We start from the raw sequence: 115,343 nt of genomic DNA on the forward strand, positions 1-115,343 counted from the left end.
GCCAGCACTGCCCATGTTCGCCCTGGCACTGGCGCCGGCGCTGAGCACGCACCGCCCGGCCCGATGGTTCCCACCTATACTGACGGGCTCGCATGTGCTGATTGCGGCGGCGCTGGTCACCCTGGGCGTATTGGCCTGGAACGACCATCCAAAGCTGGTCGAAAAGGTCAGCGACTACAGCCGTGATCCCGCCCGGTTACACGAGGCCGGCAGCCTAGTGCTCACTATGGGCCTGGTGTGGCTGGCTAGTCTGATCGGCTTCTGGCGTTCCCGCCCCCTGGGGCGCCTATTCCTGGCCATGATGGTGAGCTGGCTGCTGCTGTCTACCTGGGGCTATCGAATTCTGGAACCCCTGCGCACGCCCCGGAATATTCTGGCGGCCGCCGAACAGCAACTGCCCCCTGGCGCCCAGCTCGGCATGATCAACTTTAGCGAACAATTTATCCTGTTTTCCAAGCTGGATTTCGTTCACTTCAGCTACTTCTCTGGATTAGAGGAAGAAGAGCGCAACGCTTGGTATTGGATGGAAGGCGGCGATAGACGCTACGTCCTGGCAGAAGAAGGGCTGAGCCTCACCTGTTTCACCTACGACGGTGCTCGGGACCTGGGCGTCGCCCACCGTGAGCGCTGGCGGTTACTGGGCCCGGATCAAAGGCGTCCAAACTGTGCCCCACCGGCAAAGGTGCGTCAGTTCACCACCCAAACGCCTGGCTCATGGCTGGAATGAAAAGGTCCACCGAGCCTGAAACCGCATCCGCCTATATTAGCCGAAGAAAAGACTAGCTCTCGACCGTGTAAGAAAGGATTCGCGACAGGTGACTGTAGGGCAGCCCAGTCTCCTTATGCCATTCGTTAAACGCCTCCTGAGCCTGGGTCAGTGCCTTTTTGCTGCCGGGCGTGGCGTCCAGCAGCTCTTCCCGTCGCAGGCCGGCAAGTACATCCCGGGACAGAATAAAGCCGTCCCAACCGACGTTGCGCAGAAAGTACTGAGCGGTCGCGCCTCCCAGCCGGGCACCATTGCGCTTGAGCCACAGCAGCAAGCCGACTTGATCCTCTGATGGCCATTGGCTAAGAAAGGCACCAAAGCTGCCGTGCTCCCGGGCAGCATCGACGATCATGCGGGCATTGTCCGGAACGGTGCGGATTTTCTGCATGTTGCGAACGATTCGCTCATCCTGGGCCAGGTCCTCCAGCACCTCTGGCGGCACCTGTTGCCAGTAGATCGGTACAAATCCGTCGAAGGCTGCCTCAAAATCGGGCCATTTCCGGTTGATCACCCGCCAGACAAAACCGGCTTTGAAGATGCATCGGGTTATCTCCGACAGGTACCGGTCGTCGCCCAGCGCCTCCAATTGCCCTGGCTCAGCCAGGGGCGGCAGGAGGGCCTGCAACGCTTTTTCACCGCCCTTACGGTCCGCGGCCTGCTGATAAATTCTGGCAAAGCTCATTGCGTGCCTCCAAATACGATCTTGAAAGGTCCGGCTAATTACCTGGCCGGTACAAACACGGGCGCGCCGTCAGCCTCTACCGTCACCAGTTTCTGACCGTACAGCTGTTCCAGGGCCGCTGGAACCAGCATGCTCTGCGACGGCCCCCAGCAGGCCTCGCCGCCGGGGTATAGCAGCAACAGATGATCACACCAGCGTGCGGCCAGATTGAGGTCGTGCAGGCACATGAATATGGTGTGGCCGGCAGCAGCCTGCCCGGTCAGCAGGCCCATGGTCGCAACCTGGTGGTGCAGGTCCAGATGGTTGGTGGGTTCGTCCAGCAGCCAGAGTCCGGGTGCCTGGGTCATCAGGGTAGCAATGGCGACGCGCTGGCGCTCACCACCGGACAGTGTGTGTACCAGCCGATCCCGGAGATGGATCACGTCGAGGGCTTCGAGCGCCTGCTCGGCCAAGTCCACATCAGCTTGGGTTTCCATCTGCCAGGGCATCATCCAGGGGTGGCGGCCAATCAGGGCCGTTTCCAGGACCGTGGCCGGGAAACCATCCTGACGATCCTGAAACACCAGGCCAAGATGCCGCGCCAGCTGCTTGCGTTTCATCCTGGTCACTGGCTGTTCATCCAGCAATACCTGGCCGTCCCTGGGTTGGCGCAGGCCGGCCAGCGTGTGCAGCAAGGTTGTCTTGCCAACACCGTTAGGCCCAAGCACACCCCATACCTGCCCCGGCTCCACACTCAGGTTCAGCGGCTGACCCGATGGGCGGTCGGGAATGTCGATGATCAGTTCGCTGGTGGTCAGGTCTGTCATGGGTCATCGGCTCCGATACAACAGGTACAGGAACGTGGGCACCCCCACCAGCGCCGTGATCACACCCACCGGCAATTGTTCCGGCGCAATCACCACCCGGGCCAGGGCATCGGCGAGCACCAGCAGGCCACCACCGGCCAGCGCGCAGGCCGGCAGGATCAACCGTTGATCGTTGCCCAGCACCAACCTGAGCATGTGCGGCACCACCAGGCCAACAAAGCCAACGCTTCCGGCCATGGTTACGGCTGTCGCCGTGAGAATGCTCGCCAGTAGATAGATCAACCACTCCAAAGGCCGCACCGACACGCCCAGGGCGGCAGCCTGCATTGGTCCCCGAGCCAGCACGTTCAGCGAACGCCCCAGAGGAAACACCAGCAGGCAGACCAACACCAGAATGATCAACGCCGGCGCAGGAGTACCAGCGTGAGACAAATCACCCATCAGCCAATACAGCATGCCCGGCAACCGGCTCGCCGGTGTCATCGCAAGAATCAGGGTAATCAGGGCGCCCCAGCCGGAGGCCACTACAACCCCGGTGAGCAAGAGTCTGGAGGGCGTCCAGCTGCCCGTGCCGTGAGCTAATCCAAACACCAGCAGGGTGGCCAGCATGGCACCGGCGAATGCCGAGCCGGAAACTACAATTCCGGCGACACCCGCCAGCATGGCCAGCAAGGCACCGACCGCGGCACCGCCGGACAGCCCGAGCACGTAGGGATCTGCCAGGGGATTGCGCAACAACACCTGCATCAGGGCGCCGGCCACGGCGAGCAAGCCGCCGGTCGCAAATGCACTGAGGGTGCGCGGCAAACGCAAGTCCAGGATCAGGGTCTGTTGCAGTTCGGTGCCGCCGCCGGTCAGCACCGCCAGAGTCTGGCCCAGCTCCATGGCACTGGAGCCGATACTCACGGAGATCACCATCGCCACAACACTAATCAGGGCGAGCACGATCAGCGGGCGCAGAGTGCTAGAGAGTGGCACGGGCGCGCTCCAGGGTTTGGCACAGGTGTCGAGTGCCATCCAGCATGCGAAAAGTTGGCCGCGCCAGCAGTGACGGCGGCTCAACAAACAAATTCTCGCTCTTCACCGCCGCCAACTCCGGAAACTGCTGCCAGCGAGCCAGCCCCGACAGATCACTGCTGTCCTGGCCCGAAGTCACAATGGCGTCTGGGTTGGCCATCACTACGGCCTCGGCACTGACTCTGGGTACCAGTCGGGGCAAATCGGCAAACACATTCACACCGCCACACAGGGTTATGGCTTTGCTGATCAGCTCTTCGTGGTTCACCGTCATGAGCGGCTGATCCCAGACCTGGAAGAACACCCGGATTGGACGGGCATCGGCATACTCCGCCTGAAGTTCCGACAGCCCTTTGCGAAAATTGGCCGCACGCTGCCGGCCCAACTCCAGTTGCCCGGTGAGCTGGGCCAGCTGCTCAACCGCCTGTGCGATGTCTTCAAAACGACGGGGAGCCAGCCAGAATACGTTGATGCCGATGGCGCTCAGTTTCTCCAGCTGGGCCCTGGAATTCCCATCGATCCAGGCCACCACCAGATCCGGCTGCAACGCGACGATCGCTTCCAGATCCAGCCGATTGCTGTCGCCAACTTGAGGCAGGGTAGCTGCCTCGGGCGGGTAGTCGCTCCAGGCACTGACCGCCACCACCCGGTCACCAGCGCCGGCACTGAACAACAATTCGGTGGCGCCGGGAGACAACGACACCACCCGTTCAGCCGGACTGGCCAGGCACAGCTGACGATCCTGCGCGTCGTCAACGCAGGCCTCAGGCTGAGACCAGACCCGGCCCGCCAGCAGCATCAGCGTCATAAGCAAGGCGGCCGCCAGCATCGCTCTGGTGCCACGACCCAACGCTATCTGCCGATATTCCGGAGTCTCCATGCTGGCTCCCGCCGCGCTGTTAAATCCTGTTATTGAACGAAATCATACCGTACCGACAGGAACACGGTACGGCCAGCGCTGATGAAGTCGGTGTTATCGAAACGCTTGGCCGTGCTGTATTCCCGGTCCAAAACGTTATCCACTGTTAGTGAGGCCAACCAACCCGGTGCCATTTCCCTGGACGCCCGCAGATCCCAGACGCCAAAACCGGCGATGCGTTCGCGCCCGATGCCGAACAGATCCTCATAGCGCTCGCTCTCGGCGCGCACGGTGGTACCCAGCACCCAACGACCCAACTCCTTGTCCAGATCCACCCGCACGGTGTTTTCCGCCCGGCGGATCAGCTGCTGGTCATCCTCGGCATTCTCATAGTCGCCAACCGTGGCCGCCGCCTTCAGCGTCCAGCCTTGTGCCTGCCAGCCACCACTGAGTTCGACACCCCGAAGACGGGCCTCTGGCACGCTGCCGGCGGCATCCTGTGACGGCAGGGACAAATCCTCTACATCAGTATGGAATACGGCCATATCCCAGAACCAGCGCACGTAACGGCCTTCAATACCGACTTCGTAGCTCTTGGCTTTCTCCGGTTCAAGGTCCGGATTGCCAAATCCTGGGAAATAAAGATCATTAAAGGAGGGCGCCTTGAACGATGTACCAACGCTGGCCCGTACCCGGTGGTTGCGATCAAGCTCATAACCGAGGCCGGCACCCCAGGTGGTTTCCTTGCCATACGCTTCGTTGTCGTCGTTGCGCAGGCTAAAGTGGGCATCCAACGGTCCAAAGTTCAGCAAGGCCTGGCCGAATACTGCCGTGTTGGAGCGACTGGATTCGTCGTAGTTGGTGGTGCTGTCGACCCGATCCACCAGATGCTCAGCGCCGAGCACAAGCTCATGAGTGCCAACGGTAAACCAATTTTCCAGGCGGGAACTGCGGGTCTGGGTGTTGAACTCACCCGGAAAGCTGCTGAAGTCCTCGAGCTCGTCGCGGGCATCGGAGAACTGGACCACGGAGCGCCAGGTGCTGGTAATGGGTACTTCCAGGTTCACGCCCGCGGTCTGGAACAGGTAGTCCTCTTCACCCCCGTCGTATTCGGTGGTACCCCGGGCACCGAGGAAGGTAAAGCCGGCCCGCACACCGTTGCTGAACTCGTGGCTGGCACTGGCCACGCCGGAGGTGTTGTCGTAACCCTTGTCATCGCCGCCTTCGATCACCGGAGCGCCGTCAGTGCGGAAATAATTGGTGGCCACATTAATGCGGGAGCCGCCTTCCACCGATGAGAAGCCAGCACCGTACTGTTGGCTGTCGAGATTACCAGCGCCGGCATTCAGCCAGCCCCGAGTGCCATCCTGGGTTGGCGTGGTAAAAGCCTGCACGACACCACCGACGGCGTCGGCACCGTAAAGGCTGCTGCGGCTGCCACGGACAATTTCCACCCGATTAATCAGTTGCGGGGGCAGATACTGCCAGGCCGGGCCACCCACTGTGGCCGAGCGGATTCGAATGCCATCAACCAGCAAGATTGAGGCGTCCGAAGCGTTACCGCGCAGGAATACGCTGGTCTGTTTGCCGTAAGAGCCATTACCCGTCACTGACACACCGGGCTGGGAGGCAATCACCTCGCGAAATTCCTTTGGCTGCTGACGCCGAATTTCTTCGTTTTCGATCACGGTAACCGACGACAGGCTCTCACCCACCGTTTTCGGGCCAAGCGTGGCCGTGACCACAATGGGATCCATCAGGTCCGGGTCTTTATTGGTCTCAGCTGCAACAGCGAAAGGCAGGGTAATAAGAGAAAGACCTGCGATCTTGGCAGGAAAAGGACAACTAGCCATGTGTACTTGCTCCGTATTCCGCGCGCACCCGCACGGGAATTATCGTTATTGCTGCGGAACAGGTAGACAGGGGCAGGCGGTGGTCTGGCAAGGAGGCTCGAAACCGGGAAGTCGCCCACCCACAGTCGCCCACCGCAACTTCGGGTGTTTTTGCGGGCCGGTCTCCGGGCTTGCAGGCGGACCCCATGAAGGGTTCCCGGGCAATCACCTTCCCATGCCGAAGCACAGTGGCGCGTCAGATTGCCGTTATCCTGCTTACCGTTGCGGGGGCAGCATCGGACTGGCCGGCTAAAAGCCGGATACACCGATTTCCCGTTTCACCCGTCGCGCTATGCGACGGACACCTGCAAAAAGTGGCGCAAGGCTAGCAACAGAGCGTTAAAGGGTCAACGAAATACCGCTAACACCGATGCCGATCGGGCCAAAAACAAGCTCCCGCCCAGACTGCTTTTGCGCTGCCATATCGCTGGCTACGCCCACGGTGCCTATCCTGCGCCACAAAACCTGTAAATCATCAACTTCTAATTGGCCCAAGGTGATCTAAATCACACTTTGTTCTTCATGCTAAAAACAGTGTCGATTTTTTGCACAGCCCTGCTCAGTCGATGCACCTGTTGAGCGCCAAAACAAGAACGAGCCGACGTGATGTCTGCGTCCGAGAACATTTCGAGAGTGCCCGATGAAACACAGTAACCGAGTCCTGATGCCAAAATCTGTAACCACCCTACTGATTGCGGCCAGCCTCCTTGTCCTCCCTGCCTGCAAGGGCGGGGGAAATGACGAAACCGCCAGCCAAACTCAGTCGAGCAGCCCGGCCGACCCGGCACCGGCCAACAAACCGGATACCCCTGGCGACGTCGACAGATTCAGTTTCGCCAATGGGTGCTACGCATTCGAAGCCTCCGGGCACTTTGTGACCGCCGAGCCGCAAAGCGACGCTTACCGCCTCACCAAAGACGCCAGCCAAGCGACGCCGTTTTTCCTGCGTCCGACCGCGCTGGGGTCCTATCTGCTGTTATCCGGCTTCCAGCGCAACGCCGGCGAAACCGGCGATTTCGACCTTCTCGGCATCAGCGATCCTGCCGGAGAATTTCTGGACACCGGCGGCTCTTTCGTCGGCGAACTCAGCTACCTGGTTGCGGGCCTGGGCGACACCACCAATCTGGTGCTGGACCCGATTGCACCGCTGGGAGGGCTCCTAAGGGAGCTGGGCGAAAACCTGGAGGAGGCCGGCTACCGAACCGGCGACATCACGGTGGCGCCAGCACTTGCCATGATCCATGCCCCCAGCGACCTCGCGGTGTGGCGACTGAACCCTTCCGGGGACGACCGCTTTTCCCTGGCCTCAGAGGTGACCGGATTATTGCTCGGAGTTGACGACGGCAACCTGACACTGACCTCGCCTTCCCTGGCCGGCCCCAGCAATGAATTCCGTCTGATTCCAGCCCAGGGCTGCGATAGCTACCCGGAAGCCGAACTCAACGCCGAGCTGCTGAGCGATGCCGGCCCTGCCACCTACCTGAAGGAGGTAAAGCGATTCCGAAAAGTGCCAGGCATTGACCACGACGACGTGTTCGGCTTCGTCGACACGCACTCACACATCTCAGCCTATGAATTCATCGGCGGCAGGGTCAACTACGGTGCGCCGTTCCATCGGTTCGGGGTCACCCATGCCCTGGAGGACTGCGAGGCGGTACACGGTCCCTGGGGTGCAACCGGTTTCGTTGAGCTGGCCACCTCTGGCATCGGCCTCCATGACACCCAGGGCTGGCCGAGCTTCAATGACTGGCCCCGTCACAACTCACTGCAACACCATCAAAGTTATTACCGTTGGCTGGAGCGGGCACACCTGTCCGGTATGAAGATTCTGGTGAACCACCTGGTTCACAACGAAGTGCTCTGCCGGATCAATCCCCAGAAGAAGAACGACTGTGATCCGATGGAGGCCATCCTGCTGCAGATCCAGCGCATGTACGAAATGCAGGATTACATCGACGCCCAGCACGGAGGCCCGGGACTCGGCTGGTTCCGCATAGTCACCAGCGCCAGTCAGGCCCGGGAGGCCATTGCAGACGGGCATTTGGCAGTGGTGCTGGGTATTGAAATGTCCAAGATATTCCGCTGCGGCGAGTTCCTTGGTGTCGCTGAATGCACGCGTGAAGATATTGTTGAGCGCCTCGATCAGCTCTATCGGTTGGGGGTTCGCAACATTTTCCCGGTGCACAAGTTCGACAATGCGTTCGGTGGCCACCTGCCAGATCTTTCCAGCGGTGTCGGTATCGGAGCCATTCTCTATGGCGGCAACCTACTTGAGACCGGCCACCCCATCGAGTTCGAATCCTGCCCGGAGGAAGTGGAATACACCGGTAATGAACCGGACCAGAACCCATCGCTTCAGCCTTTCGGCCTGATCGACCAACTGCTGTTCCAGATTGACTACGTGGGCGACCGTTTCCCCGAGACTCCGGAGGAGATGGCGGCTCTGGATCCACGGCGCGGAACCGACCAGCACTGCAACCAGCGGGGTCTGAGTGATCTTGGCGACTTCCTGATTCAGGAACTGATCAAACGCAAGATGATGATCGAGACCGATCACATCAGCCGAAAGGCCGCCGCCCGCATCCTGGCCCTGACCAAACCCCTGAACTACCCGGTCATAAACAGCCACGGCGGCTGGGGTGGCACCGAGGCCTTGCGTGACCGCATCGCCGCCCAGGGCGGCATCAGCGCGTCCTTTGGCAGCACTCGGGGAAACTGGGTCGACAAGCTGACCCGGGATGGTAACCGACCCCGGCCTGCCGAATTCAAGGTCGGGCCCTTTGGCGGCGCCGGCTTTGCCTCTGACGTCAATGGCATTGCCCAGCTTGCCTCCAACTCAGGCAGTCCATCCGACGACACGTCGCTCTACCCATTCACCTCGGTTGACGGTCGCGTGCGATTCCACAAACAACGCACCGGTGACCGAGAGTTTGGCCTGTACGACGGCCGGGGCGTGGCCCACTACGGCCTCTATCCCGACCAGATTGAGGACATGATCCGCCACAGCGATCGTTCGCCGGCGCAGATCGACGACGCCGTTAACCAGCTGTTCACGTCTGCAGAAGCCTACCTGCGGATGTGGGAGCGCATTGAGAACGCGCCTCAGTGAATCAATTAACCGGAGACTGACTAATGACAACAAGAAACCTTTTTCGGCGCCAGGGGTCCCAAGCACCTGCTTTGCTGACCACAGTGGCCGCCAGCTTGCTGCTGGCTGGTTGCTTCGGGGGTGGCGATTCGTCGTCCTCACGACCCACAACGCCGAATACTCCCTTCAGTGAGGGCCGGACATTTTTTGTCGAGGCGGGTCCGGATGCCACCCGCCAGATGGTCGGCGCCATGATTCAGCTTCGCCCCGGCGACACCCTTGAATTCGACTGCGGATTTATCGAGCTCGAACACGGCCTGCTGATCCAGGCCACCGAAGACGTGATCGTTAAAGGCTGCGGCAGGGACGAAACTGTGCTGTCGTTCCGCGAAAGCGATAACGTCACCGGCCTTGAAGCGCTGAACGTTCGCGGTATCACTGTGCGTGATCTGACCATCGCCGACTCCCCCGGCGATGCATTCAAGCTCAAAGGGGTTAAATGGGGCACCTTGCTCAATGTGCGGGCCTATTGGTCAGGCGGTGGTGAGCCGGTCAGCGCCAGTAACTACACCGAGCGGCTTCAGGTCGCCTGCACCCAGCCGCCCATGAACCCGGGCGACCCAACCCCGGATTACGTGCCCAGTTCCGCCAGTGGTCGTTACGGCATCTATCCCGTGGAATCGGAAAACATCCTGGTCGACAACGCCGAGTCGGTGGGCGCCTCGGACGCCGGCATCTATGTCGGCCAGACCAACACCGCGATCATCCGCAACAGCCGCGCGGTCTACAACGTCATGGGCTTTGAAATCGAGAACGTGCAGGGTGGCGAGTACGACAATAACCTGGCGGAATGCAACACCGGCGGTTTCCTGATCTACGACCTGGAGAACATCACCCAGTACGGCGATACTTCGGTGATGCTCAACAACATTGCCCGCAACAACAACACCTACAACTTCGCCCACAGTGGCTTGGTATCCGCAGTACCACGGGGCACCGGCTTCCTGACCCTCGGTTATGACAACATCGAGATCGTCAATAACACCTTCGAGGACCACAGCACCGCTGCCATCATCTACGCCAGCTACGAGCTGATCGACGGCAAAGGCAAGACGACCGATAAAAAGCTCGATCCCTACACGGAAGGCCTGCATATTCATGGCAACGTCATGCGCAATTCCGGCTACGATCTGCCGCCGCCAAATTATGAGAGGGTATTGCTGGAGGGCCAGGTTGAAAGCGTGCTGCCGACCCTGATCGGGCTCAAAAACATCACCAACCCGGGTAAGGGCGCTCACATCGTCTGGGACGGCCTGCTGGACGAGCTGGATGCCGACTGCCCCTACCCAGTGGATGCCAATGGCCAACCGGTGCCCCAGGACAGCAGCGGCAAACCCGTCCACACCAATGAGCACCCGAACCCGGCCTGTCATTACAACGCCTACAAGTTTGATAGCCAGGCCAATCGGAAACAGCCGCAATGGGGCTCCTGCTTCCACCACAACGACTTTGAGGGAGAAGGCCAGACCTATCTGAACTTCCACGGCACCCAGGGCCTTGAACTGGCTTTGGCTGCGGCCGAACAAGACACCAGCATCCTCAGCCTCGAAGGCCTGCAATCGGTGCTCGCCGGCGTCGACGGTGCCATTGGCGACACCGATCCGTCGGTACACGATTGTCAGGCCCGCTTTGGCAAGCTGCTGCCACCGCTGCCACGAGTGACTATCCCACCCTTCGAGCGCAGCGGAGCTGTGGACCCAGCGCCAAGCGAGGCGAAAATTGACCGACTGTGCAACAAACCTGTTCGCTCCGGCCAGGTGAACTGGGACGCAATGGCCGTCAACTGCCCAAGGCTGGACCAGTACAATCTGTTCGCCGATCCCCAGGATCCACGCAGCAACCCGAATGACAACGGGCTGCCCTATGTCCTCAACAGCAAACTGTTCTCCGACTACGCCACCAAGTACCGGGTCGCCTTCATGCCACCCGGCACACGGGCGGTGTACCGGGACGGCCAGGAAGGCAACAACCTGAACGGCACCATTCACTTCCCGAATGGCACGGTACTGGCCAAGACCTTTGCCTTCACCGATGAAAGCGAGGGCACAGAGGAGCTGGTCGAGACCCGGTTGTTAATCAAGCGTACCAGCTCGACAGGCGGCGCGTTCTGGGACGGACTGACCTACATCTGGGAAACCGACAGCAATGGCCAGGCCGTCACACGACTGGCTCCCGAGGGCGGCATCCGGGCTGTCAGCTGGCATTATCAGGACGATGTCAGTGGCGAGCTGCTGACCGGCTCAACCGACGCCTACGCAATCCCCAATGCCAACCAGTGCATCACCTGCCACAGCAACGACGACCAGGAGTCCGGATCGGCGCCGATCGGCCCCAAGCCTCGTAACATGAACCGTGCCTATGTCCCCGAGTCTTCATTCATGGGCACCCGTGGTCAGGGCGGATTCCCCCAGGTCAACCAGCTCCAATACTGGGTCGAGCAGGGCGTGCTGACTAACGTTCCTGACCTGCAGTTGAATGGCCAGGGTGTCGCGACCAACATCGAACGGCTGCCGCATTGGAACAAGCCTGGTGACAGCGGAGCAACAGCAGGTTCCGACGAAGATGTCGAGGCTCGCCTGCGAGCTTACCTCGAGGTGAATTGCCAACACTGCCACAACGATCGCGGCGCAGCCTCCAACACCGGCTATTACCTGGATCATTTCCGCGAGGTTGATGCCGGTTACGGGATCTGCAAGAAACCAACTGCCACGGGCGGCGGCTCCTGTGGTCGTCAGCACATCGTCGTGCCGGGCGACGCCGGTAGCTCAATCGTCGAATGCAGATTGGCCAGCGACAACGACCCGCAACGACGCATGCCGCCTATTGCCCGCAGCGTTGCTCATGAGGAGGGCGTAGAGCTTCTCCGCCAATGGATCAACAACGTCGTCGACAGCGACTACAGCAACGGCGATGCCTGCAGCAACGGCAGCATCTTCCAATCCTTGCCGAACTGACCGTCTAATCCCTCCGGAGGCCGCGTCCGCGGCCTCCGTCTTTTTGCTCCCGCCTGTGCCCCTGCTATATTGAGGCCTGCATCTTTCTATCGGCGATTTAACCAGGGATTACTTGCATGCAGGCAGAGCTCATCGACATCCGAAACCATATGGCCAATTATCCGCCGTTTGATGAGATGCCCGAGGAACTGCTCGACCGGGTGGTCGGCACCATCGAGGTAGAGTATTTTCGCGCCGGCACCAGGATCCTGGAATTTGGCAAGGCCAACCACTGGTTGTACTACATCCGCAGCGGTGCGGTGGAAATCTACCGGCGCTCCGGTGAGCTGTACAACCGCATCGGCGAGGGTGAGATGTTCGGCCAATTCGGCCTTTTGATGCATCAGAAGGTGCGTTTCCCCGCCAAGGCCCTGGAAGACACCCTGATCTACCGATTTCCTGAGGAAATCTTCCGACTTCTGTTCGAAAACGACGACAACTTCGCCGATTTTGTCGAAGTTGAGGACAACTCCCGGCTTCGATCGGCGCTTTCTCGCCGAGAGAAGTCGAATGAACTGATGACGTCCCGTGTCACTCGTCTGATTACCCGGGAGCCAGTCTCGGCACCTTGCACGGTGCGCCTGCAGGAAGCGGCCCGGATCATGACCGACCAGGGCGTCTCGGCGTTGCTGCTTATGGAGGAGAACAAAGGGCATAACGATCTGAAAGGTATCATCACCGACCGGGATCTGCGCACCCGGGCACTGTCCGAAGCCCTGCCCTCAGAAACTCCCATCAGCGACATCATGTCCGAAGATCTGATTACCATCCGCGACAACGCGTTTATCTTCGAAGCTATGCTGACCATGCTGCACAACAACGTGCACCACCTGCCGGTGATGGACAAACACGAGGTTCGCGGCGTGATTGCGCTGTCAGACATCGTCAAGTACGAGAGCCAGAGCAGTCTCTACCTGGTCAGCAACATCTACCACCAGCAGGATGTTCGGGGCCTGCAGAAAATCAGCCGGGACGTGCGCGACAGCTTTGTCCGAATGGTGAACGAGGACGCCAACTCCCACATGATCGGCAGCGCCATGGCCGGCATAGGGCGCAGCTTTACCCAACGGCTACTGGAGCTGGGCGAGGAGAAACTGGGGCCACCTCCGGTTCCCTACTGCTTCATGGCACTGGGTTCCATGGCCCGGGACGAACAGCTGGTGGTCACTGACCAGGATAACGCGATGATCCTGGACGACAGCTTCAACCCCAAGGAGCACGATGAGTACTTCCTGGCGCTGGCAAAATTCGTCAGCGACGGTCTGGCCGAATGCGGCTACACATACTGCACCGGCGACATCATGGCCACCAACCAGAAATGGCGCCAGCCCTTGAATGTCTGGAAGGGCTACTTCACCGACTGGATTGAGAACCCCAAGGCCGAGGCGCTGCTGAACAGCAACATCTTCTTCGACCTGGACGGGATCTACGGTAAAACCGATTTCGCCGAAGACCTGAAGACCCTGGTGGCGGAAAAAGCCAGCAACAGTCAGCGTTTCCTCACCATGATGGCCCGCAATAGCCTGAACCGGACGCCGCCGATCGGCTTCTTCCGCAGCTTTGTGCTGGAAGAGGACGGCCAGCAGCGCAAGAGTTTTAACCTGAAACGCCGGGGCACCGCGCCGCTGTCTGATCTTATCCGGGTGCACGCCCTGGCCTGTGGCTCCCGTGCCCAGAACTCGTTCGAACGCCTGAGAGCCATCGGCAACACCAAGCTGCTGCTTGATGATGATCTGGGTAACCTGCGGGATGCTCTGGAGTTCATTGCCATTGTCCGGATCCGACACCAGGCCATAGCCATTGAGGAGGGCCGGGATCCCGACAATAACGTGCGTCCGGAAGATCTGTCGCCGTTTGAGCGCAGCCATCTGAAAGACGCCTTCCAGGTCGTCAGCAATGCCCAGAAATTCCTGCGCTTCCGCTACAACGCCGGGGTGGGACGCAATGTCCAGTAAAGCAGCCGTGGTCTCCACCCAAACCCCCGACTGGTCCGAGCGTTTTGGTGCTCTGGCCGGGGAAGCCCTGCACCCGCTGCTTAAGGAGTATTACGAGGCCGGCTGCATTGCCCCGGATACGCCCATCAGCGACGTTCCGATGGTGGCTATGGATTTCGAGACCACCGGCCTGAACCCGGACCAGCACTCCATCGTCAGTGTCGGGCTGGTGCCCTTTACCCTGAAGGGGATCCAGCTCGGGGCCGGCCGGCACTGGGTGGTTCGGCCGCGCCTGCCGCTCCATCAGACATCCATCGAAATCCACGGCATCACCCATGCCGACATCGCCAAGGCACCGGATCTGGAAGACATCCTGGACCCGATGTTTGAAATGCTCCGGGGCCGGATTCCGGTGGTGCACTATCGCAGTATTGAGCGGGGATTCCTGGACGTTGCCCTGAGATGGCGGCTTGGAGAAGGTATTGAGTTTCCGGTGCTGGATACCATGGCCATTGAGGCGCACCTGCACCCAAACCGGCGCCCGACCCGGTGGCAACAATTCCGGGGCCAAAAACCGGTGTCGATCAGGCTGGCCGACAGCCGCACTCGCTACGGCCTGCCCCATTACGCCGCCCACAATGCCCTGATCGACGCTATCGCGACGGCCGAGCTGTTGCAGGCGCAGATCTATCATCACTTCGGACCAGAGGCCCCGGTCCAGGACCTCTGGTTATAACGGTGGGAATGGGTTGCGACTGTTAGTTGTAGAGCATTAGCTGCGCTGACCACCGGTGACGTCATCGATGTACTCGGCGTAGCCCCGCGCTTCCATTTCTTCCAGCGGAATGAATTCCATCGCTGCAGAGTTCATGCAGTAGCGCAGACCGGTCGGCGCCGGACCATCGTTGAATACGTGGCCCAGGTGCGAATCGGCGTGGCGGCTGCGAATCTCGATCCGGGTCATGAAGAACGAATTATCTTCACGCTCCACCACAACACCAGGCTCGATGGGCTTGGTAAAACTCGGCCAGCCAGTACCGGACTTGTACTTGTCCCGGGATGAAAACAGTGGTTCACCCGACACCACGTCCACGTACAGACCGGGTTCCTTGTTGTCCCAGTAACGGTTGTTGAACGCAGGTTCGGTGCCGTCTTCCTGAGTGATCTCGAATTCCATGTCGCTCAGCCGCTGCTTCAATACCTCGCGGTCCGGTTTCACGAAGCTCTGGGCATCGAAGCCTGCGCCCGCCGCGGAGTTGGAAGTCTTGGTCATTGCGCCAGGCTGGTACTGGGAGAAATCCAGCTCGTAGTCTTCACCATAGACCTTCTCGATGAACTGATAGCGGCCGGAATTGAACGTATAGAAGTTGTACCGCACAGGGTTCTTCTTGTAGTAATCCTGGTGGTACTTCTCCGCCGTGTAGAACTGGGTAAACGGCACAATCTCAATCACCACTGGCTTGTCGTAGACCTCAGAGGCCTGCAACTCAGCCTTGGCCGCTTCTGCCAGCCGCTTCTGTTCGGCGTCGTGATAGAAGATGGCGGGACGATACTGCTGGCCCCGATCGACAAACTGGCCATTGGCGTCGGTCGGGTCCATCATCCGCCACAGCCCCGCCAGCAGGCCTTCGTAGGTAATCTGATCCGGGTCGTAGTAGACCTGCACGGCTTCGGTATGACCGGTCTGTCCGGATGCTACCTGCTTGTAACTGGGGTTGGACTCTTCACCACCGGCGTACCCGGAGACCGCCTCAACCACGCCAGGAATTTTCTCGTAACCGGATTCCACGCACCAGAAACAACCGCCCGCAAAGGTGGCAACCGCCAGCTCCGGGTTATTGGGCGCGAACTCGGTGTCTTTTTCGGCACGCGTCTCGGCACTGGCATGGGTCAACGCAAGCGTACCTGCAGCGCCCAATAACAGCGCGGTGGCCATGCCCATCAATTTGCCTTTCATACTTTATCTCCTGTGACTGGTTTGCTGACCCCAGCCTAACGTGGTGCCTTCACAAAACCTTCTGGTGTTTCTTACGAATCTATAACGAGACAGGTTTATTTTTCAGGCAGCCAGATCTGGAACTCGGCACCGACAAACGCGCCGTTTTGCACCGATAGCTCGCCTTTTTGCAGTTGCGCCATGCGCTGGGCAATGGCCAGACCCAAGCCGGCATGGCCAGTGCGGGCAGCATTGGCGGCCTGGTAGAAGGGTTCGAACAATTGGGCCAGGTCATCTTCGTTGATGCCCGGGCCGGCGTCCGCCACGGTGACACGAGCGCCGCCATCTGCAGCCTGCACCGCCAGGGTCACCTGACTTTCGGCGGGGGAATGGCTGACGGCATTACTGATCAGGTTATCGAGAATTCGCTCGGTCATGGCAATGTCCGCCCGCACCATTACCGGATCGGCGGCTGCAATGGTCAGGGCCACACCGGCCCGCTCGGCTTCGGGCTGATGTTTCTGCACCACATCGTGCACCAGCTCGGCAACCAGAAATGGCTCCGGCATCGGCTGTTTTTCCCGGGCCTCCAGCGCCGCCAGCTCAAACAGCTCATCCACCAGCCGGCCCAGGCGATGAGTCTCCGCCAGCGCGACCTTCAGAAAGCGTCCGCGCTCGGTCGGACTAAGATCGTCCTGCTTCATCTGCAGGGCTTCGAGATAGCCCTGAATAGAGGCCAGGGGGGTGCGCAGATCGTGTGACACCTGCGCCACCAGTTGCCGGCGCTGATGGTCCTTGTCTTTGAGCAGGTCGAGCTGGCTGGCAATGCGCTGGGCCATCTGTTCAAACTGCACCGCCAAATAATCAATGTCATCGCCCTGCTGCGGCAAGCGCTCAGCCTTGGGACCAGCTTCGCCGTCACCCGCCTCAAAGCGCTCCACCCTCTCGGTCAACCGGGACAAGCGCCGGGTCAACAGGCGGAAAAACACCAGGCCTGCCAGCAGGCCCACAAACAGGCTCACCGCCAGCGCACCCGCGCCCATTTGCAGCAGCCGTTCGCTGTGTACCATGCTCTCGGCGGCGTCGTACTCCTCACCGCGCAGCACCACATATAGGTAACCGGTCGGGTTGGCGTTCGTGGGCACCGGTGTGACCGAAAACACCTTGCGCCGATCATGGCTACGCGGATCGTCGCCCGGCAGAGGGTAAGCGCCTGGATCCTCGAGCAGGGTCTGGATCGGGGCCAGGGAAACCCGGTTGCGTTTTATTTTATCGGGATCTGCCGAATAGGACAGGATGCGGCCCTGCCGGTCCAGAAGGTAGATCTCGATGCTCGGATTGATGGTCATGTACAACCCGAACAGCTCCTTGAGCGCGGTCCGGTTGAGCTCGCCGCCGGTGACCAGGTTGCGGTCGGCAACCAGATTGCTGGCCAGATCGCGGTTGAGCTCTTGATAGACGGCACCGGTGTATTCCCGGACAGAGTACAGGCTGAGCATGGTAAACAGGCCGCCAACGATCACCAGCAGCAGGAACAGGCCCAGGGCCAGCCGGGCATAGAGAGTGCGAAATAACGATGGCGCCATGGGTCAGTCCATAAACCGGTAACCGACACCCCAAACCGTCTGCACGTAGCGGGGCGCGGCCGGGTCGGTTTCGATTTTGTTGCGGAGCCGGTTGATGTGGGTATTAACGGTGTGTTCGTAGCCTTCGTGGTTATAACCCCAGACCGCATCAAGCAGCTGGGCCCGGCTGAACACCCGGCCACGATGACAGGCAAAGTGCCAGAGCAGATCGAACTCCCGGGCAGTCAGATCCACTTCCCGGTCGTCCACAAAGACCCGGCGCCGAACCGGATCCACCCGCAGGCCGTCGACTGCCACCTGCTCGGCCTCTGGCGACGGTTCCGGCTTGGCCGACAGGGCATCAATCCGACGAAACAGGGCTTTGATCCGCGCCGCCAGTTCGGCCACGCTGAAAGGTTTGGTCAGGTAGTCATCGGCGCCCATTTCCAACCCGAGCACCCGGTCCAGTTCACTGCTCTTGGCGGTCAGCATCAGCACCGGCACATAGCCCGGACTGGAGCGAATACCTCGGCAGACCCCAAGCCCGTCCAGTCCCGGCAGCATCAGATCCAGGATCACCAGATCAATCCCGCCCTGATTAAAACGTTCGAGGCCATCATCACCGCGATCGACAAGAATGGCGTTCATACCCAGGTCGGTGACCTGCATACGCACCAGCTCGCCGATTCCCGGGTTGTCCTCAATAATTAATACGGTTCGTGTCATGGGATCCGGACCTTGCTAACGAAAACCGGACGGCGAATGTCAGCAGTGCCCGGCGTTGACGTCAGTGTAGCTCGGAAAGTTCACAAAACCTTCACGCCCGCGCGGGAGCGAACGGGCGTGATTGGGCCTTTGAGGGGGCCGGATCAGTTCCGGGGTCAGGCCAGGAAGCCGGTCAGACGCTTGCGAACAATTTCCTCGGCGTCGGCCATGATCCGGCTGATCAGCTCGTCACAGCTGGGAATGTCGTGAATCAGGCCGGCCACCATACCGCAGCTCCAGGCTGCCTCGTCCATCTTACCTTCCTGCAGCACCAGCCGGCCTTTTACACCGGTAACCAGATGGCGGATGTCGTCGATGGTTTCGGCCTCGCCCTTTTCCTTTTCGATCCGGATAATTTCCTCGACCGCGGCATTCTTCATGACCCGCTCGGTGTTGCGCAGGTTGCGCATGATCAGCTTGGTCTGAAGTTCATCGGCTTCGACGATGGCTTGTTTGACGTTGTCGTGAATCGGGGCATCCTTGGTCGCCAGAAAGCGCGTGCCCATGTTCATACCCTCTGCGCCCAAGGCCATGGCCGCAACCAGGCTGCGGCCATCGGCCATGCCACCGGACGCCACAAACGGAATGGTCAGTTCCTCGGCAGCCCGGGGCAGCAAGATGAAATTGGGAATGTCGTCCTCGCCCGGGTGGCCGCCACACTCGAAGCCATCAACACTGACGGCATCACAACCGATACGCTCAGCCTTGAGGGCATGGCGTACCGAGGTGCACTTGTGGATAACCTTGATGCCTGCCGCTTTGAGCTGGAGCATGTACTGTTCCGGGCTGCGGCCGGCGGTTTCCACCGCCTTGACGCCACCGGCGATGATGGCGTCAATATACTCTGGATACGGCGGTGTATTGAACGACGGCAGGAACGTCAGGTTGACGCCAAAGGGCTGGTCGGTCATTTCGTGGCAGCGGGCGATTTCCCGGGCCAGATCCTCAGGCGTCGGTTGGGTCAGGCCAGTGATGATTCCCAGACCGCCGGCATTGGAGACGGCCGAGGCCAGCTCGGCATAGCCCACGTGATGCATACCGCCCTGGATAATCGGGTAGCGCATGCCGAACATTTCAGTGATTCTGGTCTTCATAGCGGCTTTCCTTTTTTGTGTTTAGAATGGCTGCAAATCACCACATGAGGTTTCAGTGACCGAGCAAACACCAACCCGAGCAACACCGGCGGACGCTCTGAAGCGGGCCCGACGCATGTGGCTCAAGGGCGAACGCATCCACCTTGCTGCCCTGTCGGACGAGCTCGGCATTGGCCGGGCCACCCTGTTTCGCTGGGTGGGCAACAAGGACCTGCTAATCGGTGACGTCCTCTGGTCGCTGTACGATCCGCTGCGCCAGGAGGCGCTCAGAGCCACCCCCGGCACCGGGATCGACTATGTGGTGGGTGTCTATCGGCACATCAATTCCACCGTGCTGCACTTCGGGCCCCTGCGGCAGTTCATCCACCAGGATCCGGAGTACGCGCTGAAAATTCTTACCTCGTCCCAGTCCACTCTGCGCAGCCGCACCGTTGAGGCCAACACCCGGCTGCTGAAAGATCAGGTCGCTCGGGGCCAGATCACGCCGCCAATGAACATCGAAAGCCTGTCTTACTTCATGGTCCGGCTGGCCGAATCCTGCCTGTACAGCGACATCCTGGGTGGTCGTGAGCCACGGGATGAGGAGCTGGAGGATGCGTGTACCGCTGTTCGCATACTGCTGGGTGGCAAGGCCTGAGTTAGGAGTCTGGCCCCCGAGGCGCGGTATCTTTTCTTCTGGGAAAAATAACTCGCTGCGCTCAGACATCTTTTTCCCGGCAGAAAAGGCACCCCACCCCGGGTGCCGAGCCGGCTTCTGGCGTTACAACTGAAGCGAGCGCACTTCCAGGAATTCTTCCAGGCCCCATTTGCCGAATTCGCGGCCGATGCCGGAATGGCCGAAGCCGCCAAACGGCGCCTGGGGATTGAAAGCGCCACCGTTGACGAACACCTGCCCGGTGCGCAGCTTGCTCGCAACACGCTTGGCGTTGTCCTGGTCAGCCGACCAGACGGCACCAGAGAGACCGTAGGCGGTGCCGTTGGCAATGGAAATGGCCTCGGCTTCGTCGGTGTAGGGGATAATGCTCAGCACTGGTCCGAAGATTTCTTCCTGGGCCAGCCGGCTGTCGGGTTTTACGTTGCCGAATACCGTGGCCTGCACGAAGTAGCCCTGATCACAGCCTTGCGGTGCGTCCGGGCCACCAGCCACCAGGGTGGCGCCTTCTTCGATACCCAGCTTGATGAAATCCATCACCTTGTCGCGCTGTTGCGCGGAGGCCAGCGGCCCCAGGCGGGTGGTTTCTTCCAGCGGGTTACCCGGGGTCATTTTGGCCACTGCGGCGGCCGCCAGCTCACAGGCCTCATCGTGCCGATCCGCTGGCACCAGCAGGCGGGTTAACGCGGTGCAGGTTTGCCCGGAGTTGAGCAGGCAGTTGTTAACCGTGCCCTTAACGGCGGCCGCCAGATCGGCGTCTGGCAGCACCACCGAGGCGGACTTGCCGCCCATTTCCAGGGCAAAGCGTTTGAAATCTTCCGCAGCGGCGTGGGCAATCAAACTACCGGTGCGAGTGGAGCCGGTGAACGACACCATGCGCACGTCCGGATGATTGATCAGGGTATCCCCTACCGTTTCACCCAAACCACAGACCAGGTTGAAGACCCCTTTGGGCAGATCGGTGCCGTCGAGGATCTCCGCGAGGATGTAAGCACTCTGGGGAGCGATCTCGGAGGGTTTCAGCACCACCGTGCAACCGGCAGCAATAGCCGGCACGATTTTCAGGATGACCTGGTGCAGAGGGTAATTCCACGGCGTGATACAGCCCACCACGCCCACCGGTGCATACTGCACTTCCGAATTCTTCACCTGCTCGGTAAAGGCAAAGTCCGGCAGCAGTTTCAGGTAGCTCTTGGTGATGGTGGCGGGCAGCCCGGCCTGTATGCCGGTGGCCAGTTTGATGGGCATGCCCACTTCCCGACAGATGGTTTCAGCGATCTCGTCACTGCGGGCGGTCAGGCCCTCGTGCAGTTGTTCCAGCACTTTCAGACGCTGTTCCAGCGTGCTCTCTGACCAGGTGTCGAAGGCGTCATGGGCGGCGGCAATGGCCTGTTCCATAACCGCACGGTTGGACGACGGCACCTTGGCAATCACCTCACCGGTGGCGGCTTCGTGGACATCCAGGGTGTCACCGCGCCAATCAACCCACTGTCCGTTGATGTAGTTCCTGCTCAGATCGTTCATGCCTTTGCTCCTGACTTACCCACCATAATGAGATTGCGCTTACACCACTTCGAACAGCCCGGCTGCGCCCTGGCCACCGCCAACGCACATGGTAACGACCACGTACTTGGCACCGCGGCGCTTGCCTTCGATCAGGGCGTGTCCGGTCAACCGGGAGCCGGTCACCCCATAGGGATGCCCCACCGCAATGGAGCCGCCGTTCACGTTGAGCTTCTCCATGGGAATACCAAGGCGATCCCGGCAATACACCACCTGGGACGCAAACGCCTCGTTCAGTTCCCACAGATCGATGTCGTCCATGGTCAGACCATTACGCGCCAACAGGCGCGGAATCGCAAACACCGGTCCGATACCCATTTCATCAGGCTCGCAGCCGGCCACGGCAAAGCCGCGGAAGATGCCCATGGGCTCAATGTTGTTCTTCTCGGCATAGGTGCTGTTCATCACCGTACATACGGACGCACCGTCAGACAGCTGGCTGGCGTTGCCGGCGGTGACAAACTGACCCTCGCCCCGAACCGGGTCCAGGCCCTGCAGGCCTTCAAGGGTAGTATTCGGGCGGTTGCACTCGTCCCGGTTCAGGGTGACGTCGCGCTCACTGATCTCACCGGTCTCCTTGTTCTTGACCAGCATGGTGGCGTCGAACGGCACGATCTCATCATCAAACCGGCCCGCTTCCTGGGCCGCAGCGGTGCGCTGCTGGGAGATCAGAGCGTATTCGTCCTGGGACGCGCGGCTGACCTGGTAACGCTGAGCCACGATATCCGCCGTTTCAATCATCGCCATGTACAACTCAGGCTTGTGCTTCATCAGCCATTCATTGCGGGCATGAAAGCTATTGAGCTTGTCGTTCTGTACCAGGGAGATGGATTCCACACCACCGGCGACCATGGCCGGCACCTTTTCCGACACCACGCGCTGGGCAGCGATGGCGATCGACTGGAGCCCGGAGCTGCAGAAGCGGTTGATCGACAGGCCTGCCGTGGTTGCCGGCAATCCGGCCCGGAGGGCCGCCAGGCGAGCGACATTCTTACCCTGGGCGCCTTCGTGGAAGGTGGCGCCGAGGATGACGTCCTCGACCACACCCGGGTCGATTCCGGCACGCGCGACCGCGTGCTCAATCACATGGCCGGCCAGGTCGACACTGTGGGTGTTGTTCAGGGCGCCCCGGTAGGACTTGCCCAGGCCGGTGCGCGCGGTGGAAACAATAACTGCATCAGACATGTCAGATAGCCTCAGTTCGTTCAGAGATCAGCGAAGGATTTACCTTCGGCCACCAGACGCTTGAGCAGAGCCGAGGGCTTCCACTGATCACCGCCGATGTCATCGTGGTACTTTTCCACCGCGTTCAGGATGGTATCCAGGCCCAGCTGGTCGGCCCAGAACATGGGGCCGCCCCGGTAGGCCGGGAAGCCGTAACCGAAGATCCACACCACATCGATGTCCAGAGCCCGGTCGGCGACGCCCTCTTCCAGAATCTTGGCGCCTTCGTTGATCATCACAAACATGCAACGCTCAAGGATTTCCTGATCGGTGATGTCCCGTGGAGTGATGCCCTGTTCCTTGCGGAAGTCGGCGATGATGGCGTCGACAGCCGGATCGGGAATCGGCTTGCGGCTGCCTTCCTCGTAGCGGTAAACGCCGGCCATGGTCTTCTGGCCGAGGCGGTCCTGTTCGGCAAGTTTGTCCATCCAGCTCAGGGGTACGTCCTCACCGGAGTTGCGGCGTTCCTGGCGGATGCGATAACCCACGTCGATGCCAGCCAGATCCGACATGGCGAACTGGCCCATCGGGTAGCCCAGGTCGGTCAGCACCTTGTCCACCTGCTGCGGTGTTGCACCCTCGTTAACCAAAGCCATGGCTTCGGCACCGCGCTTGTGCAGCATGCGGTTGCCAACGAAGCCGTAGCAGTTGCCCACCAGCACACCCACTTTTTTGATTTTCTTGGCCACCGCCATCACCGTGGCTTTGACCTCATCCGAGGTCTTGCTGCCACGCACGTTCTCCAGCAGCTTCATCACGTTGGCCGGGCTGAAGAAGTGCATACCGACGACATCTTCCGGGCGCTTGGTGGCCGAGGCGATCTCATCGATATCCAGGGTGGAGGTGTTGGATGCCAGGATAGCGCCAGGCTTACACACGGCGTCCAGCTGGGCGAAGATTTCCTTCTTGATGGCCATGTTCTCGAACACCGCCTCGATCACCAGATCGACGTCCTTGAAGGCGTCGTAGCTGAGGCTGCCGGTGATCAGGGCCATGCGCTCCTCCACCTGTTCGGTGGTGATACGGCCTTTCTTCGCGGAGTTTTCGTAGTTCTTGCGGATGATCGCGAAGCCCTTATCCAGGGCCTCCTGTTTCACTTCCACGATGGTGACGGGAATGCCAACATTGGCGAAGTTCATGGCAATGCCACCGCCCATGGTACCGGCACCGATGATGCCGACACTGTTAACGTCGCGCACCGGGGTGTCTTTGGCCAGTCCCTTCACCTTGGATACTTCACGCTCGGCAAAGAACGCGTGGATCAGTCCGCCGCGCTGGGGCGAATCCATGCACTGGACGAACAGTTCACGCTCGCGCTTCATGCCTTCATCAAACGGCAGGGTGACCGCGGCTTCCACCGCATCCACGCACTTGAACGGCGAGAACAGGCCACGGGCCTTTTTCTCCAACTGGGCGCGGAACTCATCAAATACGTCACTGCCCTGATCGGCGGCGATCTTGTCGGTCAGATCACGAACCCGGCGCACCGGCTTGCCTTCATCGGCAATGCTGTTGGCAAAGGCCAGGCCGGCTGCCCTGATGTCGTCACCCTCATCGACGGCATCAACAATACCCAGTTTCAGGGCCTCGCTGGCACCGACAAACTCGCCAGTGGTGATCATTTCCAGGGCCTTGCGGGCGCCGGTCAGGCGCGGCAGGCGCTGGGTGCCACCGGCGCCGGGCAGCAGGCCCAGCTTCACTTCCGGCAGGCCAACTTTGGCACTACTCAGGGCAATTCGGTAATGACAACCCAGGGCCGTTTCCAGACCACCACCAAGGGCGGTGCCATGAATCGCGGCAACCACAGGCTTGTCACTGTTTTCGAAAACATTCATGACGTCAGGCAGCGATGGCTCCTGAATTGGCTTGCCAAACTCGCGAATATCCGCGCCGGCAATAAAGGTACGACCTTCACACACCAGCAACAGCACCTTGGCCTCGGAATCCTTCAGCCCTTGCTCCAGCGCGGCCAACAGGCCGGAACGAACCGCATGGCCCAGGGCATTCACCGGTGGGTAGTCCACAGTAATGACGCCAACGGTGCCTTCACGGTTATAAGTTACGACCTCAGACATAATCTCTCCTCGCCTAATATGGAATATAGTTTTAACAAGCGAAACTTGAGTACGATTTAATAGTAGATCTTGCGGGGTTTCAACCATCAATTAAAGAACAGGCACAAAAAAACCGCAGAGTTTCCTCTGCGGTTTTGTGCGTTAGCCCTCTGAGCCGGGGCGTTTACACGCCCAGAGATTCGATATCGCCGGCCAGCATGGCCAACTGGTGGGCGATGGACCCACGCAGCTTCTCACCGGACACCAGGTACGATGGCGCGGCACAGGTCAGCGCCATAATGGTGCCGTCCTGCAGGTGAATGGGCACGCCGGCCGAGTTGATGTTGCGATCCCACTCGCCCAGGGAGAGGCAGAAGCCGTGCTTCTCGTAATCTTCCCGGGCGCGCTCGAGCCCTTCTTTCTTTTCAAGCCAGCCTTCAGCTCCGTACTTCGCTTCCATGGCATCGTCGATAACATGACGTGCCTTATCGGTGATGGCGCAGTAGTATGCGCGGCCAGCGGAGGTGGTGGCCATCGGCAGCTTCAGGCCAATGTCCATGCGCAACAGGGAGGCCTCCGGCGGCAGGCGGTTCTCCACATAGATCATGTGCAGGCGATCACGGCAGGTCAGGCCTATGGACATGTTGGTCTGACGGGCAAACTCATCCATGTACGGCTTGGCAAGCTGGCGCACCTTCAGGTTTGACACATAAGCGTAACCCAAGGCCAGGACACCGGAGCTGAGCTGGTACTTCTCCAACTGCACGTTGTAGCTCAGGTATCCCAACTTGGTGAGGGTGTAGGTCATGCGCGAAACGGTAGGCTTGGGCAGACCGGTGATCCGGGCGATATCCTGGTTACCCAGGATGACCGAGCCCTGGCTGAAGGCGCGCAGAACGTCCAGGCCCCGGGACAGCGCCTCCACGAACTTGCGGTCTTTTTCCGGCTTTACCGGCTCGCCGTCACCGGAGGCAACCATCAGTTCCGGTGAGGTGGATTCTGCTTTCGACATAAAGGGGCGCCCTCCGACAGCGTCGCCTGAATCTGGTATCCGGGATATAAGTCCCATGAATAGAAATGATGCAGCATTTTAATCGTTGGTAAAATCAAGTACCACAGAACTCGTCAAAAAACGTTCAAAATTCGTGCCGGTTTTGAAACACTACTCCCTTATGTCTCAAGCAAACGGGCCATTTTGGTAATCATCACCCGTAATCCAGGGTACTTTTCGAGATATCATTCTGCCAAGCAGAACAGCATAACGAGATCATTTCGCTTTTTCGAACACGGAGGCTTCATGAAAGTGCTATTCGTCGCCGGGAACTCCAAACCCGAACGCTGGACCCAACCCATTCAGGCACTTCTGCCGGAAGCCGAGGTAGTGACCTGGCAACCCGATGGCGAGCCGGTTAACGCAGACTATGCCATTGTCTGGCGGCCGCCGGCGGAACTGTTCGCCCGGGAGCGCCACCTCAAAGCCATCTTTAATCTCGGAGCCGGCGTTGATGGCCTGATGTCACTGCCGGAGCTGCCCGCGGACCTGACCGTGGTTCGCCTTGAGGATGCCGGCATGTCGGTGCAGATGGCCGAGCACGTGCTACACCAGCTGCTGGAAATCAGCCGCGACATGCCGGTGTATCGGGCCCAGCAGAGTCAGCACCAGTGGCAACTACACCGGCCGATCAAACGCAGCCAATGGCCTGTTGGCGTCATGGGCATGGGCCAGATTGGCAGCCGCGTTGCCAACACCCTGGCCAGCCTGGATTACCCGGTGAATGGCTGGGCGCGCAGCGAGCACTCGTTGGCGGGCGTAACCACCTTTGCCGGCCCCGACGGTCTGGCGCCCTTTCTGCAGGCATCCCGCGTACTGGTCAACACCCTGCCGCTCACGGACGCTACCCGGGATCTGATCAATTACGATGTACTTAGCCAGCTCCAGCCCGACTCGGTCGTTATCAACGTTGGCCGGGGCGAGCACCTGGTTGAACACGACCTGCTCAAAGCCCTGGATGAAGGGCGGGTAGCCCGGGCCTCGCTGGACGTGTTCCGGCAGGAGCCTCTGCCCGCCGAACATCCCTTCTGGGAGCACCCGAACATCATCGTAACCCCCCACATGTCGGCGCGTTCACTGCGGGAATCCACGCTGGAACAGATCACCGCCAAAATCCGTGCGCACGCCCAGGGCCTGGTCATCACTGGCGTGGTCGACCGGTCACGGGGCTATTAGGGCCAGAAACATCAGCAAAAGCGGTACGGCCATGACCACGAACAGGCCATTCCAACGGAACGCCACTTTCCAGCGGGACACCTGACCGAATCGGGACAGCAGCATTACCGCGGGCCCGAAGGGTGACAACATCATGGCCAGTGAGAAGCCGATCACCAGGGCGACTGATACCGGCACCGGGTTCATGCCTTCAGCCACCAGCTGCGGCAGCAATCCGGCGAGAATACTGAGCACCGTGATTGGAATGATGCCAATCGCCGACAGCATCGGCAGCATCAGCAACCCGGCTGCGGCGAGCAGGAAGACGCCACCGTCTGAACTCGCCAGCCCGCTGAGGGAATCGCTTGGAATCACGCTGGAGAGTGCCACGCCCAGGATGGCAGAGGCCGCGAAGATGGCCATTTCATTGCTCATGGACACAATCTGACCGGCACTCTCCCGGACAATCGCCACCGGCGCACGCTCTTTCCAGAGCATGTACAACAGCGTAATCGCAGGCACCGCCAGCATCGCTGCCGCCGACACCTTCAATCCGGTCAGCACCACCAGCACCGCCATGGTGGTGAACACCACCAGCATCAGTGCCAGCAAACCCAAAGTGCCTGCAGGCCAACGCTCCAGGGCTACCCGCTCGGCACTGACCTGGCGAAACCGGCGCTGCTCCAGCAGCCAGCCCAGCAGGATCAGCCCCACGGCAACCAGAGCACCAAACGGCAGCAACGTTGACCAGTTCAACGCCGGCAACTCGCGGGTCAGGATGGCAACGGCGACACTGGTCGGCGCCACCAAAGGCACCAGGGCAAAGCCCCGCAGCACACTGATCAGCACACTGCGCAGCCAGCGCAGCCGCGATTGGCCGGTAATACCCCGCTCCCGCAGGGTGTCGGACAAGGTGCCGCAGAGCAGATTCATCATGCCGAAATTCAGCACCGAGGCGACACCACAACTGACCACCGCGTATTTCGGGTACAGCCAGAGTGGGCGCCCGCCGAGCAACACATCGTGGATTTGCCGCAGCACCTCAAAACGCCGGACCAGGCACTGCATCAAGCCCAGGCTTCCCAGAAATGCGGCATAAAAGCCGGCATCGGCGGATGCCTTCAGCAGTTGTGGCACCCCAAGCTGGCCGCGATAGGTCAGCCAGGCCGTAACCGACAGCGCCACCAAAAGAAGGCCCCGGGAATAGCCCTGCAGTCGCCGACCGGCAAACAGGAAGCCAACCAGAAACAGTCCTCCGGCCAGCGCGCTGAGCGGTTTGCTGGCCACGCACATGGCCAACAACTGCAACGCCACGGCACTGGTCAGTAACCAGTGCTCAATACCTTTTACACGGAATTCTGAGCTCGTCACACCGAACCCGGCGCCGGAAGCTTGTTGACTGCTTGCATTTTAAACACACCCGGATTAGTCTTTTCGCAACTCATTACAAAACTCTGTTTCGCTGAATGAAACTATACTAGCATAAATTACGCGGATTGCCCGACCACTATCTTAGTCAGGCTGGTCCGCCCACAATGACATACAGTCGCTTTAAATAGAGGAAGCCGCCATGAGCGCGTACATCTACGATGGCCTAAGAACCGCTTTCGGCCGTCACGCCGGTGCCCTGGCCAAAGTTCGCCCTGATGACCTTCTTGCCAGCGTGATCAAAGCCCTGGTGGAGCGCAACGCTTTCGCACTCGACGCCTATGAAGATGTGATTGCCGGCTGCACCAACCAGGCTGGAGAAGACGCCCGCAACCTGGCCCGTCACGCCGGCTTGCTGGCTGGCCTGCCGGTCGAGACCGGCGGCCTGACGGTGAACCGCTTGTGCGGCTCCGGCCTTGCCGCCATCATCGATTCTGCCCGCGCCATCCGCTGCGGCGAAGGCGACCTGTTTGTCGCCGGAGGCGCCGAGAGCATGAGCCGGGCGCCGTTTGTCATGGCCAAGAGCGAGTCGCCTTTCAGCCGCGACTTCCGGGCTTTTGACAGCACTATTGGTGCCCGTTTCCCGAACCCGCGCATCGAAGCCGACTTCGGCTCCGACAGCATGCCGGAAACTGCCGATAACATTGCCCGGGAACTGAATCTGGACCGGGAACTGGTGGACCAGTTCGCCGCCCAGAGCCAGGCCCGGTTTGAAGCTGCCCGCGCCGATGGCTTCTACGACAACGAAATCCTGCCCATTGAGGTGCCCCAGGGCCGCAAGAAACCGGCGCTGACCGTCAGCACTGACGAGCATCCGCGGCCACAGTCCACGGCGGAAGCCCTGTCTGGCCTGCGTCCTCTGTTTGAGGGTGGCGTAGTAACCGCCGGCAATGCCTCGGGTATCAACGACGGCGCCGCGGCCCTGATCATCGGTTCTCTTGAGGCCGGCGAGCGTGCCGGCATCCAGCCCCGGGCCCGCATTGTGTCGTCGGCCATCGCCGGCGTCTCGCCCGAGGTCATGGGTTATGGCCCGGTACCCGCCAGTGAGAAAGCCCTGGCCCGTGCCGGTCTGACGCTCAAGGATATGGACGTTATCGAAATCAACGAGGCCTTTGCTGCACAAGTTCTTGGCTGCACCACCCGGCTGGGCATTGATCCAACCGATTCTCGACTGAATCCGAACGGCGGCGCCATTGCAGTGGGCCACCCACTGGGTGCGTCCGGCGCTCGTATCGCTCTCACCGCCACCCGTCAGCTTGAACGCAGCGGCGGGCGCTACGCGTTGATCAGCATGTGCATTGGCGTTGGCCAGGGCATTGCTGCTGTTATCGAACGCGTTAACCACTGAATTTTACTGAGGAGAAACACCATGGCTCTGGCTTCTGCACCTTGGGATGACCTGCTGCAATTCGACAAGCAACTGGATGAGACCGAACGCCAGGTTCGCGACAGCATCCGCAGCTTTTGTGACCAACGCCTGATGCCCGGCATTATCGAGGCTAACCGGCACGAAACCTTCGATCGCACCATCTTCAACCAGATGGGCGAGCTGGGCATGCTCGGCGCCACCTTGCCGGAAGAGTACGGCGGCCCGGGCCTGAACCACGTGTGCTATGGCCTGATTGCCCGTGAAGTCGAGCGGGTTGATTCTGCGTATCGCTCCGCTTTGAGCGTGCAGTCGTCGCTGGTGATGCACCCGATCTACACCTTCGGTCAGGAAGCCCTGAAAAAGCGCATCCTGCCCAAGCTGGCGTCCGGCGAGCGGGTTGGGTGCTTCGGCCTGACCGAGCCCAACCATGGCTCCGACCCCGCTGGCATGGAAACCCGTGCCAAGAAAGTTGATGGCGGCTACCTGGTGAGCGGTTCCAAAACCTGGATCACCAACTCTCCCATTGCTGACGTATTCGTGGTCTGGGCCAAGCTTGATGGCAAGGTAACCGGCTTTGTGATCGAGCGCGATGGCGCCAAGGGGCTGGAGACACCCAAGATTCCGGGTAAATTCTCCCTGCGAGCCTCAGAAACCGGCTCCATCTTTATGGACGAGGTGTTTGTTCCCGACGAGAACAAGCTGGATGTGGAAGGCCTGAAAGGTCCGTTCAGCTGCCTGAACAAAGCCCGTTTTGGCATCAGCTGGGGTTCTTTGGGTGCGGCTGAATTCTGCTGGCACGCGGCTCGCAGCTACACCCTGGAGCGCATCCAGTTCGGTAAGCCGCTGGCGGCCAACCAGCTGATTCAGAAAAAGCTGGTCGACATGCAGACGGAAATCACCCTGGGCCTGCAGGCTGCACTGCAGCTGGGCCGGATGATGGACGATGGCACCGCCACGCCCGACGCCATCTCACTGCTCAAGCGCAACAACTGTGGGAAGTCCCTGGACATTGCGCGGGTTGCCCGTGACATGCACGGCGGCAACGGCATTGCCGACGAATACCACGTCATTCGTCACGTGATGAACCTTGAGGCCGTCAATACCTACGAAGGCACTCACGACGTTCACGCCCTGATCCTGGGCCGTGGCCAGACCGGCATTCAGGCCTTCAGCTGAACCACGTTCGCATCGGGTGCAAGAGCCAGCAGGGCGTTACACAGCTCGCAGTCTGGCTCTTTGCACTCGGTGATTGAATGCTGCACAAACTGCCGGGCTCGCTCCGGCTTTTCCTTTCTTAATACCCCAGTACAAATCGTCACGTGACGGTAGAGCGCCTCAATCGCCTCCAGTCGTGACCGATAGGGACCAAGCTCCGGAATTTCCCGGGTCTTCACCAGCCACCCCCCTTCCCGAGGCAGCAGGCGTTTTTCGACTTCGAACAACGGTCGGTTATCCATGATTCCAATCATCGTTTAGTACCTCCGTTAACGGACAAACCCCGGGAGCGGAAACCGCTGCCGGGGTCAGTCACTATCAGTACGCCATTAACGCACGCCAGAGCGGCGCAGTGCCGCAGGGGTGTACTCCCGCGAGCTACGCTCAGTGCCGTATACGTAGGGTTTATCTTCCTCGTTGGTCAAGCCCATCAACAGGTAGCGACCGGACAGCAGGTCGTACAGGGATTCAAAGGCATAGGCCGGGATATTGACGTCGTACATCTGCATCGTGTGCGCCTCAGCTACGCGCCACAGGTTGCCACGGCCGTCGTAGTGGTCGATCAGCGAGATCTGCCAGGAGTCTTCGTCAATGTAGAAGTCGCGCTGCTCGTATACGTGACGCTCTTCTTCCTTCAAGGTCGCCTTGACGTGCCATACACGGTGCAGCTCGTAACGAGTCAGGCTCTGGTCAACGTGACCCGGCTTGACGATGTCGTCGTAGCTCAGCTCGCCACTGGCCGCACGGTAGGAGTTGTACGGGATGTAGATCTCTTTCTTACCGACCAGCTCCCAGTTGTACTTGTCCGGCGCACCGTTGTAGAGGTCGAGGTTATCAGCGGTACGCTGACCGTCAGCCGCAGTACCCGGGCCATCGTAGGCGACGTTCGGCGCACGGCGAACGCGACGCTGACCGGAGTTGTACAACCACGCCCGGCGCGGCTCTTTAACCTGGTTGATGGTCTCGTGTACCAGCAGAACGTTACCGGCCAGACGTGACGGCGCAGTGATCCCCTGCTTGAAGTAGAACATCACGTTCGGATCATCAGACGGATCGTAATCAGAGAGCGCGACCCGCTCAGTGAATGACTCGGTGAATTTCACCGCGCTGAAGTCACCGTTGGGCTGCGGAGTAACCTGGGCCACGTTACGGTCGATCGAACCACCACGGTAGCGAGTGAGATGGTTGAAAATGACTTCCAAACCGTTCTGGGGAATCGGGAATGGGGTCGCGGTCTGGTAATTCTTCATACCGTTACCGCTTTCCACCAACTCAACCTGAGTGGCATTTTCAATCGTCTGCTGCATGACCTTTTCAGGATAAGTCGCGGTACGACGAGTCTGATAGACCGGAATGAAGTAGTCATCGTAGGTCTTGATCATCGCGACCTGGCCCGGAGTCAGGTTCTCCGAGTACTCATTCACGTTGCTCTGATCAATGCGGAACAGCTCCTTGTCCTCAGGGAACGGATCTACATAGCGACCGTCGTCCGGGTTAAAGCCCGCAGGCGGCTGGGTCAAACCACCATCCCAGGCCGGAATTTCATCACCGTTACCGGCCTTGGTGGCGCCGATTTTTGTCAGCGTATCGCCAAGCTTGGCCGCTTCCTCGGCCGAGACCGCCGCGAGGGCGGATCCCGAGGTCAGCAGGGCGCTGGCCACAGCGCCGTACATTAGGGTTCTCATGGTGCTCATCGAGTTAACTCCTTTTACGAGTCGTTGGTTGCTTAGAATGAGTAAGAGACGGAGGCCGCGATGAAATCACGATCGTTGGTCTCGTTGTAATCGCCGCCAAAATAGTTGGTGTAACTGATGTTGGCTTTGTAAGCGTTCTGGTAAGTGGCCTCGAGCCCCAGACCAATCGACTTGTTGCCTTCCTTGAAGTTGCCGCCTGGATCCGGCGCGTAACCTTTCACGTCGTGGCTCCAGAACAGCCTTGGACGCATGTTGATACCGGCCACGGCATCCGGGTAATCCCAGACAAACAGGGTCCGGTAACCCCAGGAGAACGAGGTCGTGAAGCCGTCGCCGCCACAGTTGGTCGGATTGATATTCAGGCGGGTCGGATCGCCAGACGCGCGGGTCGGATCGTCCTGGTTACCGTTGTCAGGGCCACTGCTACAGAAATCGCCGGTGAAGTTCTCACCTTCCAGCGGTACCGGACCCACACCGTAGATACCAGAGCGGCCGTAGCGGGCCTCAGACTTATCCGCCAGGTCGTGTACATAGGTCGCACCGACTTCCGCCACGATGATGAAGCGGGCTGCACCCATGACACGGTCAATGAAGTGGATTGCGGTGGCCTGAGCCTGGGACACGCCGTAACGGTCGTAGCCATCAACCGCGGTACCTGCGTAGGTACCACCTTTATCGGCCCGGCGCTGTTCCAGCTTACTGATGATCTGGCCATCGGGACCGCGCTGCTGCAGGCCACCGTAGATCAGCTCAAAGGTGTTCCACTGGATCGGCATGTTCGGACGGTAGCTGTACTCCGCGCCGAGCGAAGTGCCGGTGGGCAGCGTGGTGTTGATGCTCACGCCGTAGAGGTCGATACCCTTGGGATACTCGATGAAGTAGCTCGGGAACCGGGATGCAGGCTTGCTCGGATCAAACTGCTGGGTTTCGTCCGCATCCGACGGGTTGTTCACCACACCACTGATGTACGGCAGGCGGCTGTGGTAACGGGTGTAGTACACACCGAACTCAGCGTTCAAATCCGTGGCAAAGTAGCGTGCCGCGACACCGAACTGGTCCTTATCGCCGGGCTCTTTATCGCCAATGCGGGGCGCGATAAAGCCTTCTTCGAAGGCCTGGGAATCCGGCACCTGACCGGCCAGCAGTACCGGGCCACAGCCGTCGGCCGCTACGTCGGCAGACGAGAAGAAGGTGCCGCAATCGTCGATGCGGAACGGCTCCCAATCGGTCTGAACAAAGGCTTCAACGGTAATTTCTTCAGTCACACCCGCTGAGGTGTAGAGCATCTCAACCGGCAGCAGTACGTCTTTCAGCTCGGCACCTGGGGCACGGAACGCCGGCACGTCGATCGGGCTGACAGCGTTGATACCACCCAGGATGAAGGTACTTTCACCCCAGTTGACCACCTGACGGCCGTAACGGATGGATACCGGGGTATCGCCGAAGTACCAGTCGGTGAACACGTAGGCATCCAGCAGATCAACGCCGGAAGCATTGTCTTTTGCCTCGGGGTTCAGCTCACGCTGCTGGCCCACCGGGTCCGTTGCACGCGGGTTATCCTTGAGCTCGAAGTCGTAGTAGTAGCTGGCACGGGCCAAGGCACCGACCCGGGTCAGGGTGTCGCTGTCTGGCGCGTAGTCCAGGAACAGCTCACTGCGACCCCGGGCGATCGTGGAGTAGGGCTCGTTCTTCTCAAAGTTCAGGTTACCGTCGTCGAAGTTGTTGGACGACGCACCTTCGTTGCTGAACGCGAATTCCGGGCCCAGGTTACCCTGGGTGATCAGGCTTTTGTCCTGATTTTCCAAACGGTAGGCGGTACCTACGGTCAGCGTGGTGCTGAAGGAGGCATCAATCTCGTAGATGCTGAAATCGAAGGCTGCTGCCGAGGCCGAAAGGCAGGCCAGTTTCACAGCCACTGCCAGGCGAATCGATTTGGGCAGCTTGGAGTTTTTTGTTGTCATTGCGCTTGCTCCGCAAGTTTTGGGCAAAGCCTCCCCCATATGGCGAGGCTAACGCCCTGATTTACTGGGTTTCGAATGGTTTCCGGGGTAAGGTGGCCCCATGGTACGGGCCACTCCCTGTAATTAGGCGCCGAAGATATCTCCGATGATGTCGCCGGCACCGCCACCGGTGTCACCATCGCCACCTGAATCGCCACCAGAGCCGCCATCGCTGCCGTCACCGGCATCGCTGTTGCCCTCGGCGGAGCAGTCGGTGCCAGAAGTGTCTGCGCCCTTGACCACACAGGGGTTGTCAACGGTCAGGTTGTCCTCGCCATCCTGGGTGAACAGTTCCAGCATCTGTGCAGTCATTTCGGAGAACACCGCACTTGAAGAGAAGGCGTCCGCGCCCTTCTGACCGGCGGAAATCGGATTCCCGTGGGAACCTTCGAGGTACCGAGTGATCAGCGGAAGGGTTGCACCGGCATCCGGCGTGGATTCAGCATTCATCGCAGCCGCCAACGGATCCGTGCCCGCCAGAGGCATATTCTCGCCCTCAATCACGAAACCGGTTTCCGGAATGGTGGTCGCCAGCGGCCCAAGCAGGTATTCAACCGCATCCGCCGCATTTGGAATCGTGTCATCGGTCGGACGGTCGGCGTCGTCTGGAACCCCGACAATCTCGGTCAGCAACACGCGCTCATCTTTATACAGCGGCGCAAAGGCGGTCGGATCGGCGGAATCCAGCAAGCCCTGGAACACGTTGAAGTAGATGTTCAACTCGGTCCGGCCCTGGGTCAGGATGCCGTCGGAGGCGTCATCCAGGCCAGGCAATACACGGGGCGCCACGGATTGGGAGTTCTCCACCAGGCGCGTGAAGCCACCGCCAGTATTGAAGAAATTGGACGCCGTGATCGGGTTCAGGTTGGCGTTGTCGGCAGCAGCAACGTTGGTCACGTAGGGCACGGCCGCGCCGCCCATGCCGCTCAGGGAGTGGGTTACAAAGTAGACTCGGTCGGTGTTGATCTGCAGACCGTTGGTGCAGGGACCACAGTCATTGATGGCATCCTCAATGGCTTGCAGCGACGCATTGACATTAAGCAGGTCCAGAGCGCCCTGGCGCATGTTGTCACGGGTATTGGCGTAGTTGGCAAAGTTCAGGAACAGGCTGCCAGACTCGGGAGCTTCAAGTTCTGCGGCCGCAACTGCATTCAGATCTGCGTCGGCAGCAAAGCCGAAGTGACGCTCTGTAGCCTCGGCTGAAGCTCCGTCCTGCGAGCTGATGGGCGTGAGCCCGACAATGCCGGTATCGAAAATGCCGTGCAGCGGTTGGTCAATACCAATGGTTACGAAGCAATCATCAGCCGCCTCAGCAATACAGGTAAGACCCGCGGCCGTGGCCAATGGCAGGATCGCAGAGCGGTCCGTGGTGGCCGCATGCTGATAGATAATGACCGGGAATCCGCCAGCCGGCGTTGCCTGGGTGTCCTCTGGCGCTGCAACCACGATCGGAACCGAAGTATCAGCGGTTTTGCCGGCGAACGGGAAACGGTAGGAAATACGATCAGACGGTGCCGCATCCAGGCTCTCCTCTCCGGAGAAATCAGCCGACTGCCAGCTAGACGTCTTCAGGACATCACCACTGCCTTCTTCCGGCAGGGCCTGATAATAGGGCAGCGTGATCTCGCCCTCATAAACGCGAATATCCAGGTCGACCGCGAGCCCTCCCAGACCAACACTCTGGCGCAGAGCCGGATTCACATCCCCGCCCTCTTTCTCACTGAAAATGGTCACCGAACGCGGCTTGGGGGAATCCAGCACAGCATCGGCCGCGGTGGCCATGGCCGTCGCGTCCGCTTCGACATCGATATTGGCGTCGGTGGCCATAGCGGTCGCAACCTGAATGGCGTGAGCCAGGCGACGGTCAGCGTCTTCATCCGCCACGACGTCGCTGTACTCCACGGCCGTACCACTGGTGTTGGCATCGGTGAGGATGGTGGCGAGCGCCTCGTCGTACAGACGGAACGAGGTATCGGTCAGCGTCGCGAAAATCGCAGAGTTCAGGTTCGCCTCGGCAGTGCTTGCGCCCTCAGCCAGGGGCTGATCGCTCAGGTTATAGAAGCCGTTAACCAGCTTCACCAGCTCTTCCTGACGCTGGGAAATCTGCAGGGAAGATCGGAAGAAGGTGACTGGGGCCGCGTTGGCCAACAGCACGTCTTCAACCGCCGTGGTGGTGATGGTGGTGGCGTAAGGCACGTCCGCGAAGGTGGCACCGAAGTCGGCGGACTCAGCGAATTCACGTTTGAAGTCGAAGTAGTCCGCCGCCAGCTTACGGGCCGGCAGCATGGCATCGCGGAACGGTGCGAATGCGCCATTCGACAAAATCCGGTCCGGATCAGCAACGGATTGGTAAGTGGGGGAGCCGACCAGCGGTTCTCCGTTGGCGTCCACAATGTCGTTGGTCACAGCCAGCACATACTGGGTCTTGGCGGCCAGCGGGGTCAGCGGCAGGACCCGGATCAGGTTGTTCTGGCCACCATCGATATCCAGCAACTCAACCCGGACCTTTTCAGTCAGCAGGTCGCTGAAGATGGCGTCGGCTTCAGCCGTGTTACCCGCTTCTTCAAGACGCAGGGCTTCCCGATAACGGGCAGCCGGGGTCAGGCCCGGTGCTTCGGCATTCAGCGCCTTGACGGCATCGCCACTGGCGTACTCGACGGGGATCAGGAACACATTCTGGTTCGGATTCGGCACCACTTTGCCATCAACCTCAACGAAGCCCTGAGCATCCAGCGTTTGCTGGCTGTCGAGACTGGCGCTGATTTTAATGTCGATCGGAGCAAGAACAGAGGCCCCATCCAGAAACCCGATACCCTGAGTCACCGGGTTGGCCGGGTCGGTTCCGTTCAGCATGGTGCCGTCGTTGACTTCACTCAGGCCAAACAGCGCATCGCTTGGAATGACAAATTCGGTTTTCAGCGGATCAAACAGTGGGTGAGTGCCTTTAACGGTAAGGCTGCCGTTGATTGTGTACTGGGGGTTGGCGTTCTTATTTGTTTGACCACCGCTGTCAAGACAGCCTGTCAAACCTAGCGTGGCTGCCGACACGGCAGTGAACAACACGTTGCGGATAAACATACTCAATCACCTTTTAGGGTTTTTTGTAGTTCAGCGGATCCTTCGCCTTTGGGATCCTTCCACGTAGGTCTAATTGCAATGGTTCCAACCTTAGTCGGATTTTTTACGGGAAATCTCGTATTTTTTTGTACTGAAGTGTGTCCGAACGGTTCTACCGAGGGTTTTTTTTTGCAGTTTCGGCATACCCCTGAAGTGCCCACACTGGTAAACTCGGCGCTACTAATAGCAACAACATCAGTTTTCTACAGCATGCTGCCCAAGCACGGGCATCATCAGGGGTACACGTTTGGCCTTGCTTCCTTTTCGCCAGTCCAAGTCAAAACGCTTCGAGCGCCTGGTCCACCCACACCTTCGAACCTTGCATACGTTTGCCTTTCGATTGACGGGCAACCAGCACGATGCAGAAGACCTCGTGCAGGATGTCGTGACCAAACTGTTCCCAAAAGTGGACGAGCTTGAGCAAGTGGAAGAGCTGCGACCCTGGCTGCACCGAGTGTTGTACCGCCACTTTGTGGATACCCTGCGCAAACGTCCGACTGGCCGTGAAACCAGCGCCAGCGCCCTGGATCGGCCAGACCAGCAGACCACGTTCCTCGAATCACTGCCCGGCAATGAATTGGACCCCATGAGCCACACTGATAACGATCGGCAGAGCACCCTGCTCCGTCGGATGATCAGTGAATTACAGCCCGACCAGCGAACCCTCTTGCTCATGCACGACTCCGAGGGATGGCGCCAGGAAGACATTGCCGAAGTTTTGGGCGTACCTCTGGGAACCATCAAATCCAGACTTCATCGAGTACGTGCTCAACTGCGCGAAAAATTGCAAAGGGAATTGGAACCTTTTGAGACACCGAGACGTGGATGTCAGTGAGGTGAATGCGATGAACTGCAGCGACTTTAAAGATAATGTTGATGCCCTGGCCGCTGGCGAGGTGTCTGAAACGACCGAACGCACCCTGCGCGACCACGCAGCATCGTGCAACGATTGCGCTATGGCCCTGGCCACCGCGCAGTACATTGCCGAACAGCTGGCTGGTGATCGTGCGCCCGAACCTGACAGCGACTTTGAATCGCGCATCCTGAACCAGGCGACCGGGCGAACCAGAAAATCCGGCCATGCCCCTGTCTGGGGCGGCGCGATTGCAGCGGCACTGGCGGTGGGCGTCTTTATTGGCAGCCAGTTTTCGGCGCCGCCAGCAGGTGTAGATACCGAGGTGGCCGACAGCGCGCTGCCCGCATCGAAAGAAATAGCCAGCCCGCAACAGCAGACGGTCCGTGTGGCTTTTACGTCTGCGCAAGCGGTTGAGAATGTAACGCTTACTCTTGAATTGCCGCCCAACATGGAGCTCACTCCGTTCCCTGGGCGCCATAAGGTGAGCTGGAAAGTGAACCTGAAACCCGGAGACAATCTGCTGGCACTGCCGGTGAACGTGCTCTTCCCGGGCGAAGGGACGCTCGTTGCCCACCTGGGCGATGGCGAAAAGAGAAAGACCTTTAAAACTGACATTGGCAAACCAATGGAGCCATCGTCATGACAGCATGGAAGATACAGACTTCACTGCTCACCAAAGCCCTCTTGATGGGACTGCTGTTGGCGCCGGGGTTGGCGGCGGCACAATCGGATCTCGACATCACCATGCGCATGGTTGCGGATGATGAAGAGCTTGATTCCTCGTTTGTGCAGGAAATGCAGATTCCGGATTCGGTCACCGAGCTGGAAAGTAATGAAGGCTTCGAGACCCTGGATGCAAGCGAGCTCTCAACGGAAGCCCAAGAGCTGTCCGAGAGCCTCTCGCTGCAAGCCCGAGAAACACGAGATGCTCTGGGCGTTGAGCTGCCGGGTGAATCTGAGCTTGAACAACCGGGCATTGAATTGCCGGGGGTAGACCTGCCTGGAGGCGACATGCCTGAGCCGGGTCTGCCTATTGGCGAACTGCCGGATACCGACCTGGATCTGCTGAAAGACGGCACCTCCACTATCGACGGCGTTACCGGCCAATAAAAAGAGCTTGCCCAATACCTCAGCAAGCTCCCCGGATGCGTAACGGAGCCGTTTACGTACTCTTCCCTATTGCTATGTGATTTATCCCTTAGTGTGCTAGGTTAAACCTTTCGTGCCAGAGACATGGGACGTTCGATGTGCTTAACCTTTTCCAGCTTCGAGGGAAATCCGCTTGTTGTCTCGACTTTCTTTGCTGCTGTTGATGCTGTGCCTACTCGCGCAAGGAACAGCCATTGCCGACACCGAAACCTCGACAGCCAAACAGCAGATGCGAGCGGGCATCACCGCCTTTCAGAACAACAATCTTGAGCAGGCCCGGAAGCTCCTGGAGGCCGCCGCAACCAAGCTTGATTCCCGAGCCCTGACCTACAACCTCGGTGTGCTCTATTACAAGCTGGGCGAGTATGACCTGGCGGAGAACAAGTTTCGCCAACTCCTGGACACCAAACAACGCGGACTCGCCTTCTATAACATGGGCTTGGTAGCGCTGGCCCAGGACAACCCTCGTAAAGCCCGTGCCGCCTTCCGCAATGCCGCCATTGAAGGCGCCGAAGACAAACTCGGCAAACTGGCACGCGCCCAACTTAAAGATCTGGGCGATATGCCACCTCCCCGCCAATGGCAGGGCCTGATTTCCCTTGCCGGTGGCTATGAAGAAAACATCGGACTTTTCCCGGACACCGCTCCAAGCAGTGTCGACGACAGCTTTCTGGAATCCGTCGGCGTGGTCTCCGGCTACCCGTTGCGCAAAGGCAACGATGCCATGAAGGCGCAGTTGCAGCTGTATGGTCGGCAGTACGCTGACGAACAGGATTTCAACACCCACCTTGTTCGTCTCGACACGGCCTGGGAACGGTCATCTGCGCCTTATCGATTCAGCCTTGGCATTGGCGGCGACCAGCTCTGGCGGGGCGGCAGCACCCAGGAACAACGGGCCCGACTGTCCGGCCAAGTTGTCACCAGTGCCTGCCAGCTTAGGTCCGAAGCCGCTCGCTGCACGATTTCATTGGATGCCGAACAGGTTTATGCGGACACCCGACTCGACGCCTACGACGGCCAGCACTACCGACTGGACCTGCGCTATAAAGCCAAACAGGATGCCTGGCGCGGCGATGTCCGCTATCGGTTGGATTACGACGATCGGGAAAACTTCGACACCGGCACCGAGTTTTACAGCGTCTCGCCAATGGGTCAGACCCTGAAACTGGGTATTGGCTACGCCTTCACGCCAGCCTTCGAGCTGGGCATGTCGGCAGGTTATCGCCTCAATTATTACCGAAGCGCTCACCGGCTGCAGACGGCCGAGGGCTTGCAGGTGATTAACCGCAAGGATCACCGCTATACGGTGGGCATTGATGGCGAATACCGGGTGAACCGAACGCTTTCCCTGTTGCTGGATGTTCAGCAGGTGGAGAACGACAGCAACATTGCCCGCTACGATTACGATCGGCACACCGCCAGCGTGGGCGTTGCCGTTCGCCTCTAACACCAGCAGCCATCCGAACTGACCTCCAGGTCCTGCCAGGGTCTGGAAACTCCCCGGCGGTCGAACAACCGCCCCTCCCCTGCACAAAGATGATCACTGCGCACCCCAACTACCCATCAACCAACGCTACATATCATTTTTACAACCCAGTTCCGCTTGTCGGTACATACTTCCGTATAAACATTTAATCACTAGTAAATTCGCTGTTAATCCTTCCTTATAGATATCCCTTAAAGCCATTTTTATCGGTTTTAAAGGATTATGTTTCATTGACGTTGACAGGAGCGCCATCCGTGAACGATCATTGGGTAATTCTGCTATGCGGTATATATTTTCGCTGTGACGCCAAACGAGGTTGCCCATGAACATGAACTACACAGCCGAGGAGCTCGCCTTCCGCGATGAAGTACGCGCGTTCCTGGATGACAAGCTGCCGGCGGACATTGCCGCCAAAGTCAAAGCCTTCCGTCCCCTGACCAAGGACGACCATCAGCGCTGGCAAAAGATTCTCAGTGCCCAGGGCTGGTATGCCACCCACTGGCCGGAAGAGTACGGCGGTGTGTCCTGGTCACCGGTGCAGAAACACATCTGGGATGAAGAGTCTTCCCGCTACGGGGTGCCCCGCTCGGTGCCGTTCGGCGTCAACATGGTCGCCCCGGTAATCATCAAGTTCGGCAACGAAGAGCAGAAGCAGACCTACCTGCCGCGCATCCTCAGTGGCGAAGACTGGTGGTGCCAGGGCTACTCCGAACCCGGTGCCGGCTCCGACCTGGCGTCCTTGAAAACCCGCGCGGTGCGCGACGGTGATCACTACATCGTGAACGGTCAGAAGACCTGGACCACGCTGGGCCAGCACGCCAACATGATCTTCTGCCTGGTGCGCACCAACACCGAAGTGAAAGCCCAGGAAGGCATTTCGTTCCTGCTGATCGATATGAACACCCCGGGCATTACCGTACGCCCGATCATCACCCTGGATGGTGAACACGAGGTCAACGAGGTCTTCTTTGAAGACGTCAAAGTACCTGTGGAAAACCTGGTGGGTGAGGAAGACAAAGGTTGGACCTACGCAAAATTCCTGCTGACCTACGAGCGCACTGGCCTCGCCGGGATTGGTCTGTCCAAGGCGGCTCTGGCACACCTCAAGCAGCTGGCTTCACGCCGCCTCAAGAACGGCCGGCCACTGATCGAGGACACAACCTTCAGCCAGCGCATCGCCAAGGTGGAGATTGATCTGACCGCTGCCGGTATCAGCAACCTGCGCATCATCGCCTCGGTTGAAGGCGGCGGTGTACCGGGTGCGGAAAGCTCCATGCTGAAAGTAAAGGGCACCGAAATCCGTCAGTCGATCAACGATCTGGCGCGCCGGGCCATTGGCCCCTACGCCCTGCCGTTTGTAGAGGAAGAGCTGGCCGACGGTTTCGAAGGCGAGTATCTCTCGGACGAGCATGCAGCGCCCTTATCAGCCCACTACTTTAATAACCGCAAGCTCTCGATTTTTGGCGGATCCAACGAGATCCAGAAAAACATCGTGTCAAAAATGATTCTTGGGCTTTAAGGAGGCGACCATGGATTTCCGACTGAATGAAGAGCAGCAGATGCTGCAGGACACCGTGGCCCGCCTGGTTCGCGGTGAGTACAGCTTTGAAAAGCGCCTGGAATTCAGCGAAACCGAAGCCGGCTTCAGCGAGGCATTCTGGGGCCAGCTCAGTGAGCTGGGCTTGACCGCCGTGCCCTTTTCCGAGGAACTCGGCGGTTTTGGCGGCGGTGGCGTTGAAGTCCAGTCCGTTATGACGGAACTGGGCCGCGGCCTGTGCCTCGAACCCTATCTGCAATCGGTCATTCTCGGCGGTGGCCTGATCGCCCAGGCGGGCAACGACAGTCAGCAAGAGCAATGGTTGGGCGGGATTGCCAGCGGCGAGCTGAAAGCGGCCGCGGCCCTGCAGGAACCCCAGAGCTTCTACGACCTGAACGATGTCGCCACCCGCGCTGAAAAGTCCGGTGACGGTTACATCCTGAATGGTCGAAAAGCCGTGGTCATCGCCGGCCACTGCGCCGACCTGATCCTGGTTTCCGCCCGCACCTCTGCCCCCACTTCTGGCGACACCCGTGATGCCGACGGCATCAGCCTGTTTGCCCTGAGCCCGGACACCGCCGGTGTTGAGCGTCGCACCTACCCGACCATTGACGGCTCCAAAGGCTGCGACATCACCCTGAACAATGTTCAGGTGGGCGCAGACGCCCTGCTTGGCGAAGAAGGCAAAGCAGCCGATGTCATCGAATACCAGAGTGGCCGTGCCATTGCGGCCCTGTGTGCCGAGGCCGTGGGCGCAATGGAAGTCGCCAACGAGCTGACCCTGGACTACCTTAAACAGCGCAAGCAGTTTGGCGTACCCATCGGTAAGTTCCAGGTGCTGCAGCATCGCATGGTCGACATGATGTCCGAGCTGGAACAGGCTCGCTCCATGGCAATCCTGGCCGCCAGTGTTGCCGATATCGAGCAAAGCGACGAGCGTCGGCGAATCCTGAGTGCCGCCAAGAACGTCATCGGACGCAGTGGCCAATTCATTTCCGAGAACGGCATCCAGTCCCACGGCGGCATTGGCATGACCTGGGAATACAATTTTGCGCACTACGCCAAGCGGTTGATCACCATCAATCATCAGCTGGGCGATGACGACTTCCACCTTGAGCGGTACGCCAACCTGTTACAGGTCGGCTGACACCGTACGATAGCGAGTCCGGGACCTCCCCCTTCGAGCATGAGGTCCTGTTCAGGGGGTGTCCGCAAGGTCACCCCCTTTTTTGTTCCGATCCACTGAGGTGAACCAATGGCAACAAGCACCGAGCATCCGGAAAACAAAGCCCTGCACAAGGCCGAATGGCAGGTCCGTACTGAGCTGGCCGCCGCCTATCGCTTAGTGGCGCTGTTTGGCTGGGACGATCTGGTCTTTACCCATCTGTCCGCCCGTGTGCCTGGTCCGGAGCATCATTTCCTGATCAACCCCTACGGCCTGCTGTTCCATGAAATCACCGCCTCGTCGCTGGTGAAAGTGGATCAGGATGGCCAGGTGGTGGCCGCTGGAGGCCTGGGTCGGGTCAATCCGGCCGGATTCACCATTCACAGTGCCGTGCACATGGGCCGTGACGATGCCGGCGCAGTCATGCACCTGCACGCCGCCGACGGCGTCGCGGTGTCCGCGCATCGGGACGGCCTGTTGCCCCTGAGCCAGACCGCCATGCTCTGCCTGGACCACCTCAGCTATCACGATTACGAAGGTGTGGCCCTGAACCTGGACGAGCGCGAGCGATTGATCAGCGATCTGGGTAACAAGTCGATGATGCTGCTGCGCAATCACGGGGTGCTGACGGCTGGCGAGACCGTGCCAGAAACGTTCACCTATCTGTACTTCCTGATGAAAGCCTGTGAAATTCAGGTCAAGGCGCAGAGCTGTGGGCCCACCTGGATGCCGTCGGAACAGGCGATACAGACCACCGCCGAGCAATCACAGAATCTGGGTGCCGCGGCCAAGCTAACCTGGCCGGCCCTGTTGCGCCTGCTGGACAGCAAGAACCCCGGCTACGCGGTGTAAACGATAGAACCAACAAGGAGTATGCCGTGCTGACCCCGACACTCGAAGAACTGAACGACTACAAGGGCAAGGTCATCGGCCACAGTCCCTGGCAGACCATATCCCAGGACATGATCCAGGCCTTTGCCGATGCGACCGGCGACCACCAGTGGATTCACGTGGATGTAGAGCGTGCGCGCCGGGAAGCCCCCTGGGGCAGCCCGGTGGCCCATGGCTTTCTGACCGTATCGCTGATTCCGAAGCTGAACACCCAGGTGCTGCAAGTCAGTGGCACCAGCGCCAGCATCAACTATGGTCTGAACAAGCTGCGTTTTCCATCAGCAGTGAAATCCGGTTCGGACATCCGCACCCGGATGGAGTTGCTGGATGTGACCCGAGTGGACGATCAAAGGTACCTGGCCAGCTACCACACCACAGTCGAGATCAAGGGCGAGGAAAAACCGGCCTGTGTCGCTGAAAGCCTGGTGATGTACGTGCTCTAAAGGCAGGGCAGGCACTGCCTGGCAGCAGTGCCTGTTAACAACACCCGGAGCTTAAGCCCGGCCTTCCAGGCTGGCCCGCATCTTCAGGGTCACCAGGACGGTATTCAGGTGTGGCACCGCAATGCCGTTACGTTCCGCCAGAGCCACCACGTTGCCCAACACGGCATCCCGTTCGATGGGACGGTCGTTCAGGTAGTCCAACGCCATGCTGTTCTTGTACGGCGGCATCTTGCGGGTACCCTCGATGTTCTGCTCAATCAGCGACTCCTCCATGGGGTAGCCTTCGGCTTCAGCCACTGCCATCACTTCCCGGATCATGGCCCGAATCAGTGCCTCACCACCCTCGGTATCAAGAATCGTCCGGGTGTCCGCGCCGTTGGCGATCACCGATAGCGGGTTGAACGGGGTATTCCACAGGCATTTGCGCCAGCGCTCACCCACCACGGCCTCGGTCAGGTCCACCTTGATACCGCCCTCGATGAACAGATCCGACAGTGTTCGACAGTCCTCGTTGATACCCTCGGGGTAACTCCCCATCACCAGTTTGCCGTAGGCCTTGTGTTCGACCACTCCGGGCTCGGTGCGGCTGGCGGCAATGAAGGCCAGGCAGCTGATCAGGGGATTATCCGGGTAGGCCTCTGCCAGCTCCCGTTCGATATCCAAGCCGTTCTCGATCAGCACCAGGCGGGTATTGGGCCCCATCCAGGGGCGTACCAGCTCGGCACGGTCGGTGCCCGGCAGTACCTTGACACACAGAATCAGGTAATCCGGCGGCGATTGCGGACAATCACCGTCCCGGTAGACCTGATCCGGCCGATAGGAGAGATCCCCGAGCGGGCTGGAAATACGGATGCCGTTTTCCTTCACCGCCTCGTACTCGGAGCGCACTACGGTGCTGACCGGACAACCGGCCCGTTTCAGCATGGCCCCGTAAAAGCTGCCGATGGCGCCGGCGCCGACGATTAAAATGCTGGGTTTATCAGTCATGCGGTTTTATTCCTGGCTTCCCACTCTTGTTCCTGCAGCGCGCGCCACATCAACTTGCCGGTGGGCGACTTGGGCAACGCGTCCACAAACTCAACAATGGCCGGCACCTTGTAGGCCGCCATCTGTTCCTTGCACCAGCCGGTGATGTCCTCGACCGAGGTGGCTCCCTCGGCCTCCGGGGTCAGCACGATGCAGGCCTTCACGGTTTCGCCGCGCTTGGGGTCGGGAGAGGAGATGATGCAGACCTCGTGGATGGCCGGGTGGCGGTACATCAGCGCCTCAACCTCGGACGGCCAGACCTTGAACCCGGAGGCGTTAATCATGCGCTTAACCCGGTCGACCATGAAGAAATAGCCGTCCTCATCGTAGTAGCCCAGATCGCCGGTGCGAAAGAATTGCTTGCCGTCGATTTCCACAAAGGCCGCCTCGGTTTCCGCCGGCCGGTTCCAGTACCCCTTCGTTACCTGGGGGCCATTGGAGACGATTTCGCCGGTCTCGCCGGGCGCCTTCTCTTCCAGGGTATCGACATCGATGATGCGGCTATCGACATCGAACACCGGGATACCCAGACACTGGGGCTTGGGCTTGGCATTGGGGTTGATGTGGGTGGCCGCCATGGTCTCGGACAGGCCGTAGCCCTCAATGTAATCCAGACCGGTCAGCTTCTTCAGCTTTTCGGCCACGGCGACCGGCATGGCGGCACCGCCACCGCCAATCATATTCAGGCTGGAGAGGTCGTACTGACCGATGTCCGGGTTGGACAGGAAATCCACTGCCATGGTAACGATGTTGGTCCAGCCGGTGACCTTGTAGCGTTCAATCAACCGGGAGGCCGTGGTGCGGTCCCAACGGGTCATGATCACCGAGGTCGCACCACAATAGATGGGGCCGTTCATGGAGCCGGTCATGCCGGTCACGTGGAAGAACGGCAGGGTTGCCAGTTGCACGCTGTTCTGGGTACTCAGGTTCCAGAACACCCGGTGCACGGCCGTGGCCATTACTGATCGGTGCGTGTGCATGCAGCCCTTGGGCGCGCCAGTAGTACCGGAACTGTACGGAATCACCGCCAGGTCATCCGGGCCGGCGGTGTGCTCGGCCGGCACCCGCGCCTCGGCCATGGCGGCTTCCCAGCTCACCAGGCCCGGTACATCGCCGGACCAGGCCGGGGCGGACACCTCCGCCGGCAGCTTCAGATCAGTATCCGGCTTGATGTAGGTGCTGTAGGAGGCCACCACTACGCGCTCCAGATCGGTCTCCGCCAGCAGCGGGGTAATAAAGCCCTCCAGCTCCTGACCTGCCAGGCACACGTGGGCTCCGGTATCGGCAATGTAATGCTCCAGCTCGGCCGAACGGTTCATCGGGTTAACCGGAATGACCACCGCGTCTGCACGCAGGATGGCGTAGTAAGAAATCACGTACTGCGGCGAGTTCTGCATGTACAACAGCACCCGATCACCCTTCTGCACGCCCTGGGACTGGAGGTAACCGGCCATGGCCTCAACTTCCGCCAACAGGCGACGGTAGGTGATGGGGGCGTCGTAGAAGATGATCGCAGTATGATCCGGAAACCGCCGCGCCGAGATCTCAAGGTTGGTGAAGAGGCTGGTCTTCGGCAAGGTCATGGTTTTTGGCAGTTCGTGCGGCCATACCTTGTAGTGGCGTGTGAACATGTTTGCTGTACTCCCAGTGTTAGTCAGTCAGCCGCAGAGGCGGACAAATCGAATTCGGTGCTGCCCCCAGGCAGCGGATCCTCGTGCCGTAAGGGCTGGATGGCGATGGCTTTATCCCGCAGCACCGAAACATCGGCATCCGGCTCGACGATGTGCCGGGAATCGCGATCAAAGCCCAGCCACCAGTAGGGCAGGCTGCGAGCATCCTTGCCGGCCAGCAGCCGGGACCTTTGGATAGAGCCGGTAGATTGCCGGCACCAGCGCGCCAGCTTGATATCACCCGCGTCACAGGCCGGGAAGTTCACGTTCCAGGCGCGGATTTCAGAACTCTGCCAGAGTTTGCGGATAACCCGCTCGCCAAATTGCTGGACCGGGTCCCACTGGATGCCCTCGCGGGACAGGAAGGCCTGGCTCAGGGCAATGGCTGGAATATTCATGTGCAAGGCGCTGAGGACGGCGCCAACGGTGCCGGAGTACTGCACCGAATCGCTGATATTGGCACCGCAATTGACCCCGGACAGCACCAAGTCCGGCGGCGTTTCCGCAAACCATTTGGCCAGGGAATAGAGCACACAGTCCGCCGGCGTACCAGACACCGCGTAGCGCCGCGTCCCGGTTTCGTAAACCCGTAAGGGATCGTGAATAGAGATGCTCTGGCCGGCGCCACTGCGATCGTGCTCCGGAGCGACAATCCAGACTTCATTGGCCAGCTTGCGGGCGATCGCCTCGAGGATCGCGAGCCCGGGCGCGTTAATGCCGTCGTCGTTGGTAATCAGGATACGCTCAACAATGGGGCCGCTATGGGCCGCTGCTTCATTCATGGCTGAACTCCTTCACTGGCAATCTTCCAGCCAACCTGGGCCAGCAAGTTGGCGCGCTTGCCCACATCGAGGGCATTGGCGTTGGCGGCATTGCCGTCGAGAGCCCGTTTGTAGACTCCCTGCAGGATAGCCGCCAGCCGGAACAGGGAAAACGCCAGGTACACGTGCCAGTCTTCGATGCCATCCCGACCGCTCTGGTCACAATAGCGTTTGATGGTCTCCTGCTCGGTTGGAATACCCAGCGCTTCAAGGTTCTCGCCCTGCAGGCCGCGCATGCCTTCCAGGTCTGACGGCAGATGATAAGGCAGGCAGTAATAGGCCAGGTCCGCCAGTGGATGCCCCAGGGTCGACAGTTCCCAGTCCAGAATCGCAATAACCTGTGGGCTATCAGGTGCCAGCATCAGATTTCCGAACCGATAATCGCCGTGGGCAATGGCGCACTCGTCCGTTGACGGCAGGTTGTCGGGCAGCCAGTCGATCAGCTTGTCCATCTCGGGCAGGTCGTCGGTTTTCGAGGCCTGGTACTGCTTGGTCCAGCGCGCCACTTGGCGGGCAACATAGCCCTCAGGCCGGCCAAAATCACCAAGGCCAACCGCATTCACATCCACCGAGTGCAGCGCTGCGAGGGTGTCGATGGCCGAATGATGTGCTGGCCGCCGCTCGGCTTTGTCCAGTGCCCGCAGGGCCGAGTGGCTGACGATCCGGCCTTCCATGAAGTCCATCACGTAAAACGGCGTGCCAATAACCTCGCTGTCTTCGCACAACACCCGGGCCTTAGGCACCGGCACCGAGGTGTTGTCGGCCAGGGCTCGGATGACTTTGTACTCGCGCTCGACCATGTGGGCCGATGGCAGGGTCTTTCCCGGTGGTTTTTTGCGCAACACGTAGCGCCCGCTGTCGGTATCCAGCAGGAACGTGGGGTTGGACTGGCCACCCTGGAACTGTTGGACCTGCAGGCGATTGCCGAATCCGGGGATGGCTTGTTGTAGCCAGGCCAGGAGGTTGGCTTCGTTGAATTTGTGGGCTGGTAGGACGTCTACCAGGTCTGGGGTGATGCTCATGCTTTATTGCCTTGGTTTGGGGGCGGCGGCCGGCAGATGGTGTATCTTTCTTCTGGGAAAAATAACTCGCTGCGCTCAGGCATTTTTTTCCCGGCAGAAAGACACACCACCCACCAGCCTTGGCATACCTTTATTCAAATACCTTTAACAAATGGTTTCGCCGCCGTCGGCTACGATGACTTGGCCGGTTATGTAGGCGCTCGCCTTCGTTGATAAAAAGACCGCCAGGCCGGCGATGTCGACTGGGTCGCCGATTCTTCTTAGGGGTGTCTTGTCTTCGGCGCGTTTTACCCGGACCGGGTCTTCCCACAGGGCCTTGGCGAAATCGGTTTTGATCAGGCCGGGGGCGATGCTGTTGATACGGATGCCTTTCGGGCCCCATTCCACCGCCAGGTTTCGGGCCAGGGCTGCTTCGGCTGCCTTGGATACGCCGTAGGTTCCAATGGTGGTGTTGCCGCGAATGCCGGCGATGCTGGACAGCAATACCACCGCGCCCTCGCCTTGCTCCGCCATTTGCGGCAGCACCATGTTGGTGAGCCAGAAGGTGCCTTTGACGTTGGTGTCCATGATCTTGTCCCAGGCCTCGTCGGTCATTTCCGAGGTAGGTCCATACACCGGGTTAGTAGCGGCGTTGCACACCAGCACGTCGATGGTGCCCCAGGCTTCGTTGGTCTTCTCGACCAGATTCTTGAGGTCTTCCTTCTTGCCAACGTGACAAGGAATGGCAATGGCCTCATAGCCCTGCTCTTTCAGCTCATTCGCGACTTGCTCACAGGCCTCGGCCTTGCGGCTGGAGATCACCACCTTTGCGCCCAGGCGAGCCATTTCTTCCGCGATGGAACGGCCAATACCCTTGGTGGAACCAGTAACCAGGGCAACCTTGCCGGTCATATCAAAAAGCGGGTTGTTCATCATTCGATCCTCATGCTCAGAAGATGGCGGAACGCGCGAACAGGGGCCTTCCGGGACTGTGAAAAACAGGGAAGTTTTTCACAAGCCTACAGGGACGTATTAACGGCGTGTCCCGGAAGGCCCCTGTTTGCGTGTTCCCTCGCCCAATGTCTCGGGTCGGGTTCAGATCAGCGGTATTGGCGAAGTTCCAGCTTGGCCACCGAATCCAGATGCACCTCATCCGGCCCATCCGCCAGCCGCAAAGTGCGAACCTTGGCCCAGGCCGAAGCCAGGAAGGTATCCTGACTGACGCCGGCGCCGCCGTGCACTTGGATAGCACGATCAATCACCTTCAGAGCCATGCTCGGGGCAATCACCTTGATCATGGCGATCTCCTGACGGGCCACCTTGTTTCCAACGGTGTCCATCATGTGTGCCGCTTTCAGGGTCATCAGCCTGGCCTGCTCAATCTCCATGCGACTGCGGGCGATGTCCTTGCGGATGGAATCGAAGCTCGACAAGGGCTTACCAAACGCCTCGCGCTCATTGGCGCGCTTGCACATGAGTTCCAGCGCCCGCTCGGCCACGCCGATGGTGCGCATGCAGTGGTGAATCCGGCCCGGCCCGAGGCGACCCTGTGCAATTTCGAAACCGCGGCCTTCGCCCAGCAGCATGTTGCTGGCCGGTACCCGCACATTGTCGTAGTGAATCTCGGCGTGGCCGTGGGGGGCGTGATCGTAGCCGAACACCGTCAACGGACGGATCATCTTCACACCCGGGGTATCCAGCGGTACCAGGATCATCGACTGCTGCTGATGCTTGGGCGCGTCCGGATCGGTCTTGCCCATGACAATGGCAATCTTGGTCGTGGTCGTCATGGCACCGGAAGACCACCACTTGCGACCGTTGATCACATACTCATCGCCCTCGCGACGAATCTCGCAGGCGATGTTGGTGGCGTCCGAGGAAGCGACATCCGGTTCAGTCATGGAGAAACAGGAGCGGATCTCACCGGCCAGCAGCGGTTTCAGCCACTGTTCCTGCTGCTCTTCATTGCCGTAGCGGGCAATGGTTTCCATGTTGCCGGTATCCGGCGCGGAGCAGTTGAACACCTCCGGGGCCATTTCGGAACGGCCCATGATTTCGCACAGATGGGCGTACTCGAAGTTGGTCAGGCCAGCACCCAGGTCACTTTCCGGCAGGAACAGATTCCACAACCCCTCCGCCTTGGCCTTGCTCTTCAGTTCCTCGATGATCGGCACCGGTGCCCAGCGATTATCCGCCTGCTCAATCTGCTGGTGATGCACGTGCTCGTTTGGATAGATGTGGGCATCCATGAACTCGGTCAGCTGCGCCTGTAGTGCTTTGACCTTGTCAGACAGTTCAAACATGTCGACTTCCTCTTTAATAAATCTGGCGTTGATTCGGTGAGCCACCGTAGGCGCGCTCACCGGCTTGTTGTTCTTATTCAGTCATCAGATCGGTACACCTTCCGGCTTGTCGCTGCCGGAACGAATTCGGAACGTACCCTCGGCAATGGCCAGCAGGTTGCCCTGGTCATCGTGGACTTCCCCGGTGCTGTTGAAGATCCGGGTACCACCGGCACGCTTTCGGCCGGTGACGCGAATAACGCCACTCGAGCACTGACCGGTGAAAGTGGTGGTCAGCGACAGGGTGATGGCCTTGCGCATGCGGCCTGGATAAGGGCAGTGAGTTCCGGCCTGCGCCATAGCAATATCCAATAGTGAGGTCAGCACACCGCCGTGAATCACGCCACCCAGATTCAGGTGCCGGGCCTGGAGTTCCAGCTCAATCACCGCCTCGTTTTCTTCCCAGGAGGCCTGGCCATACCCCAGCAGGCTGTGAAAACCGGGCAAATCGGTTCCGTTCATCAGATCAGATTCCTCGTGACTCATCAGACTTTCATCCCGGGCATATTCAGGGAGGCAGAGTTGCCCCCGTCCACCGGCAGTGCCTGACCGGTGATGTAACTGGCGTCGTCGCTGGCCAGGAACAGAATCGCGGCGGCAATTTCCTCGGGGTCGCCGTAGCGGCGCAGTTCACAGCGGGAGCCCAGCTTGTGGGCTTTTTCATGGGCACGGGCGTAATCGAACACCGCCTGGGTCATGCCGGTTTCCACCAACCCCGGGCAGACCGCATTCACCCGGACATTGTCCCCACCCAGATCACAGGCGGCGGTCATGGTGAGGTTGATCACCCCGGCCTTGGACGCACTGTAGGCGTTACCGCCGGCGCCGGAGCGCAGCCCTGCCACCGATGCGGTATTCACGATCGAGCCCAGCTTCCGGGCCTGCATGTGCGGCGCGGTGTGCTTGATCAGCAACATGGAGCCGATCAGGTTCACTGACAGAACCTGATCCCACTCTGCGCGCTCGTTATCTGTAACAGGGGGATGGCTACCCTGGGAGCTGGCAATACCGGCGATGTTGCACAAAACATCAACCTGACCAAAGTGCGCCAGGGTCTCATCCACCAGGGCTTTGACCTGGGCTTCGTCGGCCACGTCCACCACCCGGCGCAGACACTCGGCCCCTTCCGGCAGGCGGTTTTCGGTATCCAGCAAGCCAGCATCGGACACATCCGCCAGCACCACCCGGGCACCTTCGCGCGCTAGACGCAACGCGGTAGCACGACCTATACCACTGCCGGCACCGGTGACGATGGCAACCCGGTTATCGAAACGCGCCATGCAGTTCGCTCCTCAATATTGGCTTGTTGTTGTCATTGTGCTTCTAGCGTTCGCTTTAATTTGTCACGCCTTCCGGTTTTGAGTCAATATATTCGAAAGGTAATTTCACTAGATAAAACACCATAGCACCGGAGTGACCAAAAATGAAAAATAATGTGAGTTCGATGTCGGTCTATGCACCAACCTATCCGGACGAGGTTTTCGAGTCGATCGGCCAGCAGATCCAACAACACGCCCGCGAGCGTGGTGACCACACCGCACTGATCACCGACCAGACGGCCATCAGCTGGCGCACACTGCTCACCCAGGTCAATCAGATTGCCAACCGGCTGCGAGCCGAGGGCCTGCAAACCGGCGACTCGGTCGCGGCCCTGTCGGAGAACAGCGCCAACTACGTCGCTTTATACCTGGGCACACTGGTGGCAGGCGGCTGCATGGTGCCGCTATCGGGTATGGCCAGTCCGGAGGCACTGGCAGCGATGCTTGCGGACTGTGAGGCCCGATTCCTATTCGTGTCCTCGAAAAACCGGGACCTGCTGTCGGATTTCCGGCCTCAGCTGACGAACCTGTCCGATAACCAGATCCTGGCGCTCGATGAAGGACAGGCAGGCATTGGCCAGTACCTGGGCGACTGGCTATCAGGTGCCTCTGCAGCAGCAGATCCGGCGGAGGTGACCCTGGACGATGCCTTCAACATTATTTACAGCTCTGGCACTACCGGCACCCCCAAGGGCATCCTGCACGATTACCGGTTCCGCCAGCGCCAGATGGCGCGCATGAGTCGGTTCGGGCTGGACGGTGATGCCATCAACCTGGTGTCCACCCCGCTGTACTCCAACACCACGCTGGTGTCGGTGCTGCCAACCCTGTTCTACGGCGGCACCCTGGTGCTGATGCCGAAATTCGATGCCCGCCGATTCCTTGAGCTGGCCGAGCGCCACCGGGTGACCCACGCCATGCTGGTGCCGGTGCAGTACCAGCGCATTCTGGCTGACCCCGACTTCGATCGTTTTGATCTGTCCAGCTTCAAGCTCAAGCTGTGCACCAGCGCTCCGCTTCGGGCCGAAGTCATCGCCGACGCCATGGCCCGCTGGCCGGGCAACATCCGGGAAGTCTATGGCCTCACCGAGGGTGGCATTTCGACCTGCCTGGATTGCGCCGCCTACCCGGACAAGTGGGAGTCGGTCGGGCTGCCCACCGAGGGCGCCCAGGTAAGGGTTATCGACGACCAGGGCCATGAGCTGCCCCAGGGGGAGATTGGTGAGATTGTCGGGCGCGCCATTTCCATGATGCGCGGCTACGTGAACCGGCCCGAGCAGACCGCCGAGATGCTGTGGACCAGCCCCGACGGCGAGGTGTTCTATCGCAGTGGCGACATGGGGCGGATCGATGAGGACGGTTTCATTTATATTCTGGACCGCCGCAAGGACATGATTATTTCCGGCGGCTTCAACATCTATGCGGTGGATCTGGAGCAGGCCCTTCTGGCCCACCCGGCGATCGCGGATGCCGCGGTGATTGGCATTCCCAGCGAACACTGGGGCGAAACGCCGCTGGGGCTGGTGGTTCGCAAGCCGGGCCACAACGAGAGCGAAGCCAGCATCCTGGAATGGGCCAATGCCCGGCTGGGCAAGTCCCAGCGTCTAGCCGCCATTGAAGTGCGGGACGAACTGCCCCGCTCCACCATCGGCAAGGTCCTCAAGCGGGAACTGCGCGCGCCCTACTGGAACAAGAGCCCGCAAGCCTAGCCGCTCGGGCGCTCTCCAGGATCAGCGCCGCGACAGACGGTTCAGCGCGGCCTGACAGTCCTCGGACCGGAGCCTTTCGGAGAAAATTTCCCGCTCCCGTTCGAGAGCCTGTTTGATCTGGTCGCGCCAGGGTGCGCGCATCAGCCGCTTGCTGGCACGCAGGGCGTCCCTGGGCTTGCCGGCAAGCCGTGTCGCCTGGGCCAGGGCCTCGTCCAGCGCTGCGCCATCATCCACCACTTTACTGGCCAGCCCGCACTCGCAGGCTTCGGCGCCGTTCAGCACCTCGCCCATCAGTAACAGGTCGGCAGCCCGGCGAGCGCCCAAGTGCAGAGGCATGGTCACGGTGGAAGCCGCTTCAGGCACCAGACCCAGATCCACGAACGCGGTCTTAAAGGTAGCGCTGCGGCCGGTGATCACCGAATCACAATGCAGCAGCAAGGTTGTGCCAATACCAATCGCCAATCCCTCTACCGCCACAATAACCGGGGTATCGCAGTCCATTAAGGCCTCTATAAAGGCCAGCCCCGCCGATGGCTTGGGATTGGCATCGGTGGCACGGGCCCGGAAGTCGTCCAGGTCATTGCCGGCGGTAAACACCCCCCCGGCGCCAGAGAGCACAATGGCGCTGACCTCTGTATCCTGATTGGCCCTGGTGACTGCCTCGGCAAGATCGTTGTACATACTGCGGGTGAGGGCGTTCTTCTTTTCCGGACGATTAATTACCAGGTGAAGTACTCCGCCAGACTGCTGGGCATCGATCATTGGACTATCCTGTCTGAAGATTAATCACGAGTTGTGGCTAAACATCCTATTGCAAAAGACCAATCTTGTGATAGATTCAGAGAACATAAATTCACCCTGCAGTCGTCAGTTCTGCACAGTGAAACTAAAAACAAAATGAATACAACAATCATGAGGTCTGCCATGAACCTGTTCGCAAACGCTCGCAAGAGTCTGACCGTATACGCCTCGGCGTTAACTCTGGGCATCTCTGCTGCGCTGAGCGCAGCACCAGCCGCCGCCCAGGACACTTACACCTGGAAGGTCCAGTCACACTGGCCCGGCTCCAGCAGCTCTTACACTGACAGTTTGATGCGCTTGCAGCGGGTTCTGGACGAACGCACCGATGGCCGCCTGCAGCTGAAGCTCTACGAAGCCGGCGCCCTGTTCAAATCCAAAGAGATTTTCAACGCCGTCAGCCGTGGCATTCTGGAGATGGGCACCATCTCGCCGGCTTACGCTCAAGACAAGGTATCGCTGGCGGGCATCGCCTCTGGCCTGCCGTTCGCGTTCCGCAACGTCTGGGAAGCGGCCTATTTCCATCAGAACCTGGGCTTTGAGCAAATGCTCCGCGAAGAAGCCGCCGAACACAACGTGTACTGGGCGACCGACAAGGTCTACCCCACCGAGATGGTGGTTAAACAGCCCATCAACAACTGGGATGATTTTACCCGTTTGAAGATCCGCTCCTCAGGCGCGCTGCAGACCTTCCTGACCGAAGCCGGTGCTGCCGCCTCCTACATCCCGGGCAGCGAACTCTACTCTGCCCTGGATTCCGGCATTGTTGACGGCGCCCATTGGGGTGCTTCACAGGGCGCCTCCAGCATGGGGCTGTACGAAGTGGCCAAGTACCACGTGCAGCCAGCCCTGAACATTGCCGGCACCGACGCCATCATCGTCAGCCAGAAGGCGCTCGATAAGCTGCCGGAAGACATGCAGAAGATCGTCAAGGACGCGCTGAGCGAGCAGTTCTGGGTTCGCACCAACGAGTACCTGTACAAAGAGCGCATCACCCTGGCCAAGGCCATTGCCGAGCAGGGCGTTGAGGTTAACGTGCTGCCGGACGAGGTCCAGAACAAGCTGGTGCAGACCGCCCAAGCCATGTGGGACGAAGAGGGCAAGCGCAGCGACAACGCCAAGAAAGCTCTGGACATGCTGAAGAGCTATCTCTCGGAGCTTGGCTACCTCTAAAGCGGGTTAACCAGCACCTTGCAGGCCGGAGTGTTTCGACTCCGGCCTTTCCGTACCAAATACAGTCACCGTCCTTCCGGAGAATGCCATGAGTGTGCTGAGTGCATTCATGAGAGGGGTTACCCGTCTCAACGACTTTGTCGGGCGCTGGATAGCCCTGCTCATTTTTGCGATGTTCGCGTTCCTGCTGTTGGAAGTAGGTTTTCGCTACCTGCTGAACGCCCCAACGGTGTGGACCAATGAGTTCACCCAGATGCTGTTCGGCATCTACGCGGTCATGTCCGGTGGCTACATCATGGCGCACCGGGGCCACGTGAATGTCGACCTGCTGCACTCTCACCTGAAGCCGCGCAAGCGAGCGATGCTGGACCTGTTCACCTCGGTGATTTTCTTCATTTTCACCTTGGCCCTGCTCTGGTTCGGGATCGATATGGCCCAGGAGTCCATCTCCAGCTGGGAGACCTCCTATTCGGCCTGGAACCCGCCCATCTGGCCCGTAAAACTGGCGATCCCTCTCGGGACTGGTCTGTTGGTGCTGCAGGGACTGGTCAAACTACTGGAAGACATTGCCATAGCCTTCAACCTGGATTACTACACGCCGGATCAGGGCGAGCCTGAGGGAGAACAGTTGTGAGTATTGAAGTCCTGACCCTGATGTTCTTCGCAGCACTGCTGTTCTTCCTGCTATTGGGCCTGCCGCTGGCATTCGTGCTGGGCGGCGTGTCGGTGGTGTTCCTGTATTTCACCTGGGGCTTCGACTCCTTCTACATGGTCGCCTCCCAGATCTGGGGCACCATGGGCAGCTTTACCCTGGTGGCCATCCCTCTGTTCGTGTTCATGGCCATGATCCTGGAGCGCACCGGCGTGGCCCGGGATCTGTACCGCATGATGCACCTCTGGTGCGGCGGCCTCCGGGGCGGCCTGGCCTTAGGCACCCTCGGTATCTGCGCGGTATTCGCCGCCATGGTGGGCATCAGTGGCGCCGCGGTTGTCGCCATGGGCACCATTGCCCTGCCCTCCATGCTGGAGCGCGGCTACGACAAGAGCATGGCGCTGGGCGTGATCAACACCGGTGGTGGCTGGGGCATCCTGATTCCTCCCAGCATCCTGATGATTCTGTACGCGCTGATCACCGGCGTATCCGTGGGCAAGATGTTCGCGGCCGGCATCATGCCGGGTGTTCTGCTGATGGTACTCACCGCGATCTACATCATTGTGCGCTGCCATCTGCAGCCGGAACTGGCGCCGGCACTGCCGGAAGAAGAACGGGCCAGCTGGCCGGAAAAATTCCGGGCCCTGCGGGCAGTTCTGCTGCCGATCGGTGTTGTCATTATGGTGCTGGGCTCAATCATCGGGGGCATCACCACGCCGACCGAAGCCGCCGCCATGGGTGTTCTCGGTGCGCTGATCTCGGCCGCGGTTTATCGCCAGTTCAAATGGAGCGTGCTGCAGGAAGCGGCCATCCGCACCTTCAAGCTGACCGGCATGATCATGTGGATCCTGTTTGCCGCTCACGCCTTCAGCGCCGCCTATCAGAGCATGGGCGCCCAAGAGCTGATCGAAAGCCTGATGAACATGATCCCGGGTGGTCCCTGGGGCATCATCATTGCGATGATGGTGATTGTGTTCTTGCTGGCCATGGTTCTGGACCCGGTCGGTATCATGCTGATCACGCTGCCGGTGTTCATGCCGATTGTTGAAAGCCTCGGGTTCGACCCGATCTGGTTCGGCATCCTGTTCGTGATCAACATGGAAATTGGCTACATGACGCCGCCTTTCGGATTCAATCTGTTCTACCTGAAAGGCATCGTGCCGCCAGGCATCACCATGGGCGATATCTACCGATCCATCGTTCCGTTCGTGTTGGTGGAGATCGTTGGCCTCGGCTTGATCATGGTGTTCCCGGAAATTGCCACCTGGTTGCCGGATCTCTTCTTCTGACCCGGTCCGGAGTCTGCTGAGCCTGCGGTGATTCGTAAGACGGATCCGGCAGGCTGGCAGATTCACACTTCAGGGATTACTCTCAGATAAACCCCGGGGAACGCTGAACCGGGGCTTTTCGACAAGGAGAGGTCCCATGCCCGACACCCACCCCCAACCAGTTTCCCTGTTCATCCGGGCCCTTGCACCGGTTCTCATGATCCTGCTTGCCCTTGGCTCCACGCCAGCCTCTTCCGCCGAGGCCCTCACCGACACCCAGGTTCAATCCTTTCTGGCCAGTCTGTCAGCGGCCCAGGCCCTGGAGCCGGAACTTGAGGCCATTCAGGACGAGATGGAAGCCAACGCCAGGGAGGCCGATTCCGAGGCGCCCGATTTCGCACAAATTTTTTCTAACACGGTGCGTAACATGGAGGGTCAGCCAGTCTATGAGCAGCTGGAAGACATCGTCCAGGAACACGGCTTCAGCGATCTGCAGCAATGGGGCCTGACTGGCGACCGTATTTTCCGGGCCTGGATGGCCATCGAATTGCAGGAGCAGAACCCTCAGGCTCAACAAGAAATCGCCGAGGCCATGGCCGAGATCGAAAACAGCCCACACATGACCGAAACCCAGAAAGCTCAAATGCGCGCCATGATGGAAGGCGCGATGGGCGCAATGGAAAGTGCGAGAAATGCGCCACCGGCCGACATTGAGGCGATTCGCCCCCACCTGGATGAACTCCGGGCCTTTTCCGAATCCGAGTGAAGCGCCCATAAAAAAACCGGCTCTCCAGTGAGAGCCGGTTTCTCTTCGCTTCTTTCTACCAAATCAGCGGTCTGTGCTCAGCCCATCAGGTTATAGGCAAACACGATAATGACCGCCACTGGCGTCACGTAGCGGATCAGCCCGAACCAGAGCCTGAAGCCGCCGCCGTCGAGCGCCAGATCCAGCTTCAGGGATTCCTTGGCCACGAACCAGCCCACGAATACCGCGGTCAGCAGACCGGACAGGGGCAGCATGATGTTGGCGGTAAAGAAATCCAGCAGGTCAAAGATGGTCTTGCCCTCAAACCGCTCGAACATGGCCAGGGGGGCCACGTCGGACCAGACGTTAAGGGACAGAATCGAGGCTATACCCAGCCCCCAGCACAGTATGCCCACCAGGATGGCACTGCCGGTACGGGCCATACTGGTCTTCTCCTCAACCCATTCAACCACCGGCTCCAACAGAGAAATACCCGAGGTCCAGGCGGCGAACAGCAGCAGTACGAAGAACAGGGTGCCGAACAACCCACCCATCGGCATGTTGCCAAACGCCAGCGGCAGGGTCTGGAAGATCAGCCCCGGGCCAGCTCCAGCCTCCAGGCCATTGGCAAACACCACCGGAAAAATGGCCAGACCCGCCAGCAGGGCCACGCCGGTATCCATAACCGCAACACTGATGGCAGTGCGGGCAATAGAGATGTCCCGGCCCAGGTACGAGCCGTACGCCATCATGATTGCCATACCCAGGCTCAGGGTGAAGAAGGCGTGGCCGAGCGCAATCAGCACACCGCTGACCGACAGGGCACCAAAGTCCGGCGTAAACAGGAAGCTGACCGCCTCACCAAAGTGCCCGGTGGTGGTGGCGTAACCCACGGCCACCAGCAGCAGGATGAACAGAGCCGGCATCAGGATAGTGGCGGCTTTCTCCAGGCCACCTTTAAGCCCCCGGGACACCACCAGCACCACCAGTGCCATGAAGACGGTGTGCCAGATCAGCAACTGGACCGGGCTCGCCAGCAAGCCACCGAACAGATCGCCAATGGACTCCGCGGTACCGCCGGTGAAGTCGCCCATGGCCGCGTGTCCCACATAAGACGCGGACCAACCACCAATCACCGAATAGAAAGAAAGAATCACGAACGCCGCGATCATGCCCACGATGGCCGAAATCCGCCACATCGGAGATTTCAGGTTGCGCTCCGCCACCAGCCGCATGCTGGTAATGGGGTTGTGCCGGCCATTCCGACCGATGAACACCTCGGCCATCAGAATGGGGATACCAATGATCGCGATGCACAGCAGATACACCAGCACAAAGGCGCCACCGCCGTTTTCACCGGTAACGTAGGGAAACTTCCAGATATTGCCGAGACCTACGGCAGAACCGGTTGCCGCAAGAATAAATGCCAACCGGGAGGACCAGAGGCCACGGGCTGCCTCTGCGCCATTGCCCGAAGCCGAGTTGGACTGAGTCATGATGATTTCCTGTGCTTTTGGCTGAGGAATAGGGAACGAATACATACGCCGGGGCCGGGCCCAGGCAGCTGGAGCGGAATTCTGCCAGCACTCGCAGCATGATGCCAGCGCTGGCGAACTATCGATGTCGGTGCGGACTCTCTGGCGGTGTCAGTCGGCGCTGGCACCCGCGGTTCGGGCCGCGAGACGCGCCCGGGGATGGAAGCGGGCATTTAGCCAAAGGGAAAGTGCAATCACCCCACCACCTATAGCCAGCCGGGTGAGGTCCGCATCCCGGTTCCAGATCAGCAGGTTTACCAGCAAACCGGCGGGCACCAGGGCATTGTTCATGATCGCCAGGGTGCCGGCATCCACGTAGCAGGCGCCGCGATTCCAAAGGAACAGACCCAGGCCGGAGGCCGCGAGACCCAACCAGGCCAGAACGCCCCACTGCAGCGAGGTTGTCGGCAAGCGGTCCGGATTACCGAAGATCAGGAACGACGGCAGTGCGATCACCAGCGCGCCGATGAAAAAGTAGCCGAAGGTACGGTAGGCCGGCAGTGCCAGCTGATGGCGCTGCATGATGTGCTTGTAGCCCACCTGGCCGGCGGCGAAGGTAAAGTTGGCCACCTGCAGCAACAGGAAACCGGTAATGAAATCCTCACTCAGACCATCGTAGCGGATGATGCCCGCGCCCAGAGTGGCAACGGCGGCGGCAACAAGGGCCACCGGTGAGAAGCGCCGGAACAGGGCGTCATCAATTAGGGTTACGTACAGGGGCGTGAAGATGGTGAACAGCAGTACTTCCGGCACGCTCAGGTAACTGAAGGAGCGGTACAGGCACAGATAGGTGATACCAAACTGCAGCATGCCGGTAACCAGTATGCCCAGCTTCATGCCCGACGGCACACCGCGCCAGCGAGTGAAAGGAAGAAACACCAGAGCACCCAACAACACACGGCTGAGCACCGCAAAATCACTGTCCACCTGGCCGGCCAGGAATTCGCCGATCAGGCTGAACGAGAATGCCCACAGCACCGTAACAAAAACCAGTAAACCCATTGTCACTGACCCCCTTTGAAATCGAGGCGCGTACTTTACCGCTTTTGGCTCAGCCTTGCAGTGGCGAAAAGGCGCATAAACACCGATGCAGGGGTTTCACCCAATCGGTTACCATGCCCGGCCTGCACACCCAAAATCTCGACAACCCGGACCAGCCCAGCCATGGACGAAACTCACCAGCCATTACCGGAAGTGCGCCAGCCACTGGTGACCCGAACCCTGATCGAATGGCGTACCCTGGCAATGCTCGGCGGCCCGATTCTGATCGCCCAGATTGCCCAGATGGCCAATGGCGTGATTGATACCGTTATGGCCGGTCACGCCAGTGCCAGGGATCTGGCGGCCGTGGGCATCGGCAGTAGCCTGTGGATGCCGCTGTTCCTGTTTTTCATGGGCCTGCTGGGCGCGCTGCAGCCGATCATTTCCGGCTACAACGGTGCCCGCACCCTTGAAAAGATCATGCCCGCCACCTGGCAGGGGCTGTATCTGGCGGCCGCCGGTTCGGTGATCATGATCCTGTTGTTAACGAACGTGCATCCGGTGCTGGCCCTGCTTAATCTGGAGCGTGATACCGCCGGGATAACCCAGGACTACCTCAACGCCTTTGCCTGGGGTGTGCCGGCCATGCTGATGATGACCGCGCTTCGGGGATTAACCGACGGCCTTGGCCACACTCGGGTGATCATGGCGTTTTCGGTACTGAGCACCCTGATCAACCTGCCGCTGAACTACATCTTTATCTACGGCAAACTCGGCCTGCCAGCCATGGGCGGGGTTGGCTGCGGCTGGGCCACCTCCCTGTCCAACGGCATCGCCGCCGTGGCACTGCTGGTGTACCTCAACCGCAGCCACGCCTATCGCCGCTTTCACTTGCTTGCGGACTGGGCCAAACCGGAGCTGGCCGGCCTCGTGTACATCCTGAAGCTTGGCGTGCCGATTGGCTTCACCATCTTCGTGGAAGCCAGCATGTTTTCAGTCATTGCTCTTTTCCTGGCGCCACTCGGACCGGTGGTGGTCGCCGGCCACCAGATTGCGCTGAACGTGGTTTCACTGCTGTTCATGCTGCCCTTGAGTATTGGCATGGCGCTAACTCTGCGGGTCAGTTTCCTGATGGGCGCGGGGGCGCCGGACACCGCCCGGCTGATCTCCCGCAGTTCACTGATTTTGGCGGCCGCCACGGCACTGGTGTTCGCGGTATTGCTGTGGGTCTTTTCCAAGGGTATCGCGGCGCTCTATACCGGCGAAATCGAGGTGCAACAGGTAACCATCCGGCTGCTATTTTTTGCCGCCCTGTTCCAGATTGCCGATGTGATTCAGGTCACCTGCATCAGCGCCTTGAGGGGCTACAAGGACACCCGCATCCCCATGTTCATCATGCTGTTTTCGTTCTGGGGCGTGGGGCTACCACTGGGTTATTTGCTGACTTTCACGGATGTACTCTGGCCCGCCATGGGTGCGGCTGGCTTTTGGGTCGGCCTGACCGGCGGGCTTACGTCAGCGAGTATTCTGCTGGGCTGGCGGCTTTTTCGGTATGCGCCAAATCGTGTTGAGCAAAAATGATGCAGTCCCGGCCAGATTCCTTGGCCTGATAGAGCGCGGCATCGGCACGGGCAAGCCAGCTGTCGACATCTTCCCGGACTATCAGCTGGGCTACCCCAAAAGATGCAGTGACCGTTCCGCCAGGGTGCCTGAGATACTTGTGCAGCACCTGTTGCAGGTTAATTAATACCGTCTCCAGACCCTCTCCACCGGTTCCGGGGAACAGCAGCACAAACTCTTCGCCGCCATAGCGGAATAATCGATCGGTGCGCCGGGTGTGTTGCTGGATTAACGCCACCATTTCAACCAGGACTGAGTCGCCAACGCCGTGGCCATAACGATCGTTGATCTGTTTGAAGTGATCGATATCAAGCATGGCAATCGAGTAGGTCTCGCCCGTGCGATCGGCGTTGGCGACTGCCCAAGCCAATTCCTGATCCATCGAGCGGCGATTGCGAACACCCGTCAGCGGATCAATGGTGGCCAGGTGCTCGAGCCGTTCGCGCTGGGATTCGTTACGGAAGGCGAAGACATAGGCACAGGCACTGACAACCACAGCCCCGGCGGCAAAGGACCACATCTGGACCAGTGAGCGAAAAATGTCAGCTTGAGCCATCATTGCTGATATCGCACTCAGGTTTATGATGATGGCCAAGCGGGGGCTGGCCAGGAAAAAGCTGGTGACCAGGCACGGAAACAGCCAGAACAACCCCGGCTCGCCAGTCACTGCACCGACAACCACGGCACTGGACGAGGTCATAACCGCCAGGAACAAACCACTGAATTTGGTTCGGCCCGTTACCCAGGCACAGACCACGCTACCGACAATACCCGCGAGAATAGCGACATCGACCACTGCCGCCAGAAGGTTTCCCTGTAAAAAACGAAATACTGCAAAAGGTGTAATGCCGAGAATGGCACTGGCGCCCAGCAGGGTAATGATCGATAGCCGAAAATCCGTTTTAAGGCGGTAAAACATCTGGGACATACCCACAGAAGGTTATATTTAGTTCGCTAGCATAGCCCAACGCTGGTGTTCGATCTTCCTGCCGGAGATAGATTTTACAAATCCATGACGCACCGCCACAAAATGTGAACCCCTAATCATTTTTTACCACAGACAACCTCCTGTTGCTGTTAAATAGAGTAAAAGAATCAATCCGCATCAACGGGATATAGAGCCTAGGTGTCGTTCAGAGTTACACTTTGGATAATCTAAACCTGTAAATCGGATTCCTAATTTTGAACAATCTTGTCCGAATTGCTCCCGGCGCCCTGGAATTGGGCCGGCCACTGCCCTGGAACGTTTACGATGCCAACGGTAACGTGCTGCTGCGCCAGGGCTATGTGATTCAGACCGATAACCAGCTGGAACAATTATTCGAGCGCGGCCGCTTCAAGCCCCGCAAGATTGAGCGTCCCCAAGAAGACATCGTTGAAGATCATCGGCAGCGCAATCCCTTCGCCGACTATGCTGACCTGCTCCAGAGCCTTGAGGCGACCCTGAACGCTATCACCGATGGCGATCCCTCGGCCCAGAAACGGTTGATGGGCCTGACCCGGATGATTGAGCGCACCTGCATCGAAGCGCCGGACGCCAGCCTCGCCCTGGTGCACCTGTACTCCATCGGCCCCACGATTCTTGAGCAGACTCTGTTCTACGCCATTCTCAGCCAGTTCACCGCGCGTCAGTTTGGCCTGGATGATAAACGCACCAGCGTGCTCACCGCCGCCGCCCTGACCGCCAATCTGGCATTGGTGCCGGTGGCGGACCAGCTCAATGCCTCCAACAAGCTGCTCAGCCCGGACCAAAGACAGGTCATCAGTAAACACCCGGAGCGGAGTATGAAAGCACTGCAGGACGCCGGCATCGACAACAAACTGCTCGCCGCCATCATTGCCCAGCATCATGAGCAGGCCGACGGCAAAGGCTATCCACATGGGCTTAGTGGTACTGAAATCCGCCCGGAGGCAGAAATTCTGGCGTTGTGCGAGCGCTACGTGGCGATGATCACCAAGCGAGCCTACCGGACCCGGATGAATGTCACCGATGCCCGCCGTCTGATTGCCACACTAGGCGACGGCACCTTCCGACCAGCCATTCCCAAGGCTCTGCTCAAGGTTCTGGGAGACTACCCTCCCGGCGTTCTCGTACGGCTTGATAACAATGAAGTGGGCGTGGTCTGCGGCCGCCCGGTGCGCGCCCGCGGCCCCTTCGTTAAGGCGATCTTCGGGCCCCGGGGCAATCGCTACAGCGGCACTTTTGAGCGGGACACCAGCATGCTGGAGTACAACATTCGGGCTCTGGAAGAGCCCGAAGTCATGCCGTCCATGGATTTCAGCCTGATCTGGGGATTCCGGTCCTAGGCCTGCCCTATTGGCTCAGCATAAGCCGAGAGCCTGGGCATGATGGTCCAGATGGTCATCGATGAATGAGGCAATGAAAAAATAGCTGTGATCATAGCCCCGATGCATACGTAGATTGATGCGGTGATGGAAGGTTTCGCAGACTTCCGCCAGCGCGTCCGGGTTCAACTGGCTGTCCAGAAACTCATCGGCAGTGCCCTGATCCACCAGCAGCGGCAAGCGCTCGCGGGCAGTCGGGATTAACAGTGTGGCATCCCACTGCTCCCACGCTTTCGTATCCCCGCCGAGGTAGCCGGTGAAAGCCTTTTGCCCCCAGGGACACTCGCTCGGATTGGCGATGGGTGCGAACGCGGAAACCGAGACGTATCGGCCCGGGTTTTTCAGCGCCGCGATGAGCGCACCATGGCCACCCATGGAGTGACCGCTCACAGACCGCTGGTCAGTCACCGGCAGCTGATCCTCTACCAGTTGCGGCAATTCCTTAACCACGTAATCGTACATCCGGTAATGGGGCGCCCAGGGTTGCTCCGTGGCGTTGATGTAGAAGCCCGCGCCGGTTCCGAAATCGTAGCTGTCGTCCTCGCCCGGCAGATTGAGCCCTCTTGGACTGGTGTCAGGGCAAACAATCGCAAGCCCCAGTTTGGCGGCGTGTTTCATGGCGCCTGCTTTCTGCATGAAATTCTGGTCGGTGCAGGTCAAACCGGATAACCAGTACAGCACAGGGGCATTGATTGGATTTTGCCCAACCGCACCCGGCGGCAGGAACACGGCAAATTCCATGTCACAGTCCAGAGTCACGGAGTGATGACGATAGCGACGATGCTCACCGTCGAAACACACGTTCGTGGATAAAAGTTCCATAGCATCCTTACCAGATAAAGAGATTCTCAGTCGTCGGCGCTGGCGTACTTTGGCAACTCGAGACCACAGCCGGAACGCGCCAACTCCGCCAGGATGGCAGTACGCGTCACAATACCGATCAGTTTGCCATGGTCAATAACCGGATAGACCTTGGGCTTTCCGGCACCCAGGTTCTGGGCCAGATCTACCACCGCCATTTCCGGAGAAACCGTAACCGGCTCACGGAACATTACGTCGTCCACGATGGGGTCGCCCTCGCAGTGGTAACTGCTGACCAACAGGGCGTGAATACAATCCTGCTCCGATACAAAGCCCAGAACGTGACGCTGGTCATCCACCACCGGTAATCCGGTTACATGGTTGTGCAAAAGGGATTTCACTACTCGGGTCAGCGGCGTGCCACAACGGACAGGCTCAATGTGATTCCACATGACATCTGAGACTTTCAGTGAACGCATGGGCAGGCCTCCTCCCGTTGAATTCAGGTGTCCCGGCCCGAATGCGGGCCTCTGTCTATAACCATAGGCAATCGACCCCGGAAAGGAAAACAGAAAACCCGGCCGATAGTTTACAGGGAGATTTTATCGCTTAAACTCCGAGGGTTACGCCTCAAAAGGGCAAAAAATAAAGGGCAACTATCGCTAACTTCGGGAGATCCCCATGGAAGCCATCTCTGAATTCGTCGGACAACTCAATTCGCTGGTGTGGGGGCCGCCCATGCTGGTCCTCATTCTCGGTGTCGGGCTATTCCTCAGCCTGGGCCTCAAGCTTATGCCAGTACTCAAGCTAGGCGCCGGGTTCCGTTTGATGTGGCAGGGCCGCAAGGCCACCGGTGCCGAGTCTGAAGGCGAGATTCCGCCTTTTCAGGCCCTGATGACGGCACTGTCAGCCACCGTGGGTACCGGTAACATCGCTGGCGTGGCGACTGCCGTGTTTCTCGGTGGCCCCGGCGCCCTGTTCTGGATGTGGCTGACCGCCCTAGTCGGTATGGCAACCAAGTATTCCGAAGCCGTCCTGGCCGTACGCTTCCGCGAAGTGGATGAACGTGGCGACCATGTTGGCGGGCCGATGTACTACATCCGTAACGGCCTGGGCAAGAAGTGGGCCTGGCTGGGTGTTTTCTTTGCGGTGTTTGCGGCCATTGCCGGCTTTGGCATTGGCAATACCGTACAGGCTAACTCCGTTGCCGACGTGATGGAGGCCAACTTCGGCCTGCCGCACTGGCTGACCGGTGTTATCCTCATGGTACTGGTTGGTGCCGTCCTGATCGGCGGTATTCGCCGGATTGGTCACGTAGCCAGCGCACTGGTGCCGCTGATGGCTATTTCCTACCTGGTCGCCGGCCTGATTGTACTGGCAATTAACGCCGCCGATATCCCCGCGGCACTGGCCATGGTGCTGCAGCACGCATTCTCCCCCATTGCTGCTGAAGGTGGATTTGCGGGTGCTGCCGTATGGGCGGCTATCCGATTCGGTGTGGCACGGGGTATTTTCTCCAACGAAGCCGGCCTGGGTTCGGCTCCCATTGCCCACGCTGCGGCTCAAACCAAAAACCCGATCAACCAGGGTATGGTGGCCATGCTGGGCACCTTTATCGACACCATCATCATTTGCACCATCACCGGGCTGGTGATCATCACCTCCGGTGTCTGGACCTCGGGCGTGTCCGGCGCCGAGCTGACCTCCCTGGCTTTCGCAGAAGCGCTGCCCGGCGTTGGTAACTACCTGGTGGCAATCGCCCTGGCGGTCTTCGCATTCACCACCATCCTTGGCTGGTCGTTCTACGGTGAGCGCTGCATCGAATTCCTGTTCGGCGTAAAAGCCATCGTGCCTTACCGGGTCGCCTGGATTCTGGCGATTCCCGTTGGCGCCACCCTGAACCTTGGTTTTGTCTGGCTGGTGGCCGACACCCTGAACGCCATGATGGCACTGCCCAACCTGATAGCCCTGCTGCTGCTGAGCCCAGTAGTGTTCAAGCTGACCCGGGAGCACTTCGAGCGGGAAAAAACGCTCGGTGAAGTCTAGGCCCTTGCAATTCGCCCTGGCCGAACCCACGTTTGAGTCAGGGCGAAGTAACATTCCGGCAGGGTTTATGCCGGGCAAACGGCACCTGCCGAACGTCGCAGAAAAGGAGAAGAGCTTATGAGTTTACGTCTTGGAGATACCGCACCGGATTTCGAACAGGATTCCAGTGAAGGCCGGATCTCGTTCTATGACTGGCTCGGTGACAGCTGGGGCATCCTGTTTTCACACCCGGCGGACTTCACCCCCGTGTGCACCACGGAGCTCGGCCTGACGGCCAAACTCAAGGACGAATTTGCCAAGCGCAACGTCAAGGCAATCGCACTGAGCGTTGATCCTGTTGACTCCCACCAGGAGTGGATCAAGGACATCAACGAGACTCAGGGCTGCTCGGTCAACTTCCCGATCATCGCCGATCAGGACAGGAAAGTGTCGGAACTGTACGACATGATCCACCCCAACGTCGACAGCAGCCTGACCGTTCGCTCCCTGTTCGTGATCGATCCGAACAAGAAGGTGCGCCTGATCATCACCTACCCGGCCAGCACCGGCCGCAACTTCAACGAGGTACTGCGAGTGGTGGATTCGCTGCAACTGACCGATGACCACAAGGTGGCCACCCCGGGTAACTGGGAGCGTGGCGGAGACGTTGTCATCGTGCCGTCGCTGCAGGATGAAGACGAGATCAAGCAACGTTTCCCCCAGGGCTATCAGGCCGTGAAATCCTATTTGCGGATGACGCCTGACCCCAAAGCCAACTGGGGCGGCAACTGATCCAACAGGTAAACGGGAAACCAGAAAAGGCGCCCTTCGGGGCGCCTTTTTAATTGGCCTCTTCGGAAGTCCTGACCGCGTCCAGTAACAGATTCCTCGGGGTCAGGGACCGATCACAGAATTCCCCCAGCCGCACTTGATAGCCCTGCTCCTCAAAGTAGAGCGCGTAGTCCAGCACCATCCACAGCTCCAACGGACGGCGGAACAGGTGGCGAACCAGTTCGTGGCGTCGCACTTGCTCCCAGCGCCGGACACCCTGCGCTTCCCAGGCGTCGAAGTCGATATCCGGCGGCAACGCCATTGCCTTCTTGTGGGCGGCCCAGCGGCAGAAGCCGGCGAAACCCTCATGGATCACTTTGGAGGGATGCGAAGGCACCGCCAGATACTCATCGATGCCCCGTAACTCCCGCTGCAGGCTATCAAAGCCCAATCGCCACTGGCTCACCAGCCGGGTCTGCTCTCGGACCCGGGCCGGCGCGGTCACCGTTTCCCGCACCGCAAGGCGCAAGTCACTGCGGGACGGCGCCAGGAGCCCATCATGGCTGGCCGCCCGACGCGACATTGGCCGGTAACTATCAGCATCAGTCAGATGATAACAACAAGGCGAGACACTTAACCGGGACAGACCCGCCTCGCTGCCCCGGCGCATCAGGCGTCGGTGCAGATCGCCACAGGCGTGCAGGGCAACACCGTGGTACCCGGGCGGCAAGACGAGATCTTCGGCCAAGACATCCTGACACTGCAGCGATACTGCATCGCCGTACTTAACCGCCAGCCGGTTGCCTTCACGCACCAGTTCGGCATTCCATTCGAGGCCGTGAACGGGCTCCTGGCACACCGCCGCCAATGTGCGGGCAAGATGGCCCTTGCCACAGCACCAATCCAGCACCGACTGCTCCAGGGGCCGAAGGGCCGCGGCAAACGCTCCGGACTGACCGCGCTTGCGCCCCGGCATATCCACCGCCCGAACCTCCGGCAAGGTGGCCAGACTGACCTCGGACTCAGCCGGTCTCAGATCCGCCAATGCGGTCAGGTGCTCGTATCGTGCCAACGAGGGCACCTGCACTCCGACCATGGCCGCCAATCTTGCTGGCGCATCTTCCAAAATCTGGCGTTGCTCGTCACTAATCTCAGCGATGAGCCGGGCCAGGTCCGGATACTGCTTGGTCCATGGCGGCGCCGGCTCCATGAACGGCGCTGGCTGCCAGAGCCCACGGTGCTCACGCAGCCAGTCGTTAAGCGCCATCCAGTGGCTATAAAACGATTCGGCAGGGTCTTGTAAATTCGCGGCCGGGGGTACTGTCATGCCATTGGCCTTTGCTCTCGTTAAACCAAAAGTTCCTGCCGCTGACGGCTACTCGCTGAAACGACCGGGGCGGAAGGCATCCAGGCACACTGACGGTGCCTCGCCATCGATCACCTGGGCAATCAGATCGGCACTGCCAGCCGACAAGGTCCAACCGAAGGTGCCGTGGCCGGTGTTGAGAAACAGGTTATCCCGCGGGCCACGGCCAATGATGGCGGGGCCGTCGGGCGTCATCGGGCGAAAACCGGTCCAGATTTCAGCGGCTTCCAGTTCGGCACAGCCGGGAAACCGCGAGTTCACGGATTTCCGGATGGTGGCCAGCCGGGCCTCCGGGATGTCGCGGTTAAAGTCCGCCAGCTCAACAAACCCTGTGGCCCGCAGGCGATTGCCCAGCCGGGTCGACACCACCTTGTAGTTGTCATCATGAACCGTTGAAACCGGCGCATGGTCGGAGTTACTCAGCGGCACGGTCAGGCTGTAGCCTTTGACCGGATAGATCGGCAGCCCCAACCCCAGTGGCCGAACCAGATGATCGGACCAGCACCCGGCACTGATAACAAAGGCATCCGCCTCAATCCGCTCCCGGTCACCGTCCTCGGTGGTGATGTTGATAGCCTCAACGGCATGGTCATTGGCAACCAGACTCTGGGCTTCCACCTGATAGCGAAAACGGACACCCCGGGCCTCGCATTCTCGGGCCAGCGCCTGGGAAAACTGGTGGCAGTCGCCGGTGCCATCAGTGTCATAACTCAGAGCTCCGTAGAGGGGCCCATTACCTACCATGCCCGGCTCGGCGGCGCGAACCTGCTCCGGCGTCAGCAGTCGAGACGCAATACCCAGTTCGGCAAGCAGCGCCTGGGTCTCGCGATAGCCATCCAGTGCCTCCGGGGTGCTGGCCAGGTGCAGCAAACCATCGTGATCACCATCGAAGGCCAAATCAAGTTCGTTTTCCAGGGCCTGGAACCGTTCCCGGCTGTGCACCCCCAATCGCAGCATGGCGCGGCGGTTCAGCCCAAACAATCCCGGCGCCCAGGCGTAACGCAGGGTGGACATCATGAAGCGAATGGCTTCCACGGAGGGCGGCATCCGCCACTTCAACGGACCGTCTTGCTTCAACAGCCAGGGTACCGCTTTCAGCACCATCTTCGGATCGGCCCAAGGGTAAACCACCCCGTAGGAACGCTGGGCGGCGTTACCCTTGCTGGTTTCATTGCCGGCGATCGAGTGTCGCTCCAGCACCGTCACCTGGTGGCCACGGCGATTCAATTCGTACGCCGTGGTGACACCAACGACCCCACCACCGACGACAACAATACGCATGCACGACTCCCTTTACTGAAAACTTCCCGTCATTTAACGGAATTTCGGCGAACTTGACCCTACTTAACCCCATTTCGGGCTAATAACTGACGGTATGCATCAAGCACCGCCTGGTCCTCTTTGGGGTAATCCGGCGCCAGGTGTTGCAACTGCTCGGCCAGAATCGCCGCCACAATCGCCCGGGCCTGGGGTTTACGATCAGCCGGCACGATGAACCAGGGTGCCTCTGCGGTATGGGTCTGCGCCAGTGCCTCTTCCGCATAAGCCTGATACTGACTCCGCTTTACCCAGCCGTCGATATCGGATTGCTCGAACTTCCAGCGCTTGCGGGGTTTATCCAGACGCGTTAACAAGCGGCGGCGATGCTCATCCTCTGACAGGTTCAGCCAGATTTTCACCACCGTCGTGCCCTCTTCCACAAGATGGCGCTCAAAATTGCGGATGGACCGGTAGCGGCTGCGCCAATTGTAGGTCTTGGGTGGGCGCACCGGCCAGACGCGCTCCGCCATGACCGCCTCGTGATGACTGCGATTGAACGCCACCACTTCACCGAAGCCCGGCAGGAGCGGCGTCACCCGCCACAGGAAGTCGTGGCAGGTGGCGGCGCCCTCGGGCCGACTGAACGACCAGGCATGAAAGCCAGCCGGATCGGTGTAAGTCGCCAGAGTCCGGATCAGGCTGTCCTTGCCGCTGGTGTCCGGGCCCTGGATCACCAAAAGCAACGCCCGCGCCCGATTGGCCCAGAGCCGCCGCTGGTATTCCCCGATCTCGTCCAGACTGGCCTCCAGTGAGGGCAATTCCTGCTCTTCATCCAACACGGTTGGATAACCCGCGAGCTGAGGGTTGCCGGTATCAAAGCGCCAGCGCTCTGCAAACACTGATACGTACATGCCGGGAATTTCCTATGCTCCATATGTGGGTGAACAATCGTACATAATGGTAGTATATGCACATTCCATTTCTCAGCTTAGCAGCGCCCTTTGGCTGCTATGGAGTTGACCCCCGAGCAATGAGTAAAAAACGTCGCGAGATTCCCGTCTTCGATCATCCGATCATCGAAACCCACTGCCATCTGGACTATCTCAAGGATCGTCCCCTGGAGGAAACTCTGGAGCAGAGCCAGCGGGTGAACATCGAGAAAGTGATCACCATTGCTGTGTCCCCGGACAACCTTGCCCGGGTGCGGGAGCTGAGCAACATGACCCCGTGGCTGTATGGCACGCAGGGTATTCACCCCCATGAGGCTGAGCAATACTCCGACGCCACAGAAGCGGAAATCCGCACCCATGCCGGTGACAGCAAGATTGTCGCCGTCGGTGAAATCGGTCTGGACTACTTTTACGACAACGCTGACCGTAGCGTACAGCGGGACGTGTTTCGGCGTCAGCTGCAGATCGCCTGTGACACCGATCGCCCTGTGGTTATCCACAGCCGCGAGGCCGACGACGACACCATCGAGATTCTGCGGGAATTTGAGCAATCGCTGACCCGCCGCGGCGTGATTCACAGCTTCACCTCCGGCCCGGGGCTCGCTCAGTACGCACTGGACCAGGGCTGGTGCCTGGGTTTTAACGGCATTACCACCTTCAACAAGGCGGAGAATGTGCGCGATATCGTACGGATGTCGCCCATTGAGCAGATCCTGCTGGAAACTGACGCTCCGTTCCTGACCCCCGTGCCCTACCGGGGACGGGAAAATGCGCCGTTCTACCTGCCGTTCGTGGCCGAGAAAATTGCCGAGGTAAAAGAGCTGCCTCTGGATGAGGTAGTGGCCACGACCTATCAAAACAGCCTGCGGACGTTCTTCCCTAATCAATGATCAAACGCATCCCCACCTCGGCCCTGAGAGTCGGCATGTACATTACCGACCTCAACAACGACTGGATTCCTCATAACAGCCAGCGCAAGCGCGGCGTGATTAAAAAAGAGGAAACCATCGAGAAGATCCGGCGCATGGGGGTGAAATACGTATACATCGACGCCTCGCGGGGGCTCGACACCCAAGATTCGGAAACCGCCGCCGAAGTAGACCGCCGGAACGAAGCGGCCTTGCAGCGGGCCGGCGAGCAGACGCAGGGTTTGAGAGCACACGTCCCCATGGAAGAAGAGCTGGTGGTGGCGCAACGCATCCACTACCAGGCCCAGGGGCTGGTGGGCAGCTTCCTTAATAACGTTAAGATTGGCGGCGCCGTTGATGTCGCCCCCATCCATCAGCTTGCCAACGAGCTTCAGAACTCGGTCCTGCGCAACGCCAACGCGCTGGGGTGCCTGGGCCGGATTCGGGAAAAAGACAACTACCTGCTCGAACATTCGGTCAACCTCAGTGTGCTGATGTCGCTGTTCGGCAATTATCGATCCCTATCCGCCGACATATTGCACCAGACGATCGTGGGCGCTTTGCTCCACGACCTCGGAAAAATAATGACCCCGGATGAAATCCTGAACAAGCCGGGCCGTTTGAGCGCCGAGGAGTTCGAGGTCATGAAACTGCACGCCCGGCATTCCCGGGATATCCTGGCCAGCACCGAAGGCATCGGGGAGTTGAGCGTGATCACCGCCGCCCAACACCACGAACGCCTGGATGGGACCGGTTATCCGGAGGGGCTTAAAGGCGATGAGATCTCGGAGTACGGTCGCATGGTTGCCATCACCGACGTCTATGACGCGATCACCGCAGACCGGGTCTACCACAAGGGCCTCACCCCCACCCAAGGCCTGAAGAAGCTGGTGGAGTGGAGTGGTGACCACCTGGATCCCATCATGGTCAAACAGTTCATTCGCTGTATCGGCCTCTACCCGGTGGGCAGCCTGGTCCTGCTTGAAAGTGGCCGTCTGGCTGCTGTGGTGGAAGCCAACGAGAAAGATCAGCGCCTGCCGGTGGTTCGGGTGATGTACCACACCAAGTTCCGTATGCCGATTACCGTCGAGACTCTCGACCTGGCCAAGCCCAGCACTCAGGACCGCATTGTGCGTGCGGTCGACCCGGACGATTACCGGATCGACGTCCGGAAATTCATGATCTAGGCACCGCCCACTCCTGTTCACTGCGACTCCCCCTATTCACGCCCCCTGACACCAGGCCTGCTAAGCTTCTATAAACCCTCTGCGGCGGAACCCCATTGATTACTACTCTTTTCCAGATTCTCGGTGGTCTGGCCTTGTTTCTATTAGCGATGGGAATGATGACCGACGGATTGAAAAATTCGGCAGGACACCAGCTGCGCCACATTCTTGGCGTCTGGACCAAGACGCCACTGAAAGGGTTTGGTACCGGCGTGCTCATCACCGGCGTTGTCCAGTCCTCCAGTGCCGTAACCGTTGCTACCATCGGCTTCGTCAATGCAGGCCTGCTGAACCTCGGCCAATCACTGGGGGTTGTCTTTGGTGCCAACGTTGGCACTACGATGACCGGCTGGCTGGTGAGTCTGGTTGGTTTTGGCATAAAGATTGAGGCTTTCGCCATGCCCTTGCTCGCCACTGGGATGGCGCTCAAACTGCTTGGCCCAGGCCATCGCAGCAAGTCTTTAGGCGAGGCATTAGCTGGTTTCGCCCTGTTTTTCCTCGCGCTGTCCCTGCTGAAAGACTCGCTGGGTGTGCTAACGGACGAATTCAACGGTGAAGGGATTGTAGGGCAGGGCTATGGATTACCGCTTTATGTCTTGTTCGGCTTGCTGGCGACCATGCTGACCCAGTCTTCCAGCGCAGCCCTCGCCATCATTCTCAGCGCCGCCGCCAGCAACCTGCTAACCCTGGATAACGCCGCTGCCGCCGTCATCGGAGCCAATCTCGGCACGACCTCCACGGCAGCCCTTGCGGTGCTGGGCGCAACGGCCAATGCCAGGAGGTTGGCGCTCGGACATGTCATCTTTAACCTGGTCACCGGCCTCATTGCCCTGACGATATTGCCCGTCATGTTGTGGCTGGTAGCCATCCTGGCCAACTGGTTTGAGCTGGGCGCCCACCCGGCAATTTCCCTGGCGCTGTTTCACACCCTATTCAATGTGCTCGGCGCTATGATCATGTTGCCGTTCGCTCCTCAATTTGCCTACCTGCTAAGCCGCATGTTTCGGGGCCAGGAAGAAGATAACGCCGAACCCCGTTATTTGGACAAAACACTGGTGAAAACTCCGGAATTGGCAATAGCTGCAGTCGACCAGGAAATGAAACGCCTGATCGATCTCACCCGCGGACTACTGCGGGGCTGCATTGACCGGGAAGCTTTGAAGGTCGACCAGATTCAGCCAAAGTCTGAGGCTGCACTGAATCTAAACACTGCAATCACCGATTACATTTCCAAGCTGCGTTCCGAGAGAATGCAGGCCAGCACTGTCGAAGCGCTTGCCCGTAGTTTCGCGACCTGCCGTTATCTGACGGAAGCCATCCATTCAGCCCCCGCACTCCTGCGCTTGAGGGATGCCGGCGTTTTCCCTGAAAGGGCAACGCTTAAACAAGAACTCACGGATTATCTGGCCGAGCTTCGCCAGCTGATTTCAGCGGATGTTGCTACACCGGAGCAATTCGCCGAGGCGGAACATGCTTACCATCGTCTGAAATCTTCCATGCTTAAATTAGTCATCCAACAAGCCTTACCCATCGAGAACGGTGAACGCTCGTTGGATGATCTCAGTGCGGTGCGAAGGTTATCCGATCAATGGTACAAAGCCCTGAACTGGTTTCCCACGACCGAGTCATCGGCAAGTGCCACCCCGGCTGTGTTAGCCGAGGGATAGAAAGACCCCCATCAACACCGGCGACAGGAACGACAGCAAAAAGCCGGAAGCAATAGCCACGGGCACGCACGCCAGGCCACCGCTGCTACGAATGACCGGCAGCGTGAAATCCATGGCGGTAGCCCCGCCATACCCGATCGCCATCGCCGGCCGGGAACTAATCAGCAGGGGAATGATGGCCAGCGCGATGATCTCGCGGATAACATCGTTCAGGAAGGCCACGCCGCCCCAGGCCGGCCCCAAGGCGTCGCCAATAACAATCCCGGACAACGAGTACCAGCCAAACCCTGAGGCCAAGGCCAGCACATCGTGCCAGGGCAAAGCCAATACCGGGATCAGCAGCGCTCCGGCGATCAATGAGCTGACTGTTAGCGCCAGGGCAATGCCCAGCCCCTGTCGGTTCATCAGCAACTTGCGCAGGGACAGTCCGGCATTCCGTAACTGCAGGCCAATGAAAAACAGCAGTAGCATCAGTGCACCCGTGGCAACGGTTTCGGCCATGGGCAGGGGTGGCAGCAGGTAGTAACCCGCCAACAGGCCGGCCAGAACCGCCAGCATCGGTTTTAACCCCGCCAGGAACAGCCGCCGGTAGCTGGGGTTGCCACCGGCCTCGCCCTTAGCCGGCGCCATCGGCTGCCAGCGATGGAAAAGCCACAGCCCCGCCATGTTGGCCAAGAACAGGACAGCCACCAGCACCAGCACCTGCACGGCCATACCGCTGAGCTGGTCTGCCAGACCTTCCATCTGTCCCAGTCCCAGCCCCAGCAGCGCCAGAATGAAATACACCAGCGCTTCGACCGAGTAATGGATCACCGTCATCGCCTGGCGGTTCTTCAACGGCAGAGCAAAGCCTAAAAACAACGGAGCAAGAATCAACAACGCGCCGGTCAGCATAAAATCCTCGGAAAGGCGTAAAGGGAGTGTGTTTCTAGACGAGAGGTTCGAACTGGTCAGGGTCCAGCAATTCGGTGCTGGCCCGACTGACCTGGTCAGGCTGAATGGTCCGCGACAGCCTCTGGGCGGTCACCGACCAGACCACGTAATCGGAGGGGCGGGCTTCATAGCCATTGCCCATCAGGGCGCCGGCCGTTCGACGCAGTGCCGACTCGGCTTGCGCCAGAGTTTTCCAGGGCCCTTGGCACTGTTGGCGTTCCGGCCGTCCCTGGTCAGGCCCGGCCAGCACCACCAGGCCCCAGGCCTGTTCGGCCAGGGGTTTGATAAACAACTCCAGGCGCTGCTGCTGACGCATCATCACCAGCACCCGGATGGGCTCACGGCCATGGAAGTAATGCAGTTTCACAGCAAATCCGCGGCGTCAGTGCAGGGCATGATCGGATCGATCCTGCACCAGCACCCAGGGCGCGATCACCACGGCCCAGAGTTCGATGTTGTTGTCGTACCAGGACTGGGCCAGGGCCGGTGGAACGTAACCCACCTTGCTATCTGCCATCCACTGCTCGAACCGGGTCTTGTTATCGGCGGTTAGCTCCGTTGCAACGTCCAGCAGATCAAGCTCCGGAGCAACCCGGACCACCTGGCCACGGGCAAAGTAGGTTTGCAGGTCGTGCCAGTGAATGCGGGAAGTTTCCAGATTCAGTTTTGCCTTCAGTTCATCTCTGGAAGATTCTGACGTCATGTTCGGAGCCTCAAGATTGCCATCTGGATCAATCGTACAGGTTACCCGAATGGACAGCCGGGACACCAGAGCAGGCCGGATCAGAACCTTATGCTGAACGCTGTTCCGGTTTCAGATTGCTCCAGATGTCTCGAATCTTGTCCGACAGTGCCATCGGATCAAACGGTTTGGGAATCACCGCAACGGCACCCTGGGACAGATAGCCATTGACCTCTTCCGGCTGCACCTTCGCGGTCATAAAGATGGCTGGCGTGTCGACAAAAGCGGGACGCTCACGGATGGCTTTCAGGGTGGTCGGCCCATCCATGCCCGGCATCATCACATCCAGCACGATCAATTGAGGTTTGAACTCGGCCAGGGTTTCCAGCGCCTTCTGGCCAGAAGCACAGGTAGTCAGAGTGAAACCACCCACCGCTTCCAACGCAAGCTCTGCTACTGCACGAATATCTTCCTCATCTTCCACCAGCATGATGCGCTCAAGCGTGGTTTCCGTCTCCGTCATTCCCATCATCCTCATCCTTCTGCTCGTGTTCACTGGATTGCTGGTGCCAATTTTCCAATCCTAACTGACGTAAGATCTTGCCCAGCTCGGACTCCGGCGCAGCGTCTTCGGCAATCAGCGCGCCAGCTCTCATTATCAGCCGTTCCTGGGTGACATTTTCCCGCGGGAGGTAATGCACTGCACCAATGAGGTTTCTCAGTTCAACAGGGATAAACCACTGTATTTTTAACTTATTGCCATAAGGCTGGGCCCAGTCCCTAAGCGCCTGCGACACCTGCTCATCACTCAACTCGCCGCCCTGCCGCTGGAACTGGTCCATGACTTTGAGTACCGCAAGCTCGCCAATGCGGCTCAACAGCCCGGCCGTGAAAAACTGGGACGACCGTTTACCCAGTGATAGCGCCACACGCTGGGCCTCGAGGGCCACGGCCTCCGCCTGCTTCTGGGCTTCTGAGGCGCAGGAAACCAGCGGCTCAGAGGACAAAGCAGCGCTGACATCCAGAACCAGCGCGAGCCCCTGGTTCAGAGCCATGGGCACGCCAATGGAGGCTATCGCGTCCCGCACGGTGACCACCGGCTGTCCAGTACGCCGGTATGATGAGCGGTTAGCAACGTCCAGAAGCCGCGAGCATAAGGCGGGATCGCTCTGCCAGCGTTCGGAGAGCTGGGCCGCCGATATATCGTCGATGCGCCCCATCAACTCCAGCATGCTGGCGACGTTGGCGTTTACAGGCAGCTGGATGACTGTCTTCACACCTTCTGACAGAAGGACCTCCAGCGAAGCAGCCGGGGCCGACTCCTCGGGAAGTTCCTTGCCAATCATTTGTAACAACCGTTGATGCAATACGTCTACCTGAAACGGTTTACTGATGTAGCCGTTAATACGGTAATGCGCAGCTTTGAGAATGGATTCCCGGTCGGCACGACCGGTTATCATAACGATGGCCACATCCTTGTCGCTGGCACGAACCTGGCGCAAGAGGTCCAGCCCGGAACCGTCCGGAAGATTCCAATCGACAATCAGCAGATCTGGCTTCCGTTTTTGCCACAGGGTTAGGGCCTCATGAAAGCCTGCCGCCTTAAACACCTTGACGGCGGGATGAAGGCCTGCGACTACCGTTTCCAGCAGGCCCGCCATTATATCGTCATCGTCTACAATCAATGCATCCATGCGTTAGCCAAGCGTCCTCACCGGTACTGATTTGTCTCCACCCACCCAAACACCGTTACGGCCTGTCTGCTTCTGCCGATAGAGCGCCTGATCGGCAGCATCGATGGCATCGTCGCTGGTGAGGAAGTCCTGTAGCGGCACAATGCCAACGCTCAACGTGACCGTGAACTCCTGACCGTCGCTTTGAAATTCTATTCCGGCCATGTTTTTGCATACCGACTGCATAATCCTGCGGGCATTCTCCAGTGAACAATCCGGGAGCGCGACCACAAATTCTTCACCGCCATAGCGACCGATCACATCCGATTTGCGCAGCTGGTGTCGCAACAGGTTGGCCAGTCCCTTGATCACCAGATCGCCGGTTCGATGACCAAAGCGATCGTTCACCTGCTTGAAATGATCCAGGTCCAGCATAGCAACTACGGCCTGTTCACCCCGGCGCTGGCAGCGGGTATGTTCGATCTGGATTTCAGATTTGGCCAATGAATGCTTGAGCAGACCAGTCAGACTGTCGCGAGACGCCAGCTTGTCCAACTGCCGGGCCCGGTAACAGCGCACGGTGACAGCCCGCAACAGGAAGTCATCAGAGACCGGTTTGGTGAGAAAGTCGTCGCCGCCCTTCGCCATGGCATCGACCTGGAACTCCCGATCGTCTTCAGAAGATAGGTAAATAATCGGCAATCCCAGCCAGCCGGGTTCAAAACGCAGCATCTGAGCGAGATTGGGGCCACGGTACTTGCCCATCTGCACATCCATCAGAACGATGTCTGGTCGAAATTCGGAGAGCGCACTCAGGATCTCGGCGGGATCATTCACGCGCCACACTTCTAGTCCGCCCTCTTCCAGCACCAGACCGTAGTGCTCCAGCAGCTCCGGGTCGTCATCCACAATCATGACTCGACCTGAACCGCTCTCTTCACGCTCCGTAATCAGCCGCTCCATGTAGTCGGCAAGCGCCGGAATATCGACGGGTTCACCCAGGAAACCATCCACCCCACACTCGGCCAGAGCGTAGCGCTCATCGAACGAATCGCCGGCGCCGAGGCTAATAACCGGTGGCGTGTCGGAAGCAGTCTCCAGTTGCCAACCATCACGGAGAATCTGCGTATCTTCTACGATCAGGGCGGCAACCTCTGACAAGCCGTAATCTATGGCTTGCTGGAGGGTTGGCAGAGCAAGCGGGACAAAACCATGCAGCTCGAGGCCGTGAACCAGCTCCTGGGCTCTGTTCGGGTCCGAATGTACGATCAGGACACAGGATTCTGTTGCCATCTCCCCACTGACCGGCACAGATGCAGCAGCGGCTATGTGGCCGACGGCCTGATCCAGCGACAAGAAATCAACCAGACGCGTCACTCGCCAAACGAACGCCTCATCAACGACATTTTGAACTTGCTCCGGTGCAACCTCGTCACTGACTTCCGCCAACGGCTTCAGCATTATCTCAAGTGCACGGGCTTCCTCACCCAGGGCCGAATAGCCAAACGTACCCGCCGACCCAGCCAGCCGGTGCAGAGAATGGTAGGCAGCAGCGACATCATTGGGTCCAAAACGCCCGACCCGGAACTGATCAGTCGTCTGTTGCAACAGCCCGATATCCTTTGTCGCTTTTTCCTTGAAACGCAGCTTGAGAAGTTCCAGCTTCCGTGCTACTTCAGAGGTATTCTCTTCAGACATGGCTCTTCAATGTAATCTACTCCATCAATTATTCATGACAGACTACTACAGACATCAAAGCAACATTTACCCCAAAGTGCCACAAGGAATTTGATGTGCCGTCACTTTCACTCGGATCACGGCTCGCCCTGATCATCTTGCTGGGAACCATCGCGACTGTTAGCTCGGTGCTGTTTGTAGCCTATGGCGCTCTGGTCGAAGATTTTGAAGATATTCTGACCGAGCAACAGCTTTACGAGACCCGGCGCATAGCTTCCGAAGTGAATCAACGATTGCAGCTGAAGCTCGACATGCTGTCAGAATCTGCCAGCCTGCTCAGCGACGGCAAAAAACTGGTGAGCCGTGAAGAAATCGCCACTCAATTGGAACGACAAAAATTACTCAAGTCGCTGTTTCCAGACGGAATACTGGTTTTTGATGACAATGCGACCGCCATCTTCGAGAATTCTTATACGCCAGGACGGATAGGAACCAACTACGCTGATCGAAAGCATTTCCAACAGGTAATGGAAACCCGCAAACCGGTCATCAGTCGGCCCGTCATAGGTCGCACGACCGGTGTGCCACTGCTCTCACTTCTAGCACCGATAGAGTCCGACGAAGGGGATTTATTAGGCTTACTAGGCGGCACGATTAATCTGGGTAAAACCAGCATTGTCCCGGTCGCAATGCTGGAGGAAATCGCCAATGACGAAGCGACCTTCACGATCATCGACAGTGAAAACTTTCTGTTCATTGAAGGCGGCGTTATCGCCCAAAACGGCATTACCCCCTTACCCTCACCTGGCGAAAACAAACTGATCGATGCTGCGCTCTCGGGTATCACATCGGGTCATGCTGTTGGCCCCGACGGACGGGAGCTCATATACGCCACCAGCCACCTGAAACGCTTAGGCTGGCAATTCGTTCGGGCGGTACCTTATGAGTGGGCAACCGCGCCGGCCAAGGAGTCATTTAGCCATTTCGTCTGGATCAGTCTCGGCATCGCACTGGTGATTGCCCTCGTCAGTTATTTCCTGACTCGTTCTGTTCTCAACCCTCTGGACCGAATGACCCGAAAAATCAACAAAATGGTCCGAGCGCCGTCCAAGGCAGATCGACTGGACCCGGACGGGGCCAGTGAGGTTCGCAACCTGGCCATCGCCTTTAATCATCTGATGGACGAGAGAGACACTATCAGCGCCATGAAGGATCAATTTGTCTCTAACGTCAGTCATGAGCTGCGCACGCCACTGACCTCTATCAATGGCGCGCTTCGTCTGATTGACTCGGGCGCCACCGGTAATCTGCCCGCGCGAGCCCAGGCCATGAACAGTCTTGCCTTGCGCAATGGCCTTCGGTTGCAACTTTTGATCTCAGACCTTCTGGACTTCGGCAAACTGTCTGCGGGACAGATGTCGGTCACATTGGCGCCGGAGTCCTTGCTACCGATTCTCGAATCAACGGTTTTTGACAATCAAACCATGGCCGATGAGTACAACGTTGTCCTGAGCGCACACTGCAACCCCCGGCAAAAAGTGATCACCGATCCACATCGATTACGGCAAATACTCGACAATTTCGTCAGTAATGCTATTAAATTCTCACCGGCAAATGGAAAAGTCAGGGTTTTCGTCGAGACAGGAACCGCAGGCTCCACACGAATTGTCGTTCAAGACCATGGTGACGGTGTACCAGAATCCTTTGTCGAGCGCCTGTTTGATCGGTTTTCCCAAGCGGATACAGGAAATACAAAGACAACCGCCGGAACCGGGCTCGGACTGGCCATTTGCCGGGAGCTCGCCGCCCTCATGAATGGTCACCTGGGCTACTACTATGATCAGGGTGCTCATTTCTGGATTGAGTTACCCACTGTCGGAAACGAGGCCTGAGTCGACCATGAAAGCACCGGAAATGCCGTCGAATGAACTGGCGCGCCAGTTTGCCCTCGACCAGTCGGGATTGCTGGATTCAGGTCCGGAGGAACGCTTCGATCGCTTTACCCGCATGGCCTGCAAGATGTTCGATGTGCCCATTGCCCTGGTCAGCCTGATCGACCGGAACCGGCAGTGGTTCAAGTCTTGCCAGGGGCTGGCCGCTCCAGAAACCCCTCGGGATATTTCCTTTTGTGGTCACGCCATTCTTCATTCCGACCTGTTCATCATCGAAGATACCCTTCAAGACGACCGTTTCAGCGATAACCCGCTGGTAAAGGACGCCCCCTCTATCCGCTTCTACGCCGGCGCGCCCCTGCACAACAGCGAGGGATACCGACTTGGAACCATGTGCCTGATTGATCGGAAACCGCGCCGGTTCGACGGCGAAGATCAGGCCTTGCTAAGAGAGTTGGCGGACTGCATCGAGCGTGAAATCAACATTCAGGCCGCCTCGGAATTCTATACCGACCTCAAGCGAAGCGAGCGTCGTGCCCGTGCAGTCATCGACGGCACCAAGGTTGGCACCTGGGAATGGAACGTCCAAACCGGGGAAACGGTCTTTAACAAACGATGGGCAGAGATCTGCGGTTATCGCCTGGAGGAACTGGAACCGGTCAGCATCCAGACCTGGCAGAATCTGGCGCACCCGGAAGATCTGGCAGAATCAGAGCGCTTGCTCACTGCCCTGTTTGACGGGGCAATAGATGAATACGACCACCGGTGCCGCATGCGCCACAAAGACGGCCATTGGGTATGGGTGCACGACCGGGGCCAGGTCTTCGAATGGACCTCCGACGGCCAACCGCTGCGCATGTACGGAACCCATGCCGATATCACCGCGGAAATGGCGAACCTTGAAAAGATGCAGCAGCAGAACACGGCCCTGAGCATCCTGAACGACCTCGCCCTGGACCCCGAAACCGACGATGACATCCGTATCCGCAAGGCGCTCAAACTAGGCGCAGATTACCTGAACCTGCCCCTGGCCATAGTCAGCGAAATCACCGGCAGCGTGTACACCATTCGATGGTTCGATGCGCCAGAGGATTCCGGTCTAAGCACGGGGCAAAGCTTTTCCCTGCGCGACACTTACTGCTCCATCACCGTTGATTGCGAAGAGAGCCTGTCTATTGAGCACATGGCCCGGTCCCCCTACCGAAGTCATCGCTGCTACGACCAGTTTGGTCTGGAAAGTTACGTCGCCGCCCCCATCTATTTACAGAACAAACTGTTTGGCACCCTGAATTTCTCGTCCCCCACCCCACGTTTTCAGGGCTTTTCCGAAACCGAGGTTACCTTCGTGACCTTGCTGGCCCGCTGGATTGCCGGCGTGATCGAGCGCCGGATGAGCGTGCAGATGCTGACCAAACTGGTCAAACAGACTCCCGGCATGCTGTATCAGTACCGACTCTGGCCGGACGGCTCGTCCGCCATCCCATTTGCCAGCCCCGGTATCCAAGACATCTTCGGTGTCTCCAGTGAAGACGTGGCCGAGGACGCCACCCCCTGCTTCGGCCAGATCCACCCCGACGATTTTCAATCCGTCAGGGAGAGCATCGCCAACTCGGGCCGCAACCTGGAAGTTTGGCAGCAGCAATATCGAGTGAGAAGTGAAGGCGATTGGCGCTGGATAGAAGGCCGGGCAACGCCGGAGCTTCTCGCCGACAAGAGCATCATGTGGCACGGATACATCACCGATATCGATGACAAGAAGAAAATCCAGCTCGCCCTGCAGGAAAGCGAGGACCAACTGCGCCGCCTGTTCGAGTTGTCGCCCATCGGTATCGCCCTGAACGACTACCACTCCAACGCGTTCCTCGACGTCAACCAGGCCTTGCTCACGCCCACCGGTTACAAACGGGAAGACCTGATGGCGCTCAACCTCAGTGATTTAGTCGCAGGTGATGTCGACATTGTCCGTGACCGTGTCATGACAGAACTGGAAAACACCGGGCGTTTCGGCCCGCTCGAACAGGAGATTGTTCGCCGCGATGGCTCGGTGTATCCGGCGGTTATTCAAGGCATGCGCATCACCAACGCTTCTGGCCGGGCCCTGGTCTGGTCGCTGATTGAGGATATCTCCGAGCGCAAGAAGGTCGAACGGATGAAGAACGAGTTCATTTCCACCGTCAGCCATGAACTGCGCACGCCGCTGACCTCCATTGCCGGGTCCCTCGGGCTGGTGGCCGGAGGCGCACTGGGCCAACTACCGGAAAAAGCTGAGCGCATGGTTTCCATTGCTGCCCGCAACAGTGACCAGCTGAAGCGTCTGATCGACGATCTACTCGACATGGAAAAACTGATTTCCGGGCGGATGTCGATCAGGATGCAACCCGAGGCCGTCAGCCCTGTGATACAGGACTGCATTGATCGCTTACGCACCTACGCGGTGGACCGGGGCGTATCCATCCGGTTCAGGGATCATCATCCACATCAGCGCATCCTGGTTGACCGCAACCGCCTCGATCAGGCCTTGGCTAATCTGTTGTCCAATGCCATCAAATTCTCGCCCGAACACTCCGAGGTGGTGGTTGAGACTCTTTTCGATGGTCACAATTTCCGCATTCAGGTTTCAGATAATGGTCCAGGCATTCCAGCAAGTTTCCGATCTCGAATCTTCCAGAAGTTCGCTCAGGCCGACAGCTCCGATACCCGGGGCCGTGGCGGCACGGGCCTGGGCCTGGCCATCACCCGAGAGATCATGACCCAGATGGGCGGTTCAGTCGGCTTCGAATCCATTGAGGGTGACGGTGCCACCTTCTGGCTGCAAACCGCCTCCAGTGAGCCTCTGGCGGACACCACTGCATGAAGGCGGATAGCCGCGACTCTCGGTTCTTTGTCCTGATCTGGGCATCCCGGTTGGCCATCTTGATGCTGATGGTCGCGGTATCATTGCTGCTGGATGCAGCGGGCACAGCTAATCATCGGACCGATGTCCGTCAGCAGTGGCAAATACAACTGGACGAACGCAGCCTTAACCTGCAAAGCACCATCATCCAGAACATCCAGACCGTCTGGGGTCTGGCAGCCAATGTCGCGGTCGAGCCCGATATTGACGATGAGCGATTCCGCGATCTCGCCTCAGTCATTTTTCAGTTGGCACCGCAACTGCGAAATATTGGTCTGGCGCCCGACTTCGTCATCCGCCACATCTATCCTCTGGAAGGCAACGAGGCTGCCTTAGGTTTGGACCTCAGCCAGGGCAGTCTGCCCCCCATGCAAATCCAGCAATTACTCGAGGAGACCTCGCAGGCCGTCTACTCCGGGCCCATCAGTCTGGTTCAGGGCGGCCAGGGTCTGGCCGGGCGTATCCCGATTTTCGAACGCGATTCCGGTGACTTCTGGGGCGTGATTTCCGTGATATTGGATCTGGAGCGAATGTACCAGGCCGCTGGCATCCTACCCATAAAGGACAGCATGAGATTTGCCCTGTCCAGATCGGACAATCCACTGGACCAGGCTGACATTTTCCTGGGCGAAGCCACCACCGACTGGCAAGCTCCGGTCGCCTCGACCATGAACATGCCCGGAACCCGCTGGACCCTATTCGCTGAGCCGACACAAGGGTGGCCTGACCACCCCGAGGCGCCCCTGTTGACGCGCGGTCTACTCATTGTCATGGTGCTGCTGGTAACCGGTGTCACCTTCTGGCTCACCAGCCTGATGCTGAAAGACCGGGAAATGCAGCGTCGTTTCTGGGGCCTGTTCGAACAGGCACCTATTGGCATCGCGCTCTACGGCAGGCACCGAAAGACATTGCTGCGATCAAACCGAGCGTTCGACCAATGCTTCGGCAACCTGGCCCGATCGCTACATTTTTTCGAACGCGGATTCGATCAGCACGGTCAGCCGATTCCGGGCGGCCTGGGCATTCAGAAGCGCCTGGAAAACGATGTCAGCTTCAGTGGTGTGGAGGGGTACCTGCCGGGGCCGGACCAGACCCTGAAACCTATTATGCTGCAGGGTCTGCGGCTGGAAACCCATGACAGCGATTCCGTTGTCTGGCTGATTACCGAGGATATATCCGCCCAGAAGAAAGCAGACCGCCTGAAAAACGAATTCATCTCTACCGTCAGCCACGAACTGCGCACCCCCCTGACTTCCATTTCCGGCTCGCTGGGCCTTCTCGCCAACAACGCCGTAGGCCAGCTGCCGGAGAAAGCCTCCAAACTGGCGAACATCGCCCATCGCAACAGTCGCCAGTTGGCACTATTGATCAATGACCTGCTGGATATCGAAAAGCTGGCCGCCGGCAAAATGCCTTTCGTGCTCGACGAATACCCCTTGCGCCAATTGATCCAGGAATGCGTGGAAAACATGGAGCCCTACGCCCGGGATCTCGATGTCAGGATCAACATCGGCCACATGCAGGATGTCCACGTGCAGGTCGATCAGCATCGCTTCCAGCAGGCGGTCACCAACCTCTTGTCCAACGCCATAAAGTTTTCCCCCAAGAATTCACGGGTCGACATCTTCACGGAATCCCACGAAGGCTGCGTCAGGCTGTGCATTCGCGATCATGGCGAGGGCATTTCCCCGGAATTCAGGGAGCGGATCTTCCAGAAATTCTCCCAGGCGGATGCCTCGGATCGGCGGGCAAACGGGGGCACCGGGCTGGGCCTGGCCATTACCCGCGAGCTGATGCTGAACATGAAAGGCACGGTGGATTATGCCTCGACGCCAGGCGAAGGTGCGCTGTTTTGGCTGGAACTTCCCATTGCCCGTAGCACCGTCGCGCAGGCGTTGGATTGAGTACCGGGTAAAGCTATTGAGCTAAAAGAGCCCGGCAGGCCTGACCTGCCGGGCCAAGAGCTTACGCCGACTTGAGCATCTCACGCACCACGTAGTGCAGGATGCCGCCATGCTTGAAGTACACCGCCTCGTTGGCGGTATCGATACGCGACTTCAGATCACAGCTCGCAGTTGAACCGTCCTTGTAGGTCACCGTCATGGTCAGGGTCTGGCCCGGCTTGATGTCACCCGACAAGCCCTCGATGCTGATGGTTTCCTCTCCGGTGAGCTTCAGGCTCTTGCGATCCGTGCCCTCGGGGAACTGCAGCGGCATGACACCCATGCCAATCAGGTTGGACCGGTGAATCCGCTCGTAGGATTCCGCCACCACCGCTTTTACCCCCAACAGACGCGTGCCTTTGGCAGCCCAGTCACGGCTTGAGCCAGTGCCGTATTCCTTGCCGGCAATGACCACCAGTGGTGTACCGGATTCCTGGTACTTCATGGCCGCATCGTAGATCGGCATTTCCTCACCGCTGGGCACATGGCGGGTAAAACCGCCCTCAACGCCATCAAGCATCTCGTTGCGGATGCGCACGTTGGCAAAGGTGCCCCGCATCATGACCTCGTGATTGCCCCGGCGGGAGCCGTAAGAGTTGAAGTCTTTCGGTGCCACACCGTGTTCCTGCAGATACTTACCGGCCGGTGTATCGGCTTTGAACGAGCCCGCCGGCGAGATGTGGTCAGTAGTGACCGAATCCCCCAACAACGCCAGGATATTGGCATCCTTGATGTCGTCAATGGCATCGGGCTCTTCGCCCATTCCCTCAAAGAACGGTGGGTGCTGGATGTACGTGGACTTGCCGGACCACTCATAGACCTTGCTCTCCGGGAACTTGATCGCCTGCCAGGTGGCATCGCCATCGAACACTTCCCCGTATTCCTTACGGAACATGTCGGTCTTCACTTTTTCCACGGCTTCGGAAATTTCCTGCTGGCTTGGCCACAGGTCCTTCAGATACACCGGGTTGCCGTCCGAACCGACGCCCAGGGGGTCCTTGGAGAGATCCAGCCGGACGTTGCCGGCCAGAGCATAGGCAACTACCAGGGGTGGCGATGCCAGCCAGTTAGTCTTCACCAGTGGATGCACCCGACCCTCGAAGTTGCGGTTACCGGACAGGACCGAGGCCACGGTCAGGTCGCCATCGGCAATAGCCTTTTCCACCGCCTCGGGCAGTGGCCCGGAATTGCCGATGCAGGTGGTGCAGCCGTAGCCCACCAGGTTGAAGCCCAGCTTGTCGAGATCATCATCCAGGCCGGCGACTTTCAGGTAATCAGTCACCACTTTCGAGCCAGGTGCCAGCGAGGTTTTCACCCAGGGCTGGGTTTTCAGGCCCTTGGCGACCGCCTTCTGGGCGATCAGGCCCGCGGCCATCATGACGCTCGGGTTGGACGTGTTGGTACAAGAGGTGATCGCGGCAATAACCACCGCTCCCGGATCGAGACGGGATGTTTCACCATCCATCTCCAGGGGCTGGCTGGCAGCATGCTCGTAGCTGTCGTGGATACCGACCGCGGTCTGGCCCCCTTCGGAATCCAGCTTGTTTTCCCGGGTTTCGGCCGGTCCCTCAGCGGTTTCCATCAACAGCTCGAACGACCCCTTCATATTCTTCAAGGCAACCCGGTCCTGCGGGCGCTTCGGCCCGGCCAGGCTGGCTTCGACCTCGCCCATATCCAACGCCAGGGTGTCGGTGTAAACCGGTTCATGACCTGGCTCGCGCCAGAGGCCCTGGGCCTTGGCGTAGGCTTCCACCAGCTCGATCTGGGCATCATCGCGCCCGGTCAGGCGCATATAGGTCAGCGTTTGCTCGTCCACCGGGAAGAAACCACAGGTAGCGCCGTACTCCGGCGCCATGTTGGCGATGGTGGCTCGATCCGCCACGGGCATGTCTTTCAAACCATCGCCATAGAACTCGACGAACTTACCCACTACGCCTTTCTTGCGCAGCATTTCGGTGACAGTCAGCACCAGGTCGGTAGCGGTAATGCCTTCGCGCAGCTTGCCACTGACCTTGAAGCCCACCACTTCCGGAATCAGCATCGACACCGGCTGACCAAGCATGGCCGCTTCCGCCTCAATACCGCCGACACCCCAACCGAGAATGCCCAGGCCGTTAATCATTGTGGTGTGGGAGTCGGTTCCGACCAGGGTGTCCGGGTAGGCAAAGGTTTTCCCGTCCTGGTCTTTTGACCACACGGTCTTACCAAGATACTCCAGGTTGACCTGGTGACAGATCCCGGTGCCCGGGGGTACCACCCGGAAATTGTCGAACGCCTGCTGCCCCCAACGCAGGAACTCGTAGCGCTCCTGGTTACGCTCCATCTCGATGGCGACGTTGTCCTTGAACGACGAGGCATCGCCAAACTTGTCGACCATCACCGAGTGGTCGATCACCAGATCCACCGGCGATAGCGGGTTGATCATAGCGGGATCCTTGCCGGCTTTCTTGACCGCTTCGCGCATGGCGGCCAGATCCACCACGCCGGGCACGCCGGTGAAGTCCTGCATCAGCACCCGGGCCGGACGAAATTGGATTTCGGTGTCGGAGCCGCGGTCCTTCAGCCACTGCACCATGGCATCAATGTGACTGCGATCGACCGTAGCGCCATCCTCGTTACGGAGCAGGTTCTCCAGCAGAACTTTCAGTGAGAATGGCAGGCGGTTAATATCCCCGAGGGTGTCAGCCGCCTTCGGCAGGCTGTAGTAGTGGTAGGTCTTGCCTCCCGCTTCCAGGCTGGACAAGGTGTTCAGGCTATCGTTCGACATGGTCTGCCTCCTTTGCGTCGTATTCCGGCTGTTGCGATAACTATTGCACCGATTAAACAGAGTTCAACCGCGGACCCCTGAATGTTCGACATTCGCCCGCTGAATAGTGCCCTTGCAGTAGTGCCATTAGAGCAACGCCTTGGCATTGCTCCAAGATACCTACAATTGCCGTTCGCCGTACAGTTGAGCATACAGTCCGTCTTGCCGGATCAGCTCATCGTGATGGCCTTCTTCGATAATCCGTCCGTCCTCAAAGACATAGACCCGGTCCGCCTGCTTCACGGCGCTGAGCCGGTGAGCAATGATCAGCGTGGTGCGCTGGCTCAGGAAGGCTTCCAGATCCCGGTGCAGCTGGTACTCAGTCTCGGCATCCAGCGCCGAGGTGGCTTCGTCGAGAATCACGAGGGAGGGGTCCGACAGAATCATCCGGGCAATGGCCAACCGCTGGCGCTGACCGCCGGACAACCGCACGCCCTGCCGCCCGACCATGGTGTCGAGCCGAAGGGGCATGTCCGCCACCGTCTTGTCCAGCTGGGCAATCTGCAATGCCTGCCAGAGCTCGGTGTCAGTTTTCTCCCGCCCCAGGGTGAGGTTTTGGCGCACGGTGTCATTGAACAAGGCCGGATGCTGCAGCACCGTGGCCACGTGTTCCCGAAGGCAGGGCAGGCCGATTCTCTGCACCGGTACGTCATCAATCAGGATCTCCCCGCGCTGGGGCGTGTACATACCCAGAATGACCTGCACCAGGGTCGACTTGCCACCGCCACTGGTACCGACCACGGCGACTTTTTCACCCGGCTCCAGGCGTAGGTTGATGCCCCGCAGCACGGCCTCGTCGTCGTAACTGAAGTGTATGTCCCTGAGTGTGAGACTGACCGTGTGCCGTTCCCGGAAGGGGTTTTCCAGGGCCGGATAACGCGGTTCCTCCTTCAGCTCCAGCAACCGGTTTATCCGGCCCAGGGCAGCATTGGCGGCAAACCAGGCGTACTGCATGTTCAGCATCTCCTGCACCGGAGTCAGCATGAACCAGAGGTAGCCGAAAATGGCGAACATCATGCCGATGCTCAGATCGCTGAACAGCACCGTAACCATGGCTGCGCCACGGAAGACATCGACGCCGAACTGGAACAGCGCAAAGCTGGCCCGGGTGGCGGCGTCGCTGCGCCATTCAAACTGGATGGCGTGATCCCGGACCGTCCTTGCCCGATCAATCAAGTGACGCAGGTAGTGCTTTTCCCGGTTCGCCGCCCGGAGCTGGTGAATGGCATCGAGGGTTTCGGTCAGATCGCCCTGGAATTCCTCGTAGGCCTCGTTCTCCCGGCACTTCAGATCCTTGACCCGCTTGCCGATCAGGATAGTGGAAAATATCACCAGTGGATTAAACAGCAGAATCAGCAGGGCCAGCTGCCAATGCACCCACAACAACACCATGGCGGTGCCGGTCACGGTCAGGCTGGCCACCAGGAAACGACTGATGGTGGTGCCCAGGAACTGGTCTATGGTGTCCAGATCGGTGATGAAGTGGCTGCTGATGCCACCCGCGCCACGAGTCTCGTACTCGGACATCGCCACACGCTGCAAACGGCCGAGCAAGCGCGACCGGATCCGGAACACCACATCTTTGGAAACCTTGGAAAATTCCCGGGATTGCAGAACATTGAACGATAACGCCGCCAGCCTCAGGCCGAAGGCCACCAGCACCATCACACCGATATACACCAGCGGCTGCTGCCAGGCCTCCGGCAAGACCTGGTCCATCACCGGCAGCACCGGCCCGCTCTCTTCCAGTAGCACCTCATCCACCAGCACCGGCAACAGCAGGGGCACGGGCACACTCATAAGGGTCGCCATGATTGCCAGGCCATTGGCCTTTAACAGGCGAGGCTTATGCTTCAGCGCCAGCTGAAAAACATCGCGCCACTGGTATTTGCGCTGACCTTCGTCCTGATCGGCGGTCTGACTGGGGTGATGGTGCGGGTTCAAAAATCCTCCGGACTGAGTGCCTATCAAGATCGATACGATGGCGACCAGCCATCAGTCTACCGTGTCACGGGATTGCTGCGATTGCCGATCAGTTCTGTCATGATTGACCGACGCTTTTTCTGACGGACCAGGAACAAAACCCGCTGTGAAACACGACTGCCATTACCACCCCGGCGACCCGGCCAAGTGGCACTGCTCCGAGTGCCAGATGCATTACTGCACCCGCTGTATGCCCGATGCCGACACCCGCCAGCGCCGGGCACTCTGCCCGCAGTGCAGCAAGGCCATGCGTTACCTGGGCGCCGCCACCGAGGTGGTGCCCTTCTGGAACCGCATCGGCGCATTTTTCCGGTACCCGTTCCACAGCGATCCGCTGATGGTCATTGCCATCTGCACCCTGGTTCCCATTGTCGCCCCCGCCAATCTCATAGGCATTGTGATCTGGGTGCTGCTGGCCTTGGCCCTGTTCAAGTACACCTACGCGGTAATCAACCACACGGCCGAGGGCCACTTGAAACCGCCCCCGGTTTCCGTGGCGTTCAGCGGCAGTGGCTTCAGCATCGTACTACTGCAGTTTCTGGTGTTTGTGCTGATGGGCGGCCTGGTCGCTTCTGCCGGCATGCTGGGCGGGCCGCTATTGATGATGCTGACGCTGGCGTTCGTGGTGCTGGCGCTGCCGGCCAGTATCATGGTGCTGGCCATGGAGCGCTCGGTGGGCGCTGCCGTCAACCCGATGAACCTGGCCATGCTGATCTCCCGGATCGGCAGCCCCTATTTCCTGTTGTACGGTTACCTGATCCTGCTGACCCTGGCCTCGGGGGCCGCCCAGGATTTTGCCGTTAATCACTTCCCGTTCTGGGTGTCTCAGCCGCTGGCCGGCTTCTTGAACAGTACCTTCACTCTGATCCTGTTCCACATGCTGGGTTACCTGCTGTTCCAGTATCAAGAGGAGCTGGGTTTTGCCTCAGACCTGCAAGACGGGTTGGAGCAGCAGGACAGCCACCACCGTGATCGCAGTGCTCGCTTTGATGCGGACATCGACATGAATCTGAAAGACGGCAACTACGACCGGGTTCAGTCCATGCTGAAAGAAGCCCTGAAGCGTGACCGGGACAACAGCCAGCGCCTCGGCCAGCTGCATCAGCTGCTGACCGCCCGCAACGACGTCTCGGAGCTGTACCGCTATCACCCCCGATTGCTGGCCTGGCTGGCCGATCGCAACGACGGTGATAGCATGGCGGCGCTGCTGGACACCCTGCAAACCGCCGAACCCCAGTTCCGGCTCGACGACCCTGAACTGTCGGTGCGCTGCGCCCGAGCGCTGTACCACCGCGGCCAGTACAAACCCGTTTTGCGCCTGCTACAGGACTTCCACAAACGCTTCCCGGACAGCGATCAGCTCGCGCAGGCCTACCTGCTGGTCGCCAAGGCGCTGGCAAACGGAATGAATCAGTGGGAAAAAGCGACGGCGTTCCTGACCTTTATCCAGAAACGCTGCGGGAACGATCCGCTGCACAAACAGATTGGCACCTACCTGGAGCAGGCCGAAAAGCGCGAGCCGCTCAAGGGGCCGAAGGCGACCTTCGCAGTTCAGGAGTAGGCTAGCCGGGCGGGCTTGTTCCGAAACACGCTGTGAATACATCCATGTACGCTCGGCTCCGCCTCTCAGCGCTAACTGCTCCTGCGTCGCACTGAGAGTCCTGAACGGGCCGTCCTTGGCCCGTCCGTAAAGAGCTTCGCTCTTTACCCATGGCTCCGCACGGTTTCGGAACAAGCCCGCCCGACTACCCAGCAATCATTCAGTTCGCGTTCAACAACTGCCGGTAGTGCCGTGCCTTCGGCTCCATCTGTAACTTCTCGAATTCCTCCACCAGCAACCGGCAGGCCTCTGACGTAAGCAGCTGATCGCCAGTACCGCGCAGGCGCTCAAAGGCTTTTTCGGCGGCCTTCAGATCGTGCTGTTTCAGACTGGTGAACAGCACCCGGTTGTGGTCTTCGGCATCCAGGGGCTGGTGACTCTCGCCTTTGCCGAGGAATTCCTGCCAGATCTCAATCACCTGCTCCGGCTGGCGCCGGGCCAGCGCGTCGTTCATCAACTCCCGGGTTCGGTCCCGGTACTCCGGCAAATCCGGGCGTAACTTGGCCAACTGGTACAGGTGCTCAAGCAGAATGGGCCGGTCCGGATAATGCTCCCTCAAGGCTACAAACTGATGGTGGGCCAACTCGAACTCCATGCGGCCCAGGCTGGCCATGGCCTGGGCGTAGCCACTGGTGAAGCGGGCATCCTGCTCGTCTTCCTCGGGCTCGAAAAACTCTTCCCGCACCTGCAGCCAGCTGCGACCAAGCATCCACACCAGGCCGGCGCCAGCAACCAGGCCGCCGGCGTGCGCCATGTAGGCAATACCGGTAGCCCCGGCAAACCAGTAATCGTAGATCTCCTTGCCCAGCCAGACCGGCAGCATGGCCAGGGCCGGAGCCCGGAAATAATTGAAATACACCCCGAGAAAGTAGAAGAACCGGATTTTCTGCAGGCCATAGATGGCCACGTACATCCCCATCAGGCCGGAGATGGAGCCAGATGCACCAACCAGGGGAACGTAACTGCCCGCGGAAAATGCCGTGAACATCAGACCGGACAAGGCCCCGCAGATCAGATAGGCCACTAGGAAGCGCCCGGCCCCGAGGGCCTTTTCCACGGTGAAGCCCAGCAGGAACAAAAACACCAGGTTGCCGATGATGTGACCCCAGCCGCCGTGCAGGAACTGGTAGGTAATCAAGTTGTAGAGAGAGATTTCAGCCGGCACCAGGCCAAGCTGGAAGGAACTGAGTTTCTGGATGAAGTTCTCTTCGATGGGAAGCCGCTGCTCGGCCCAGCGAGCCCGATCGGCCGGCGCCCAGATCACTTGCTGGTTGTTCTGCAGGTAGCGGTAGAATTCCCGGTCCATCAGCAGGCTCACCGCCAACCAGAAGGGCTCGTCGCCCTCGCGCAGCTCCTGGAACTGCTGCAGCTCATGGACCCTGTCCTCGGCACCTTCGAAGCGGATCTGGCGCTGGAGGTAATCCTCGTAGGCCGGGGCCTCAAGGGATCGCAGGTCGGAATTCAGGTACTGACCCACCGCTTGTTCGATCTTCCGGCTGTCCCCACCCTGATAAAACAGGAAAACCAGCAGGCAGGTCAGCATCAGGCCGAGGGTGATCCAGGGCGGGCGCTTCCAGTTAACGGTGTTCTCGGCGGGGATTATCAGCATGGGCGGTCACAATTCATCACAATCTGTCCCTGAAAACCTGTTTTTTTACCACAGTAAGGCCTTCTTTTCGCGTTGTAATGTCTTTTAAGCGGTAAGGCGTCACGAATGCACTCCAGCAACGATGACCAATGCCATGGATTAGCTGGCGCCCTGTCATGCAAGGGTCACAGAAATACCATCTAATCAGGCCATCAGGGCTGCCGTGCAAACGCTTATCGACCTTTCGCCAATTGCCGTTAGTCCTGCGCCAACGAATAGTGAGCCGGACTAACAAGAAAAACCGGATACTGGAATCAAGGAAATTGCCAATGACCGTACTCGTTTTGGATAACCCAGAGCTGATCGCCAAGGCCGCCATGGCGTCCGGTTTCACAGCCGCTGCCCTTGCCACCGATACCAGGCGTCCGCACCGGATGAAGTTTCATTACGGCTTCAATAAGCATGCGCTGGACGATACCGACGTCGCCATTTTGCAGCAGCATGCCACCTATCTGCGGCAATACCCGGGTGTCCGGGTGCGCATTCACGGTCACTCCGACAATTTTGGCGCTGAGGATTACAACCAGTTTCTGTCCCGGCTTCGGGCCAACGCCGTCGCCAGGCTACTGATGCACGAAGGGGTAGCCGAGAACCAGATCCTACTGACCGGCTGGGGCTCAACCCGGCCACTGGCAACCCTGGAAGACCACGCGGCCAATCGCCGGGTGGAGCTGGAATACCTGACCCAGGATATGGACCAGGCGTTACAGGGCTAACATCGGCTCAAAAAAAGGGGGCTCGCAAGCCCCCTTTTTTGATGCCGGCCTGAGTAACTCAGCCGTATACCTTCCAGACATTCCACAACAGCAGCACGGCCGTGAACAGAATGGCCAGCCAGGTCATGATAATGCCCAGAAAGCGCGCCCAGTGGGTGCCGCCCCGGCCATTCAACATGCCCCAGGCATGCAGGATACGGCCGACCACCAACACCATGCCGGTCCAGTAAACCAGGCCGGTGGCAACACCGTTCAACTCAGCAATACCCAGCATAATCAGAGCAATGGGAGCGTATTCCACCAGATTACCGTGGGCCCGGACCGCCGCCTGAAAATCGCGGTCTTCGGTTACGCCAATGCCCTTCTTGAACTTGAGGCGGAACTTCACCACCTGAACCGACAGCACCAGCAAAAGAATGCCAATGACCGCGGCAAACACTCCGGTTACGGGTACGATCATGGTCAGCCCTTCTTGATCTGGCTAACAATGGCCAGCAGCAGGACCGCCCCCACCGTTGCCGTTACCAGCTCGCCAACCGCGCCCTGAGCCGCTAGACCGAGCAGACGGAACACGAAGCCGCCGATCACCGAGCCGACGATACCAATACCGACATTGGCCAGCACCCCAAAACCACGGCCTTTCATGATCAGCCCGGCCAGCCAGCCAGCAACACCGCCGATTATCAAAAACAGAATCAGATTCATGGTTTGCCTCTCCGTGAAGTTCGTTCAACAATTTTTCAGACCCGCAAAGCCTGCCCTGTTTACCCAGGCGCTTCAAGAACTTCCACAGGTCAGTGGGGGACAAATACAGAATGGCTACAGATCAGCGATAGCCTCGGCCATCAGCTTATGGCATCGGGCCATCAGCTCGGGAATGTCTGCGGTGGTCATCCCGGCCGTTTCGATGGGTGGCAGGATACGAACGGGCACCGGCTCGCGCTGACCGCGCCAACCCAGGATTTTATCCTGGTATTGGCGGGCACAGACCAGGGTAATGGGTGCGCCGGAGGCAACGGCGGCGTGGAAGGCGCCTTTCTTGAATTTCTGCAGGCCGCGGCCCTGGCTGCGGGTGCCTTCGGGAAACACCCACAGACTCTTTTGGTCGCGAACAATGGCTTCGCTGGTAGCCTGCATCACCGCAACGGCCTTGTGCGAGCGGGCGCGATTGAGGATCACGTTGCCACCGAGCCAGAATACCTGGCCAAAAAAGGGAATCCACACCAGCGATGACTTACCAACCGTGACTGTGCGCGGTGGCAGCAGGTCGCCCATCACGAACAGGTCGTCATTGTGCTGATGATTGGCAAGCACCACGGTCGGACGATCGGAGGGCATGTTTTCATGACCTTCGAGTGGCCGCTCCATGCCCAGCAGAGCCCGGCCCACTCGGGCCACCACTTTTGCCAATAACCGGTTGTTGTCCGGGTTAAACGGCCGGGCCAGATACAGCACCAGTGCAAACAGGCAGATAACCGGTACGCTCACCCAGGCCAGGAATTTTCTTAACGCTCCCATGACATCCAACTCTATCGCCAAACTTTGGCGCACAAGTGTACGCTAACCTCAAATTCCGGCAACAGTATCCATTGGTTCCAGTTGGTTACGTTTTAGCGGTACCTCGGCACGGGCCTCCACCACATACCGCAGGGGACCACGGGCGTCCATGCCGTCAAACGGATAACAGGTCACCAGAATCAAGGCATCGTCGGCCAGTGCCCGGGTATCAATCTGCTCCGATCTGCTGTCGACAATCCGCGTGGCCTGAACCCGGTAATGGCGCCAGCCACCCGCCCGGTCCTGCAACCGCAGTTCGCTGCCGGTCTTCAGATACTGTAGCTGATCAAAATGGGTATCGCGGTGACCGGCAATGATCACCGGGCCCCGACTGCCCTCCGCGCCCAGCAGTTGTCCCGGTCCAAATGCCAGGCTCTCGCCATGACCACCCGCCAGCACAATCATCGAGTCGCCCAGTTCCGGCACGGTTAACCGGGCTACCGGCCAGGTGTCGGCCCAGGGCCAGGGCCGGGTTTCGATCTGCCGGGCCTGGCTCTCGGCCCAGGCCAGCTCCAGCAGTTCCTGGGCAACCACCGCCTTGAGGGGAATCCACAGTCCGAACACCAGCAAAGTCGCGGACGATGTCAGCAGCAACAGCAACAGACGGCTCATGAGGTGGCCCTCCGCCGTAACAATCCGAAGGCCAGGGTAAACATCAGTCCAATCAGGCCCAGGGCGCTAAACAACGGGGCCAGCGTTGCGGTCTGGGGGTAACGCAACATGCCGTCCTGAGCACCCGCGGGTAACAACGTGGGTAGGTGCTCGGTTTCAGCGGTTTCCCCGCTCGGCCGGGCCGGCTCATCATCCACCGCGACAAAGCTGGTGTAGGGCGACATTAGGCTGTGCTCCACCGCCAGCTCGGTCACCCGCGCCTTGTTTGGCTCGCTGCCTTCCACACGCGCACTATCCAGCAGGTGGTCGATTTTCTGCCTGGCCCACTGGCGATTCAAACCACGTCCCGGCGCCGCTTGCTGCGCATCCAGCGATTGTACCCAGCGCCGACCACCGGGCAACTGGCCAGAGACCTTCACCACACCCGACGGTGCGGTGCCGCGAACCACTTGTATCAGCGGCTCACCCCGGAACAGATCACCGGTGCGGGCGGGGAAGCGTTCAACCTTGCCGCTTTGCTCCGGCCACTGCACCCGGACATCGGTCAACACCGGTGCTTCCATAGCGGAGAACAGGCGCTGCAAAGGCCCACTGACATCAGCCGGGTCCTGAATGGCGGTGTACAGGCCGCGGCCCCAACGTGCCGCTTCACGCATGAAGTGCATGTTGGGAGCCGAGCCAATGCCGACTGTAAACAGACGCTGGCTGCCAAGCTGCTGGCGTATCTGGGCAAACAGGGCGGCTTCATTACCAACCGCACCGTCGGTAATAAACACCACCTGGCGCACCCGCTCGCCGGCGTTTTCGCCAGCGCTGGCGGAGCTAGCCAGCGCCCGCTCCAGCGCCGGGGCCATCTCGGTGCCGCCATCGGCCTGCAAATTAGCAACATACCGTCGGGCCCGCGCCAGGTTGTTGGCGGTGGCCGCCTCCGGTTGCATGAACAATGCATGGGTCTGGCTGTTGAAGCGGATAACGTTAAAGCGGTCGTCCGGGGTCAGGGTCGCGAGCCCCTGCTGGAGTGCCGACCGGGCCTGGCGAATGGATTCCCCGGCCATGGAGCCGGAGGTGTCAATCACGAACACTAGATCCCGTGGCAGCACCTGGGCCTCATTCACCCCAGGCACGATCATGGTTAGCAGGTAATCGTCCTCCCGCCAGCGCTGGTGAAATACCGCCGCCGTTGGCTCCCGCCCGGCCAATGGCTGCCAGCGCATCACAAAATCCCGGTCCATCAGTATCTGCTCAGACTGCACCTGAACCGCCTGACCATCGAAGCTCGTCTGCAACGGATGGGACGGACTGGTAACCCGGGCCAACGGTAATCCGGCATCAATGGTCATCCGGATATCCGCTCGATGACTGGTGGCGGCAACCTCATCCGCCTGGACCGTAAACGGGCTGATGGCATCGGCATCCGGCACCTGGGTCGACGGCAGCGCCCAGCCGCCGTGCCATTCCCGGGGCTGTTCTGCCAGCGGCTGTCCGGGCATGTACCGCGGCATCAGAGTGGTGGGCACCCGCAACTCAAACTGCCCCGCGTGGTAGTGCACCGGTTGCTGATATTGAAGCTCAACACCTATAGTCTCGCCCGGGGGGATGTTGGCCACCCGGGCGGTGAAAAGGTTTGGCCGCTGCTGCTCGACGTTGGCGGCACTCTGCCCGGCGGAACGGGCGTTTTCATAGGTCTTGCGAGCCTCCGCTTTCGGCTGCACCTCGCCAACGATAGTGCGCTCACCCACGGTCATGGTCAGCCCATAGACACTGGCTTTCTCCGGCAACGGAAACACAAACACGCCCTCGCGCCAGTCATCGCTGGTATTGCGAAACCGTCGCGACAGCTTGGTTTCCGCCAGCAGGCCACTGACCTCAATATCAAACTCACTGTCCAGAACGATGGCCGGCTGCTGCCAGCGGCCGGTGGCGTCCACGAAGTGCAGCACACCGGCACTGTCCGGCTGGCGCTGATCCGCCTCGGCATAAAGCGGATGGACAAACAGCATCAGCAGGACCGCCAGCCACAAGCTGACGCCTTCGGCAAAGCGCCGGGCCCGGCGACGCTGGCTGTCGGTGCGCGTGGGTGTTAATTTGAGCAATCCGGTGGAGAGCATCATGTCGGGATCCTTTTCGCTGCATGCTTGGTCGAGGTGTCAGCATTTCAGCAATCCCGCGGGTATAAGAGGTGGCAGAACCGGGCATTCCGGCCGCAAATAATGATCAATTGTGGCAACCATCGGTGACAGCCTTGTGCCGATGCCTGCAAATGTTTAAATAACAGTTCCCCTATTAATCAGACCGTAACCAGACTGTCGTGACCATGAAGAAGCACATTGTTCTGATCGAAGACGAGCCTGCCATTCGCGACAATTACCGGGTCGCGTTCGAACGCCGCGGTTACCAGGTGTCGGCCTTCGGCGACCGGCCATCGGCCTGGCAGGTGCTGCGCCAGGAGTTGCCGGATATTGCCATTATTGATGTCGGCCTGGGCGAGGAGCCGGAAGGGGGCTTTGCCCTGTGCCAGGACCTTCGCGCGCACTCCAAGACCCTGCCGATTATTTTCCTGACTGCCCGGGACAGTGACATCGATTCGGTGCACGGCCTGCGCCTGGGCGCCGACGATTACGTCACCAAAGACATGAGCATGGAGCATCTGCTGGCCCGGGTGACCGCGCTGTTACGGCGAGCCGAGGCCTGGACTGAAGCCCTGCAGAAGCCCGATGAAGTGCTGGAGCGGGGGCGCCTGACCCTGAACCTCGACCGGATGACCGTGGCCTGGGACGACCAGCCGCTGGACCTGACCGTAACCGAGTTCTGGATGTTGCACTCGCTGGTGCGGCATCCCGGCCATGTGCGCAGCCGCGATCAGCTGATGGAAGCCGCCAGCACCGTGCTCGACGACAACACAGTGACCTCCCACATCAAGCGGATTCGCCGCAAGTTCATCCAGGTGGACAACCGGTTTAACGGCATCCAGACCGCCTATGGCATGGGTTATCGCTGGAACGCCCATGAGGTCTGAGCCTTGACCCTGAAGCGGCAGCTTCTGGTTGCCAGCCTGCTCATGCTGTTCATTCCATGGGCGGGTCTGCAGTTTGTGCTGGAACTGGACGACGCCCTACGCCAGCAGGCCGGCGAGCAGCTTCGGATGCAGGCCAAACGGCTGGCTGAAACCGCCGGCGACGCGCTTATTGGTCAATCACCGGTAACCTCCGATGAGCCCGCCATTTACGTCGACACCCTGTACCGCTCGCTGAATCTGGATGGCTACCCGGACGACTGGCCCGGCTACGAGGAAGGTGCAGCGAATGAGGAAAGTCCAGTCTCAGCGCCAATCAGTGGCGAAGCGGAAACCAGCCAGCCCGCCCTGACCTGGCAGGCTGCTTCGGATGGCCGCCACCTGTACCTGCTGATTCGCATCAGCAACCGGCAACCGGTGCTGTACGACCCGGGCAATCCCGACGCGCCCCACGACCGCCTTTTGCTCTGGCTGCAGTCACCTGCGGATACCGTCGATAAGGCTGTCGAGCAGCAAACCTGGCTGATCCGCACCACCGCACCCGGCACGTTCTACGCGCTAAATGGAGGGGATGGTGAATCTGGAAAAGCCAGTAAGCGCCCCGACTACCGGGTAACGGGGAGCTGGCAATCCACGCGTTCAGGGTGGCAACTGGAACTCCAGATGCCGGCACCGCCGGCAGGCAGCCGGCTTGGTTTTGGTGCCCGCTGGACCGTTCAGTATGAACAAGTCGGCGTGAACACGACAACAGAACCGCTGCCCATGCTGGTGCGTCCGAACCAGGCACTGGAACGGCAACTGGAGCCGCGCCTCAACCCCGGCCAGCGGGTGAGGGTACTTGAGCCGGCTGGCTGGGTGCGAGCTCAACAGCAGGTCAGCGCGGAGCATACCCGGCCGGAATTTGACCAGCTCAGTCCGCTGGAAGTGACCGAGCAAATCAGCCTCAATGCCCTGCGGGCGCTGATCCGGTTCTATCAGCCTGAGCCGGCTCAAGCGCCCGGCGACGGCCACAAATTAATCCCGGAGGCGCAACCGTCGGAAGGCCTGGTCCGACACAGCGATGGCAGCATCTGGCTGCTGACCAGCGAACCGGTGTTTGGCGGCCGCACTCTGATCCTCGAGCAGTCCCTGGACCAATTGCTAACCCTATCCGGCTCTGCCCTGGGCTCGGTCATTGCCCGCAGCACCCTGATTATCGTTGGCCTGACCCTGGTGCTGCTGGGCTATGCCAGCTGGTTGTCCTGGCGCATCACGAGGCTACAGCGGGCGGTCAGTGCCAGTGTTGACGACGATGGCCGAATTATCGGCAACCTGCCACCCGCCAAAGCCAACGATGAACTCGGGCAACTGCAACGCCATTTCAGCCAGATGGTGGATCGCCTGCATGGTTACAACCGCTATCTGGAGAGCTTTTCCCGGCGCCTGTCCCACGAGCTGAAAACCCCGGTCGCAGTGGTGCGTTCATCGCTTGAGAACCTCAGCCACAGCGAATCGGAAGCTGAGCGGACGCAGTACCTGCGCCGAGCCTCGGACGCCACCGATCGCTTGCGCCAGATCCTGAACGGCATGAGTGAAGCGGCCCGGCTGGAACAGAGCTTTGATCACGCCGACAAGGAGCCCTTCGATCTGGCCGAGGTTGCGGCCCAGGCCACCGCCGCCTATCAGGGCTTGGACCCAAGCCACCGGATTCAGTACGTCGGCCCGGAACAAGGGCTGGCCATGACCGGCTCACCGGAACTGATCGTGCAACTGCTGGACAAACTGGTGGATAACGCCCGGGACTTTACCCCCGAGGGTGGGCTGATTCAGGTGGCCCTGGCCTCGCAGCCGGACGGCCTGTGCCTGACCGTGTTCAATGAAGGATCGGCACTGCCGAACAATACTGGCACCGACATCTTTGACCCGTTCGTTTCCCTGCGCGACGGACGCGAGGAAGGCCACCTCGGGCAGGGCCTGCTGATTGTCCGCCTGATCGCCGATTTCCATGGCGCGAACGTAGACGCGGCCAATGCCGCCGAAGGCGGCGTGGATGGCGCCCGGTTCCGCGTCACCCTGCCCCCGAACGGCTGAGGCTAGTCCTGCGCGAACGGATGCCCCGCGAACTGGCGATAAAACTGATTGGCCGTGCGGCCGTTGCGAACGCCCTTGCCGGTCGCAAACCGAATGGCGTGCCGGTGCAGCGCCTCCCGGTCCGGCACCTCCGGGAACAAGGCATCGACAGCCTGTAGGTAGACGTCCTGTGAGAACGGGTAGAACGACAACTGAAGACCAAAGCGATCCGCCAGCGAAACCTGCTCCTCGATGGCTTCGGCCGGGTGCAATTCGCCATCCTGCATGGTGCTCTTGAGGTTGTCGGACATGAACTCGGGCATCAGGTGTCGGCGATTGGAGGTGGCATAAACCCGGACATTCTCCGGCGGCAATTCCAGCGATCCTTCCAGCACGCTCTTTAACGCCTTGTAGCTGGATTCGCCGACATCGAACGACAGGTCGTCGCAGAAAATCACGAACCGGAAACTCAGATCGCAAATGTCATCGACAATTTCCGGCAAGTTCACCAGATCGTCCTTGTCCACTTCGATCATCCGCAAACCGCGATCACTGTAGCGATTCAGCAGAGCCTTGATCAGCGAGGATTTTCCGGTGCCCCGGGAGCCCCAGAGCAGGGCGTTGTTGGAAGGCTGGCCAGCCAGGAATCGTTCGGTATTCCGGGCCAACGCCTGTTGTTGGCGATCGATACCGGTCAACGCCTCCCACTGCACCGGATCGAGGCGGCGGATTGCGCGCAAACCGGACCGATGCCGGCGCCAAACGGCAGCGGGCGTGGTGGTCCAATCCACTGAACTGGCAACTGTACTGGTCACTGGCATACCCCTTCTGTCCTATTCCGTCCACCCTCGGCTTGTGAAACACTGAAGCCCTGGATGGATTCTGTAACACGGAGACTTTACCTCAAATGGCCGTAAAATCCGTCGCCCTGGTGGCGCACGACAACAAGAAGAAGGAACTGGTGGACTGGGTTGCCGAAAACCGCACCCGCTTTACCGCACTAACCCTGTACGCAACCGGCACGACGGGCCGCCTGCTCCGCGAACATCTCAAACGGGACGATATCCGTTGCCTGCTCAGTGGCCCCCTGGGTGGCGATCAGCAGATCGGAGCCAAGATTGCTGAAGGCGAAATCGATCTGCTGGTGTTCTTCTGGGATCCCCTGGAACCCCAGCCGCACGACCCGGACATCAAGGCCCTGCTGCGCATCGCTGCGCTGTGGAATATTCCAGTGGCCTGCAACCGGGCGACAGCAGAATTTATCCTGACCTCGGCCTACATGACGGACGATCACCACCAAGCCAAGCGGCCCGATTTCAACGACTACACCGGCCGCAAGGTCTCTTCCTGACAACCGGCCCCCGTTGGGCAAGGCCGACTGCACGGACTAAACTGAAACAAACAATAATGTCTGACAGCCGGCAACCCAATGAACGACAGGTTCGCCCCCCTCAAGAGTTCACTTCTCACTTGCCTGGGGCTAGTCGTTTTCACTGTACTTCTGATTTGCGCCTGGCAACCGGCCCTGGGCGCCGAAACCTCCGACGAAAAAACCACTGTCTCCATCGGCGTCGTCGCTGACAGCAAACCCTATTCCTTTTTTGAAGGTAGAGTCACCTCCGGCTTATCGGCCGACATACTCAAGGAAATCGCCGCCAACAGCGGGCTGGAGTTTGAGTTCCGAGTCGGGAACTGGCCCGAGCTCTATGCCGCTTTTCTGAACGGAGAGCTCGACGCCATTGACGCCATCTCGTACCGGGAAAGCATGGCTGAGGAAATCCTGTTCACCGAGCCCTACCACATCCGACAAACCTACCTGATGCAGGACGACACCCGGCCGATCGGGCACATTCAGTCGCTGGCTGACCTGCAGGATATGAAGATTGGGGTGGTAGAAGACGTGTACTACCGCGACTTGCTGGTCGAACAGGGTATTGATATCAGCACCTACGACTCCTTCCCGGGCCTGGTGCGGGCCCTCGCCTTTGGCTGGGTGGACGCCATCATCGGACCGCGGCTGAGCCTAAAATACCAGGCCAAAATCGCGGGTTTGGATTTCCTTTCGATCGCCGCGGAAGCCCCCCTCGGCCCCCTAGCGCAGGAGGACCTGCGCATCGGTGTACGAGCGGAGAATCCCGTGCTGTTCCGCAAGATACAGCTGGGACTGGCGGCCATTTCCAAACCGAGAAGAAACGAATTACTGCAACGCTGGCAAGAGTTTGGCGGTGCCAGCCTTATTGGTGGGGCGGAGTTTCAGTTGGACGAAAACCAGAGGGAGTTCCTGGCTGAGCTGGGACCGGTTCGGGTCGGCCTGATGGAAGACTATGCGCCGTTCAGCTTCAAAGACGCTGGCAAACTTCAGGGATTTTCAGTGGATGTGCTTACGCGGCTGGCTGATCTCACCGGGCTTCAGGTCATTCCTGTCAGCGGCCAGTGGTCTGAACTGTTTCCAATGCTGCGTGATGGCACCATTGATGTTCTCGGCAATATGTCGCTGACCGAAGAGCGCAAAACCTTTACCAGCTTTACCGCTCCTTACTACATCATTCCCAATGTCGCATTTACCCGAGACGGCGGCCTCGTATTCGATAACTTGAGCAGCCTTCAAGGTTTATCCGTTGGTATCAGCAAAGGTATTTACTATCAGAACGAGGTCGTCAGCATACTCGGAGACAACACTAAGGTGTTCGACTCCCAGGAATCGATGTTTTCAGCTCTGGAGCAGGACCGCATCGATGTGGCGCTGGCAGCCTTGCCCAACGGTAACTACTGGGTTCAGGAACTCCGCATCCCGGGCGTTCGAATTGCCGGTGAACTGGTGCTGGAAGATCATCCCGGGGAGGACCTGAGATTTGGTGTCCGCCGGTCACTCGCCCCTCTGGCCAGCATTCTGGATCATGCGCTGGCGACGATCAGCCCGACCGAAATGCGAACGATCGAAAATCGCTGGCTGGGCGCCTCTTCGGCCACGAACAACCAGAGCCTCAGCAAACCCCAATTTTCTGCTGAACAGCAGCTGTGGCTGGACCAGCGCAACCGAACCATCACCTACTGCATTGACAACGACTGGATGCCCCTGGAGGGGCTGGATTCATCAGGTAATCACACCGGCTTATCGGCTGAGGCCCTGCGCCTGTACAGTGAACGCGGCGACATACAGTTCAAGCTGGTGCAAACCGAGTCCTGGCAGGCCAGCCTTGAGGCGGCACGGGACCGGCGCTGCGATATGCTCTCGCTGGCAATGCGCACCCCCGAGCGGGCTCAGTACATGAACTTCACTACGCCGTACCTGCACGTACCCAACATTATTTTGGGACGCATCGAGGCGCCGTTCATTGAAAACGTCGGGGACCTCCGCAACCAGCGAGTAGGCCTGGTGCGGGGCTACGCCTTTGCCGAGCTTCTGGAATACCGCTACCCCGGTCTTAAACCGGTCGAGCTGGAGTATGAGACCGAAGGTCTGAAACGGTTGCAGGACGGTGCGCTGGATGGCTACGTCACTACCCTGGCAACCGCCATGTACCACTTGCAGGAGCTGGGCCTGGCCGATATCAAAGTGATTGGCCGCATACCCGCTGACTGGTCATTATCGGTCGCCACCCGCAGTGATGAGCCCTTCCTGCTCGACATCATGCAAAAACTGGTGGACAGCCTGACCCCGGAGGAACGGCAAAACCTGGAAAGTTACTGGCGCAACATCAAGATTGAGCAGTCGGTGGATTACCGCGTGGTCTGGCAAGTGCTGGGCATTGCCTTGTTTGGCGCCTCACTGCTGTTCTACTGGAATCGCAAGCTTGACCGGGTTAACCGCCAGCTGGAGGGAGCCAACGCCGCCCTCGCCCGCCTGAGCGTGACCGACGATCTGACCCAGCTGGGCAACCGCAGCTACTTTGACCGTGAGTTCCGCAAGAGTTTTCAATGGTGCCAGCGCAACCGCGACGGATTTGCCGTCGCCATGGTCGATGCTGATCTGTTCAAGGGTATCAACGACACCTACGGCCACGAAGCCGGGGATCACTGCCTGAAAGCTCTGGCCGAAAAAATGCGCCATCATTTCAGGCGCGAGACCGATCGCCTGGCCCGCTTTGGCGGCGAAGAGTTTGTCATTTTCACCACCTTCCAGACCTCGAAAGAGATTGTTGAGCGCCTCGACCGATTCCGCGATGCCGTCGCCGACGGCCCAACCGTCTATAGCGGAAAGGAAATCCACCTTACCGTGAGCATCGGATTGGCCACCGGCGTGCCGGAACCAGACGACTCGCCAGCGCATTTCCTGCGGCTCGCGGACCAGGCGCTCTATGCCGCCAAGAAGAATGGCCGTAACCGGCTGGAAGTGCGCGCCATCAGGGATTGATGGGTGCTAGACTGCAAAAAAATCACAAGGAGGACACCATGGCACGCATCTACGAGGACAATTCCCTTTCCATCGGAAACACCCCCCTGGTCCAGCTCAATCGGGTAAGTGACGGGGCCACCATCTGGGCCAAGATTGAAGGCCGCAACCCCGCCTATTCCGTAAAATGCCGCATCGGCGCGGCCATGATCTGGGATGCCGAGAAACGTGGGGTCCTGAAACCCGGCATGACCATTGTAGAACCCACCAGCGGCAATACCGGCATCGCGCTGGCTTTCGTCGCGGCGGCCCGCGGTTACCGGCTGGTGCTCACCATGCCGTCTTCCATGAGCCTGGAACGACGCAAGGTACTCAAGGCACTGGGTGCTGAGCTGGTTCTGACCGAGCCCGCGAAAGGCATGCCGGGGGCAATCGCCAAAGCCGAAGAGTTAGTCGCCGCCGACCCGGATACCCACTTCCTGCCCCAACAGTTCCAGAACCCGGCCAACCCTCGCATCCACGAGGACACCACGGGCCCGGAAATCTGGCAGGACACCGACGGCGAGATCGACGTCTTTGTGTCCGGCGTGGGCACTGGCGGCACCCTGACCGGCGTCTCACGCTATATCAAGGAAACCCGGGGCAAGAAAATCACCACGGTGGCCGTGGAGCCAACCGATTCACCGATCATTACCCAGACCCTCAACGGTGAAGAGCCCAAACCCGCTCCCCACAAGATTCAGGGCATTGGCGCTGGGTTTGTGCCAAAAAATCTCGATCTGGACATGGTGGATCAGGTGGAAACCGTGTCTAACGAAGACGCTATGGAGATGGCTCATCGCCTGATGCAGGAAGAGGGCATTCTTTGCGGTATTTCCTGCGGTGCGGCGGTGGTTGCAGCGGTTCGTGTCAGCAAACAGCCAGAGTACAAGGGCAAGAATATCGTGGTGGTGCTGCCGGATTCGGCGGAACGCTATCTGTCGTCAGCGTTGTTTGCCGATCGGTTTGGCGATCTGGAAAACAAACAGTAGGCATTTAACGCGGGGCACGGCCGCTGGCCGCGCCCCTGCTGATCCTTAGAACTGGTACTTCAGACCAACTCGACCGGTATCAAATTCAGGTCCATCGTTGGTGACCTGACCGTTGAAGTCATCTTCGTCGATATCCACGTTGTAGTGGTTGTACTCGGCAAATGCGGTCAGCTGGCGCGTGACCCGGAAATCGACGCCGGCCCCCACAAACGGACTCACCTCATCGTAGGTTTCGTCTTCATCAAACGCGTCTACATCGAACGCTGATGCAAAGGCACCCACCTTACCGTATACGCCGAAGCTGTCAGTTAGCGGGAGCCGACCAACGGCACTTAGCCCCGCACCCTTCAATTTCCCTTCAACGTCGTCTTCACCAAAATTACCAAAATCGATGTATTCCGCTTCCAGGGCAAAGAACGGATTGAACTGGTAGCCCAAGGCGACACCGAGCATGTCGTTTTCGTCTTCGAATTCACCGCCGTGGGCCTTATAACCACCATAGCTACCACTGATGTAAGGCCCAGTCTGTTCACGATCAACACCATCCTGCGCCCAGACAGCCGGCGCGGTAAACGCAGTCGCGGTCAGAACGGTGGCACAGGCAAAACGGGTTGTGGAATTCATAAGGCAGTCCTCCTAGTGAGTTCAGATGTCCTTTCTTCCATGCAATCACATACCTACGATGCGATTGCGTGGTTGCACCTTAACCGGGTTCCTGCCTGATGGGGGTTAAAATCGGACTACAAAATCGTCATCTTCTGTTCATTCAATGGTCGTCGCTGTTGCTCGCCAGCCCCATGCAATTGGCGTACAACGTCGTCGTTGCCGGCCAGTCGGAGAAGACCGCGATAACGCCAACCTCCCGGGCCAGCACGTCAAGAACTGTCAGCATGTCGCCGTCGTTGTTGATGGCGTCGGTCACGCTCTGGTAGTACCAACCACCGCCTTCAGCCAACGGACCACTGCGCTCCAGTGACCAGGCGATCATATCGAGGCCAGCCATGCCGGCATTTTTGGCGTATTCCGACGGAACGATTTCCTGGTTGCCGTTCAGTGCCAGCATCTTCCAGATCGCCGGCGCCAGAATGTTCACGCCCTGCTTCTTCAACCCCTCCATATAAGAAAGGGAGCTGTTCTGCGCCGTGGGTTCAGCCATGTCCAGAAACACCGCCTGACGGCCATAGCGCGGGGTTTCATTCACCCAGAACAGGACGTCATCCAGGTTGAACGATTGCGGCCAGACATCATTCGGGTTCACGCCGGCTTCGCGATACTCGGCGATCAGTTGGCGGGCATAATCCTGCTGGCTGTAATCACCCTCGAATGGCATCTCCACCACTGGCGTTTTCAGTTCCGGCGTGAACTTCACCCCCAGGGTCTTGAACAGCTCGATGCTCTCCCTGTGACTCATCAAGGTGCCGCGAGAGGAGTAAAGGTCGGTGCGCCAGTCCGCGGTACCGCCGACATACTCTTCGGGCGTAGTCGCCATGGGATCGTAAGCATCCATTTTGCCTTTCAGCGACTTGAACTCGGCCAGAGTGATGTCACTGGTCCGGCATTCCGCCTGCGCCTCCCGGCCGCTGGCCGGATCTGCCGGCACAAACGGCTGTGTGCACTTGGCGTTCAGTTCGGGCACGGTGACGATGTTGGTGGTGGTGTGAAGATCGTTCTGGGCATGACGGCAGACCAGCTGCCGATCCTTGGTAAACGCCACATCGCACTCAACAATACCAGCGCCCATACGGGCGGCCGCAATGTAGGATTCACGGGTATGTTCCGGGAACTGCAGCGGTGCGCCCCGATGACCAATGGAGAAATCCGTTCGCTTCATAGTCTTGGTGCGACAGGCCTGCAGGCGCTGTTTCAGCGGGCCCTCATCCATGTCGTCCACCAACCAGAATGGTCGCGGCCCGACTTCAACAGACGCCTGGGCTTGGGCGACCGCCAAGGGCACCAAACACAACACCATGGTTACCAGTAGACGTAACTTCATACCCAGCTCCTTTTGAAATGAATGGTCTGACAAAATGTACTGACAGGTCAGTGTTCACTCAGAGGGTTACGTTAGCATGACCTTAATTTGACAGGGTGTTGCGTATGGGCAAAAAAAAGCCAGCGGCTCAAGTCCGCTGGCTTTTTATAGGGCAATTACCGCCCGAAAAGGCGGCTGCCATCAGAATGCCGGGACGACGGCACCTTCATAGTTTTCCATGATGAAAGCCTTCACTTCATCGGAGTTCAGAGCCGCGGCCAGCTTCTTCATGGCGTCGCTGTCCTTGTTGTCCGGACGGGCAACAAGGATGTTCACGTAAGGCGAATCAGAACCTTCAATCATCAGCGCGTCTTCAGTCGGGTTCAGGCCCGCTTCGAGCGCATAGTTGGTGTTGATCAGGGCCACGTCGACCTGGTTCAGGATGCGCGGCAGCGTTGCGGCTTCCAGTTCCTTGAAGTCGAGGTCTTTCGGGTTGTCAGCAATGTCACGGGGTGTTGCAGTGATCTTGCTGGCATCCTCAAGGGTAATCAGGCCAGCTTTCTGAAGCAGCAGCAGGGCACGACCACCGTTGGTAGGATCGTTGGGAATAGCCACGACTGCGCCGTCTTCCAGATCTTCCAGAGAATCAATCTTGCTGGAATAGGCGCCGAACGGCTCCACGTGAACACCGGTGACAGTAACCAGCTCGGTGCCACGGCCAGCATTGAATTCATCCAGATACGGCTGGTGCTGGAAGAAGTTAGCGTCCATCCGCTTCTGATCAACCTGGATGTTGGGCTGGATGTAGTCAGTGAATACTTTCACATCCAGCTCGACGCCCTGCTCGGCCAGAGCTGGCTTTACGAATTCGAGGATTTCAGCGTGCGGCACCGGTGTTGCTGCCACGGACAGTTCTTCAGCAGAAGCGGCAACAGAGAAAGTTGCAGCTGCGGCCAGCGCCGCCAATGATTTCTTGAGGTTCATAAGAGTATCTCCTGTTTGAATTATTTACGGCTGAAATGCAGCACCAGGCGGTCGCCCAGCATTTGCAGCACTTGAACAAAAATCACCAACAACGCCACGGTAATAACCATGACATCGGTCTGGAAACGTTGGTAGCCAAAACGGATCGCCAGATCGCCCAGACCACCGCCACCAATAACGCCGGACATGGCCGCGTAGGACACCAGGGTGATCGCGGTGACGGTAATGCCCGCGATGATACCCGGCAGTGCCTCTGGCAACAGGGCGCCGAACACGATCTGTTTTACGCTTGCGCCCATGGCCTGGGTCGCTTCGATAATTCCGCGATCAACCTCGCGCAGCGACGTCTCCACCAGCCGGGCAAAAAATGGCGCTCCGCCTGCCACCAGCGGCGGTATGGCACCGGCCACACCCAGCGAAGTGCCTATCAGCATCACCGTGAACGGAATCATCACGATCAGCAGGATGATAAAGGGCACCGACCGTAGCACGTTCACCACGAACGACAACACCGCGTATGCCGCCGGCTGCTCCAGCAGCTGGCGCTTGCCAGTAAGGAACAACAGCACCCCGATCGGCAAACCAATCAGCACACTGAACAGCAGGGACATGCCCACCATGATCAGGGTGTCCCAGCTGGCCAGGCCAATCTCTGACCAATCCACGTTACTCAACAGTCCGTCCATCAAGGCTTCCATCAGCGCAGCACCTCCACGTGAACGTCGGCGGCTTTGAGCGCGCTCATGGCAACATCAAGGTCACCACCGACCAGCGACAAGGTGAGCTGCCCGTAGGGTGTGTCCTTGATGTGATCGATACGCCCGGACAGGATGCTGAAATCGACACCCGATTCGCGCGCCACGCTGCCCAACAACGGCTTGTAGGTGGCATCGCCCTTGAAAGTGAGACGCATGATACGGCCTTTGGCCTTCTGCAGATCTTCCTGCATCTCTTCGCTGTCGATGCTCTCGCTTTCGAACACGAAATCCCGGGTGGTTGGGTGTTGCGGATGCAGGAACACTTCGCTGACCGGCCCCATTTCCACCACTCGGCCGGCATCCATCACCGCGACCCGGTCGCACACCCGGCGCACCACGTCCATCTCATGGGTGATCAGCACAATGGTCAAACCAAGTTCGCGGTTTATGTCCGCCAGCAGCCTCAACACCGACTGGGTGGTTTGCGGGTCCAGGGCGCTGGTGGCTTCATCGCACAGCAGGATGGTTGGACGGCAGGCCAACGCACGGGCAATACCGACCCGCTGTTTCTGACCACCAGACAGCTGTGACGGGTACTTGTTGGCGTGATCACTCAGGCTGACCCGGGCCAGCAGTTCCTGCACCCGGTCCCGGATTTCCGCTTTCGAGTAAATACCCGCCAGCTTCATGGGAAACGCGATGTTGTCGGCTACAGTTTTCGAAGACAGCAGGTTGAAGTGCTGAAAAATCATTCCAACCTTGCGCCGGAACGCGCGCAACTCAGACGCGCTGTAGTCGGTGATGTTCTCGTCGTCGATCAGAATCCGACCGCCGGAGGGCGGCTCAAGCAGATTGATCAGACGAACCAGCGTGGACTTGCCCGCGCCGGAATGACCGACGATGCCAAAGACCTCGCCGGTTTCAATGGTCATATCAGTGGGGTGAAGCGCGGGGATCGCCCGGCCGTCCACCTGATACGACTTCTGTACCTGGTCAAATACAATCACGGTCAGCGCCTTGTGGGTGCAGCGATTAAAGCCGGCGATTATAGCCCATTCGGCCGCCAAACCCGAATTCGGGGCCTATCGCCCGTGTGGGTAGTTGCCCTTACACAAACCGTTACCTGACACCCACTCCCGCGGTGCATTAGACTGACTTGAAA

Annotated in this window: 94 protein-coding genes and 1 riboswitch (1 of these 95 only partly in view); of the genes, 39 read left to right on the forward strand and 55 right to left on the reverse strand. The window is 59.4% G+C overall.

The annotated features are described in order from the left end of the window. Positions 1 to 727, forward strand: partial view of an ArnT family glycosyltransferase gene (locus FGO67_RS01335; RefSeq protein ID WP_203298944.1) — the final stretch only. 1,022 nt of this gene lie to the left of the window's left edge; the window shows 727 of its 1,749 coding nt (coding positions 1,023–1,749); the start codon falls outside the window, past its left edge; it ends in the stop codon at positions 725 to 727. Positions 728 to 779: 52 nt separating this feature from the next. On the opposite strand, the gene FGO67_RS01340 is transcribed toward FGO67_RS01335, so the two are convergent. Genes FGO67_RS01340 through FGO67_RS01360 form a run of 5 tightly spaced genes read right to left on the reverse strand, consistent with a single transcriptional unit; the run spans position 780 to position 5,983 of the window. Next, on the reverse strand, positions 780 to 1,448 hold the full coding sequence (locus FGO67_RS01340; RefSeq protein ID WP_203298945.1) for a DNA-3-methyladenine glycosylase I: 669 nt from the start codon (positions 1,446 to 1,448) through the stop codon (positions 780 to 782). A 38-nt stretch (positions 1,449 to 1,486) separates the two neighbouring features. Continuing rightward, on the reverse strand, positions 1,487 to 2,254 hold the full coding sequence (locus FGO67_RS01345) for an ABC transporter ATP-binding protein (protein ID WP_203298946.1): 768 nt from the start codon (positions 2,252 to 2,254) through the stop codon (positions 1,487 to 1,489). 3 nt (positions 2,255 to 2,257) lie between these two features. Continuing rightward, positions 2,258 to 3,232 carry a FecCD family ABC transporter permease gene (locus FGO67_RS01350; protein ID WP_420844487.1) on the reverse strand — a complete coding sequence of 325 codons (975 nt, stop codon included), beginning with the start codon at positions 3,230 to 3,232 and terminating at the stop codon, positions 2,258 to 2,260. Continuing rightward, a complete protein-coding gene (locus FGO67_RS01355) occupies positions 3,219 to 4,151 on the reverse strand; it encodes a cobalamin-binding protein (protein ID WP_238942130.1) in 933 nt (310 codons plus the stop codon). The genes FGO67_RS01350 and FGO67_RS01355 overlap by 14 nt, the downstream gene beginning before the upstream one ends. Positions 4,152 to 4,180: 29 nt before the next feature. After that, on the reverse strand, positions 4,181 to 5,983 hold the full coding sequence (locus tag FGO67_RS01360; RefSeq protein WP_238942131.1) for a TonB-dependent receptor domain-containing protein: 1,803 nt from the start codon (positions 5,981 to 5,983) through the stop codon (positions 4,181 to 4,183). Positions 5,984 to 6,121: 138 nt separating this feature from the next. Then, a riboswitch (cobalamin riboswitch) is annotated at positions 6,122 to 6,346 on the reverse strand. Positions 6,347 to 6,686: 340 nt separating this feature from the next. Between FGO67_RS01360 and FGO67_RS01365 the strand changes: the two genes are divergently transcribed. The 4 genes from FGO67_RS01365 to FGO67_RS01380 all read left to right on the forward strand — a co-directional run bounded on the left by FGO67_RS01365 (position 6,687) and on the right by FGO67_RS01380 (position 14,833). Further along, positions 6,687 to 9,131 carry an amidohydrolase family protein gene (locus FGO67_RS01365; protein WP_203298948.1) on the forward strand — a complete coding sequence of 815 codons (2,445 nt, stop codon included), beginning with the start codon at positions 6,687 to 6,689 and terminating at the stop codon, positions 9,129 to 9,131. A 23-nt stretch (positions 9,132 to 9,154) separates the two neighbouring features. Continuing rightward, a complete protein-coding gene (locus FGO67_RS01370; RefSeq protein ID WP_203298949.1) occupies positions 9,155 to 12,124 on the forward strand; it encodes a parallel beta-helix domain-containing protein in 2,970 nt (989 codons plus the stop codon). A gap of 116 nt (positions 12,125 to 12,240) precedes the next feature. After that, positions 12,241 to 14,118, forward strand: a complete 1,878-nt coding sequence (locus tag FGO67_RS01375; protein WP_203298950.1) for a putative nucleotidyltransferase substrate binding domain-containing protein — start codon at positions 12,241 to 12,243, stop codon at positions 14,116 to 14,118. Next, on the forward strand, positions 14,108 to 14,833 hold the full coding sequence (locus FGO67_RS01380; RefSeq protein WP_203298951.1) for a 3'-5' exonuclease: 726 nt from the start codon (positions 14,108 to 14,110) through the stop codon (positions 14,831 to 14,833). The genes FGO67_RS01375 and FGO67_RS01380 overlap by 11 nt, the downstream gene beginning before the upstream one ends. Before the next feature lie 36 nt (positions 14,834 to 14,869). On the opposite strand, the gene msrB is transcribed toward FGO67_RS01380, so the two are convergent. The 4 genes from msrB to FGO67_RS01400 all read right to left on the reverse strand — a co-directional run bounded on the left by msrB (position 14,870) and on the right by FGO67_RS01400 (position 19,457). After that, positions 14,870 to 16,054, reverse strand: coding sequence for a peptide-methionine (R)-S-oxide reductase MsrB (gene msrB, locus FGO67_RS01385; protein WP_203298952.1), 1,185 nt, complete (start codon positions 16,052 to 16,054; stop codon positions 14,870 to 14,872). A gap of 95 nt (positions 16,055 to 16,149) precedes the next feature. Continuing rightward, positions 16,150 to 17,619, reverse strand: coding sequence for a sensor histidine kinase (locus FGO67_RS01390; protein ID WP_203298953.1), 1,470 nt, complete (start codon positions 17,617 to 17,619; stop codon positions 16,150 to 16,152). A 3-nt stretch (positions 17,620 to 17,622) separates the two neighbouring features. Next, a complete protein-coding gene (locus tag FGO67_RS01395; RefSeq protein ID WP_203298954.1) occupies positions 17,623 to 18,324 on the reverse strand; it encodes a response regulator transcription factor in 702 nt (233 codons plus the stop codon). Between the two features lie 155 nt (positions 18,325 to 18,479). Next, the gene (locus FGO67_RS01400; protein WP_203298955.1) at positions 18,480 to 19,457 is read right to left on the reverse strand and encodes an NAD(P)H-dependent flavin oxidoreductase; all 978 of its coding nucleotides are present in this window, start codon (positions 19,455 to 19,457) and stop codon (positions 18,480 to 18,482) included. Between the two features lie 55 nt (positions 19,458 to 19,512). On the opposite strand from FGO67_RS01400, the gene FGO67_RS01405 reads away from it, so the two are divergent. Then, a complete protein-coding gene (locus FGO67_RS01405) occupies positions 19,513 to 20,094 on the forward strand; it encodes a QsdR family transcriptional regulator (protein WP_338039520.1) in 582 nt (193 codons plus the stop codon). A 123-nt stretch (positions 20,095 to 20,217) separates the two neighbouring features. Here FGO67_RS01405 and FGO67_RS01410 read toward each other — a convergent pair whose 3' ends face one another. From FGO67_RS01410 to FGO67_RS01425, 4 genes are all read right to left on the reverse strand, one after another. Continuing rightward, positions 20,218 to 21,633, reverse strand: a complete 1,416-nt coding sequence (locus FGO67_RS01410) for an aldehyde dehydrogenase family protein (protein ID WP_203298956.1) — start codon at positions 21,631 to 21,633, stop codon at positions 20,218 to 20,220. A 39-nt stretch (positions 21,634 to 21,672) separates the two neighbouring features. Then, the gene (locus FGO67_RS01415; protein ID WP_203298957.1) at positions 21,673 to 22,857 is read right to left on the reverse strand and encodes an acetyl-CoA C-acyltransferase; all 1,185 of its coding nucleotides are present in this window, start codon (positions 22,855 to 22,857) and stop codon (positions 21,673 to 21,675) included. A gap of 20 nt (positions 22,858 to 22,877) precedes the next feature. Further along, positions 22,878 to 24,971, reverse strand: a complete 2,094-nt coding sequence (locus FGO67_RS01420; protein WP_203298958.1) for a 3-hydroxyacyl-CoA dehydrogenase NAD-binding domain-containing protein — start codon at positions 24,969 to 24,971, stop codon at positions 22,878 to 22,880. A 163-nt stretch (positions 24,972 to 25,134) separates the two neighbouring features. Next, positions 25,135 to 25,929: an IclR family transcriptional regulator gene (locus tag FGO67_RS01425; protein WP_238942213.1), complete on the reverse strand. Its 795-nt coding sequence runs from the start codon at positions 25,927 to 25,929 to the stop codon at positions 25,135 to 25,137. Between the two features lie 318 nt (positions 25,930 to 26,247). Between FGO67_RS01425 and FGO67_RS01430 the strand changes: the two genes are divergently transcribed. Continuing rightward, positions 26,248 to 27,177, forward strand: a complete 930-nt coding sequence (locus tag FGO67_RS01430) for a 2-hydroxyacid dehydrogenase (protein WP_203298960.1) — start codon at positions 26,248 to 26,250, stop codon at positions 27,175 to 27,177. Here FGO67_RS01430 and FGO67_RS01435 read toward each other — a convergent pair. Continuing rightward, a complete protein-coding gene (locus tag FGO67_RS01435) occupies positions 27,163 to 28,449 on the reverse strand; it encodes a hypothetical protein (RefSeq protein ID WP_203299916.1) in 1,287 nt (428 codons plus the stop codon). The two genes, FGO67_RS01430 and FGO67_RS01435, sit on opposite strands and share 15 nt — an antisense overlap. Positions 28,450 to 28,726: 277 nt before the next feature. Between FGO67_RS01435 and FGO67_RS01440 the strand changes: the two genes are divergently transcribed. Further along, entirely contained in the window at positions 28,727 to 29,932 is a 1,206-nt protein-coding gene (locus FGO67_RS01440) for a 3-oxoadipyl-CoA thiolase (RefSeq protein ID WP_203298961.1), read from the forward strand. 21 nt (positions 29,933 to 29,953) lie between these two features. Further along, positions 29,954 to 31,129, forward strand: coding sequence for an acyl-CoA dehydrogenase (locus FGO67_RS01445; protein WP_203298962.1), 1,176 nt, complete (start codon positions 29,954 to 29,956; stop codon positions 31,127 to 31,129). Here FGO67_RS01445 and FGO67_RS01450 read toward each other — a convergent pair. The 4 genes from FGO67_RS01450 to FGO67_RS01465 form a co-directional block, all read right to left on the reverse strand. Next, positions 31,114 to 31,410: a hypothetical protein gene (locus FGO67_RS01450; RefSeq protein ID WP_203298963.1), complete on the reverse strand. Its 297-nt coding sequence runs from the start codon at positions 31,408 to 31,410 to the stop codon at positions 31,114 to 31,116. The genes FGO67_RS01445 and FGO67_RS01450 overlap by 16 nt on opposite strands. Positions 31,411 to 31,497: 87 nt before the next feature. Beyond that, on the reverse strand, positions 31,498 to 32,862 hold the full coding sequence (locus FGO67_RS01455; protein WP_203298964.1) for a DUF1329 domain-containing protein: 1,365 nt from the start codon (positions 32,860 to 32,862) through the stop codon (positions 31,498 to 31,500). Between the two features lie 32 nt (positions 32,863 to 32,894). Then, a complete protein-coding gene (locus FGO67_RS01460) occupies positions 32,895 to 34,823 on the reverse strand; it encodes a DUF1302 domain-containing protein (RefSeq protein WP_203298965.1) in 1,929 nt (642 codons plus the stop codon). A 123-nt stretch (positions 34,824 to 34,946) separates the two neighbouring features. After that, positions 34,947 to 37,940 carry a hypothetical protein gene (locus FGO67_RS01465; protein ID WP_203298966.1) on the reverse strand — a complete coding sequence of 998 codons (2,994 nt, stop codon included), beginning with the start codon at positions 37,938 to 37,940 and terminating at the stop codon, positions 34,947 to 34,949. A gap of 286 nt (positions 37,941 to 38,226) precedes the next feature. Between FGO67_RS01465 and FGO67_RS01470 the strand changes: the two genes are divergently transcribed. The 8 genes from FGO67_RS01470 (at position 38,227) to FGO67_RS01505 (ending at position 45,506) form a co-directional block, all read left to right on the forward strand. After that, on the forward strand, positions 38,227 to 38,814 hold the full coding sequence (locus FGO67_RS01470; protein ID WP_203298967.1) for an RNA polymerase sigma factor: 588 nt from the start codon (positions 38,227 to 38,229) through the stop codon (positions 38,812 to 38,814). Then, the gene (locus FGO67_RS01475; protein ID WP_203298968.1) at positions 38,786 to 39,478 is read left to right on the forward strand and encodes an anti-sigma factor family protein; all 693 of its coding nucleotides are present in this window, start codon (positions 38,786 to 38,788) and stop codon (positions 39,476 to 39,478) included. Before FGO67_RS01470 ends, FGO67_RS01475 begins: the two co-directional genes overlap by 29 nt. Then, positions 39,475 to 39,945 (forward strand): hypothetical protein, encoded by a 471-nt coding sequence (locus tag FGO67_RS01480; RefSeq protein WP_203298969.1) that lies wholly within the window; start codon positions 39,475 to 39,477, stop codon positions 39,943 to 39,945. The genes FGO67_RS01475 and FGO67_RS01480 overlap by 4 nt, the downstream gene beginning before the upstream one ends. 172 nt (positions 39,946 to 40,117) lie before the next feature. Next, positions 40,118 to 41,431: an outer membrane beta-barrel protein gene (locus tag FGO67_RS01485; protein ID WP_203298970.1), complete on the forward strand. Its 1,314-nt coding sequence runs from the start codon at positions 40,118 to 40,120 to the stop codon at positions 41,429 to 41,431. A 361-nt stretch (positions 41,432 to 41,792) separates the two neighbouring features. Further along, positions 41,793 to 42,989, forward strand: coding sequence for an acyl-CoA dehydrogenase family protein (locus FGO67_RS01490; protein WP_203298971.1), 1,197 nt, complete (start codon positions 41,793 to 41,795; stop codon positions 42,987 to 42,989). Between the two features lie 10 nt (positions 42,990 to 42,999). Further along, entirely contained in the window at positions 43,000 to 44,154 is a 1,155-nt protein-coding gene (locus tag FGO67_RS01495; RefSeq protein ID WP_203298972.1) for an acyl-CoA dehydrogenase family protein, read from the forward strand. Positions 44,155 to 44,262: 108 nt separating this feature from the next. Next, positions 44,263 to 45,024 carry a class II aldolase/adducin family protein gene (locus FGO67_RS01500; protein WP_203298973.1) on the forward strand — a complete coding sequence of 254 codons (762 nt, stop codon included), beginning with the start codon at positions 44,263 to 44,265 and terminating at the stop codon, positions 45,022 to 45,024. Positions 45,025 to 45,050: 26 nt separating this feature from the next. Next, positions 45,051 to 45,506 (forward strand): MaoC family dehydratase, encoded by a 456-nt coding sequence (locus tag FGO67_RS01505; protein ID WP_203298974.1) that lies wholly within the window; start codon positions 45,051 to 45,053, stop codon positions 45,504 to 45,506. A 51-nt stretch (positions 45,507 to 45,557) separates the two neighbouring features. On the opposite strand, the gene FGO67_RS01510 is transcribed toward FGO67_RS01505, so the two are convergent. The 8 genes from FGO67_RS01510 to FGO67_RS01545 all read right to left on the reverse strand — a co-directional run bounded on the left by FGO67_RS01510 (position 45,558) and on the right by FGO67_RS01545 (position 53,646). Further along, positions 45,558 to 46,493 carry a ketopantoate reductase family protein gene (locus FGO67_RS01510; protein WP_203298975.1) on the reverse strand — a complete coding sequence of 312 codons (936 nt, stop codon included), beginning with the start codon at positions 46,491 to 46,493 and terminating at the stop codon, positions 45,558 to 45,560. Continuing rightward, positions 46,490 to 48,163 carry a long-chain fatty acid--CoA ligase gene (locus FGO67_RS01515; RefSeq protein ID WP_203298976.1) on the reverse strand — a complete coding sequence of 558 codons (1,674 nt, stop codon included), beginning with the start codon at positions 48,161 to 48,163 and terminating at the stop codon, positions 46,490 to 46,492. Before FGO67_RS01515 ends, FGO67_RS01510 begins: the two co-directional genes overlap by 4 nt. 23 nt (positions 48,164 to 48,186) lie before the next feature. Then, complete coding sequence (gene surE / locus FGO67_RS01520; protein ID WP_203298977.1) at positions 48,187 to 48,984, reverse strand: 5'/3'-nucleotidase SurE; 798 nt, start codon at positions 48,982 to 48,984, stop codon at positions 48,187 to 48,189. Then, positions 48,981 to 50,045, reverse strand: coding sequence for a phosphotransferase (locus FGO67_RS01525; RefSeq protein ID WP_203298978.1), 1,065 nt, complete (start codon positions 50,043 to 50,045; stop codon positions 48,981 to 48,983). Before FGO67_RS01525 ends, surE begins: the two co-directional genes overlap by 4 nt. 144 nt (positions 50,046 to 50,189) lie before the next feature. Further along, on the reverse strand, positions 50,190 to 50,957 hold the full coding sequence (locus tag FGO67_RS01530; protein WP_203299917.1) for an SDR family NAD(P)-dependent oxidoreductase: 768 nt from the start codon (positions 50,955 to 50,957) through the stop codon (positions 50,190 to 50,192). 167 nt (positions 50,958 to 51,124) lie between these two features. Then, positions 51,125 to 52,327, reverse strand: a complete 1,203-nt coding sequence (locus FGO67_RS01535) for an acyl-CoA dehydrogenase family protein (protein WP_203298979.1) — start codon at positions 52,325 to 52,327, stop codon at positions 51,125 to 51,127. Between the two features lie 84 nt (positions 52,328 to 52,411). Next, a complete protein-coding gene (locus tag FGO67_RS01540) occupies positions 52,412 to 52,852 on the reverse strand; it encodes a PaaI family thioesterase (RefSeq protein WP_203298980.1) in 441 nt (146 codons plus the stop codon). Continuing rightward, positions 52,852 to 53,646 (reverse strand): SDR family NAD(P)-dependent oxidoreductase, encoded by a 795-nt coding sequence (locus FGO67_RS01545; protein WP_203298981.1) that lies wholly within the window; start codon positions 53,644 to 53,646, stop codon positions 52,852 to 52,854. Before FGO67_RS01545 ends, FGO67_RS01540 begins: the two co-directional genes overlap by 1 nt. Positions 53,647 to 53,789: 143 nt before the next feature. Between FGO67_RS01545 and FGO67_RS01550 the strand changes: the two genes are divergently transcribed. Further along, positions 53,790 to 55,394, forward strand: a complete 1,605-nt coding sequence (locus tag FGO67_RS01550; protein ID WP_203298982.1) for a class I adenylate-forming enzyme family protein — start codon at positions 53,790 to 53,792, stop codon at positions 55,392 to 55,394. A gap of 21 nt (positions 55,395 to 55,415) precedes the next feature. Here the strand turns inward: FGO67_RS01550 and FGO67_RS01555 are convergent, their stop codons facing one another. Next, positions 55,416 to 56,156 carry an enoyl-CoA hydratase/isomerase family protein gene (locus FGO67_RS01555; RefSeq protein ID WP_203298983.1) on the reverse strand — a complete coding sequence of 247 codons (741 nt, stop codon included), beginning with the start codon at positions 56,154 to 56,156 and terminating at the stop codon, positions 55,416 to 55,418. Positions 56,157 to 56,318: 162 nt separating this feature from the next. Here FGO67_RS01555 and dctP point away from each other — a divergent pair, with 162 nt between their 5' ends. The 4 genes from dctP to FGO67_RS01575 all read left to right on the forward strand — a co-directional run bounded on the left by dctP (position 56,319) and on the right by FGO67_RS01575 (position 60,051). After that, complete coding sequence (gene dctP, locus FGO67_RS01560) at positions 56,319 to 57,365, forward strand: TRAP transporter substrate-binding protein DctP (RefSeq protein ID WP_203298984.1); 1,047 nt, start codon at positions 56,319 to 56,321, stop codon at positions 57,363 to 57,365. Between the two features lie 88 nt (positions 57,366 to 57,453). After that, a complete protein-coding gene (locus tag FGO67_RS01565) occupies positions 57,454 to 57,999 on the forward strand; it encodes a TRAP transporter small permease subunit (protein WP_203298985.1) in 546 nt (181 codons plus the stop codon). Further along, on the forward strand, positions 57,996 to 59,306 hold the full coding sequence (locus FGO67_RS01570) for a TRAP transporter large permease subunit (protein WP_203298986.1): 1,311 nt from the start codon (positions 57,996 to 57,998) through the stop codon (positions 59,304 to 59,306). The genes FGO67_RS01565 and FGO67_RS01570 overlap by 4 nt, the downstream gene beginning before the upstream one ends. Before the next feature lie 136 nt (positions 59,307 to 59,442). After that, complete coding sequence (locus tag FGO67_RS01575) at positions 59,443 to 60,051, forward strand: hypothetical protein (protein ID WP_238942133.1); 609 nt, start codon at positions 59,443 to 59,445, stop codon at positions 60,049 to 60,051. Between the two features lie 77 nt (positions 60,052 to 60,128). On the opposite strand, the gene FGO67_RS01580 is transcribed toward FGO67_RS01575, so the two are convergent. Further along, positions 60,129 to 61,526: a sodium-dependent transporter gene (locus FGO67_RS01580; RefSeq protein WP_203298987.1), complete on the reverse strand. Its 1,398-nt coding sequence runs from the start codon at positions 61,524 to 61,526 to the stop codon at positions 60,129 to 60,131. Positions 61,527 to 61,676: 150 nt separating this feature from the next. After that, on the reverse strand, positions 61,677 to 62,567 hold the full coding sequence (locus FGO67_RS01585) for a carboxylate/amino acid/amine transporter (RefSeq protein WP_203298988.1): 891 nt from the start codon (positions 62,565 to 62,567) through the stop codon (positions 61,677 to 61,679). Positions 62,568 to 62,729: 162 nt separating this feature from the next. On the opposite strand from FGO67_RS01585, the gene FGO67_RS01590 reads away from it, so the two are divergent. Continuing rightward, a complete protein-coding gene (locus tag FGO67_RS01590; protein ID WP_203298989.1) occupies positions 62,730 to 64,127 on the forward strand; it encodes an MATE family efflux transporter in 1,398 nt (465 codons plus the stop codon). Here FGO67_RS01590 and FGO67_RS01595 read toward each other — a convergent pair. Next, a complete protein-coding gene (locus FGO67_RS01595) occupies positions 64,057 to 65,085 on the reverse strand; it encodes a GGDEF domain-containing protein (RefSeq protein WP_203298990.1) in 1,029 nt (342 codons plus the stop codon). The two genes, FGO67_RS01590 and FGO67_RS01595, sit on opposite strands and share 71 nt — an antisense overlap. Before the next feature lie 263 nt (positions 65,086 to 65,348). Between FGO67_RS01595 and FGO67_RS01600 the strand changes: the two genes are divergently transcribed. Further along, complete coding sequence (locus FGO67_RS01600) at positions 65,349 to 66,473, forward strand: HD-GYP domain-containing protein (RefSeq protein ID WP_203298991.1); 1,125 nt, start codon at positions 65,349 to 65,351, stop codon at positions 66,471 to 66,473. Positions 66,474 to 66,488: 15 nt separating this feature from the next. On the opposite strand, the gene fghA is transcribed toward FGO67_RS01600, so the two are convergent. Both fghA and FGO67_RS01610 read right to left on the reverse strand, forming a co-directional pair. Further along, positions 66,489 to 67,334 carry an S-formylglutathione hydrolase gene (fghA, locus tag FGO67_RS01605; protein ID WP_203298992.1) on the reverse strand — a complete coding sequence of 282 codons (846 nt, stop codon included), beginning with the start codon at positions 67,332 to 67,334 and terminating at the stop codon, positions 66,489 to 66,491. 26 nt (positions 67,335 to 67,360) lie between these two features. Beyond that, positions 67,361 to 67,792, reverse strand: a complete 432-nt coding sequence (locus FGO67_RS01610; RefSeq protein WP_203298993.1) for a CBS domain-containing protein — start codon at positions 67,790 to 67,792, stop codon at positions 67,361 to 67,363. A gap of 202 nt (positions 67,793 to 67,994) precedes the next feature. On the opposite strand from FGO67_RS01610, the gene FGO67_RS01615 reads away from it, so the two are divergent. Together FGO67_RS01615 and FGO67_RS01620 are read left to right on the forward strand one after the other, a co-directional pair. Beyond that, positions 67,995 to 69,359 carry an alanine/glycine:cation symporter family protein gene (locus FGO67_RS01615; protein ID WP_203298994.1) on the forward strand — a complete coding sequence of 455 codons (1,365 nt, stop codon included), beginning with the start codon at positions 67,995 to 67,997 and terminating at the stop codon, positions 69,357 to 69,359. Positions 69,360 to 69,476: 117 nt separating this feature from the next. Beyond that, entirely contained in the window at positions 69,477 to 70,130 is a 654-nt protein-coding gene (locus tag FGO67_RS01620; protein ID WP_203298995.1) for a peroxiredoxin, read from the forward strand. A 49-nt stretch (positions 70,131 to 70,179) separates the two neighbouring features. Here the strand turns inward: FGO67_RS01620 and FGO67_RS01625 are convergent, their stop codons facing one another. The 3 genes from FGO67_RS01625 to FGO67_RS01635 are packed head-to-tail and all read right to left on the reverse strand — an operon-like array spanning position 70,180 to position 73,646. Continuing rightward, entirely contained in the window at positions 70,180 to 71,436 is a 1,257-nt protein-coding gene (locus tag FGO67_RS01625) for a methyltransferase (RefSeq protein ID WP_203298996.1), read from the reverse strand. A 48-nt stretch (positions 71,437 to 71,484) separates the two neighbouring features. Then, the gene (locus FGO67_RS01630; protein WP_203298997.1) at positions 71,485 to 72,756 is read right to left on the reverse strand and encodes a D-amino acid dehydrogenase; all 1,272 of its coding nucleotides are present in this window, start codon (positions 72,754 to 72,756) and stop codon (positions 71,485 to 71,487) included. 59 nt (positions 72,757 to 72,815) lie between these two features. Continuing rightward, positions 72,816 to 73,646, reverse strand: coding sequence for a PPK2 family polyphosphate kinase (locus FGO67_RS01635; RefSeq protein WP_203298998.1), 831 nt, complete (start codon positions 73,644 to 73,646; stop codon positions 72,816 to 72,818). A 119-nt stretch (positions 73,647 to 73,765) separates the two neighbouring features. Here FGO67_RS01635 and FGO67_RS01640 point away from each other — a divergent pair, with 119 nt between their 5' ends. The 3 genes from FGO67_RS01640 to FGO67_RS01650 all read left to right on the forward strand — a co-directional run bounded on the left by FGO67_RS01640 (position 73,766) and on the right by FGO67_RS01650 (position 77,486). Continuing rightward, positions 73,766 to 74,575 carry a TatD family hydrolase gene (locus FGO67_RS01640; RefSeq protein ID WP_203298999.1) on the forward strand — a complete coding sequence of 270 codons (810 nt, stop codon included), beginning with the start codon at positions 73,766 to 73,768 and terminating at the stop codon, positions 74,573 to 74,575. After that, positions 74,572 to 75,780, forward strand: a complete 1,209-nt coding sequence (locus tag FGO67_RS01645; protein ID WP_203299000.1) for a cyclic di-GMP phosphodiesterase — start codon at positions 74,572 to 74,574, stop codon at positions 75,778 to 75,780. The genes FGO67_RS01640 and FGO67_RS01645 overlap by 4 nt, the downstream gene beginning before the upstream one ends. Positions 75,781 to 75,875: 95 nt before the next feature. Continuing rightward, positions 75,876 to 77,486 (forward strand): Na/Pi cotransporter family protein, encoded by a 1,611-nt coding sequence (locus tag FGO67_RS01650; RefSeq protein ID WP_203299001.1) that lies wholly within the window; start codon positions 75,876 to 75,878, stop codon positions 77,484 to 77,486. On the opposite strand, the gene FGO67_RS01655 is transcribed toward FGO67_RS01650, so the two are convergent. The 6 genes from FGO67_RS01655 to FGO67_RS01680 all read right to left on the reverse strand — a co-directional run bounded on the left by FGO67_RS01655 (position 77,472) and on the right by FGO67_RS01680 (position 82,472). Continuing rightward, a complete protein-coding gene (locus FGO67_RS01655; RefSeq protein ID WP_203299002.1) occupies positions 77,472 to 78,380 on the reverse strand; it encodes a LysO family transporter in 909 nt (302 codons plus the stop codon). The two genes, FGO67_RS01650 and FGO67_RS01655, sit on opposite strands and share 15 nt — an antisense overlap. Positions 78,381 to 78,414: 34 nt before the next feature. Next, the gene (locus FGO67_RS01660) at positions 78,415 to 78,786 is read right to left on the reverse strand and encodes a PA4575 family protein (protein WP_203299003.1); all 372 of its coding nucleotides are present in this window, start codon (positions 78,784 to 78,786) and stop codon (positions 78,415 to 78,417) included. A gap of 15 nt (positions 78,787 to 78,801) precedes the next feature. Continuing rightward, positions 78,802 to 79,122 (reverse strand): DUF2288 domain-containing protein, encoded by a 321-nt coding sequence (locus FGO67_RS01665; protein ID WP_203299004.1) that lies wholly within the window; start codon positions 79,120 to 79,122, stop codon positions 78,802 to 78,804. A gap of 88 nt (positions 79,123 to 79,210) precedes the next feature. Continuing rightward, positions 79,211 to 79,624 carry a response regulator gene (locus FGO67_RS01670; RefSeq protein WP_203299005.1) on the reverse strand — a complete coding sequence of 138 codons (414 nt, stop codon included), beginning with the start codon at positions 79,622 to 79,624 and terminating at the stop codon, positions 79,211 to 79,213. Further along, positions 79,599 to 80,795, reverse strand: coding sequence for a response regulator (locus tag FGO67_RS01675; RefSeq protein WP_203299006.1), 1,197 nt, complete (start codon positions 80,793 to 80,795; stop codon positions 79,599 to 79,601). The genes FGO67_RS01670 and FGO67_RS01675 overlap by 26 nt, the downstream gene beginning before the upstream one ends. 3 nt (positions 80,796 to 80,798) lie before the next feature. Next, complete coding sequence (locus FGO67_RS01680) at positions 80,799 to 82,472, reverse strand: diguanylate cyclase (protein ID WP_203299007.1); 1,674 nt, start codon at positions 82,470 to 82,472, stop codon at positions 80,799 to 80,801. Between the two features lie 95 nt (positions 82,473 to 82,567). On the opposite strand from FGO67_RS01680, the gene FGO67_RS01685 reads away from it, so the two are divergent. Genes FGO67_RS01685 through FGO67_RS01695 form a run of 3 tightly spaced genes read left to right on the forward strand, consistent with a single transcriptional unit; the run spans position 82,568 to position 89,140 of the window. Further along, positions 82,568 to 84,343, forward strand: a complete 1,776-nt coding sequence (locus tag FGO67_RS01685) for an ATP-binding protein (RefSeq protein ID WP_203299008.1) — start codon at positions 82,568 to 82,570, stop codon at positions 84,341 to 84,343. A 7-nt stretch (positions 84,344 to 84,350) separates the two neighbouring features. After that, entirely contained in the window at positions 84,351 to 87,197 is a 2,847-nt protein-coding gene (locus tag FGO67_RS01690; protein ID WP_203299009.1) for a PAS domain S-box protein, read from the forward strand. Continuing rightward, positions 87,194 to 89,140, forward strand: coding sequence for a sensor histidine kinase (locus FGO67_RS01695; protein ID WP_203299010.1), 1,947 nt, complete (start codon positions 87,194 to 87,196; stop codon positions 89,138 to 89,140). Before FGO67_RS01690 ends, FGO67_RS01695 begins: the two co-directional genes overlap by 4 nt. A 61-nt stretch (positions 89,141 to 89,201) precedes the next feature. Here FGO67_RS01695 and acnA read toward each other — a convergent pair whose 3' ends face one another. Both acnA and FGO67_RS01705 read right to left on the reverse strand, forming a co-directional pair. After that, complete coding sequence (gene acnA, locus FGO67_RS01700; protein ID WP_203299011.1) at positions 89,202 to 91,946, reverse strand: aconitate hydratase AcnA; 2,745 nt, start codon at positions 91,944 to 91,946, stop codon at positions 89,202 to 89,204. Between the two features lie 159 nt (positions 91,947 to 92,105). Next, positions 92,106 to 93,929, reverse strand: coding sequence for an ABC transporter ATP-binding protein (locus tag FGO67_RS01705; RefSeq protein WP_203299012.1), 1,824 nt, complete (start codon positions 93,927 to 93,929; stop codon positions 92,106 to 92,108). A 145-nt stretch (positions 93,930 to 94,074) separates the two neighbouring features. Here FGO67_RS01705 and FGO67_RS01710 point away from each other — a divergent pair, with 145 nt between their 5' ends. Then, positions 94,075 to 95,529: a hypothetical protein gene (locus tag FGO67_RS01710; protein WP_203299013.1), complete on the forward strand. Its 1,455-nt coding sequence runs from the start codon at positions 94,075 to 94,077 to the stop codon at positions 95,527 to 95,529. 199 nt (positions 95,530 to 95,728) lie between these two features. On the opposite strand, the gene FGO67_RS01715 is transcribed toward FGO67_RS01710, so the two are convergent. After that, positions 95,729 to 97,177, reverse strand: a complete 1,449-nt coding sequence (locus tag FGO67_RS01715) for a rhomboid family intramembrane serine protease (protein ID WP_203299014.1) — start codon at positions 97,175 to 97,177, stop codon at positions 95,729 to 95,731. Positions 97,178 to 97,485: 308 nt separating this feature from the next. On the opposite strand from FGO67_RS01715, the gene FGO67_RS01720 reads away from it, so the two are divergent. After that, entirely contained in the window at positions 97,486 to 97,932 is a 447-nt protein-coding gene (locus FGO67_RS01720) for an OmpA family protein (RefSeq protein ID WP_203299015.1), read from the forward strand. Between the two features lie 58 nt (positions 97,933 to 97,990). On the opposite strand, the gene FGO67_RS01725 is transcribed toward FGO67_RS01720, so the two are convergent. The 5 genes from FGO67_RS01725 to FGO67_RS01745 all read right to left on the reverse strand — a co-directional run bounded on the left by FGO67_RS01725 (position 97,991) and on the right by FGO67_RS01745 (position 102,212). Next, the gene (locus FGO67_RS01725; RefSeq protein WP_138439907.1) at positions 97,991 to 98,392 is read right to left on the reverse strand and encodes an MAPEG family protein; all 402 of its coding nucleotides are present in this window, start codon (positions 98,390 to 98,392) and stop codon (positions 97,991 to 97,993) included. 2 nt (positions 98,393 to 98,394) lie between these two features. Next, positions 98,395 to 98,637 (reverse strand): GlsB/YeaQ/YmgE family stress response membrane protein, encoded by a 243-nt coding sequence (locus FGO67_RS01730; protein ID WP_041339979.1) that lies wholly within the window; start codon positions 98,635 to 98,637, stop codon positions 98,395 to 98,397. A gap of 114 nt (positions 98,638 to 98,751) precedes the next feature. Then, positions 98,752 to 99,450: a lysophospholipid acyltransferase family protein gene (locus tag FGO67_RS01735; RefSeq protein ID WP_203299016.1), complete on the reverse strand. Its 699-nt coding sequence runs from the start codon at positions 99,448 to 99,450 to the stop codon at positions 98,752 to 98,754. Positions 99,451 to 99,498: 48 nt separating this feature from the next. Beyond that, positions 99,499 to 100,101 (reverse strand): class GN sortase, encoded by a 603-nt coding sequence (locus tag FGO67_RS01740; RefSeq protein WP_203299017.1) that lies wholly within the window; start codon positions 100,099 to 100,101, stop codon positions 99,499 to 99,501. Next, complete coding sequence (locus FGO67_RS01745) at positions 100,098 to 102,212, reverse strand: marine proteobacterial sortase target protein (protein WP_203299018.1); 2,115 nt, start codon at positions 102,210 to 102,212, stop codon at positions 100,098 to 100,100. The genes FGO67_RS01740 and FGO67_RS01745 overlap by 4 nt, the downstream gene beginning before the upstream one ends. A gap of 203 nt (positions 102,213 to 102,415) precedes the next feature. Between FGO67_RS01745 and pdsR the strand changes: the two genes are divergently transcribed. Beyond that, on the forward strand, positions 102,416 to 103,117 hold the full coding sequence (gene pdsR / locus FGO67_RS01750; RefSeq protein ID WP_203299019.1) for a proteobacterial dedicated sortase system response regulator: 702 nt from the start codon (positions 102,416 to 102,418) through the stop codon (positions 103,115 to 103,117). 3 nt (positions 103,118 to 103,120) lie between these two features. Beyond that, positions 103,121 to 105,184, forward strand: coding sequence for an ATP-binding protein (locus tag FGO67_RS01755; RefSeq protein WP_203299020.1), 2,064 nt, complete (start codon positions 103,121 to 103,123; stop codon positions 105,182 to 105,184). A 2-nt stretch (positions 105,185 to 105,186) separates the two neighbouring features. Here the strand turns inward: FGO67_RS01755 and FGO67_RS01760 are convergent, their stop codons facing one another. Beyond that, positions 105,187 to 105,984, reverse strand: a complete 798-nt coding sequence (locus FGO67_RS01760) for an ATP-binding protein (protein WP_203299021.1) — start codon at positions 105,982 to 105,984, stop codon at positions 105,187 to 105,189. 86 nt (positions 105,985 to 106,070) lie between these two features. On the opposite strand from FGO67_RS01760, the gene FGO67_RS01765 reads away from it, so the two are divergent. From FGO67_RS01765 to cysK, 3 genes are all read left to right on the forward strand, one after another. Then, a complete protein-coding gene (locus tag FGO67_RS01765; RefSeq protein ID WP_203299022.1) occupies positions 106,071 to 106,514 on the forward strand; it encodes a methylglyoxal synthase in 444 nt (147 codons plus the stop codon). A 78-nt stretch (positions 106,515 to 106,592) separates the two neighbouring features. After that, positions 106,593 to 109,517 carry a transporter substrate-binding domain-containing diguanylate cyclase gene (locus FGO67_RS01770; RefSeq protein ID WP_203299023.1) on the forward strand — a complete coding sequence of 975 codons (2,925 nt, stop codon included), beginning with the start codon at positions 106,593 to 106,595 and terminating at the stop codon, positions 109,515 to 109,517. A 38-nt stretch (positions 109,518 to 109,555) separates the two neighbouring features. Further along, positions 109,556 to 110,527: a cysteine synthase A gene (gene cysK, locus FGO67_RS01775; protein ID WP_203299024.1), complete on the forward strand. Its 972-nt coding sequence runs from the start codon at positions 109,556 to 109,558 to the stop codon at positions 110,525 to 110,527. Between the two features lie 45 nt (positions 110,528 to 110,572). Here cysK and FGO67_RS01780 read toward each other — a convergent pair whose 3' ends face one another. The 5 genes from FGO67_RS01780 to FGO67_RS01800 all read right to left on the reverse strand — a co-directional run bounded on the left by FGO67_RS01780 (position 110,573) and on the right by FGO67_RS01800 (position 115,188). Next, positions 110,573 to 111,151 carry a porin family protein gene (locus FGO67_RS01780; RefSeq protein ID WP_203299025.1) on the reverse strand — a complete coding sequence of 193 codons (579 nt, stop codon included), beginning with the start codon at positions 111,149 to 111,151 and terminating at the stop codon, positions 110,573 to 110,575. A gap of 142 nt (positions 111,152 to 111,293) precedes the next feature. Further along, the gene (locus FGO67_RS01785; RefSeq protein ID WP_420844493.1) at positions 111,294 to 112,496 is read right to left on the reverse strand and encodes a glycerophosphodiester phosphodiesterase family protein; all 1,203 of its coding nucleotides are present in this window, start codon (positions 112,494 to 112,496) and stop codon (positions 111,294 to 111,296) included. Between the two features lie 204 nt (positions 112,497 to 112,700). After that, complete coding sequence (locus tag FGO67_RS01790; RefSeq protein ID WP_203299027.1) at positions 112,701 to 113,483, reverse strand: MetQ/NlpA family ABC transporter substrate-binding protein; 783 nt, start codon at positions 113,481 to 113,483, stop codon at positions 112,701 to 112,703. A gap of 20 nt (positions 113,484 to 113,503) precedes the next feature. Continuing rightward, complete coding sequence (locus FGO67_RS01795) at positions 113,504 to 114,181, reverse strand: methionine ABC transporter permease (protein ID WP_041339963.1); 678 nt, start codon at positions 114,179 to 114,181, stop codon at positions 113,504 to 113,506. Continuing rightward, the gene (locus FGO67_RS01800; protein ID WP_203299919.1) at positions 114,181 to 115,188 is read right to left on the reverse strand and encodes an ATP-binding cassette domain-containing protein; all 1,008 of its coding nucleotides are present in this window, start codon (positions 115,186 to 115,188) and stop codon (positions 114,181 to 114,183) included. The genes FGO67_RS01795 and FGO67_RS01800 overlap by 1 nt, the downstream gene beginning before the upstream one ends. Positions 115,189 to 115,343 lie beyond the last annotated feature (155 nt).

Source organism: Marinobacter sediminum, assembly GCF_016820575.1.
Lineage (GTDB): Bacteria > Pseudomonadota > Gammaproteobacteria > Pseudomonadales > Oleiphilaceae > Marinobacter > Marinobacter sediminum.

Bases quoted from the DNA above. Each gene is read 5' to 3' on its own strand.
- FGO67_RS01340 (WP_203298945.1), bottom strand. From the start codon at position 1,448: ATGAGCTTTGCCAGAATTTATCAGCAGGCCGCGGACCGTAAGGGCGGT.
- FGO67_RS01345 (WP_203298946.1), bottom strand. From the start codon at position 2,254: ATGACAGACCTGACCACCAGCGAACTGATCATCGACATTCCCGACCGC.
- FGO67_RS01355 (WP_238942130.1), bottom strand. From the start codon at position 4,151: ATGGAGACTCCGGAATATCGGCAGATAGCGTTGGGTCGTGGCACCAGA.
- FGO67_RS01360 (WP_238942131.1), bottom strand. From the start codon at position 5,983: ATGGCTAGTTGTCCTTTTCCTGCCAAGATCGCAGGTCTTTCTCTTATT.
- FGO67_RS01365 (WP_203298948.1), top strand. From the start codon at position 6,687: ATGCCAAAATCTGTAACCACCCTACTGATTGCGGCCAGCCTCCTTGTC.
- FGO67_RS01370 (WP_203298949.1), top strand. From the start codon at position 9,155: ATGACAACAAGAAACCTTTTTCGGCGCCAGGGGTCCCAAGCACCTGCT.
- FGO67_RS01375 (WP_203298950.1), top strand. From the start codon at position 12,241: ATGCAGGCAGAGCTCATCGACATCCGAAACCATATGGCCAATTATCCG.
- FGO67_RS01380 (WP_203298951.1), top strand. From the start codon at position 14,108: ATGTCCAGTAAAGCAGCCGTGGTCTCCACCCAAACCCCCGACTGGTCC.
- msrB (WP_203298952.1), bottom strand. From the start codon at position 16,054: ATGAAAGGCAAATTGATGGGCATGGCCACCGCGCTGTTATTGGGCGCT.
- FGO67_RS01390 (WP_203298953.1), bottom strand. From the start codon at position 17,619: ATGGCGCCATCGTTATTTCGCACTCTCTATGCCCGGCTGGCCCTGGGC.
- FGO67_RS01395 (WP_203298954.1), bottom strand. From the start codon at position 18,324: ATGACACGAACCGTATTAATTATTGAGGACAACCCGGGAATCGGCGAG.
- FGO67_RS01400 (WP_203298955.1), bottom strand. From the start codon at position 19,457: ATGAAGACCAGAATCACTGAAATGTTCGGCATGCGCTACCCGATTATC.
- FGO67_RS01410 (WP_203298956.1), bottom strand. From the start codon at position 21,633: ATGAACGATCTGAGCAGGAACTACATCAACGGACAGTGGGTTGATTGG.
- FGO67_RS01415 (WP_203298957.1), bottom strand. From the start codon at position 22,857: ATGTCTGATGCAGTTATTGTTTCCACCGCGCGCACCGGCCTGGGCAAG.
- FGO67_RS01420 (WP_203298958.1), bottom strand. From the start codon at position 24,971: ATGTCTGAGGTCGTAACTTATAACCGTGAAGGCACCGTTGGCGTCATT.
- FGO67_RS01425 (WP_238942213.1), bottom strand. From the start codon at position 25,929: ATGGTTGCCTCCGGTGACGGCGAGCCGGTAAAGCCGGAAAAAGACCGC.
- FGO67_RS01430 (WP_203298960.1), top strand. From the start codon at position 26,248: ATGAAAGTGCTATTCGTCGCCGGGAACTCCAAACCCGAACGCTGGACC.
- FGO67_RS01435 (WP_203299916.1), bottom strand. From the start codon at position 28,449: ATGTGCGTGGCCAGCAAACCGCTCAGCGCGCTGGCCGGAGGACTGTTT.
- FGO67_RS01440 (WP_203298961.1), top strand. From the start codon at position 28,727: ATGAGCGCGTACATCTACGATGGCCTAAGAACCGCTTTCGGCCGTCAC.
- FGO67_RS01445 (WP_203298962.1), top strand. From the start codon at position 29,954: ATGGCTCTGGCTTCTGCACCTTGGGATGACCTGCTGCAATTCGACAAG.
- FGO67_RS01450 (WP_203298963.1), bottom strand. From the start codon at position 31,410: ATGGATAACCGACCGTTGTTCGAAGTCGAAAAACGCCTGCTGCCTCGG.
- FGO67_RS01455 (WP_203298964.1), bottom strand. From the start codon at position 32,862: ATGAGCACCATGAGAACCCTAATGTACGGCGCTGTGGCCAGCGCCCTG.
- FGO67_RS01460 (WP_203298965.1), bottom strand. From the start codon at position 34,823: ATGACAACAAAAAACTCCAAGCTGCCCAAATCGATTCGCCTGGCAGTG.
- FGO67_RS01465 (WP_203298966.1), bottom strand. From the start codon at position 37,940: ATGTTTATCCGCAACGTGTTGTTCACTGCCGTGTCGGCAGCCACGCTA.
- FGO67_RS01480 (WP_203298969.1), top strand. From the start codon at position 39,475: ATGACAGCATGGAAGATACAGACTTCACTGCTCACCAAAGCCCTCTTG.
- FGO67_RS01490 (WP_203298971.1), top strand. From the start codon at position 41,793: ATGAACATGAACTACACAGCCGAGGAGCTCGCCTTCCGCGATGAAGTA.
- FGO67_RS01495 (WP_203298972.1), top strand. From the start codon at position 43,000: ATGGATTTCCGACTGAATGAAGAGCAGCAGATGCTGCAGGACACCGTG.
- FGO67_RS01500 (WP_203298973.1), top strand. From the start codon at position 44,263: ATGGCAACAAGCACCGAGCATCCGGAAAACAAAGCCCTGCACAAGGCC.
- FGO67_RS01510 (WP_203298975.1), bottom strand. From the start codon at position 46,493: ATGACTGATAAACCCAGCATTTTAATCGTCGGCGCCGGCGCCATCGGC.
- FGO67_RS01515 (WP_203298976.1), bottom strand. From the start codon at position 48,163: ATGTTCACACGCCACTACAAGGTATGGCCGCACGAACTGCCAAAAACC.
- surE (WP_203298977.1), bottom strand. From the start codon at position 48,984: ATGAATGAAGCAGCGGCCCATAGCGGCCCCATTGTTGAGCGTATCCTG.
- FGO67_RS01525 (WP_203298978.1), bottom strand. From the start codon at position 50,045: ATGAGCATCACCCCAGACCTGGTAGACGTCCTACCAGCCCACAAATTC.
- FGO67_RS01530 (WP_203299917.1), bottom strand. From the start codon at position 50,957: ATGAACAACCCGCTTTTTGATATGACCGGCAAGGTTGCCCTGGTTACT.
- FGO67_RS01535 (WP_203298979.1), bottom strand. From the start codon at position 52,327: ATGTTTGAACTGTCTGACAAGGTCAAAGCACTACAGGCGCAGCTGACC.
- FGO67_RS01540 (WP_203298980.1), bottom strand. From the start codon at position 52,852: ATGAGTCACGAGGAATCTGATCTGATGAACGGAACCGATTTGCCCGGT.
- FGO67_RS01545 (WP_203298981.1), bottom strand. From the start codon at position 53,646: ATGGCGCGTTTCGATAACCGGGTTGCCATCGTCACCGGTGCCGGCAGT.
- FGO67_RS01550 (WP_203298982.1), top strand. From the start codon at position 53,790: ATGAAAAATAATGTGAGTTCGATGTCGGTCTATGCACCAACCTATCCG.
- FGO67_RS01555 (WP_203298983.1), bottom strand. From the start codon at position 56,156: ATGATCGATGCCCAGCAGTCTGGCGGAGTACTTCACCTGGTAATTAAT.
- dctP (WP_203298984.1), top strand. From the start codon at position 56,319: ATGAACCTGTTCGCAAACGCTCGCAAGAGTCTGACCGTATACGCCTCG.
- FGO67_RS01565 (WP_203298985.1), top strand. From the start codon at position 57,454: ATGAGTGTGCTGAGTGCATTCATGAGAGGGGTTACCCGTCTCAACGAC.
- FGO67_RS01575 (WP_238942133.1), top strand. From the start codon at position 59,443: ATGCCCGACACCCACCCCCAACCAGTTTCCCTGTTCATCCGGGCCCTT.
- FGO67_RS01580 (WP_203298987.1), bottom strand. From the start codon at position 61,526: ATGACTCAGTCCAACTCGGCTTCGGGCAATGGCGCAGAGGCAGCCCGT.
- FGO67_RS01585 (WP_203298988.1), bottom strand. From the start codon at position 62,567: ATGGGTTTACTGGTTTTTGTTACGGTGCTGTGGGCATTCTCGTTCAGC.
- FGO67_RS01590 (WP_203298989.1), top strand. From the start codon at position 62,730: ATGGACGAAACTCACCAGCCATTACCGGAAGTGCGCCAGCCACTGGTG.
- FGO67_RS01595 (WP_203298990.1), bottom strand. From the start codon at position 65,085: ATGTTTTACCGCCTTAAAACGGATTTTCGGCTATCGATCATTACCCTG.
- fghA (WP_203298992.1), bottom strand. From the start codon at position 67,334: ATGGAACTTTTATCCACGAACGTGTGTTTCGACGGTGAGCATCGTCGC.
- FGO67_RS01610 (WP_203298993.1), bottom strand. From the start codon at position 67,792: ATGCGTTCACTGAAAGTCTCAGATGTCATGTGGAATCACATTGAGCCT.
- FGO67_RS01615 (WP_203298994.1), top strand. From the start codon at position 67,995: ATGGAAGCCATCTCTGAATTCGTCGGACAACTCAATTCGCTGGTGTGG.
- FGO67_RS01620 (WP_203298995.1), top strand. From the start codon at position 69,477: ATGAGTTTACGTCTTGGAGATACCGCACCGGATTTCGAACAGGATTCC.
- FGO67_RS01625 (WP_203298996.1), bottom strand. From the start codon at position 71,436: ATGACAGTACCCCCGGCCGCGAATTTACAAGACCCTGCCGAATCGTTT.
- FGO67_RS01630 (WP_203298997.1), bottom strand. From the start codon at position 72,756: ATGCGTATTGTTGTCGTCGGTGGTGGGGTCGTTGGTGTCACCACGGCG.
- FGO67_RS01635 (WP_203298998.1), bottom strand. From the start codon at position 73,646: ATGTACGTATCAGTGTTTGCAGAGCGCTGGCGCTTTGATACCGGCAAC.
- FGO67_RS01640 (WP_203298999.1), top strand. From the start codon at position 73,766: ATGAGTAAAAAACGTCGCGAGATTCCCGTCTTCGATCATCCGATCATC.
- FGO67_RS01645 (WP_203299000.1), top strand. From the start codon at position 74,572: ATGATCAAACGCATCCCCACCTCGGCCCTGAGAGTCGGCATGTACATT.
- FGO67_RS01655 (WP_203299002.1), bottom strand. From the start codon at position 78,380: ATGCTGACCGGCGCGTTGTTGATTCTTGCTCCGTTGTTTTTAGGCTTT.
- FGO67_RS01665 (WP_203299004.1), bottom strand. From the start codon at position 79,122: ATGACGTCAGAATCTTCCAGAGATGAACTGAAGGCAAAACTGAATCTG.
- FGO67_RS01670 (WP_203299005.1), bottom strand. From the start codon at position 79,624: ATGACGGAGACGGAAACCACGCTTGAGCGCATCATGCTGGTGGAAGAT.
- FGO67_RS01675 (WP_203299006.1), bottom strand. From the start codon at position 80,795: ATGGATGCATTGATTGTAGACGATGACGATATAATGGCGGGCCTGCTG.
- FGO67_RS01680 (WP_203299007.1), bottom strand. From the start codon at position 82,472: ATGTCTGAAGAGAATACCTCTGAAGTAGCACGGAAGCTGGAACTTCTC.
- FGO67_RS01690 (WP_203299009.1), top strand. From the start codon at position 84,351: ATGAAAGCACCGGAAATGCCGTCGAATGAACTGGCGCGCCAGTTTGCC.
- FGO67_RS01695 (WP_203299010.1), top strand. From the start codon at position 87,194: ATGAAGGCGGATAGCCGCGACTCTCGGTTCTTTGTCCTGATCTGGGCA.
- acnA (WP_203299011.1), bottom strand. From the start codon at position 91,946: ATGTCGAACGATAGCCTGAACACCTTGTCCAGCCTGGAAGCGGGAGGC.
- FGO67_RS01715 (WP_203299014.1), bottom strand. From the start codon at position 97,177: ATGCTGATAATCCCCGCCGAGAACACCGTTAACTGGAAGCGCCCGCCC.
- FGO67_RS01720 (WP_203299015.1), top strand. From the start codon at position 97,486: ATGACCGTACTCGTTTTGGATAACCCAGAGCTGATCGCCAAGGCCGCC.
- FGO67_RS01725 (WP_138439907.1), bottom strand. From the start codon at position 98,392: ATGATCGTACCCGTAACCGGAGTGTTTGCCGCGGTCATTGGCATTCTT.
- FGO67_RS01730 (WP_041339979.1), bottom strand. From the start codon at position 98,637: ATGAATCTGATTCTGTTTTTGATAATCGGCGGTGTTGCTGGCTGGCTG.
- FGO67_RS01735 (WP_203299016.1), bottom strand. From the start codon at position 99,450: ATGGGAGCGTTAAGAAAATTCCTGGCCTGGGTGAGCGTACCGGTTATC.
- FGO67_RS01740 (WP_203299017.1), bottom strand. From the start codon at position 100,101: ATGAGCCGTCTGTTGCTGTTGCTGCTGACATCGTCCGCGACTTTGCTG.
- FGO67_RS01745 (WP_203299018.1), bottom strand. From the start codon at position 102,212: ATGATGCTCTCCACCGGATTGCTCAAATTAACACCCACGCGCACCGAC.
- pdsR (WP_203299019.1), top strand. From the start codon at position 102,416: ATGAAGAAGCACATTGTTCTGATCGAAGACGAGCCTGCCATTCGCGAC.
- FGO67_RS01760 (WP_203299021.1), bottom strand. From the start codon at position 105,984: ATGCCAGTGACCAGTACAGTTGCCAGTTCAGTGGATTGGACCACCACG.
- FGO67_RS01765 (WP_203299022.1), top strand. From the start codon at position 106,071: ATGGCCGTAAAATCCGTCGCCCTGGTGGCGCACGACAACAAGAAGAAG.
- FGO67_RS01770 (WP_203299023.1), top strand. From the start codon at position 106,593: ATGAACGACAGGTTCGCCCCCCTCAAGAGTTCACTTCTCACTTGCCTG.
- cysK (WP_203299024.1), top strand. From the start codon at position 109,556: ATGGCACGCATCTACGAGGACAATTCCCTTTCCATCGGAAACACCCCC.
- FGO67_RS01780 (WP_203299025.1), bottom strand. From the start codon at position 111,151: ATGAATTCCACAACCCGTTTTGCCTGTGCCACCGTTCTGACCGCGACT.
- FGO67_RS01785 (WP_420844493.1), bottom strand. From the start codon at position 112,496: ATGGTGTTGTGTTTGGTGCCCTTGGCGGTCGCCCAAGCCCAGGCGTCT.
- FGO67_RS01790 (WP_203299027.1), bottom strand. From the start codon at position 113,483: ATGAACCTCAAGAAATCATTGGCGGCGCTGGCCGCAGCTGCAACTTTC.
- FGO67_RS01795 (WP_041339963.1), bottom strand. From the start codon at position 114,181: ATGGAAGCCTTGATGGACGGACTGTTGAGTAACGTGGATTGGTCAGAG.